The sequence below is a fragment of the Halomonas sp. 111 genome, assembly GCF_052379685.1.
In the GTDB taxonomy this organism is placed as follows: domain Bacteria; phylum Pseudomonadota; class Gammaproteobacteria; order Pseudomonadales; family Halomonadaceae; genus Vreelandella; species Vreelandella citrativorans.
This window is the reverse complement of the sequence record NZ_JBQSYV010000002.1, coordinates 1-115343: the sequence shown is the minus strand read 5'-3', so window position 1 is coordinate 115343 and position 115343 is coordinate 1. Positions and strand designations below refer to the sequence as shown.

General features: G+C 52.0%; 111 protein-coding genes and 4 tRNA genes (1 of these 115 running past the window's edge). 44 read left to right on the top strand and 71 right to left on the bottom strand.

The window, feature by feature from the left end:
• The 4 genes from ACT3T7_RS01960 to ACT3T7_RS01945 all read right to left on the bottom strand — a co-directional run.
• On the bottom strand, nt 1-1249 hold the 5' portion of the coding sequence (locus tag ACT3T7_RS01960) for an antiporter (protein WP_441679325.1). It extends 347 nt beyond the left edge of the window; the window shows 1249 of its 1596 coding nt (coding positions 1-1249); it begins with the start codon at nt 1247-1249; its stop codon lies off the left edge, out of view.
• Nucleotides 1250-1491: 242 nt separating this feature from the next.
• Nucleotides 1492-2157, bottom strand: coding sequence for a two-component system response regulator NarL (gene narL, locus ACT3T7_RS01955; protein WP_444629891.1), 666 nt, complete (start codon nt 2155-2157; stop codon nt 1492-1494).
• Between the two features lie 2 nt (nt 2158-2159).
• Nucleotides 2160-4007: a histidine kinase gene (locus tag ACT3T7_RS01950; protein ID WP_444629890.1), complete on the bottom strand. Its 1848-nt coding sequence runs from the start codon at nt 4005-4007 to the stop codon at nt 2160-2162.
• Nucleotides 4008-4334: 327 nt separating this feature from the next.
• The gene (locus ACT3T7_RS01945; protein WP_444630012.1) at nt 4335-4877 is read right to left on the bottom strand and encodes a YIP1 family protein; all 543 of its coding nucleotides are present in this window, start codon (nt 4875-4877) and stop codon (nt 4335-4337) included.
• A gap of 150 nt (nt 4878-5027) precedes the next feature.
• On the opposite strand from ACT3T7_RS01945, the gene ACT3T7_RS01940 reads away from it, so the two are divergent.
• Entirely contained in the window at nt 5028-5450 is a 423-nt protein-coding gene (locus ACT3T7_RS01940) for a MarR family transcriptional regulator (protein WP_444629889.1), read from the top strand.
• A gap of 37 nt (nt 5451-5487) precedes the next feature.
• On the opposite strand, the gene ACT3T7_RS01935 is transcribed toward ACT3T7_RS01940, so the two are convergent.
• Nucleotides 5488-5874 carry a SirB2 family protein gene (locus ACT3T7_RS01935; protein WP_444629888.1) on the bottom strand — a complete coding sequence of 129 codons (387 nt, stop codon included), beginning with the start codon at nt 5872-5874 and terminating at the stop codon, nt 5488-5490.
• Between the two features lie 268 nt (nt 5875-6142).
• Between ACT3T7_RS01935 and ACT3T7_RS01930 the strand changes: the two genes are divergently transcribed.
• From ACT3T7_RS01930 to ACT3T7_RS01905, 6 genes are all read left to right on the top strand, one after another.
• Entirely contained in the window at nt 6143-9913 is a 3771-nt protein-coding gene (locus tag ACT3T7_RS01930) for a nitrate reductase subunit alpha (protein WP_444629887.1), read from the top strand.
• Nucleotides 9910-11472, top strand: coding sequence for a nitrate reductase subunit beta (gene narH, locus ACT3T7_RS01925; protein WP_193056418.1), 1563 nt, complete (start codon nt 9910-9912; stop codon nt 11470-11472). Before ACT3T7_RS01930 ends, narH begins: the two co-directional genes overlap by 4 nt.
• Nucleotides 11465-12247, top strand: coding sequence for a nitrate reductase molybdenum cofactor assembly chaperone (narJ, locus tag ACT3T7_RS01920; RefSeq protein ID WP_444629886.1), 783 nt, complete (start codon nt 11465-11467; stop codon nt 12245-12247). The genes narH and narJ overlap by 8 nt, the downstream gene beginning before the upstream one ends.
• A gap of 13 nt (nt 12248-12260) precedes the next feature.
• Nucleotides 12261-12950: a respiratory nitrate reductase subunit gamma gene (gene narI, locus ACT3T7_RS01915; protein ID WP_087105405.1), complete on the top strand. Its 690-nt coding sequence runs from the start codon at nt 12261-12263 to the stop codon at nt 12948-12950.
• Nucleotides 12951-12975: 25 nt separating this feature from the next.
• Nucleotides 12976-13788 (top strand): peptidylprolyl isomerase, encoded by an 813-nt coding sequence (locus ACT3T7_RS01910; RefSeq protein WP_444629885.1) that lies wholly within the window; start codon nt 12976-12978, stop codon nt 13786-13788.
• 92 nt (nt 13789-13880) lie between these two features.
• A complete protein-coding gene (locus tag ACT3T7_RS01905; RefSeq protein ID WP_172116663.1) occupies nt 13881-14105 on the top strand; it encodes a hypothetical protein in 225 nt (74 codons plus the stop codon).
• Nucleotides 14106-14195: 90 nt separating this feature from the next.
• On the opposite strand, the gene ACT3T7_RS01900 is transcribed toward ACT3T7_RS01905, so the two are convergent.
• Nucleotides 14196-14390 carry a hypothetical protein gene (locus tag ACT3T7_RS01900; RefSeq protein WP_172116662.1) on the bottom strand — a complete coding sequence of 65 codons (195 nt, stop codon included), beginning with the start codon at nt 14388-14390 and terminating at the stop codon, nt 14196-14198.
• An 810-nt stretch (nt 14391-15200) separates the two neighbouring features.
• Between ACT3T7_RS01900 and ACT3T7_RS01895 the strand changes: the two genes are divergently transcribed.
• The 3 genes from ACT3T7_RS01895 (at nt 15201) to ACT3T7_RS01885 (ending at nt 17942) form a co-directional block, all read left to right on the top strand.
• Nucleotides 15201-17000 carry a thiamine pyrophosphate-requiring protein gene (locus ACT3T7_RS01895; protein WP_444629884.1) on the top strand — a complete coding sequence of 600 codons (1800 nt, stop codon included), beginning with the start codon at nt 15201-15203 and terminating at the stop codon, nt 16998-17000.
• A 29-nt stretch (nt 17001-17029) separates the two neighbouring features.
• Entirely contained in the window at nt 17030-17641 is a 612-nt protein-coding gene (locus ACT3T7_RS01890; RefSeq protein ID WP_444629883.1) for a flavodoxin family protein, read from the top strand.
• Nucleotides 17642-17735: 94 nt separating this feature from the next.
• On the top strand, nt 17736-17942 hold the full coding sequence (locus ACT3T7_RS01885) for a hypothetical protein (protein ID WP_172116659.1): 207 nt from the start codon (nt 17736-17738) through the stop codon (nt 17940-17942).
• A gap of 93 nt (nt 17943-18035) precedes the next feature.
• On the opposite strand, the gene ACT3T7_RS01880 is transcribed toward ACT3T7_RS01885, so the two are convergent.
• Nucleotides 18036-18224 carry a hypothetical protein gene (locus ACT3T7_RS01880; protein ID WP_172116773.1) on the bottom strand — a complete coding sequence of 63 codons (189 nt, stop codon included), beginning with the start codon at nt 18222-18224 and terminating at the stop codon, nt 18036-18038.
• A gap of 206 nt (nt 18225-18430) precedes the next feature.
• Here ACT3T7_RS01880 and ACT3T7_RS01875 point away from each other — a divergent pair, with 206 nt between their 5' ends.
• The 8 genes from ACT3T7_RS01875 to ACT3T7_RS01840 all read left to right on the top strand — a co-directional run bounded on the left by ACT3T7_RS01875 (nt 18431) and on the right by ACT3T7_RS01840 (nt 22815).
• On the top strand, nt 18431-19012 hold the full coding sequence (locus ACT3T7_RS01875; protein ID WP_444629882.1) for a hemerythrin domain-containing protein: 582 nt from the start codon (nt 18431-18433) through the stop codon (nt 19010-19012).
• Between the two features lie 141 nt (nt 19013-19153).
• Entirely contained in the window at nt 19154-20158 is a 1005-nt protein-coding gene (locus tag ACT3T7_RS01870; protein ID WP_444629881.1) for an aldo/keto reductase, read from the top strand.
• 124 nt (nt 20159-20282) lie between these two features.
• Nucleotides 20283-20438, top strand: coding sequence for a hypothetical protein (locus ACT3T7_RS01865; protein ID WP_172116656.1), 156 nt, complete (start codon nt 20283-20285; stop codon nt 20436-20438).
• A 193-nt stretch (nt 20439-20631) separates the two neighbouring features.
• Complete coding sequence (locus tag ACT3T7_RS01860; protein WP_172116655.1) at nt 20632-21312, top strand: Bax inhibitor-1/YccA family protein; 681 nt, start codon at nt 20632-20634, stop codon at nt 21310-21312.
• Nucleotides 21313-21395: 83 nt separating this feature from the next.
• Nucleotides 21396-21785, top strand: coding sequence for a sulfurtransferase complex subunit TusD (gene tusD, locus ACT3T7_RS01855; protein WP_444629880.1), 390 nt, complete (start codon nt 21396-21398; stop codon nt 21783-21785).
• Between the two features lie 11 nt (nt 21786-21796).
• A complete protein-coding gene (tusC, locus tag ACT3T7_RS01850; protein WP_444629879.1) occupies nt 21797-22162 on the top strand; it encodes a sulfurtransferase complex subunit TusC in 366 nt (121 codons plus the stop codon).
• A gap of 13 nt (nt 22163-22175) precedes the next feature.
• Nucleotides 22176-22463, top strand: coding sequence for a sulfurtransferase complex subunit TusB (gene tusB, locus ACT3T7_RS01845; protein WP_193053576.1), 288 nt, complete (start codon nt 22176-22178; stop codon nt 22461-22463).
• Between the two features lies 1 nt (nt 22464).
• Nucleotides 22465-22815, top strand: coding sequence for a TusE/DsrC/DsvC family sulfur relay protein (locus ACT3T7_RS01840; protein WP_444629878.1), 351 nt, complete (start codon nt 22465-22467; stop codon nt 22813-22815).
• Between the two features lie 28 nt (nt 22816-22843).
• On the opposite strand, the gene ACT3T7_RS01835 is transcribed toward ACT3T7_RS01840, so the two are convergent.
• Nucleotides 22844-23476 (bottom strand): helix-turn-helix domain-containing protein, encoded by a 633-nt coding sequence (locus tag ACT3T7_RS01835; RefSeq protein ID WP_172116650.1) that lies wholly within the window; start codon nt 23474-23476, stop codon nt 22844-22846.
• Nucleotides 23477-23557: 81 nt separating this feature from the next.
• Nucleotides 23558-24499 carry a histone deacetylase family protein gene (locus ACT3T7_RS01830; RefSeq protein WP_444629877.1) on the bottom strand — a complete coding sequence of 314 codons (942 nt, stop codon included), beginning with the start codon at nt 24497-24499 and terminating at the stop codon, nt 23558-23560.
• Between the two features lie 105 nt (nt 24500-24604).
• On the opposite strand from ACT3T7_RS01830, the gene ACT3T7_RS01825 reads away from it, so the two are divergent.
• Nucleotides 24605-27352: a bifunctional acetate--CoA ligase family protein/GNAT family N-acetyltransferase gene (locus ACT3T7_RS01825; RefSeq protein ID WP_444629876.1), complete on the top strand. Its 2748-nt coding sequence runs from the start codon at nt 24605-24607 to the stop codon at nt 27350-27352.
• 106 nt (nt 27353-27458) lie between these two features.
• On the opposite strand, the gene pdxH is transcribed toward ACT3T7_RS01825, so the two are convergent.
• From pdxH to ACT3T7_RS01805, 4 genes are all read right to left on the bottom strand, one after another.
• Nucleotides 27459-28103: a pyridoxamine 5'-phosphate oxidase gene (pdxH, locus tag ACT3T7_RS01820; protein ID WP_172116647.1), complete on the bottom strand. Its 645-nt coding sequence runs from the start codon at nt 28101-28103 to the stop codon at nt 27459-27461.
• Between the two features lie 77 nt (nt 28104-28180).
• Nucleotides 28181-28579, bottom strand: coding sequence for a DUF2069 domain-containing protein (locus tag ACT3T7_RS01815; protein ID WP_172116646.1), 399 nt, complete (start codon nt 28577-28579; stop codon nt 28181-28183).
• On the bottom strand, nt 28576-29199 hold the full coding sequence (gene wrbA, locus ACT3T7_RS01810; RefSeq protein ID WP_444621639.1) for an NAD(P)H:quinone oxidoreductase: 624 nt from the start codon (nt 29197-29199) through the stop codon (nt 28576-28578). Before wrbA ends, ACT3T7_RS01815 begins: the two co-directional genes overlap by 4 nt.
• Before the next feature lie 50 nt (nt 29200-29249).
• Complete coding sequence (locus ACT3T7_RS01805; RefSeq protein WP_441679312.1) at nt 29250-29723, bottom strand: gamma-glutamylcyclotransferase family protein; 474 nt, start codon at nt 29721-29723, stop codon at nt 29250-29252.
• A gap of 133 nt (nt 29724-29856) precedes the next feature.
• Between ACT3T7_RS01805 and smrA the strand changes: the two genes are divergently transcribed.
• Complete coding sequence (smrA, locus tag ACT3T7_RS01800; protein WP_172116643.1) at nt 29857-30447, top strand: DNA endonuclease SmrA; 591 nt, start codon at nt 29857-29859, stop codon at nt 30445-30447.
• 48 nt (nt 30448-30495) lie between these two features.
• Here smrA and ACT3T7_RS01795 read toward each other — a convergent pair whose 3' ends face one another.
• The 4 genes from ACT3T7_RS01795 to metH all read right to left on the bottom strand — a co-directional run bounded on the left by ACT3T7_RS01795 (nt 30496) and on the right by metH (nt 37865).
• Nucleotides 30496-31071, bottom strand: coding sequence for a DUF934 domain-containing protein (locus tag ACT3T7_RS01795; protein WP_172116642.1), 576 nt, complete (start codon nt 31069-31071; stop codon nt 30496-30498).
• On the bottom strand, nt 31064-32716 hold the full coding sequence (locus ACT3T7_RS01790; RefSeq protein ID WP_172116641.1) for a nitrite/sulfite reductase: 1653 nt from the start codon (nt 32714-32716) through the stop codon (nt 31064-31066). Before ACT3T7_RS01790 ends, ACT3T7_RS01795 begins: the two co-directional genes overlap by 8 nt.
• A gap of 114 nt (nt 32717-32830) precedes the next feature.
• On the bottom strand, nt 32831-34168 hold the full coding sequence (locus tag ACT3T7_RS01785) for an MATE family efflux transporter (protein ID WP_444629875.1): 1338 nt from the start codon (nt 34166-34168) through the stop codon (nt 32831-32833).
• Between the two features lies 1 nt (nt 34169).
• Nucleotides 34170-37865, bottom strand: a complete 3696-nt coding sequence (gene metH / locus ACT3T7_RS01780; RefSeq protein WP_444629874.1) for a methionine synthase — start codon at nt 37863-37865, stop codon at nt 34170-34172.
• A 295-nt stretch (nt 37866-38160) separates the two neighbouring features.
• Here metH and nfuA point away from each other — a divergent pair, with 295 nt between their 5' ends.
• A complete protein-coding gene (gene nfuA / locus ACT3T7_RS01775; RefSeq protein ID WP_172116638.1) occupies nt 38161-38766 on the top strand; it encodes a Fe-S biogenesis protein NfuA in 606 nt (201 codons plus the stop codon).
• 108 nt (nt 38767-38874) lie between these two features.
• Here the strand turns inward: nfuA and msrQ are convergent, their stop codons facing one another.
• From msrQ to ACT3T7_RS01760, 3 genes are all read right to left on the bottom strand, one after another.
• Nucleotides 38875-39480: a protein-methionine-sulfoxide reductase heme-binding subunit MsrQ gene (msrQ, locus tag ACT3T7_RS01770; protein ID WP_444629873.1), complete on the bottom strand. Its 606-nt coding sequence runs from the start codon at nt 39478-39480 to the stop codon at nt 38875-38877.
• Between the two features lie 14 nt (nt 39481-39494).
• Nucleotides 39495-40520, bottom strand: coding sequence for a protein-methionine-sulfoxide reductase catalytic subunit MsrP (gene msrP, locus ACT3T7_RS01765; RefSeq protein WP_444629872.1), 1026 nt, complete (start codon nt 40518-40520; stop codon nt 39495-39497).
• 73 nt (nt 40521-40593) lie between these two features.
• The gene (locus ACT3T7_RS01760; protein WP_444628872.1) at nt 40594-41625 is read right to left on the bottom strand and encodes a DNA-binding protein; all 1032 of its coding nucleotides are present in this window, start codon (nt 41623-41625) and stop codon (nt 40594-40596) included.
• A gap of 254 nt (nt 41626-41879) precedes the next feature.
• On the opposite strand from ACT3T7_RS01760, the gene ACT3T7_RS01755 reads away from it, so the two are divergent.
• Together ACT3T7_RS01755 and ACT3T7_RS01750 are read left to right on the top strand one after the other, a co-directional pair.
• Entirely contained in the window at nt 41880-43010 is a 1131-nt protein-coding gene (locus ACT3T7_RS01755; RefSeq protein ID WP_444629871.1) for a tyrosine-type recombinase/integrase, read from the top strand.
• 91 nt (nt 43011-43101) lie between these two features.
• On the top strand, nt 43102-43518 hold the full coding sequence (locus ACT3T7_RS01750) for a SufE family protein (protein WP_193053557.1): 417 nt from the start codon (nt 43102-43104) through the stop codon (nt 43516-43518).
• A gap of 5 nt (nt 43519-43523) precedes the next feature.
• On the opposite strand, the gene yidD is transcribed toward ACT3T7_RS01750, so the two are convergent.
• From yidD to ACT3T7_RS01715, 7 genes are all read right to left on the bottom strand, one after another.
• A complete protein-coding gene (gene yidD, locus ACT3T7_RS01745) occupies nt 43524-43853 on the bottom strand; it encodes a membrane protein insertion efficiency factor YidD (protein ID WP_193056405.1) in 330 nt (109 codons plus the stop codon).
• Between the two features lie 2 nt (nt 43854-43855).
• Entirely contained in the window at nt 43856-44323 is a 468-nt protein-coding gene (gene hisI, locus ACT3T7_RS01740; RefSeq protein ID WP_087105438.1) for a phosphoribosyl-AMP cyclohydrolase, read from the bottom strand.
• Between the two features lie 5 nt (nt 44324-44328).
• Entirely contained in the window at nt 44329-44775 is a 447-nt protein-coding gene (locus tag ACT3T7_RS01735; RefSeq protein WP_172116630.1) for a Fur family transcriptional regulator, read from the bottom strand.
• A 31-nt stretch (nt 44776-44806) separates the two neighbouring features.
• Complete coding sequence (locus tag ACT3T7_RS01730) at nt 44807-45805, bottom strand: alpha-L-glutamate ligase-like protein (RefSeq protein ID WP_193056403.1); 999 nt, start codon at nt 45803-45805, stop codon at nt 44807-44809.
• The gene (locus ACT3T7_RS01725; RefSeq protein WP_172116628.1) at nt 45802-47325 is read right to left on the bottom strand and encodes an inactive transglutaminase family protein; all 1524 of its coding nucleotides are present in this window, start codon (nt 47323-47325) and stop codon (nt 45802-45804) included. Before ACT3T7_RS01725 ends, ACT3T7_RS01730 begins: the two co-directional genes overlap by 4 nt.
• Nucleotides 47326-47361: 36 nt before the next feature.
• Nucleotides 47362-48198: an ATP-dependent zinc protease family protein gene (locus tag ACT3T7_RS01720; RefSeq protein ID WP_192526973.1), complete on the bottom strand. Its 837-nt coding sequence runs from the start codon at nt 48196-48198 to the stop codon at nt 47362-47364.
• Nucleotides 48199-48533: 335 nt separating this feature from the next.
• On the bottom strand, nt 48534-49235 hold the full coding sequence (locus ACT3T7_RS01715; protein ID WP_087105443.1) for a TetR/AcrR family transcriptional regulator: 702 nt from the start codon (nt 49233-49235) through the stop codon (nt 48534-48536).
• A 143-nt stretch (nt 49236-49378) separates the two neighbouring features.
• Between ACT3T7_RS01715 and ACT3T7_RS01710 the strand changes: the two genes are divergently transcribed.
• The gene (locus ACT3T7_RS01710) at nt 49379-51409 is read left to right on the top strand and encodes an oxidoreductase (RefSeq protein WP_192526972.1); all 2031 of its coding nucleotides are present in this window, start codon (nt 49379-49381) and stop codon (nt 51407-51409) included.
• A gap of 100 nt (nt 51410-51509) precedes the next feature.
• On the opposite strand, the gene ACT3T7_RS01705 is transcribed toward ACT3T7_RS01710, so the two are convergent.
• The 4 genes from ACT3T7_RS01705 to gorA form a co-directional block, all read right to left on the bottom strand.
• Nucleotides 51510-51905 (bottom strand): ectoine synthase, encoded by a 396-nt coding sequence (locus ACT3T7_RS01705; protein WP_087105445.1) that lies wholly within the window; start codon nt 51903-51905, stop codon nt 51510-51512.
• Between the two features lie 84 nt (nt 51906-51989).
• Entirely contained in the window at nt 51990-53258 is a 1269-nt protein-coding gene (ectB, locus tag ACT3T7_RS01700; protein ID WP_087105446.1) for a diaminobutyrate--2-oxoglutarate transaminase, read from the bottom strand.
• A 75-nt stretch (nt 53259-53333) separates the two neighbouring features.
• Complete coding sequence (ectA, locus tag ACT3T7_RS01695) at nt 53334-53912, bottom strand: diaminobutyrate acetyltransferase (protein ID WP_172116622.1); 579 nt, start codon at nt 53910-53912, stop codon at nt 53334-53336.
• A gap of 248 nt (nt 53913-54160) precedes the next feature.
• The gene (gorA, locus tag ACT3T7_RS01690) at nt 54161-55543 is read right to left on the bottom strand and encodes a glutathione-disulfide reductase (RefSeq protein ID WP_172116621.1); all 1383 of its coding nucleotides are present in this window, start codon (nt 55541-55543) and stop codon (nt 54161-54163) included.
• Between the two features lie 138 nt (nt 55544-55681).
• Here gorA and can point away from each other — a divergent pair, with 138 nt between their 5' ends.
• Nucleotides 55682-56329, top strand: a complete 648-nt coding sequence (can, locus tag ACT3T7_RS01685) for a carbonate dehydratase (RefSeq protein WP_087105449.1) — start codon at nt 55682-55684, stop codon at nt 56327-56329.
• Nucleotides 56330-56387: 58 nt separating this feature from the next.
• Here the strand turns inward: can and msrA are convergent, their stop codons facing one another.
• The 5 genes from msrA to ACT3T7_RS01660 are packed head-to-tail and all read right to left on the bottom strand — an operon-like array spanning nt 56388 to nt 65354.
• Nucleotides 56388-56969: a peptide-methionine (S)-S-oxide reductase MsrA gene (gene msrA, locus ACT3T7_RS01680; RefSeq protein WP_192526968.1), complete on the bottom strand. Its 582-nt coding sequence runs from the start codon at nt 56967-56969 to the stop codon at nt 56388-56390.
• Between the two features lies 1 nt (nt 56970).
• Nucleotides 56971-61305, bottom strand: coding sequence for an autotransporter assembly complex protein TamB (gene tamB / locus ACT3T7_RS01675; protein WP_444629870.1), 4335 nt, complete (start codon nt 61303-61305; stop codon nt 56971-56973).
• Between the two features lie 9 nt (nt 61306-61314).
• Nucleotides 61315-63168, bottom strand: coding sequence for an autotransporter assembly complex protein TamA (gene tamA / locus ACT3T7_RS01670; protein WP_444629869.1), 1854 nt, complete (start codon nt 63166-63168; stop codon nt 61315-61317).
• Between the two features lie 56 nt (nt 63169-63224).
• Nucleotides 63225-64052, bottom strand: a complete 828-nt coding sequence (locus tag ACT3T7_RS01665; protein ID WP_444627232.1) for a hypothetical protein — start codon at nt 64050-64052, stop codon at nt 63225-63227.
• 9 nt (nt 64053-64061) lie between these two features.
• Nucleotides 64062-65354 (bottom strand): nucleotide sugar dehydrogenase, encoded by a 1293-nt coding sequence (locus tag ACT3T7_RS01660; RefSeq protein ID WP_444629868.1) that lies wholly within the window; start codon nt 65352-65354, stop codon nt 64062-64064.
• A gap of 204 nt (nt 65355-65558) precedes the next feature.
• Here ACT3T7_RS01660 and ubiG point away from each other — a divergent pair, with 204 nt between their 5' ends.
• Together ubiG and ACT3T7_RS01650 are read left to right on the top strand one after the other, a co-directional pair.
• On the top strand, nt 65559-66302 hold the full coding sequence (ubiG, locus tag ACT3T7_RS01655; protein ID WP_444629867.1) for a bifunctional 2-polyprenyl-6-hydroxyphenol methylase/3-demethylubiquinol 3-O-methyltransferase UbiG: 744 nt from the start codon (nt 65559-65561) through the stop codon (nt 66300-66302).
• Nucleotides 66303-66977, top strand: a complete 675-nt coding sequence (locus ACT3T7_RS01650; RefSeq protein WP_444629866.1) for an HAD-IA family hydrolase — start codon at nt 66303-66305, stop codon at nt 66975-66977.
• A gap of 117 nt (nt 66978-67094) precedes the next feature.
• On the opposite strand, the gene ACT3T7_RS01645 is transcribed toward ACT3T7_RS01650, so the two are convergent.
• The 13 genes from ACT3T7_RS01645 to ACT3T7_RS01585 all read right to left on the bottom strand — a co-directional run bounded on the left by ACT3T7_RS01645 (nt 67095) and on the right by ACT3T7_RS01585 (nt 78013).
• Nucleotides 67095-67856, bottom strand: coding sequence for a YciK family oxidoreductase (locus tag ACT3T7_RS01645; protein WP_444629865.1), 762 nt, complete (start codon nt 67854-67856; stop codon nt 67095-67097).
• Nucleotides 67857-67889: 33 nt separating this feature from the next.
• The gene (gene ybgF, locus ACT3T7_RS01640; RefSeq protein ID WP_172116613.1) at nt 67890-68684 is read right to left on the bottom strand and encodes a tol-pal system protein YbgF; all 795 of its coding nucleotides are present in this window, start codon (nt 68682-68684) and stop codon (nt 67890-67892) included.
• Nucleotides 68685-68731: 47 nt separating this feature from the next.
• Nucleotides 68732-69277 carry a peptidoglycan-associated lipoprotein Pal gene (gene pal / locus ACT3T7_RS01635; RefSeq protein WP_172116612.1) on the bottom strand — a complete coding sequence of 182 codons (546 nt, stop codon included), beginning with the start codon at nt 69275-69277 and terminating at the stop codon, nt 68732-68734.
• 40 nt (nt 69278-69317) lie between these two features.
• Entirely contained in the window at nt 69318-70610 is a 1293-nt protein-coding gene (gene tolB, locus ACT3T7_RS01630; protein ID WP_444629864.1) for a Tol-Pal system beta propeller repeat protein TolB, read from the bottom strand.
• Nucleotides 70610-71800 carry a cell envelope integrity protein TolA gene (gene tolA, locus ACT3T7_RS01625; protein ID WP_444629863.1) on the bottom strand — a complete coding sequence of 397 codons (1191 nt, stop codon included), beginning with the start codon at nt 71798-71800 and terminating at the stop codon, nt 70610-70612. Before tolA ends, tolB begins: the two co-directional genes overlap by 1 nt.
• Complete coding sequence (gene tolR, locus ACT3T7_RS01620) at nt 71793-72227, bottom strand: protein TolR (RefSeq protein WP_444629862.1); 435 nt, start codon at nt 72225-72227, stop codon at nt 71793-71795. Before tolR ends, tolA begins: the two co-directional genes overlap by 8 nt.
• An 11-nt stretch (nt 72228-72238) precedes the next feature.
• Nucleotides 72239-72934 (bottom strand): protein TolQ, encoded by a 696-nt coding sequence (tolQ, locus tag ACT3T7_RS01615; protein WP_172116608.1) that lies wholly within the window; start codon nt 72932-72934, stop codon nt 72239-72241.
• An 88-nt stretch (nt 72935-73022) separates the two neighbouring features.
• Nucleotides 73023-73433 carry a tol-pal system-associated acyl-CoA thioesterase gene (gene ybgC, locus ACT3T7_RS01610; RefSeq protein ID WP_172116607.1) on the bottom strand — a complete coding sequence of 137 codons (411 nt, stop codon included), beginning with the start codon at nt 73431-73433 and terminating at the stop codon, nt 73023-73025.
• On the bottom strand, nt 73430-74467 hold the full coding sequence (gene ruvB / locus ACT3T7_RS01605; RefSeq protein ID WP_172116606.1) for a Holliday junction branch migration DNA helicase RuvB: 1038 nt from the start codon (nt 74465-74467) through the stop codon (nt 73430-73432). Before ruvB ends, ybgC begins: the two co-directional genes overlap by 4 nt.
• A 64-nt stretch (nt 74468-74531) precedes the next feature.
• Complete coding sequence (gene ruvA / locus ACT3T7_RS01600) at nt 74532-75137, bottom strand: Holliday junction branch migration protein RuvA (protein ID WP_444629861.1); 606 nt, start codon at nt 75135-75137, stop codon at nt 74532-74534.
• 68 nt (nt 75138-75205) lie between these two features.
• The gene (gene ruvC / locus ACT3T7_RS01595; RefSeq protein WP_406565413.1) at nt 75206-75730 is read right to left on the bottom strand and encodes a crossover junction endodeoxyribonuclease RuvC; all 525 of its coding nucleotides are present in this window, start codon (nt 75728-75730) and stop codon (nt 75206-75208) included.
• Between the two features lie 156 nt (nt 75731-75886).
• Entirely contained in the window at nt 75887-77668 is a 1782-nt protein-coding gene (aspS, locus tag ACT3T7_RS01590) for an aspartate--tRNA ligase (RefSeq protein WP_444621658.1), read from the bottom strand.
• A gap of 66 nt (nt 77669-77734) precedes the next feature.
• Complete coding sequence (locus tag ACT3T7_RS01585) at nt 77735-78013, bottom strand: FmdB family zinc ribbon protein (protein WP_444629860.1); 279 nt, start codon at nt 78011-78013, stop codon at nt 77735-77737.
• A gap of 184 nt (nt 78014-78197) precedes the next feature.
• Between ACT3T7_RS01585 and ACT3T7_RS01580 the strand changes: the two genes are divergently transcribed.
• A complete protein-coding gene (locus tag ACT3T7_RS01580; RefSeq protein ID WP_172116601.1) occupies nt 78198-79139 on the top strand; it encodes a D-2-hydroxyacid dehydrogenase in 942 nt (313 codons plus the stop codon).
• 19 nt (nt 79140-79158) lie between these two features.
• Here the strand turns inward: ACT3T7_RS01580 and yccX are convergent, their stop codons facing one another.
• Together yccX and ACT3T7_RS01570 are read right to left on the bottom strand one after the other, a co-directional pair.
• Nucleotides 79159-79434: an acylphosphatase gene (gene yccX, locus ACT3T7_RS01575; protein ID WP_172116600.1), complete on the bottom strand. Its 276-nt coding sequence runs from the start codon at nt 79432-79434 to the stop codon at nt 79159-79161.
• Nucleotides 79434-80372: a YihY/virulence factor BrkB family protein gene (locus tag ACT3T7_RS01570; protein ID WP_172116599.1), complete on the bottom strand. Its 939-nt coding sequence runs from the start codon at nt 80370-80372 to the stop codon at nt 79434-79436. The genes yccX and ACT3T7_RS01570 overlap by 1 nt, the downstream gene beginning before the upstream one ends.
• A gap of 155 nt (nt 80373-80527) precedes the next feature.
• Between ACT3T7_RS01570 and ACT3T7_RS01565 the strand changes: the two genes are divergently transcribed.
• A complete protein-coding gene (locus tag ACT3T7_RS01565) occupies nt 80528-81625 on the top strand; it encodes a bifunctional nicotinamide-nucleotide adenylyltransferase/Nudix hydroxylase (protein WP_172116598.1) in 1098 nt (365 codons plus the stop codon).
• Nucleotides 81626-81629: 4 nt separating this feature from the next.
• Here the strand turns inward: ACT3T7_RS01565 and ACT3T7_RS01560 are convergent, their stop codons facing one another.
• From ACT3T7_RS01560 to ACT3T7_RS01535, 6 genes are all read right to left on the bottom strand, one after another.
• The gene (locus ACT3T7_RS01560; RefSeq protein ID WP_087105473.1) at nt 81630-82547 is read right to left on the bottom strand and encodes a LysR substrate-binding domain-containing protein; all 918 of its coding nucleotides are present in this window, start codon (nt 82545-82547) and stop codon (nt 81630-81632) included.
• 24 nt (nt 82548-82571) lie between these two features.
• Complete coding sequence (cls, locus tag ACT3T7_RS01555) at nt 82572-83990, bottom strand: cardiolipin synthase (RefSeq protein WP_444629859.1); 1419 nt, start codon at nt 83988-83990, stop codon at nt 82572-82574.
• A 121-nt stretch (nt 83991-84111) separates the two neighbouring features.
• Nucleotides 84112-85617 (bottom strand): fumarate hydratase, encoded by a 1506-nt coding sequence (locus tag ACT3T7_RS01550; RefSeq protein WP_172116596.1) that lies wholly within the window; start codon nt 85615-85617, stop codon nt 84112-84114.
• Nucleotides 85618-85861: 244 nt separating this feature from the next.
• Entirely contained in the window at nt 85862-87886 is a 2025-nt protein-coding gene (gene uvrB / locus ACT3T7_RS01545) for an excinuclease ABC subunit UvrB (RefSeq protein WP_444629858.1), read from the bottom strand.
• A 20-nt stretch (nt 87887-87906) separates the two neighbouring features.
• Nucleotides 87907-88314 carry an OsmC family protein gene (locus tag ACT3T7_RS01540; RefSeq protein ID WP_192526950.1) on the bottom strand — a complete coding sequence of 136 codons (408 nt, stop codon included), beginning with the start codon at nt 88312-88314 and terminating at the stop codon, nt 87907-87909.
• Nucleotides 88314-88511 carry a hypothetical protein gene (locus tag ACT3T7_RS01535; protein ID WP_087105479.1) on the bottom strand — a complete coding sequence of 66 codons (198 nt, stop codon included), beginning with the start codon at nt 88509-88511 and terminating at the stop codon, nt 88314-88316. The genes ACT3T7_RS01540 and ACT3T7_RS01535 overlap by 1 nt, the downstream gene beginning before the upstream one ends.
• A 156-nt stretch (nt 88512-88667) precedes the next feature.
• Here ACT3T7_RS01535 and ygfZ point away from each other — a divergent pair, with 156 nt between their 5' ends.
• Nucleotides 88668-89657: a CAF17-like 4Fe-4S cluster assembly/insertion protein YgfZ gene (gene ygfZ, locus ACT3T7_RS01530; protein WP_444629857.1), complete on the top strand. Its 990-nt coding sequence runs from the start codon at nt 88668-88670 to the stop codon at nt 89655-89657.
• Nucleotides 89658-89667: 10 nt separating this feature from the next.
• Here ygfZ and ACT3T7_RS01525 read toward each other — a convergent pair whose 3' ends face one another.
• The 8 genes from ACT3T7_RS01525 to ACT3T7_RS01490 all read right to left on the bottom strand — a co-directional run bounded on the left by ACT3T7_RS01525 (nt 89668) and on the right by ACT3T7_RS01490 (nt 94844).
• On the bottom strand, nt 89668-90447 hold the full coding sequence (locus ACT3T7_RS01525; protein WP_444629856.1) for a TatD family hydrolase: 780 nt from the start codon (nt 90445-90447) through the stop codon (nt 89668-89670).
• Between the two features lie 80 nt (nt 90448-90527).
• Nucleotides 90528-92117: a peptide chain release factor 3 gene (locus tag ACT3T7_RS01520; RefSeq protein WP_193053530.1), complete on the bottom strand. Its 1590-nt coding sequence runs from the start codon at nt 92115-92117 to the stop codon at nt 90528-90530.
• Nucleotides 92118-92402: 285 nt separating this feature from the next.
• Nucleotides 92403-92612 carry a putative motility protein gene (locus tag ACT3T7_RS01515; RefSeq protein WP_172116591.1) on the bottom strand — a complete coding sequence of 70 codons (210 nt, stop codon included), beginning with the start codon at nt 92610-92612 and terminating at the stop codon, nt 92403-92405.
• A 75-nt stretch (nt 92613-92687) separates the two neighbouring features.
• A complete protein-coding gene (locus ACT3T7_RS01510; RefSeq protein ID WP_172116590.1) occupies nt 92688-93929 on the bottom strand; it encodes an NAD(P)/FAD-dependent oxidoreductase in 1242 nt (413 codons plus the stop codon).
• 419 nt (nt 93930-94348) lie between these two features.
• Nucleotides 94349-94423, bottom strand: a tRNA-His gene (locus ACT3T7_RS01505).
• 36 nt (nt 94424-94459) lie between these two features.
• Nucleotides 94460-94534: transfer RNA gene (locus ACT3T7_RS01500), tRNA-His, on the bottom strand.
• A 65-nt stretch (nt 94535-94599) separates the two neighbouring features.
• A tRNA-Arg gene (locus tag ACT3T7_RS01495) sits at nt 94600-94676 on the bottom strand.
• Between the two features lie 91 nt (nt 94677-94767).
• A tRNA-Pro gene (locus ACT3T7_RS01490) sits at nt 94768-94844 on the bottom strand.
• A gap of 205 nt (nt 94845-95049) precedes the next feature.
• Between ACT3T7_RS01490 and folD the strand changes: the two genes are divergently transcribed.
• Nucleotides 95050-95910 (top strand): bifunctional methylenetetrahydrofolate dehydrogenase/methenyltetrahydrofolate cyclohydrolase FolD, encoded by an 861-nt coding sequence (folD, locus tag ACT3T7_RS01485; protein ID WP_444629855.1) that lies wholly within the window; start codon nt 95050-95052, stop codon nt 95908-95910.
• 47 nt (nt 95911-95957) lie between these two features.
• Nucleotides 95958-96665: a 5'-methylthioadenosine/S-adenosylhomocysteine nucleosidase gene (gene mtnN / locus ACT3T7_RS01480; RefSeq protein ID WP_087105492.1), complete on the top strand. Its 708-nt coding sequence runs from the start codon at nt 95958-95960 to the stop codon at nt 96663-96665.
• A 100-nt stretch (nt 96666-96765) separates the two neighbouring features.
• Here the strand turns inward: mtnN and pyrC are convergent, their stop codons facing one another.
• A complete protein-coding gene (gene pyrC, locus ACT3T7_RS01475) occupies nt 96766-97803 on the bottom strand; it encodes a dihydroorotase (protein ID WP_444629854.1) in 1038 nt (345 codons plus the stop codon).
• A gap of 143 nt (nt 97804-97946) precedes the next feature.
• On the opposite strand from pyrC, the gene ACT3T7_RS01470 reads away from it, so the two are divergent.
• The 5 genes from ACT3T7_RS01470 (at nt 97947) to ACT3T7_RS01450 (ending at nt 101610) form a co-directional block, all read left to right on the top strand.
• A complete protein-coding gene (locus ACT3T7_RS01470) occupies nt 97947-98363 on the top strand; it encodes a hypothetical protein (RefSeq protein WP_444622619.1) in 417 nt (138 codons plus the stop codon).
• Between the two features lie 10 nt (nt 98364-98373).
• On the top strand, nt 98374-99645 hold the full coding sequence (locus ACT3T7_RS01465) for an ATP-binding protein (RefSeq protein WP_172116583.1): 1272 nt from the start codon (nt 98374-98376) through the stop codon (nt 99643-99645).
• 69 nt (nt 99646-99714) lie between these two features.
• Nucleotides 99715-100254 carry a response regulator transcription factor gene (locus ACT3T7_RS01460; protein ID WP_172116582.1) on the top strand — a complete coding sequence of 180 codons (540 nt, stop codon included), beginning with the start codon at nt 99715-99717 and terminating at the stop codon, nt 100252-100254.
• Between the two features lie 198 nt (nt 100255-100452).
• Complete coding sequence (locus tag ACT3T7_RS01455; RefSeq protein ID WP_172116581.1) at nt 100453-100734, top strand: GrxA family glutaredoxin; 282 nt, start codon at nt 100453-100455, stop codon at nt 100732-100734.
• A 108-nt stretch (nt 100735-100842) separates the two neighbouring features.
• Nucleotides 100843-101610 carry a DUF1338 family protein gene (locus tag ACT3T7_RS01450; RefSeq protein WP_193053525.1) on the top strand — a complete coding sequence of 256 codons (768 nt, stop codon included), beginning with the start codon at nt 100843-100845 and terminating at the stop codon, nt 101608-101610.
• Between the two features lie 48 nt (nt 101611-101658).
• On the opposite strand, the gene ACT3T7_RS01445 is transcribed toward ACT3T7_RS01450, so the two are convergent.
• Together ACT3T7_RS01445 and ACT3T7_RS01440 are read right to left on the bottom strand one after the other, a co-directional pair.
• Entirely contained in the window at nt 101659-102324 is a 666-nt protein-coding gene (locus ACT3T7_RS01445; protein WP_193053524.1) for a CoA transferase subunit B, read from the bottom strand.
• 60 nt (nt 102325-102384) lie between these two features.
• Nucleotides 102385-103083 carry a CoA transferase subunit A gene (locus tag ACT3T7_RS01440; RefSeq protein WP_087105500.1) on the bottom strand — a complete coding sequence of 233 codons (699 nt, stop codon included), beginning with the start codon at nt 103081-103083 and terminating at the stop codon, nt 102385-102387.
• Nucleotides 103084-103373: 290 nt separating this feature from the next.
• Here ACT3T7_RS01440 and ACT3T7_RS01435 point away from each other — a divergent pair, with 290 nt between their 5' ends.
• Together ACT3T7_RS01435 and ACT3T7_RS01430 are read left to right on the top strand one after the other, a co-directional pair.
• Nucleotides 103374-104255 carry an acyltransferase gene (locus ACT3T7_RS01435; protein WP_444622618.1) on the top strand — a complete coding sequence of 294 codons (882 nt, stop codon included), beginning with the start codon at nt 103374-103376 and terminating at the stop codon, nt 104253-104255.
• A 122-nt stretch (nt 104256-104377) separates the two neighbouring features.
• Nucleotides 104378-105199, top strand: a complete 822-nt coding sequence (locus ACT3T7_RS01430; protein ID WP_444630011.1) for a LysM peptidoglycan-binding domain-containing protein — start codon at nt 104378-104380, stop codon at nt 105197-105199.
• 88 nt (nt 105200-105287) lie between these two features.
• On the opposite strand, the gene gcvT is transcribed toward ACT3T7_RS01430, so the two are convergent.
• Both gcvT and ACT3T7_RS01420 read right to left on the bottom strand, forming a co-directional pair.
• Complete coding sequence (gene gcvT / locus ACT3T7_RS01425) at nt 105288-106400, bottom strand: glycine cleavage system aminomethyltransferase GcvT (protein WP_444629853.1); 1113 nt, start codon at nt 106398-106400, stop codon at nt 105288-105290.
• Between the two features lie 83 nt (nt 106401-106483).
• A complete protein-coding gene (locus ACT3T7_RS01420; protein WP_444629852.1) occupies nt 106484-107905 on the bottom strand; it encodes an alanine/glycine:cation symporter family protein in 1422 nt (473 codons plus the stop codon).
• Between the two features lie 432 nt (nt 107906-108337).
• Between ACT3T7_RS01420 and gcvH the strand changes: the two genes are divergently transcribed.
• Nucleotides 108338-108727: a glycine cleavage system protein GcvH gene (gcvH, locus tag ACT3T7_RS01415; protein ID WP_444629851.1), complete on the top strand. Its 390-nt coding sequence runs from the start codon at nt 108338-108340 to the stop codon at nt 108725-108727.
• Nucleotides 108728-108807: 80 nt separating this feature from the next.
• Nucleotides 108808-111702: an aminomethyl-transferring glycine dehydrogenase gene (gene gcvP, locus ACT3T7_RS01410; protein ID WP_444629850.1), complete on the top strand. Its 2895-nt coding sequence runs from the start codon at nt 108808-108810 to the stop codon at nt 111700-111702.
• Between the two features lie 60 nt (nt 111703-111762).
• Here the strand turns inward: gcvP and ACT3T7_RS01405 are convergent, their stop codons facing one another.
• Entirely contained in the window at nt 111763-112665 is a 903-nt protein-coding gene (locus ACT3T7_RS01405) for a LysR family transcriptional regulator (protein WP_193053518.1), read from the bottom strand.
• Nucleotides 112666-112813: 148 nt separating this feature from the next.
• On the opposite strand from ACT3T7_RS01405, the gene ppnN reads away from it, so the two are divergent.
• The 3 genes from ppnN to ACT3T7_RS01390 all read left to right on the top strand — a co-directional run bounded on the left by ppnN (nt 112814) and on the right by ACT3T7_RS01390 (nt 115319).
• Nucleotides 112814-114196 (top strand): nucleotide 5'-monophosphate nucleosidase PpnN, encoded by a 1383-nt coding sequence (gene ppnN, locus ACT3T7_RS01400; protein ID WP_216657936.1) that lies wholly within the window; start codon nt 112814-112816, stop codon nt 114194-114196.
• A gap of 87 nt (nt 114197-114283) precedes the next feature.
• Nucleotides 114284-115009 carry a sulfite exporter TauE/SafE family protein gene (locus ACT3T7_RS01395; protein WP_444629849.1) on the top strand — a complete coding sequence of 242 codons (726 nt, stop codon included), beginning with the start codon at nt 114284-114286 and terminating at the stop codon, nt 115007-115009.
• Between the two features lie 109 nt (nt 115010-115118).
• On the top strand, nt 115119-115319 hold the full coding sequence (locus tag ACT3T7_RS01390) for a hypothetical protein (protein WP_444629848.1): 201 nt from the start codon (nt 115119-115121) through the stop codon (nt 115317-115319).
• Nucleotides 115320-115343 lie beyond the last annotated feature (24 nt).

The following is a 115343-nucleotide window of genomic DNA, read 5'->3' as shown; positions in this document are numbered from 1 at the left end:
CCCCGGCTGATGCAAAGACCATTACCACCGTGATGATTTGTGTGACCAGTGAGCCACCGAATTTATCGGCTACCCAGCCACCGATAGGGCGTACTAGCGCACCTATAAAAGGGCCTATCCATGACCACGTAAGCGCGCTGGGCGCATCCGGGTTGGCGATTCGATTAATGCTTCCATCGGCCGCTATTTCGGCCATATTGCCGAATATAATCGTGATGGAAAGGGGAAGAGCCGCTGAAAAGCCAATAAATGAGCCAAAGGTGACGATGTAAAGTAGCGTCATTGCCCACGTGTGTTTATCACGGAAAATCGTAAACTGTTTTTGGATATTAGGTTTGATTTGTTCGCCAGGTATAAGGCGCAGCATGATCAGAGTGACAATGACGGTGCAGGGCAGAGCTAGCCACATATTTAGCCAAGACAGTGCCACAAGGCCAAGGAACGTCGCAATAATACCTACACCATAAAGCCCCAGTATTTTGCCAAATGCCTGTAGCGGGGTGCCTGGGTCGGGGCTAATAGGGCGCAAGTTGTTCATGCCAAACCAGCCAGCAAAGGCCAAAGGGATGAGAAAGAGCACCCAGATAAACGCCGCATTCTGTATCCAGGTAAGGGTGCCCGCCTCAATGCGGCCAATCAAGGTTCCGCTTGTGTTTTGAAGCTCCATGGGGCCGCCCGCAAGAACACCAAACAGGCCGACAGTCATCACCAGGGGAACAAGGATTTGCATGGTGGTGACACCAAAATTGCCAAGCCCTGCGTTCATTCCCAGTGCGTAGCCTTGCTGTTTTTTGGGATAGAAGCTCGAAATATTACTCATGGAACAGGCAAAGTTTCCTCCGCCAATACCTGATAACAGGGCCAGTGCCTGAAAAATCCAGAAAGGCGTGTTCGGATTCATAAGCGCGAACCCAGTGCCTGCTGCGGGTATGATCAGCAATGCTGTGGTGAGAAAAACCGTATTACGTCCCCCCGCTAAACTAAGCATAAATGCCGCAGGAATACGTAATGTTGCGCCCGCCAGCCCCGCAGTAGCGGTAAGGGTAAAGAGCTGGTCAGTAGTGAAAGGAAAGCCCAGGTTTTGCATCTGGGTGGCGATCATGCCCCACATCATCCATACCGCAAAGCCTACCAGAAGGCTCGGAATAGAAATCCATAAATTGCGGTTTGCAATGTGCTTTCCTTCGTTTTCCCAGAAGCCGGAGTCTTCGACATCCCAGCGTTCAATGTCAGCATTTTTTCTGGCCATCATGTACCCCCTTGTAGAAAAGTGCCGCATAGCACTGCTTATACGAAAGATACGCGCTAGCAAGCAGAGGGGGAATGAGGCAGGTCAATGGATGGGAACTCTCAAGTACCTCTTACGAGGTATGTATGCTGAGTATCTAATGTACTGTTTTTAAAAGTTTTAATGATGCGTTTGGTGGTGTAATAAATGGCAATAAGTGGAAGTTGGATTTTAAGGGGTATCCACTCATGGCAGGCTTTCAGCTACTTATTGAGGCCTTCTTGTACGGCCCAAACAGCCGCTTCAACGCGCGAGCGCAGGCTTAGCTTTTTGAGCAGGTGCTTAACATGTACCTTGACGGTGCCTTCGGTAATATCAAGCTTGCGGGCAATGAGCTTGTTCGACATGCCTGCGGCTAATTCGGCAAGAATCTCTTTTTCGCGCTGAGTAAGCGCATTAATAGACGGTTTCGTAGGGAGTGAACGCTGGTTGCGCAATGCTTGGGCAAGTAGCGCTGTTAAATTTTCGCTAATGGCCATGCGGCCTTTGGCCGCCTGGCGCAGTTGATGAATCATATCCTCTGGCTCCATGTCCTTTAACAAGTAGCCATCGGCCCCATCACGTAGCGCATCGACCACGTCGTCTTCCTGATCTGACACGGTATACATAATGACGCGGCCTGCATAACCTTCTTCGCGCAAATGTTTAAGTGTTTCCAGGCCATCCATCTCGGGCATATTGAGATCCAGCAGTACCATGTCTGGATCAAGCGTAATGGCTTGATGGATGCCTTCACGGGGGCTTCCTGTTTCAAATACCAATGCCAGATCATCTTCCATTTCCAGTAATTGACGTACGCCTCGTCGTAGCAATGGATGATCATCAATTACGATAAGTGTGGCGGGCTCGTCGTAAATTTCGCTAGCCATATTCAAGTACTTCCTTCCTTGATAAGACGTTCGGTCAACGGGGTAAAGCACAGATAAACGCCTGTGCCTCCTTCCGGTCGATTATTGAAATGGAGGTCGGCATTAATGTTATTGGCTCGATCACGCATGATCACTAGCCCGTAGTGCATGGGGGGGGACTGATCATCCTGTAGGCCTATACCGTCATCTTCAATCGCCAAGTGCAGTGTTGCCTGATCAAATACCAGGCTAACGTGTGCCCAGTGAGCTTTGGCATGCTTATGTGTATTGGCGAGTGCTTCACGCGTGATTTGCAGCAGGTGTATTTCTTCACTTGCGCTAAGTAAGTGAGGCGGCAGGCGGTAGGTTAGCTCGACCGGGAACCCAAGCCGCTGGCTAAATTCTTTGATGGTTTGCTGAAGGGCGGGTTGAAGGCCTGGCGTATCCAAACTAAGCCGGAACGTGCTTAATAGCTCACGGAGCTGGCGATAGGCGCTATTCAGCCCTTCACGTAAATCGCTGGTCACGCCACGTTGTTGCTCGGCGGAAAATTGCTTCGCCTGCATACGTTCCAAGCGGGTTACCTGCATCTTTAAATAAGACAGCGACTGGGCGAGTGAATCGTGAAGCTCACGGGCAATAATCGTGCGCTCGTTGACAAGAGAAAGCTGTTGCTCTTCTTCAATACGCTTCTGTAAAAAGATAGCTGTGGCCAGGTTGTCGGTAAGCGTATTGAGTAGCTGCTGCTTCGATGCGGTGATGGGCGCAGAGTAGCCCACGGTCAGGGAGCCAAGAATCTCCTCGCCAACCGCAACGGGCAGCACGATCGCTTCGGCATTGCGAGCAACTGCATTGCCTCGTTGCGGCTCCAGGCAGGCAAGGCAGTTTAAGTCTCGACAATAGAGAGGCCGCTCGGATGAGTGGGTTGCCAAAATTGCCATATCAGTATCGTCATGCTCGCTGCGCAGCGAAAGCACGATAGGGCCGATGTCCAGTAAGTCTTCAAGCTCGCGTAAGATAGGTGCCGTGCTGGCGCAAAGGTCATTGCCGCCCCCATAAAGCGTACGGCTCCCATTGTGAATGATCTGGAGGGCGCGATTGTGGCGTTTAAGCTCTGCCTGCTTGCGAGATACACGCGCTTCCAACGCCTGGTAACGCGTATCCAGCCTCGCTGCCATCTGATCAAAAGCGCGCCCAAGCTGGCCTAGCTCATCGTGGCTGGAAAAATTAGAGCGATATTGGAAGTTGCCATGGCCCGCTTCTCGGCTCAGGACTCTAAGCTGGCGGAGTGGCGTCACCAGATTATGCCGAATATCGTAGAGCGCAATGAAAAGCAGCACACCAATCAAAAGGAAAAAAAGCAGCTGTAGAGAACCCAGTAAATGCATCTTGGATTTAGTGCTGCTTTCAAGTGTCGAGACATACTGGTCAATATGATGAATGAGATTATTCAGCGCTACTCTGGCTTGTGCTACATCATTGCTACTACCATGAATAGCATCATCAAGCAGGGGGATTAAGGTGTTATGCCACAGCGCTTTTAGCCCAGCAAGCTGCTCTTGAAGCACCTCATCATGGGTGTAGTGATACCCAACGGCGAGCGCTGGGCCTTCCAGTTTCGCGGTAAGCTGATCAGTCAGTCGGTTAACGTTTTGTTGAGACCCGTTTTGCGCTTGGGTCAATGGGCCCAAGGTTTCAGAAAGCTGAGCACTGTTCAAGCGTAATGAGCCCGCGATATTAATCGCCGCTGCATCGCCTTGGCTATTTTGGGCAACCATCATGGTGAAGCCGATACTGAGAACGGTCATCCCCGTGATGGCCAAGAGGTAAGCAGTAATACGAGCTACAAGAGAGTGGCGTAAGAGATTCATGCGACTCCCATGGATTTAAAAAGAAGGGGTCTTAAAAAGATAAGTAAAAGCTGCTGAAGCCGACGGTGTGGCTAACGATAAATGACTATATTACTTATCGAAAGATATGAGAAGCAGATACACCGTATCTTGGTGAATCATGTAATCTTCTTTGTCTCTCGTCAATATAATGGTTGGTTAAGAGGCCTATCACGTAAAACTTAAAAAAGTGAGGCCGTGTGGTTTTTTTTTAGAATTCGAGTATTTCTGATGAGCGTTATTTTTAGTGCTCACAAGCGACGTCTTCGCACATTGAAAATGCGCTAGAACTATGGCGTTCAACGGTGTTTAGTAAGCCCAAACAACCGCGAGCAAAACACCCCATCCAAGAATACCGGCTGACATAATAGTGTAAGTGGCTGATATAGTGGCAACATCCAGCTCGTTACGAGTGCAGAGCGCTTGCAAGCCGTGATAAATCAGACTGCATGAAACGCCTAGAGCCGCCAATCCGACGATTATATTGAAAAATAACGAGGGCACCCATAGCGCAAGGGATGAAATCCATAAGGGAAGAGGAGCGAGTGTGGCAAGCAAATAGGCATTTTTATAGCTAATTGAAAGTTGCTCGACACCATTGACGACTGCGTGAATAACCCAGCCCATTATAAAAAAAGTCAGTAGCTCGGCCAAAAAAAGAATCGTCGTAATAAACCGCCACTCCCTTTCAGCAAAACCGGTCATAAAGGTATCGCCATAATGCGTTCCTGCATAATAGAGCATTAAAGGGGGCAGTAACGACATCGGAAGAACCACACACCACGCTAACGTCGGAATGGAAGGCGAGTTCGCTTTAAGCGCTTGCCAACCAGCGCGATGACTAAAGGGCATTTTGAAAAATGTAAGTACATTCATCTCAACTACCTCTTGGTGTCTTAAAATTAAACGGCTATATATCATATGATGATATTTTATTTTTAGAGGACGTCTTCGGTATTGTCAAGCGGGGGGAAGTCGTCACGAGCACGTTAAGGAGCATCCATGGCAAAAAAAACAGCAGTGCAAAAAGACGAGCTTGATAAGGAAGATTTCGAGCGTCTATCCCAGTTTCGCTATCAGTTACGCTGTTTTTTACGTCGCAGCGAAGATATCTGCCGCAAGCATGGGCTCACCGCGTTGCAATACCAGCTGTTGCTGCACTTACGCGGCTTTGCTGAGCGTGATTGGGCAACGGTAGGTGAGCTTGCCGAGCGGCTGCAAGCCAAGCATCACGGCACTGTGGCATTGATCGATCGCTGTGAGCAGCTATCACTCGTTGAGCGCCGTCAAGGACGTGAAGACCGCCGCCAAATAGAGGTGCACTTGTTGGAGGAGGGAATCGAACGCGTCACCCGAATTGCTGAAGCGCATCAGCCAGACCTCTACCAACTTCATGCCGGTATGTTATTCCCGCCTGGTGAGTAATGCGCGTTAATGGCGTCACTTTTTATAGGTAGCGTCATCAGCTTAGCCATGAAAGCGGAGTCCGATGCATCGCAACGCCCAGTATATAGATAAATATAAGCACCGCTGCCACGGCGGCACCGGCCCGAATGGCTGGCGTTTTACCGCGTTTAATCGCCATTGTGCCGAGCAGTATATAAACAATCAGCGCGGTGATTTTGGCGCTGAGCCATGGCGGAAGTGGCCAGAAGCTCAGCATGATGGCCAATAGCACGCCGAAGGTCAGAAGCGCCGTATCGATGATATGAGGGAGTATCTTGACCCAGCGCGCCTTAAGAATCGGTCGCTCAGTCACTGACCAATAAGCACGTACTATAAAGAAGACGAGGCTCGCATAGGCGGCCGTCATATGAAGATGCTTAACCGCAAAATAGTGCTCAATCATACATTTATCTCTGGATTAAAACAGCTTCTTGTGAACAAAAAACACCTGTTTCGCTGGGGGATTATACGAAGTTTCATCGCTATCTTGTCTGATTTACTGCCATGAATGAAACGTCGTCGCCTGTGGCCTTTAGCCGCGTATCCCTTAAGAGGTAGGGTGGGGTTATATGGAGGTAACCTGGCAGATATTGCCGTTTTAATCGCTCAGAATCGATTTCCAAGACGCCTGTTTAGGCATTGCTTTCTTTTTGGCGCTAGGGAGATCGACCATGAGTCATTTCATTGACCGGCTAAATTTTTTCCGCAAAACGCGCGAGCCTTTTGCCAATGACCACGGCGAAGTTCGCCAGGAAGACCGCCAGTGGGAAGACAGTTACCGCCGCCGATGGCAACACGACAAGGTCGTCCGCTCTACCCACGGAGTTAACTGTACCGGCTCGTGTAGCTGGAAAATTTACGTCAAAAACGGCCTGGTGACATGGGAAACTCAGCAGACCGATTACCCGCGTACACGCCCCGACCTGCCTAATCATGAGCCTCGCGGCTGCCCACGAGGGGCGAGCTACTCGTGGTACCTTTACAGTGCTAACCGTCTCAAGTATCCCCTTGTCCGTAAACCGCTGTTGGCGCTTTGGCGTGCAGCGTTAAGTGAAAAAGGCGACCCGGTAGAGGCCTGGGCTTCTATTGTTGAAGACCCGGCCAAAACAAAAGAGTACAAACGCGCCCGCGGCATGGGCGGCTTTGTTCGTGGCAACTGGGATGAGCTTAATGAGTTAATCGCGGCTTCCAACGTTTATACCGCCAAACAGTACGGGCCTGATCGCATCATTGGCTTTTCGCCTATCCCTGCCATGTCGATGGTCAGTTACGCCGCCGGTAGCCGCTACCTGTCGTTAATCGGCGGCGTATGCATGAGCTTTTACGACTGGTACTGCGATTTGCCACCCGCCTCGCCGATGACGTGGGGCGAACAAACCGATGTTCCCGAATCTGCCGACTGGTACAACTCAGGCTATATCATTGCCTGGGGGTCGAATGTGCCTCAGACCCGTACGCCAGACGCCCACTTCTTCACCGAGGTTCGCTATAAGGGCACCAAAACCGTTTCCATTACCCCCGATTACGCCGAGGTTTCCAAACTCACAGATGAGTGGCTCTCTGCCAAACAGGGCACCGACGCAGCACTCGCCATGGCCATGGGCCACGTCATTCTCAAAGAGTTTCATCTTGAAAATCCCAGCGCCTACTTTACCGATTACGTGCGCCGGTATACCGATATGCCCTGCCTGGTCGAGCTGGAGCCACGCGATGATGGCTCCCTAGTGCCCGGGCGCCAACTGCGCGCCAGTGACATTGCTGATCACCTGGGGCAGGAAAATAATCCTGAATGGAAAACACTGGTTTGGGATGACGCACGTGATCAGCTGGTAGTCCCGCAGGGCTCTATTGGTTTCCGGTGGGGGGAAGAAGAAGCTCACCAGGGTAAATGGAACCTGGAGCCTTTGGATGCCGACGGCGTTGAGATTTCACCTCTCCTGAGCCTTGCCGAGCGCCATGACGACGTCGCGCGCGTGGCTTTTCCCTATTTCGGCGGTATCGAGCATAAGCACTTTGCGCATGTAGAAGGCGAAAGTGGCGACCGCTTGTTCCATAGCCTGCCCGCTAAGCGGCTGCAAAAAGCCGATGGCAGCAGCGTACTGGTGGTGACGGTCTTTGACCTGATGTGTGCCAACTACGGTATCGACCGAGGGTTTGGTCAAGCGGGTGAGGACGATGGGGCTACCGACTATGCTCAGATAAAACCCTACACCCCCGCTTGGCAGGAAAAAATTACCGGCGTCTCGGCAGAGCAGTGTACCCGCATCGCTCGAGAATTTGCCGATAATGCCCACAAGACACGTGGGCGCTCCATGATTATCGTGGGTGCCGGTATGAACCACTGGTACCACATGGACATGAACTACCGCGGCTTGATCAATATGCTGATCATGTGCGGGTGTATCGGTCAGAGTGGCGGCGGCTGGGCACACTATGTGGGGCAGGAAAAATTGCGCCCCCAAACGGGCTGGCTGCCCTTGGCATTTGGGCTTGATTGGACGCGCCCACCGCGCCATATGAACTCTACGTCATTCTTCTATAACCACTCTTCGCAGTGGCGCTATGAGAAGCTTGAGATCAAAGAGATTCTTTCGCCACTGGCTGACCCACGTCGTCATACCGGAAGCCTGATCGACTATAACGTACGCGCCGAGCGTATGGGCTGGCTGCCTTCTGCTCCTCAGCTAACCACGAATCCGCTGCATTTAGCGGGCAAGGCCAAAGACGCCGGTATGGCCACCAAGGATTATGTCGTTCAGCAATTAAAAGCCGGCGAGCTTTCCTTTGCTGCCGAAGACCCGGATAACCCCCAGAACTTCCCGCGTAACATGTTTATCTGGCGCTCCAACCTGCTGGGTAGCTCCGGTAAAGGGCACGAGTACATGCTCAAGTACCTGCTGGGGACTCGGCACGGCATTCAGGGGAAAGACCTGGGCGATTTTGGCGGACAGAAGCCTGAAGAGGTTAAATGGCACGACGAGGCGCCTGAAGGCAAGCTTGATCTATTAGTCACGCTCGATTTTCGTATGTCGACGACTTGCCTCTATTCGGACATCGTGCTACCCACGGCGACCTGGTATGAAAAGAACGACCTTAATACCTCTGACATGCACCCGTTTATCCATCCGCTAACGGCTGCCACTGATCCTGCCTGGGAGTCGCGCAGCGATTGGGATATTTATAAAGGCATCGCCAAGGCATTCTCCAAAGCGTGTGTGGGCCACTTGGGTGAAGAGACGGATTTAGTCACGCTACCCATGCAGCACGACTCCCCGGGCGAGCTCGCGCAGATAGATGTAAAGGATTGGAAGAAGGGAGAGTGCGCGCCCATCCCCGGCAAAACCATGCCTGCATTGATAGAAGTACAGCGCGATTACCCCGCCACGTACGAGCGTTTTACCTCACTTGGCCCGGCGCTTGAAAAGCTCGGTAATGGTGGCAAAGGCATCAGTTGGAACACGGATAGCGAAATAGAACTGATCGGCAAACTGAATCACGTTAAGCATGAAGGCCCGGCAAAAGGGCGCCCGAACATCGAAAGCGCTATTGACGCGGCTGAAACCGTACTGACGCTGGCGCCAGAAACCAATGGTCAGGTAGCGCTCAAGGCGTGGGAGGCGCTCTCCAAAATTACCGGACGCGATCACTCGCATCTGGCACGACCTAAAGAGGATGAAAAAATCCGCTTTAGCGATATCGTGGCGCAACCGCGCAAGATCATTTCCAGCCCCACGTGGTCGGGCCTGGAGGATGAACACGTCTCCTATACCGCCGGGTATACCAACGTTCATGAGCTGATTCCGTGGCGCACGGTCAGTGGCCGTCAGCAGTTCTATCAGGATCATGCCTGGATGCGTGACTTTGGCGAAAGCCTGTTGGTGTATCGCCCACCGATCAATACCCGCGCCGCGGAAAATTTCAAGCTGCCCGAGGATAACGGTTTCAAAAGCAAGGCGCTGAATTTCCTGACACCGCACCAAAAGTGGGGGATTCACTCCACCTACTCCGACAACCTGCTGATGTTGACGCTGAACCGCGGTGGCCCCGTGGTGTGGCTTTCCGAAGCTGACGCCGCCGATATCGATATTCAGGACAACGACTGGATAGAGGTTTATAACGCCAATGGCTCGATTGCTGCCCGCGCCGTGGTCAGCCAGCGCGTTAAGGATGGCATGGTGATGATGTACCACGCCCAGGAGCGTCAGGTGAACGTACCCGGTTCGGAAATTACCGGCACGCGTGGTGGTATTCATAACTCTGTGACGCGTGTTTGCCCTAAACCCACTCATATGATCGGCGGCTACGCCCAGCTCGCTTACAGCTTCAACTACTACGGCACCGTAGGCTCGAACCGCGATGAGTTCGTGCTGGTACGCAAGATGAAGCATATCGAATGGCTGGATGGTGAAGGCCAGGATGACGTTCAGGAGGCCGTGAAATGAAAATTCGCTCTCAGGTAGGCATGGTCCTCAACCTTGATAAGTGCATTGGTTGTCACACCTGCTCAGTAACGTGCAAAAACGTCTGGACTAGCCGCGAAGGTGTCGAGTATGCCTGGTTCAACAACGTTGAGACCAAGCCGGGTATCGGCTATCCCAAGGAGTGGGAAAACCAGGCCAAGTGGAAGGGCGGTTGGATGCGCAGCCGTGATGGCAAGATTGAGCCGCGTATTGGCGGTAAATGGCGCGTATTGGCCAATATCTTCGCCAACCCCGACTTACCCGCTATTGATGACTACTACGAACCTTACACCTTCGATTACCAGCATCTGCACACTGCCAAGCCCGGCCAGCACCAGCCGGTAGCCCGCCCGCGTTCACTGATCTCTGGCGAGCGTATGAAGAAAATTGAATGGGGCCCTAACTGGGAGGAAATTCTAGGCACCGAGTTTGCCAAGCGCCGCAAGGACATCAACTTCGAACAGGTGCAGGCAGATATCTATGGCCAGTTCGAAAACACCTTCATGATGTATCTGCCGCGCTTGTGTGAGCACTGCCTTAATCCTACCTGCGTGGCAAGCTGCCCCAGTGGCGCCATTTATAAACGTGAAGAAGACGGCATCGTACTGATTGACCAGGATAAATGCCGCGGCTGGCGGATGTGTATTTCCGGTTGCCCCTACAAGAAGATCTACTACAACTGGAAAAGCGGCAAATCCGAGAAGTGCATTTTCTGTTACCCGCGTATTGAGTCGGGCCAGCCAACTATCTGCTCAGAAACCTGCGTGGGGCGCATTCGTTATTTGGGTGTTCTGCTTTATGACGCTGACCGCATTGAGGAAGTCGCAAGTTCCGCCGACGAGCAGGACTTGTACCACCGCCAGCGCGACATTTTCCTGGACCCTCATGACCCCGAGGTTATTGCCCAAGCCAAGAAAGACGGTATTCCCGACAACGTCATTCAGGCCGCTCAGGCATCGCCTGTCTACAAACTGGCCATTGATTGGGAGCTGGCGCTTCCGCTGCACCCTGAATACCGCACGTTGCCCATGGTCTGGTACGTACCGCCGCTGTCGCCCATTCAGTCTGCGGCCGAAGCGGGTAAGGTCGAGTTCGATGGCGTGATGCCAAAAATTGAGTCGCTGCGCATCCCGGTGAAGTACTTGGCCAATATGCTGACCGCCGGGGAAGAAGCCCCCGTTGTGCTCGCGCTTAAGCGTTTGATGGCGATGCGCCTTTATATGCGCGGTAAGCATGTTGAAGGAGAAGCGGATATCAGCGTGCTGGAAGATGTGGGTCTAAGCGTTGCTCAGGTGGAGGATATGTACCGCTATCTGGCAATCGCCAACTATGAAGATCGGTTCGTGATTCCAACCAGCCACCGCGAGATGGCGCGCGACGCCTTCCCGGAACGGGGTGGGTGCGGATTCACCTTTGGTGACGGGTGCAACGGCGAGAGCACGGCGAACCTGTTCAACGGTCGGCCTGTTGAAAGCACGATGGTGAAACCGGTCAATGTTTTTGATCCGCAGGCGCAATCCGAGGAGGCGCGTCATGAGTAATCTGGCAGAACCGCTCTTGACCCCAGAGCAACAGACCATGCGCAGCCTGCGCGTACTGTCGCGGTTGCTTGACTACCCGACAGCTGAATTGCAGCAGGCCGTAGGGGAGCTTGTCGAGATCGTGGCCGCGGAGAGTCGCTGGCCCGCTTCGTTACGCCAACGTTTGATGAGTTGGTGTCAGCAAATTGCCGATAGCGAGCTTTTAAGCCTTCAAGCCGAGTATGTCGCGCTTTTCGAACAGGGCCGGGCTACATCGATGCTGCTGTTTGAACACGTACACGGAGAATCACGAGAGCGTGGCCAGGCCATGGTGGATCTCATGGATGAGTATCGAAAGGCGGGTTTTGAGCTAGACGCCCGGGAGCTTCCTGACTATTTACCGCTGTTCCTGGAGTATCTCTCCACGCGAAGCGATGCGGAAATGGCCCGCTGGATTGGCAATATTCGCCATATTCTGGCGCTACTTGCCGCTCGCCTGGAAGAGCGTGATAGCGACTATGCCCTGGTGACCCATGCGCTGCTGGCGCTCATCGGCGCCGAAGCGGACATAAACGCGCATCGCTCCGTTGTGAAGGCGGAAAAGCCTGACAATACCCCCGAAGCGCTGGATGCCGTATGGGAAGAGGAAGCCGTACGTTTTTCTGCGGCATCCGACGAGGACTGTGCGTTGCAATCTGCCGAAGGGCGTCGCTTGGCTGAACGCAAGCAGGGTGTTCAACACGATGCCGTTCGCATTCTCTCTCCCGGAGCCCAGCCTCCGGCAATGGGTCGTTAACAGGAGAATCTCAATGTCCGCTATTACGACTTACCTCGAGTATTTTATCTACGGCTACTATCCCTATCTCGCCGGTACCGTATTTCTGTTTGGGAGCCTGGTGCGTTTTGACTACGGGCAGTACACCTGGAAGACCGGCTCCAGCCAGATGCTGTCGACCAAAAACATGCGCCTGGCCAGCAATCTCTTCCATATCGGCATCATTACCATCTTTTTTGGCCACTTGGTTGGTCTGCTTACCCCACACTGGATGTATGAGCACTTTCTTCTCCCTAGCACCAAGCAACTGCTTGCCGTGGTGATTGGTGGTATTGCCGGCGTGTTGTGTGTGATCGGCGGGGCGATGCTGCTTTATCGGCGGATGTTCAATCCACGTGTGCGCGCCTCATCGAGTAAAATGGATACGCTGATTCTGGCTATTTTGCTTATTCAGGCATGCCTTGGGCTGACGACCATTTTCTTCACGCTGGGCCATATGGATGGCGAAATGATGCTGACATTGGCAAGCTGGGCACAGGCCATTGTGTTCTTTAACGGCGGCGCAGCGAACTATCTGCAAGATGTTTCCTGGATATTCAAGCTGCATATCTTTTTGGGGCTAACCATTATCCTGTTGTTCCCTTTCACTCGGCTAGTGCATGTATGGAGCGCGCCTTTCGGTTATCTGACCCGGCGCTATCAATTAGTGCGTAAACGCGGCTAAGCGCTAATTTATCAGGAGAGTTGTTATGCAAGTGATTGATATCGAAGCGCTGCCAAGTGAAGCCACGCTACCATTGATACAGGTTGGCAGCCGCGCTATTGAAGAAAGCGACATTGCCCATGAAATGCAGTATCACCCGTCAGACAGTGCGGGGAGTGCCCAGCTTAAGGCTGCGCGGGCGTTGGTTGTCCGTGAGCTGCTGTGTCAGCAGGCCCAAGCGCAAGGGTTATTGGCTGATAATGAAACAGCGGATGACAAGGTGATTGCACAGCTTCTAGAGCAGGCGCTGAACGTGCCGGAGCCCAGCACCGAGGATTGCCAACGCTTTTATGCGCACCACCCCGAGCGTTTTAGTGAGCCCACACGCTTAAAGGTGCGTCATATTTTGCTGGCTGCGGCGCCTGAAGATGCTGTGGCTCGGGATGCACACTATCAGCAAGGCGTAACACTGCTGGAAACATTGAAGGACGATCCTGCGCGCTTTACGGAGTTTGCCCAGCGCCACTCAGCGTGTCCTTCCAACACCCAAGGTGGGGAACTCGGCTGGTTGGCCCAAGGGCAAACGGTTGCTGAACTTGACCGAGTGCTACACCACTTACCCAACGGCCTTCATGAGCGGCCCATTGCCTCCCGCTATGGTTGGCACTTGGTGGTGGTTGATGCCCGCGAGGAAGGGCAGTTGCTGCCTTACGAAGCCGTTACCGAACGTGTTCGCCATCACCTGGAGGAACAGGCAACGCGGCGCGCATTGCGCCACTACCTGTTGTCATTAGAGGCGGAGATAGGCGTCCAGGGAATCGCGCTTGACGACGACGCGGGCGGTAGCCTGATGCAATAGGACCACTCTGCGTGGTTATCGGCTTGCCCGGACTTTATGGAACCATTTCTTTCTTCTAAGGTTGAAGTGATATAGGAAAAAGGAGAACGGCCATGGAACATGTCGATAAGTGTCAGAAATGTGGTAAGGAATATATCGCCGACGCAAACGATACGGAAAATGCCCTCCCAACGTGTGGCACTTGTGGTGCAGAAATATACAGCGGGGGGGCGAACTCAGAGTTTAGCGTGACAGGTGATAATGATGATGAGCATCCGATTGAAAGGGGATTGCGAAAAGTCACCGATGAAATTACCGGAGATAAAAAGAAAGTTTGATTGAACCGCTTGTGGCTGAAAACTCTCATAGACTCCGCCACCCTTGGCCTAGACGTCGTTACGGCTAGCCAAGGGTCGCAGAACTAAATATCACGCTACATCGTTATGTTGCTCTGCTAATGCCCTGCGTAGCTTGGCGTTTTCAGTAGCCAATATCTTGTTTTCGGCGATAAGCCCATATTTTTCAGATTCAAGGCTGTCGACACGGTTAATAAGCTGGTTGATAACCAAACGCCGGTAAATAGCTGAAAACGCAATTTTGGTACCCTGATGAACAGCGATCATCACTTTCTCCTCCATGAGTTATGTATCAACCCGAATACGGGTGATGAAAGACTATAGGCCTTTTTTCATCTAATGTTACATACTATTTTTAAATCAAAAGAACGTTTCTTATTGTTAATTTGTATTAGAGTGCATGGCGTCCTCAATAAGTATGATAAATAAGATTATAGTTATAACTACTTATGGCTAAGTTTCTACTACTTAACCCGAAGTGGATTAGCAGGTGGCCTCATTGTTTGGCTAGTTGGCTAACTAACAGAGTTACTGCAGGTTAATAAATAAGTGCGTTTTTACTATCAATTATACTATGTTACTTACAGGCCATTTTTAGTGTGGCAATCTCAACCCACTGGACAAGGATGTTCAGCAAGGAGTAGTGAGTCAGGAAGACTCCCTAAGGATGGGCAGGCAGGAAGCTTGCGGAGTGTACAAGGATGCAACGTTAAAGCCCGGCCTCTGGTCGGGCTTCTTGCTTTAAGCGTAAAAGTAAATAACGTATATCTAGATTATATCGTCGGTTACGCTGGGTTCGCCTTGCCCAAGTGTAAAATAGTTGGCATCGAAATCACTAAATTCTTCTCAGGTGCGAGGCATACATTTCGTTATGGTGGGTAATCCATGAGAATTAAAAAAATGAACATGACCGCTTAGCAACCAAACTAGCCTACTCTACAGGTTGTTGTTTAATAATAATTAACAAGAAGCCCTGCCAAGTTGACCTTTGCTGATACCCGTATCTATACCTATAGGCCTAGTGAACATTTATATGAAAGTGACGAGCTAAGGCGTAGCTTTGCCATGGAGGCTTAAATGAGTAAGCAGCTGGTAGGTGATTTTCTGGTTCAACGTTTGGGTGAGTGGGGTGTTAAACGTATTTTCGGGTATTCGGGGGATGGCAGCAACGGCATCATGGGGGCATTACAACGAGCGGGTGACCAGTTCGAGTTCGTGCAAGCCCGTCATGAGGAGATGGCGGCATTCATGGCGTGTGCTCATGCCAAGTTTACGGGGGAAGTGGGTGTGTGTACCGCGACTTCCGGGCCTGGTGCCATTCATCTGCTTAATGGCTTGTACGATGCCAAAAAAGATCATCAGCCAGTCGTCGCCATTGTTGGCCAGCAAGCACGTGCGGCCTTGGGCGGTGAATATCAGCAAGAAGTCGACCTGGTGTCGCTTTTCAAAGACGTCGCCCATGAATTCGTGCATATGGCGACCAGCCCAGCTCAGATACGCCACCTTATTGACCGCGCTATCCGTATAGCCCTCGCCGAGCGGACCGTGACGGTTATCATCGTTCCCAATGACCTTCAGTCCCAGCCTGCGGTTGAAACACCTGCGCATGCTCACGGTACTGTGCATTCGGGCGTGGGCTACTCAAGCCCCATTACCGTGCCTCATGACAATGATTTGCGCCAAGCCGCCCAAGTGTTAAATGAAGGAAAGAGAGTGGCGATGCTAGTGGGTGCTGGGGCTCTGAATGCGACCGATGAGATTATTCAGGTGGCTGACAGGCTAGGCGCTGGTGTCGCTAAGGCGCTACTGGGGCGTGCAGTGCTTCCTGACGACTTGCCTTTCGTTACCGGATCTATCGGGTTACTGGGTACTAACCCAAGCTGGGAGTTAATGGCCAACTGCGACACGCTATTGATGATTGGCTCAAGCTTCCCCTATTCGGAATTCTTACCGGAGGAGGGGCAGGCCCGGGGTGTACAAATCGATATTGATGGGCGCCAGGTGAGTATGCGTTACCCAATGGAGGTGAACCTTGTGGGTGATAGCGCGACTACCTTACAAGCGCTGTTGCCCTATTTAGAGCAGAAAACAGATCGTGGTTGGCGTCAAGATATTGAGAAAAGTGTTGCCCAATGGTGGGAAGTGCTTGAAGAGCGTGCCATGGCGGAGGCTGACCCGGTTAATCCGCAGCGTGTTTTTTGGGAGCTATCGCCGCGCCTGCCTGATAACTGCATTCTGACCAGCGATTCCGGTTCCGCTGCTAACTGGTACGCACGTGATCTCAAATTACGCCGTGGCATGATGGCATCGGTTTCTGGTGGACTTGCCACGATGGGAAATGGCGTTCCCTATGCGATAGCCGCCAAGTTCGCTTATCCCGAACGGGTGGCCATTGCATTGGTTGGAGACGGGGCCATGCAGATGAACGGTAATTCGGAGTTAATTACCATTGCCAAGTATTGGCAGCAGTGGGCGGACCCACGCTTGATCGTTATGGTGCTTAATAACCAGGACCTTAATCAAGTCACGTGGGAAATGCGGGTAATGGAAGGCGACCCGAAGTATGAAGCCTCGCAGGATCTCCCTGACTTTCCTTATGCCGAATATGCCGAGCTTATTGGGCTCAAGGGCATTAAGGTTAGCGATCCCGAGATGTTAGCGAATGCTTGGGAGCAGGCCTTAAGTGCTGACCGCCCCGTTGTGCTGGAAGTTATAACTGACCCTGATGTTCCGCCGATCCCGCCGCATATAAAGCCCGAACAGGCGAAAGCCTATATGGCAGCGCTTTTGCACGGCGATCCGGACGCGCTGGGTACGGTTAAAGCCTCGTTTCGGCAGTTCGCCCGGCAGATAACCCCCAAGCTTCGCAAGCACTGACACCCCAAGCCGCATAAAAGGAGAGTCTCATGTCGTTAAAAGCCTTGGCTATCAACTGTACGCTTAAAGCGTCACCCGCAGCGTCTTCTTGTGATCGACTTATATCCGAGACCTTGGCAGCGCTTGAGCGCCATGGCGTCACTGGCGAGAAAATCCGTGCTGCGGATTTTAATATTAAGCCCGGTGTGACATCGGATGAAGGTGAGGGTGATGATTGGCCGCAAATACGAAAGCAGATTCTGGATGCCAATATCTTCATCCTGGGTAGCCCTATCTGGTTAGGCCATCACTCCAGTATCTGTCAACGTGTATTAGAGCGACTGGATGCGTTTCTTGGCGAAACCGATGAGCAGGGACGAATGGTCTCGTATGGTCGGGTCGCCGGTGTCGTGGTGGTAGGTAATGAAGATGGCGCTCATCATATTGTTGCCGAGCTGTTTCAGGGGCTAAACGACGTTGGTTTTACCCTTCCTGCCAACGCATGCACCTATTGGGTAGGTGAAGCCATGCAGGGAGTCGACCTCAAGGATTTTGAGAAGACACCAGAAGCGACTCAGAGCGCTACGGCAGGCCTGGCGCTTAATTGTGTTCACTTGGCCACGTTATTAAAGCAGAACCCGTATCCACCACAAGAGAGCTAGGCGCTGAATGTGCTATAGGTGCACATACGCAGTTAATTCACTTCTCAGCTAAGCTGTAAAGGTATGTCGCACACAACACAAGGAGTAAGCTTAAATGGCATTTCCGAAACGATGTGCCCAATGTGGCAGCGAAGACTACCGTTTCCCTGAAAACACAGACGAAGATGACAATATCTACTGCAGTGCCTGCAATGCCGTCGTGGGAAATAAAAAAGAGCTGGCGAAAGAGGAGTTGGATGATGAAGGTGAGGGCGACCACCAGGTTGAGACGCTGCTTAGATCGTTAACGGGTAAAAAATAGCGGCCTCCTTCTGCTTGCTACATTATTATCGTCCACCAGCCTGTCAGCTTTCAGGCTGGTGGATGTTCAGCCGTCGTACTGTTATCGATACTACTAAGTCGTTGCATATTTTTTGTTAAGTTCATTAACGGCTTCATCTGCTTCAGGCTTGGTCGCACAACGTTTGCGCACCAAATCGCCATCTCTTTCTTCCTCCTCACGCAAGTCTACGACCCACCACTCAGGCTGGGCATCAATTTCAGCGCCTTCCTGAACCGCTCGATACACCATAAACGTCGCCATCATCCGCTCCCTGGTTTGAAATCCTTTTATAACGTAGCTGATGGCGTGCGGCTTGAATATGACGTCAGCCACCTGCCAATCAGTTTTAAAAAACCTTCTTAACATGTATTAGGTCACGCGCTGTGAGCTTGGAAATACCGATCAGGCGAGCTAGCTTGAAATGGAGCTGGCGGCTCATGGATTCTGAATAAGAGGGAGAGAAGGGTATGGATAACCACACGCAAGGCCAGACAGGAAACGGGTTGGACGTCATCAATATTTTAACGACTGACCACCAGGAAATGCTGGAGCTACTCGCCCAAGTAGAAAGCAGTAACGACCCCGAGCAGCGTCGAGACTTGATAGACGCCGCTATTGCCGAAGTGATGCGCCATGCCGTTGCTGAGGAAATGTATGTTTACCCTGCTATGGAGAAACATATTCCTAATGGGCGTGATGAAGTTGAGCACGATAAGAGAGAGCATGATGAATTGGTCAAGGTGATGAAGAAGCTAGAGGATGTCGATGCGTCAGACCCCTCGTTTATGACACTGACTAAAGAGATGGAAAAACAGCTTCGCCATCACATTGATGATGAAGAGTCCGACCAATTTCCCAAACTACGTAATCATATACCCGTTGATGAACTTATCGACTTGGGGAATAAAGTCGACGCTGCCAAAAAGCTAGCGCCGACACGGCCGCACCCTAGCGCACCTCATTCTGAGCTATTTCATAAGAGCGTCGGGCCGGGCGTCGGCATGGTTGATCGGCTACTGGATAAGCTTCAAGGCCGTCATACCGGTTAATAGGCTTTTGAAAACCTGCCGTCTGAAATTTATGGTTCGTTGCCGAAAGCCCCATGGTGTGCCGTGGGGCTTTCGTTCGTTGAGTTGTTAACTATTATACGGCATAACGGTACTGCAGAAATTTTCTTTCAGGGAATGCCTATGTCGATGTTTTTCCAGCGTCTTAAAGAAGTGTCTTCGCCTGCTGTTGGCCTTGGTTGTATGAACTTGTCTCATGGTTATGGTCAGCAGGTGTCTGAAAAAGACGCCCTGCGAGCATTGCATGAAGCGTTTGAAATGGGGTATCGGCACTTTGACACCGCGACACTGTATGGGGCCACGGCGAATGAGCGCTTGCTGGGCAATGCCTTAAAAGACAAGCGCCAAGCGCTGTTGTTGGCCAGTAAATGCGGTATGGCGATTGATGCTGAGACGGGAAAGCGGGTTATCAATGGTCGACCAGACATACTACGCCAACAGTGTGAGGCAAGCCTGACACGTTTAAAGACTGATCATATCGATATCTATTACCTGCACCGGCTTGATCCCGGCGTACCCGTCGAGGAGAGTGTCGGCGAACTGGGTAAGTTGGTCGATGAGGGTAAGATAGGCGGTGTGGGGCTGTCGGAGGTTTCAGCAAAAACGCTTTCCAAAGCGCATAAGGAGTATCCCATAGCAGCAGTGCAGTCAGAGTATTCTCTCTGGACACGCAACTCCGAAATTGCGCTCATTAAAGCCTGCCAAACACTTGATGTGGTGATGGTTGCATTTAGCCCCTTGGGTCGTGGTTTTTTGGCAGGAGCGATTCAGGTCGATACAGTGTTTGGTGAGGGCGATATGCGGGCTAATATGCCTCGTTTTAACGCTGACAATCTGCCTAAAAATCTCGCGGTGCTTTCACGCTTTCAGGCGCTAGCCCAGTCGCTTGACGTGACTACCGCCCAATTGGCACTGGCCTGGGTAAAAGCACAAGGTAGCCATATAGTGCCCATCCCTGGGACTTGCTCAATCGCTCATATGCGTGAAAACCTGGCAGCCGATAGTTGGTTGCTCGATAAAAACTATCTCAGTGACCTCAACTCAATGATGACACCTGATCAGGTAGCCGGTGAACGGTATAGTCCAGCGCAGCAAGCGGACATTGATACGGAAGAGTTTACTCAGTAGACAAGGGATAGGGCGCTATTATTCATGGCAGGTTTTTATCGAATGCCGCTATTGCTTTCAGCCTGCTTTAAGCTAGCATTCAGCAAAAGGTTGGCTATCGCCAGCCTGGTTCAGGAAAGCCGCCATGATCAAAGCTTTAATCATCTGTTTTGCAGTGCTTTTCGTACAACTTGCAGTGCTGCATGTGGTTGATGCCCGGTTATATGCCTCGCAGGATATTCGCCAAACCGCCAGCAGCGCGGTGACTCCGCCGAAAAAAGATGAAGAAATAGAGCGTTAAAAACCACGACTGGCGATGACAATATCGTCAGTCGTGGTTTTTTCTGCAAGACGCCGCTATTCAAATCCGTCAATTCTTTCGTTAGAAAAAAGTTGAGTACTTTACATAAACGAAGCGATAAGGACTTGCGTCTGGAACTTGGTAACGGCATGCTGGTCTATTGTTAGCACTATTATTTGGGGAGCATACGTAGATGGCTTATAACGATCTAAACACGGCACAAACACGATCCAGTGGTGTTGCCAACAGCGTGAGCACCAATAAGGTACTGCGCAATACCTACGCATTATTGGCAATGACGCTGCTTTTCTCAGCAGTGGCCGCTGGCGCATCAGTGGCTATGGGTATCCAACAAATGAACATCTTTGTGTTCTTTATTGGGGCCTACGGCTTGATGTTCCTGGTACATAAAACGGCGAATTCTGCGGCTGGTTTGCTGGCCACCTTCGCTTTTACCGGTTTTATGGGATTCACACTGGGACCTATCATTTCAGCCTATTTAACGCTCCCTAACGGTGGCGCGTTGATTATGAATGCGCTGGCAATGACAGGCCTTACCTTCTTTGGCCTTTCAGCGGTTGCGTTAACGACCAAGAAGGATTTCAGCTTCTTAAGCAACTTCCTGCTGGCTGGCGCTATTGTACTAGTGCTTGCGATGGTTGCTGGCTTGATCTTTAACATTCCTGCCCTGTCACTGATGGTATCAGCAGGCTTTGTTCTGTTCGCCTCAGCGGCCATCCTGTATCAAACCAGTGAGATCATTCATCGTGCTGGTGAAACGAACTATATTCTGGCAACCGTTACGCTGTATGTTTCTATCTACAATCTGTTTATCAGCCTGCTTTCAATTTTAGGTATCATGAGCAACGACTAACCGATAGCGTTGTCAGCTGGTAACCGGACAGACCCTACTTGTAGGGTCTGTCTTTTTTTGGCTATCCGATTCGAGAGACGATAATGGAGTATGGTTTATTGGTGATGGGTGCGCCGTATACCAGCCCCGCACCACACTCTGCTTTAAGGTTTGCTCGTACGCTGTTGGCACAGGGGCACCACTTGTCAGGCGTATTCTTTTATCATGAAGGGGTGCACAACGCGTCTTCACTCATGGCCCCGCCCCAGGATGAACTTAACCTGCACGATGCCTGGGTCGAATTACACCGCGCGCATGACGTTCCCATGGACGTATGCATAGCGGCGGCACTAAGGCGTGGCTTGGCAAGTGAAGCGGAAGCGCTGCGTCATGGTAAAGCATCGTTTAATATAGATGCGCCCTTTGAGTTAACCGGGCTAGGGCAGTTGTTAACCTTACAGCAGCGCTGTGATCGTTTTATTACGTTTGCCTAACAGGAGAGCTAATGGCTGAGTCAAACAGCTTGCTGGTTATCATTCGTCATGCTCCTTACGGCTCCAACCTGCTGCGAGAAGGGCTGGATACAGCGCTGGTAGCGGCCGCATTTGGACAGCCTGTAGACCTGCTGTTCCTTGGGCAGGGCGCTATGGCGTTATTAAAAGAGCAAGGCAGTGGGGCGCCAGGGCAGAAAGCCAGCCTCCCCACCATCGATATGCTGGAGATGTACGATATCGAGCAGCTTTGGACCACCGAAGAGACCTTGGCCACTCTAGGAGTGCCCGCATCCACGTTGCGAGACGATGTACAGTTTTTGAAAGCTAAAACAATGCCTGGATTTCTTCAGCAGTACGCGCAAATACTTAATTTTTAGTGGGATGCTCAGTATGTTGCATATTTTAACCAAGGCGCTAAATAGCGATGCTGCGCAACAGATGCAGCAAGCCGTTGGTGAAGAGGATATCGTAGTACTGACGGAAGAAGGTGTACAAGCGGCGCTGAAAACGCACTGGGAAGGTTGGCAGGCGTATCAGTCACGCATCTTTCTGTTAGCAGAAGATGTCGCGGCGTGGGGCCTAAATGCTGCCGTTACAGCGAATGGCTTACCTATGGTTGATATGAACGGATTCGTTACGTTAACTGAGCACCACCCTCAAATTGTTACGTGGTACTAATATGTCGGATTCAAAAATATACCGTTATCTTGATTCGGATGAAGAAATTGGATTAGACCCTGAGGGGTACTTGGTAGAACAGTCGAAATGGTCAAAAGCTGTAGCTGAAATGCTGGCCAGTGATGAAGGGCTTGTATTAACTGAAGCACATTGGGAATTAATTGGTGTAATGCGTGATTTTTATAACCGCTATGAAATGGCGCCGGCTATGCGTCCCTTGGTAAAAGCCACGAAGAATGCGCTGGGAGAAGAGAAGGGAAAGTCGATGTATTTAATGTCGCTTTTCCCCGGCAGCCCTGCGAAACGTATAGCGCGACTTGCCGGGCTGCCTAAACCAACCAACTGTCTGTAGAAGCGGTAAGTTGAAGATAGGCTGGATGTTAAGCCAAATCGCCTCGGGTACAAACGGACAGAACAACCGCATCATCAGCACTGGTAGACACCAGTGCATGCCCCATATCACTATCAAAATAGATGCTGTCGCCTTCAACAAGCAGTAGCGGAGCATAAAACTCGCTGTACAGCATGATATCGCCATGAAGCACCATCAAAAACTCTTCGCCATCATGACGCACCCATTGGTGGTATTCGTCAAAGTTGCGTGCGCGCACAATGGTCTTAAAGGGAATCATGCGCTTTTGAGCCAGCTGGTGCCCCAGTAATTCATGCTCGTAAGTAGGCGTTGGATGTAGCTGCCCTTTGTCTTTACGCGTTAAGTCGCGTCGTCCCATGGTATAGCGTTCACGTTTGGGCGGCGTAAAGAGCTGGGGTAGATCGATATTAAGCCCAGTGGTGAGTTTTTGAACGACGCTAAACGTAGGCGAGACTTGATCATTTTCAATCTTTGAAAGGGTAGAGCGCGCTAGCCCGGTACGCTGGCTGACATCTTCCAGCGTCCATTGGTTAGCCAAGCGAATCTGCTTGAGCCGCGCGCCCAAGAGAAGCGGTTCTACAAACGGTTTGCTGCCGGAGGCAATACGCAGTGCGGCATGTTCTTCAGAAGTGGCGGTCATAATGGTCACATAAAAGACAGCAATAGGGACCATAGTAACATAGCGTTAGCGTCTGCCAGGGTATTCGCGAGTACAGAATATTTAACCTTCTTCTGAAAAAGGTAGCCCCAGCAAGGCTCTAATATGCGCCTCCACACCTCTTCCTAATGATTTAGGGTCGTAGCCACCTTCCAGTACAGAGACAACGCGGTTATCCGCATAAAGCGCCGCGATCTCCATTGCCAAATGCGTTATCCAATAATAGTCTTCATCACCCAGGCAGATATCGGCCATCGTATCGTCGCGATGAGCATCAAACCCTGCCGATATCATCACCAGGTCCGGTTTAAACGCATGAAGGGCGGGTAGCCACTGATGCTCAATGAGGCGTCGAAATTCAGCGCTGTCAGTGCCTGATTCTAGCGGCGTATTAACAACGTTGTGCCACTCACTACGCAGATAACGCCACGGGTAAAACGGGTACTGAAAGCTTGTACAGATCAGGACATCTGATCTGTCCTTAAAAATATCGATAGTTCCATTACACTGATGGACATCAAAGTCGAGGATAGCGATACGCTTGGCACCATACACGTCACGTGCATGGGCGGCACCTACGGCGATATTGTTATAAAAGCAAAAGCCCATCGCCTCGCTTGCTTCGGCATGATGGCCGGGAGGCCTAACGGCACAAAAAACATTATCAGCGTGGCCCTTAAACACCTGATCGACTGCTTTTATAGTGGCCCCGGCAGCAACCCGGGCAGCTTTTAAGCTATCCGGATTCATGAGCGTTTCACTGTCCAAGGCGACAATGCCTTCAGTAGGCACACATTTCTCTAAAGCATTAAGGTGCCGGGGCGGGTGTACTTTTGCCAACGCCTCAAAACTGGCTTCTTTGGCATCAGACTGCATGGTCTGCTGTAATAAACCGGCAAGTGAAAGGCGAGCGCGAATTGCTTCCAGACGCTGTGGACTTTCAGGATGTTCTGGTCCCATATGATGCAATGAGCAGTCTGGATGGGTAAGGTAAGAGGTGATCATTCAAGCGCTCCATTGTATTGAGGCCACCTTAATCGCCTCTGGGGCTTGCGCGACAGTGTCAATAAGTCGTACACCGTCGTTATTTACTTCAGGGGAGGCTCAATTTTGAGTACGCGCTTTTTGCATCATTTTTTTGAACCTCGCACGCTAGCCGTGTTTGGCGCCTCTGAAAAACCGGCCTCGCTGGGTGGGCTAGTGCTGAATAACCTGCAAGAGGGGGGCTTTAAAGGCACCCTGTGGGCGGTCAATCCAAAAGGTTATGACCAAGTATTCGGCGTGCCCTGTTTCAGCAGTGTAGCGGATTTGCCCGAAGTGCCGGACCTAGCGGTTGTTTGCTCGCCGATTAAAGGCGTTCCCAAATTAATTAAACGCCTGGGCGAGTTTGGTGTGAAAGCCGCGTTGGTGCTTTCCGGAGGCGCCTACCTGGACCGCGATAGCGACAATACAGGCTCTATTCGTGAGCGGATGTTAAAAGCCGCTATCGCCTCAGGTATTCGAGTGTTGGGCCCAGAGTGCATGGGTGTCATCGTCCCAAGCAAGCGTTTGAATGCCTCTTACGCCAGCCAGCCTGTCAAAGCGGGCCGTGTTGCGTACCTGGGCCAATCGGGCATGCTTGCCAACGCCATGATTGATTGGGCCGCTGGGCGCGATGTGGGGTTCTCTCACTTGATTACGGTGGGGGATAGCGTCGATGTTTTGTTGCCGGATTTAATCGACTACGTGAACCAGTTTTCACCCGCTCAGGCCATCTTATTACACCTGGAAAGGGTGAGTGACGCACAACATTTTATGACCTCTGTGCGCGATGCTTCGCGTAACCGCTTGGTACTTGCCATTAAAAGCGGCCGTACGCCGCAATCCGATATTTCGGGGATGGCACCTACGCCGGGTATTGCTAACCGTGATGTCGTTTTCGATGCGGCGTTTGCACGCGCTGGGGTGGTAAGGGTTGACGATTCTGATGAGCTATTGGATGCTCTGGAAACGCTCTCGCGCATGAAGCCACTGCGCGGTGATCGGTTAGCCATTGTTTCTAATGGCTTGGGTCCTGCCATGCTGGCGATTGATAAGCTGGTTAGCGCAGGCGGTAAGCTTGCCGTGTTTAGTGAGGAAACCCAAGCGGCGCTACATAAAAGCCAAGTCGATATAAGTAAGCCCGGCGAAAACCCGGTTGACCTGGGTGGCAACGCAACTCCTGCACGCTTTGTTGAGGCGCTGGAAATTGTGGCCGCTGATGCCAATGTCGATGCGGTGCTGGTGGTCCATGCCCCAACACGGTTGGCACCTTCAGCGATGACGGCTCAAGCCCTAATTGATAATCGCAAAAAATTTCGGCGAAACTTGCTGACCAGTTGGATGGGCCTGAAGGAAGCCCTTAATGCCCGCCATCTCTGCAACATCGCGGGTATACCGACCTATATTTCCCCGGAAAAAGCCGTTAAGGCTTTCATGCACATGGTAATTTACCAGCGTGTTCAAGCCTTGCTGCATGAAATTCCACCTAGCCTGCCATTTTCAACGAGCCCGGAAATACGTGCCCAGTGTCGGTCGCTGATCACCCAGGCAAAAGAGCAGGGGAGAAAGACACTCAGTCATTCAGAAACAGCCCAGGTACTTAAAGCGTATGGTATTCCTGCGGCGCCAAGTGTGTATCTGAGCAACCCTGAAGAGGCCGAATCCGCAGCTCAAAAAATCCAAGGGCCGATGGCTCTGAAAGTGGTTCATGAAGGTAATTGCCGGCCTTACCGATACCGTAAACATCCCCATAAAATGTCTGCCGGGCTGCTACAAGACCTGGAAACGCCTGCTGAAGTGGCGCAAGGGGTACGTCAGCTGGGTGATAAAGTACATGAGAAATTTCCCCAGTACACTATTCGCGAGTTCTGCTTACAGCCTATGCAGCGGGGTAAGCACTCCATGCAGATTTGTGCCGGAATTACCCGCGACCCGGTTTTCGGCCCGCTGATTGTGTTTGGTATTGGCGGCTATAAAGTCAATATTTTGGCAGACCGCCAGGTCGCTCTGCCACCGTTGAACATGAGCCTGGCGGCCGACGTCGTCGGCAGGACGCACGCAGCCTCTTTAATTCGTGAGCACTCCGCTGAACCTGAGCGCGACATTCAGCGGCTATGTCAGCTGTTAGTCAAGCTTTCGCAAATGGCATCTGATTTGGGGGATCTGCGAGGGTTGGAGATCAACCCGTTACTGCTTAATCGTGATGGCATGCTGGCGGTGGATTTTGCGATGGATTTAGGCACGCCTGCGCGCTTTGCCATCATGCCATACCCGGAAGAGTTGCGAGAGTGGGTAACGCTGAAAAACGGCTGGCAGGTAGAGGTACGCCCCATCAGGGCCGAAGATGCGCCTTTAATCACCGCTTTTCACCGTCAGCTATCGGAAGAGAGTATTCGTTTCCGCTACTTCCACAATAAGTCCAACCTCACTCAACGTGATTTATCGGTTTTGTCACATATTAATTATGATCGACAAATGGCATTTATCGCCGAGCACCAGCACGCAGATGGGCGTAAAGAGATGTTAGGCGTTGTGCGTGTGTGGAACGACCCTGACAATATACGCACCGAGTTTTCGGTGATCATCCGCGATGATTTACAAGGGCTTGGGATTGGCAGCCTGCTGATGAAGAAGATGGTCAATTACTGCACGCATATCGGTACGCTCGAAATGATAGGCAAAATCATGGTCGATAACCACCCAATGCGGGCGTTAATGAAACACTTGGGATTCACGTGCCGCTATAACATGGAAGAACAGGTGATTGATGCTGTCCTGCGCTTAAATGAGCCCGAAAGCGAGTGGCAGCGCCTTCGTCTGGAAAGTCTGCCCTATTAACCCGGCCAAGTGCACCACCTCTACATCACCACTACAGCAGGCCTGCCTAATTAACGTATCACCGAAACAGACCTGCGCTGAACAATAATGAGCGATCTTTATAGGGTTATGGGGCCAAGCGGAACTGGCTCCACTCTCCACCATCGCGACGCTCGAAACGTATACGGTCATGTAGTCGGCTGGGCTGGCCCTGCCAAAATTCAATCATGTCAGGTTGCAGGCGGTAGCCGCCCCAATGGATGGGCCGCGGGATTTCTTGCCCCTCATAGGCCTGTTCAAAGCGCTTCTGACGCTCCTCAATCCAGTTACGATCAGGAATGACAACGCTTTGCGTTGCAATCCAGGCGCCTAACTGGCTACCGCGAGGGCGGCTGGCAAAGTACTCATCCGATTCATCCGGCGCAACCTGTTCGACGGAACCTTCAATACGCACTTGGCGAGCAAGTGATGGCCACCAAAACGTCATTGCCGCAAACGGCACGTTGCTCAGCTCACTACCTTTATGGCTATGATAATTGGTGTAAAACACCATACCTTGCTCATCAAATCCTTTCAGCAATACAACGCGTGCATGCGGCCGCCCTTGGCTATCCACTGTTGCAAGCGTCATGGCATTGGCGTCTTTGTCCTCCTTCTCCATGGCCAGGCTAAACCACTCATCAAACAGCACGAAAGGCCCTTGAGTGACATGGGTTTCATCAAGCCTGCCACCTTCGTAATCACGCCGAATGTCGGCTATGTTGCGAGTCATTAGCGGAACTCCCTAAGTTTTAATAATACCCTGAATTTTAATAACGTTCGTCACTCTTTAGATAACGCCCAAAACGTTCACTTACCTGTTTGGCGCTGTTGTTGGCTACGAAAACGTGCGTACCCCATGCAACCTACAAAAAGTGCCAGCGATACGAGCGCTTCCACAATGCCATGCACCGTTTGCCCGGGTACAGCGGCTAGCATGACACCTTGTGTAACGTAGAGAAGGCTGACAAAGGCGAGCCAGGCATGGCCACGTGCACGCTGGCCAAGAATGGAAGGTAAAAAAAGCACCAGCGGTAAAATAAAGGCCACTATAGGCCGCCAATCAAACGTATCGCTTTGCAATGTAAAGCCACGATAAATAACCAGCAGCAAGAGCAGCGTAAAACTGATCAATACACACTGCCGAGCACGCAGTGTTAACGTATTTATGCCGTGGCGCTGCTCCAGGCTAGTTAGCCACTGCTTCATGATGTCCCCTGGCGCATGGCATTAAGCGCTACTGCTAGTTTAGCCAGTCGTTTGCCTTGTGCCACGCATAGTGCTCGTTCATGTTCATCCACCGAACGGTCGCTACGCGGGCCTGCCAAATGGCTGGCACCGTAAGGCGTGCCTCCGCCTTGGGTGCTTAACAGGGCCGTTTCACTATAGGGAATACCTGCATAGACCATTCCGTGGTGCAACAAAGGCACTAACATGGTCAGCAGCGTACTTTCCTGGCCGCCGTGTAGACTGGAGGTCGATGTAAATGCACAAGCTGGTTTATCGACCAAAGCACCGTTCATCCATAAGCTGCTTGTGCTATCCAGGAAATACTTTAAGGGAGCGGCCATATTGCCAAAGCGCGTGGGGCTACCCAAGGCAAGCGCGCTGCAGTTACGCAGATCATCAAGTTCAACATACACCGCCCCCTCATCAGGGATTTCCGGCGCGACGGCCTCGCAAGTTGTTGAAACTGGAGGCACCGTGCGTAAACGCGCTTCAATACCCGCAATGCTTTCAATACCTGCAGCCAATTGACGGGCCATGTCGGCCGTCGCCCCTGAGCGAGAGTAATAAAGAACCAATACGTAAGGGGTGGTGTTACTCATAAATTTTCCTTGGTCCTGGAAGAACGCCGATAAAAGCCCTGCCTGATGCCTTATGGTATCAGAGCTATGTACTTGGCAGGAGATGGCTTTAAAAGATGGTAGCTGGTTTCGGGTAATCTGACGTAAACCCAGACGTCGCTTCCATCGGCTAACCGTTTTTTAACGCGCTCGTACCGAACGCCCAAGCGTTCATAGCGATCAAGCCGCCTTAACGCTTCCGGCGTCACGGTTAATTTTAGGCCTTCGACGTGGCTACCTGGCTGAGGAGCGACGTCCAGATCGTGACGCTGATACCCTGGAAGAACCGCCGGTTCTGGACTGCCTAAACTGCCAGCGACTAACCAGCGAATCAGTGGATAACGTAGCGTTCCATACACAAACAGCTGATGTGTGCGTTGTTCTACCGTTTGCACCTCATCAGGCGGGGAATAGAGCCAGGGACTTAACAGGGTTAGCCATAGCCATGTGGCCGCTGACAGCAGTAATAAACCTGCCAGAGCGACTGTTTTTTTAACCCAGCCCATCCGTTGCCCTTTTAAAAACCTGAGTGGGATAGCCTGGCGTGCCGTTCTCCCTTAAGCAAGTGTTGAGCAATCTGCTTAAGCAATACGATATGGTTTGCTAGGATAGAGGTAGACCTTATCGGAGGAGCCTGCAATGAACCAGCCACTTCGTGATGATATGGATTTCCGAGCCTCTGTGGGTGATGTAACGCCGTTGGCACGTAGTAATCAGGCCGACGCAGGTAATCATCGGAGGAAGCCTTCTGCAGCCCAGCTTGCACGCAGAGAAAGCGCTCAAGAAGAGCTTAGTGAACGTAATTTTCTATCCGATGACTTTGTTGATTTACTGCCCCCTTTTGATCCTATCGAATACCGTCGAGAAGGCATTCAGCAGGGCGTTGTCGATAAATTAAGGCATGGAGGATATAGCGTACAGGCACAACTTCATTTATTGCGTCGGCCGTTGGCTGAATGTCGCCGCATGCTGTTTCCGTTTATTCAGGAAGCCTATGCGCATGACCTGCGTTCGGTCATGATTGTGCATGGAAGAGGGCGCGAACTGGACAGCCCAGCCAACGTGTTGCGCTCTTACCTAGCCAAGTGGCTTGGCCAGTTTGAAGAGGTCCAGGCGTATGTCTCTGCCCAGCCTTCCGAAGGCGGGCTTGGCGCTACGTGGGTGATGCTGCGCAAAAGCCAGCGGGCGAAAGCCAATAACCGTGAGCGCCAGCAAAAAAGGAAAGGATAACAACAAAAATGCCCCTGAAAGCAGGGGCATTCACTGTGTGTCTCGCTATCAAGCGTAAGAAGCTACCTTATTGGTTGCCTGTTGGCGCAAGTGAAACAGCGGCTCGGGTTGATCGGTCGCAGGCTGATAAGCGCGACTAAAAATATGCAGATTTCGCAGAGCATCTTCGACCCACTGGTCTTCTCGAAGCGAAAGTCCGTCAAATCCACAGCGGGTCATAAAAAACAGCTGGTCAACCAGCACATCGCCAATGGCACGCACTTCACCCTGGTAGGCATAGCGCTCCCTTAGTAGGCGCGCCAGGCTATAGCCACGGCCGTCAGTGAATTTTGGAAAATCGATTGCAATTAATGGCGCGCTTGAAAGGCGTTCAGCCAACTCTGGTGTCAGCTCGGTATCCGCAGGCAACCAGGGAGCTGTCAGCTTGCCCTCTGAAGTGCTATCAAGCCAGATTGAGAGCGGCACGATGGTATGCGCGTCAGATACTGTTGCGTTTGTTTCAGTATCGCGTACTAACGTCCAGCTATCCTGCGTTTCTTGGCCGCGAAACAGGTAAGGACGTTGGCGTTCTACCAGATCTGTCTCGAATGGCAGGTTCTCTTCAGAAGAAGGCTGGTTAAGCATAAACGCGCTCCTTAAAAGGCTTCAGGCCGATACGACGGTAAGTGTCCAGGAAAGTCTCGCCACTATGACGCTCACCCACGTAAACGTTTAGCAGCTTATCAATCACATCAGGCACATTTTCACGGCTAAAGGATGGGCCAAGAATCTTGCCCAAAGCGGCACTGTTGCCTTGATCACCACCCAGCGAAATCTGGTACCACTCTTCACCTTTCTTATCGACGCCTAGTATGCCGATGTGGCCTACATGGTGATGTCCGCAGGCATTCATGCAGCCTGAAATATTAAGATCCAGCGGGCCGAGATCATACAGGAAGTCCAGGTCTTCAAAGCGTTCTTGAATTGACTGTGCCACAGGGATTGACTTCGCATTAGCAAGCGCGCAGTAGTCCCCCCCCGGACAGCAGATAAGATCTGCCAGTGTACCGACCGTGGGATTTGCCAAGCCTAGAGCTTCCAGATCGTGCCATAGTGCTTCCAGTTGATCGGCAGGTACATCACCAAGCACCAGGTTTTGTTCGTGAGTTACACGAAGCTCGCCGAAGCTATATTTGTCTGCCAGGTCTGCTATCTGGTGCATTTGTTCCCAGGTAACGTCACCCGGTGAATGGCCGCTGCGTTTTAGTGACAGCGTCACCGCTTTATAGCCTTTAACTTTATGCCCCTGAACATTGTTGGTCATAAAACGGCCAAAAGCACGATTTTCCTGGCGCAGTGCATCAATAGCCGCGATAGCGTCGTCACTTACCGGGCGGCGGTCAGGATCAACAAAGTATCCTGCAACCCGCTCAATACTTTCAGGCGTTAAGGTTTGAGGGCCATCTTTAAGATGCGCCCACTCCTCGGCTACTCGGCGGCTAAACTCTTCGACACCTAGCGCTTTGACCAGTATCTTGATCCGTGCTTTGAACTTGTTGTCCCGGCGGCCAAACTGGTTATAAACGCGAACCAGAGCCTCCAGATACGTAAGCAAGTGCTGCCAAGGCAAGTCTTCACAAACAACTTCACCGATTAGCGGTGTGCGGCCCAGACCGCCGCCCGCGAGAACTTTTACGCGCACTTCACCCGCATCATCACGCCATAGGCGTAACCCTACATCGTGAACCTGAATGGCTGCACGGTCTTGCTCAGCGCCGGTCACGGCAATTTTAAATTTGCGCGGCAGATAAGCGAATTCAGGATGAAATGTCGACCATTGGCGTATCAGCTCACACCAGGGGCGAGGATCTACTTCTTCGTCTTCCGCAATACCTGCAAATTGATCAGTCGTGGTATTACGAATGTCATTACCACTTGTCTGAATTGCATGCATTTGGACAGTTGCCAACTCCGCCAGCATATCCGGCACCGTCTCAAGCTTAGGCCAGTTCAACTGCAGGTTGGTACGCGTTGTAAAGTGACCGTACCCGCGGTCAAAGTCACGCGCTAGGTCCCCCAACTTACGCAACTGATAGGAAGCCAGCATGCCGTAGGGAATGGCGATCCGCAGCATGGGAGCATAGCGCTGAACGTATAAACCGTTCTGTACCCGCAAAGGAAGAAACTCTTCTTCGCTGAGTCGACCCGCCAGATAGCGGTTCATCTGATCGCGAAATTGAGCAACGCGCTCATCAACAAGCGTTTGGTCGTGAATATCGTAACGGTACATGTGGCACGATCCTGCTAAAAAGCGAAATGGTCACGTCAAGGCGGACATTAATGTAGTGTTACCTTAACGCGTGTTTCATATTCTACAAAAGAATATATAATTATCTTTTTATCGCTAAACGATATTTAAAACATTGGGAGCTAGCCAGCGCTTACGCTGCCAAATCCATAAAAAACCCGCCGAGTTGGCAAGCCGATAAACTATCTGTACCAGCCAAACCCCAAGCAGGCCTTGTTGTAAACCAATCCCAACCCACCAGGCAAGGGGCAGAAACAAAAGCCACTGCATGCTTAAGGTCAGCAGCATCACCGTACGCTGCGCGCCAGCGCCCATCAATGCCTGAGCCAGCACCAGCGCCGCCGCATCCAGCACAATCATTGCACCGGTAATTTGTAAGGGCAGCGTGCCCAGGGCGATAAGCTCGGGGCTGGAAAAGAAAATGCTGAGTACCTGCATCGGGAATACGAGCATTGGCAGTGCCAAGAGGGTGAGCAGCACACCGGCAACGCCCAGCGCATCCAGCCCCCACCGATGGGCCGCCCTTTGATCATCCTGGCCTAATGCTTCGCCTACCAGGCTCATGGCAGCAACGCCCACACCCACACCCGGCAGGATTAGCAATAATGACAAGTTAACCAACACATGCCCAACCGCAACACTTGCGCTCCCCATACGACTTAACAACCAAAAAAGCACCACATAGCCCGCCGCAAAACATATCTGCTGTAGGGAATGAGGCAGAGCAAGTGCTAGCGTTGTGCGCAGCGTATCAAGCGACGGCAGGCTGAACAAAAAGCCATTCTGGTCGCGCTGTCTTACAGTGACCCAAAGCCAGATAAAAAGGCCTAAAAACATCGAGAGAGTTGTACCTACGCCTGCGCCGCTTGCCCCCATACGAGGTAGCCCAAACAGGCCATAGATCAGCCCGCTACTGGCCGCTACGTTAAACAGCTGAACAACCATAATGATGCGCAGATAAAGGTGGGTTTGTTGGCGGCCATTCCAATAACCACGAAAACATAGCGTTAATGCAATAGCGGTAAGCGCAACAACGCGCCAGCGAAAGTAATCAACCGCCACGTGCTGAATCTCAGGCACCTGCGTTATCAAATGCAGCAGGGCAGACGCTTGCCACCAGGCCAGCAGCGATAGCGGCAGCCCAACTACCAGGCCAACCGCAACGCCTGCCTGTAAAGGCTGAGCCGAATACTCACAGCCCGCTCCAAGGCGCTGGGACGTTTGCGATTGAACGCTTGAAGAGAGACCAAACACCAAGGCGGTGAGCATAAACATGGCGTAACCACCCACACCCACACCCGCCAGCGCGACCTGGCCTAAATGGCCCACCAGTGCGGCATCAATGATGTTGAGCATGCTCTGAGAAAGCATGCCCAACATGATCGGTAGCGCCAAGCGAACGACTTGGCCGTGGCGTCGAGTTGCTAACGCCATATCAACTGGGGTCGTAAGAGAGCACCGGCGATAGCCAGCGCTCCATTTCCTCAAACGGCATCTGTTTACGCTCAGCGATTGCTTCTACCTGGTCACGAGTGATTTTGCCCGTCGAGAAATACTTTGACTGCGGATGAGCAAAATACCAACCCGCAACGGCAGCGGCTGGCCACATGGCGTAGCTTTCGGTTAGCGCAAGGCCGGTATTTTCTGTGGCGTTAAGCAGCTTGAACAAGGTGCCTTTCTCGGTGTGGTCCGGGCAGGCAGGATAGCCGGGGGCGGGGCGAATGCCCTGATATTTTTCTGCTATCAGCGCGTCGTTATCCAGTGTTTCTTCTGGCACGTAACCCCAGAACTCTTTACGTACCCGCTCGTGAATGCGCTCTGCAAAGGCCTCTGCCAAACGGTCGGTAAGTGCTTGAACCAAAATCGCGTTGTAGTCATCACCTGCCGCTTCATACGCCTTGGTAAGTTCGTCAACGCCATGGCCGGCGGTAACCGCAAACCCGCCGATCCAGTCGGCTTTACCGCTCTCTTTAGGCGCAATAAAGTCCGCCAGGCTGTAGCAGATACCGTCACGACCCTTGGTGGTTTGCTGGCGAATATGGTGAAGGCGCTCGATGACCTCACTGCGCGATTCATCGGCATACACTTCAACGACGTCATCATCCACACTGTTGGCCGGCCACAGGCCGATAACGCCCCGAGCCTGAACGCGCTTTTCATCGACAAGCTTGCGCAACATGACTTGCGCATCGGCAAACAGGTTGCGCGCCGCTTCGCCCACGACCTCATCGTTAAGAATTTTTGGGTACTTACCCGCTAACTGCCAGCTCATGAAGAAGGGCGTCCAATCGATACGCTCGATCAGCTCTTCAAGGTCATAGTTATCGAACGTTTTGAGGCCCAGGAGCTTGGGTTCAGCCGGCGTCTGGGTGTTCCAGTCGGTGCGGAAACGACGTTTGCGCGCCTGAGTGTAATCCAGGTCCGCCGCTTTAGGGCGCCGCTTGGCGTTACGTTCGCGCACCTTGACATACTCTTCACGAATTTCCGCGACATACGCCGTTTTTAGGTTGGGGGCGAGTAATCGGCCGGCGACACCTACCGCGCGTGAAGCATCGGTTACATAAATGACCGGTTGCTCATACTGTGGCTCAATTTTAACGGCCGTATGCGCTTTGGAGGTCGTCGCGCCACCAATCAGCAGCGGCAGGTTCATGCCTCGGCGCTGCATTTCCTTGGCTACATGTACCATTTCATCGAGCGACGGCGTAATCAGCCCCGAGAGGCCAATAATATCGGCGTTGTGGTCAATCGCGGCTTGAAGAATTTTCTCGGCAGGCACCATTACGCCAAGATCAATAACTTCGTAGTTATTACACTGCAGCACCACGCCAACAATATTTTTGCCGATATCGTGAACGTCGCCTTTAACCGTGGCCATGACAATTTTGCCCTTGGCCTGAGTGCCTTCGTTTTTTTCCGCTTCGATATACGGGATCAAATAGGCAACCGCCTGCTTCATGACCCGCGCGGATTTCACTACCTGGGGCAGGAACATTTTACCGGCGCCAAACAAGTCGCCGACAACGTTCATGCCATCCATCAGTGGCCCTTCAATGACCTCGATAGGGCGCTCGGCCTGAACGCGAGCTTCTTCGGTGTCGTCTTCGATATAGGCCGTGATGCCTTTCACCAGCGCGTGTTCGATGCGCTTATTAACGGGCCAATCACGCCACTCAAGGTCCTCTTTCTTGGCCGGGCCGCTACCGTCACCCTTGTACTTGTCTGCCAGCTCCAGCAAGCGCTCGGTGCCGTCGCTGCGCTTATTCAGCACAACATCTTCCACGGCATCGCGAAGCTCGGCGGGTAAGTCGTCGTATAGCGCAAGTTGCCCGGCGTTAACGATCCCCATGCTCAAACCCGCACGGATAGCGTGATACAGGAACACCGAGTGGATCGCCTCACGTACCGGGTTATTGCCCCGGAATGAGAAAGAGACGTTAGAAACGCCGCCTGAAATCATCGCATGGGGCAGGTTTTCGCGAATCCACTGAGACGCCTCGATAAAGTCGACGGCGTAGTTGTTGTGCTCTTCGATGCCTGTGGCAATGGCGAAGATGTTGGGGTCGAAAATGATATCTTCGGCCGGAAAGCCGATGTCATCGACCAGTAGGCGGTAGGCGCGCTCACAGATTTCCGTCTTGCGTGCGAACGTATCGGCTTGACCATCCTCGTCGAAGGCCATGACCACGATAGCCGCGCCAAAGCGACGACATTTGGTGGCTTGCTCACGAAACGCCGCTTCGCCTTCTTTTAAAGAAATCGAGTTAACAATGGCCTTGCCCTGAACGCATTTTAGGCCTGCTTCGATAATGTCCCATTTGGACGAGTCGATCATGATTGGCACGCGGGCAATATCCGGCTCGCCAGCGATCAGATTTAGAAAGCGCACCATGGCTTCCTGCGACTCCAGCATGCCCTCATCCATATTGATATCGATGATTTGCGCGCCGTTCTCAACTTGCTCAAGCGCTACTTCCAGGGCCGTGGTGAAATCTTCTTCAACGATAAGCCGTTTGAAACGCGCCGAACCCGTTACGTTAGTACGCTCACCCACGTTGACGAATAACGAGTCTGCATCAATGTTGAAAGGCTCAAGTCCGGACAAACGGCAAGCGGAGCTACGCTCAGGAATTTGACGCGGTGCCATGGGACGCACCGCATCTGCAATTGCACGAATATGTTCAGGCGTTGAGCCACAGCAGCCACCAATGATATTAACCAGGCCGCTCTCGGCAAACTCGCTAACAATCGCCGCCATCTCCTCCGGCGTTTGGTCATACTCACCAAATTCGTTAGGCAGGCCAGCGTTAGGGTGTGCGGAGACAAACGTATCGGCTTTGGTGGATAGCTCTTCAAGGTAAGGACGTAGCTCTTCAGCCCCTAGCGCACAGTTAAAGCCTACTGACAGCGGCTGGGCATGGCGAACCGAGTTCCAAAACGCCTCGGTGGTTTGCCCGGAAAGCGTCCGGCCCGAGGCATCGGTGATCGTGCCTGAAATCATGACCGGCAGACGCTTTCCAAGGTCTTCAAACAGCACTTCAAGTGCATAGATCGCGGCTTTGGCGTTAAGCGTATCGAAGATGGTTTCGATCATGATCAGGTCAGCGCCGCCCTCGATCAGCGCCTGAGCAGCTTCATAATAGTTTTCACGCAGCTCATCGAAGGTCACGTTACGCTTGGACGGGTCGTTCACATCCGGCGATAACGAAGCAGTGCGTGAAGTGGGCCCCAATACGCCAGCAACGAAACGCGGCACGCCGGTTTCAGCCGCGACCGCATCGCACACTTCCCGAGCCAGGCGTGCAGACTCACGGTTAAGCTCGACAACAATGTCTTCCATGCCGTAGTCGGCTTGAGAAAGGCGCGTACTGTTAAAGGTATTGGTTTCAATAATGTCCGCACCCGCTTCCAGGTAGCCGCGGTGAATACGCGACACTACGTCGGGGCAGGTGAGCGCCAGCAAGTCATTATTGCCTTTTAAATCTGACGGCCAATCGCTGAAGCGTTCGCTACGAAAGTCTTCCTCGCTCAGCTGGGCATTTTGCAGCATGGTCCCCATACCGCCATCCAGAATTAGAATGCGTTGGGTAAGGCGTTGGGTAAGCGAGGCGTTCAAATCACTAGCGGCCATAACAGGGAATCTTCTCCAGCGTCTTGATCGAAAATATTTTATCAAAATACGTTTTCGAAAAGGGGTATGAGCGGCGTTTTACAACATATCAATAAACAAACGGACATTATGATACCAAAGGCCGCCAAGCAGGGCAGCTATACAATGCAGCCGTTAAAAAATCATTAGCCCGTTAGCCATTTAAATAGCCTACTAAAACAGTCGGGATTGTGTCGACGCGCTGTTTTGCTTACCATAGCAATAAAATGACATGTGAAGTGGTATTGCCACTGTTCACGGGAGGGAAAATAGCCTCATGACCACGACTACCGAAGCACCAGGTATCGACATTACCGATAGCGCCCAAGAGTACCTTGCGGAATTGCTTGAAAAGCAAAACGTTGAAGGTATCGCTGTGCGTATTTTCATTACCCAACCGGGCACGCCGTATGCAGAGACATGCCTTGCATACTGCCGTCCGGGCGAAGAAGAACCCGCTGACGTTACGCTTGAACTTGAAAAGATCAACGTATTTCTTGATAAAAACAGCTTGGCGTTTTTAGAAGAAGCCGTGGTCGATTTCAATGCTGATCGTATGGGGGGGCAGCTGACCATCAAGGCACCCAACGCCAAGATGCCCAAGGTAAATGCTGACAGCCCGCTTGAGGACCGTATTAATTACGTGCTGTATAGCGAGATTAACCCTGGCTTGGCAGCGCATGGCGGTGAGATCAAGCTGATTGAGTTAACCGAGCAAAAAATGGCTATTCTGGCGTTTGGCGGCGGTTGCCAAGGGTGTGCAGCGGTAGATTTAACGCTTAAAGACGGCGTCGAAAAAACGCTGATGGAGCGCATTCCTGAACTTGCCGGTATTCGTGATGTGACAGACCATACCGATAACACCAACGCTTATTACCGCTAGGTAAAGCCGTGTTTTGATTCGAGCCCAGCCTTATGGCTGGGTTTTTGCGTTTTATCCAAACGTATACGGGACACGTGTTGTACAAGGATAAGGAGTCTTTAAGATTCGTTACGCGGAATGCTTTATTCGTTGGCGTACCTTGGGCAACATGCGCGATATGGCCGGAATGCGCAGGCACATCAGCAGTGCGCCTGCCATCGCGTATAAAAACCACTCCTGCATGTCGGCGCGTACTATCCACAAGAAATGCAGCAACACCAGCACCAAAATAACGTAGCTAAACTTATGGAGCGTTTTCCAGCGCTTGCCCAGTTTACGCATGGCCCAACGGTTAGACGTAGCGCCTAACGTTACCAAACCCAGCAGGGCAAGCATGCCCACAATAATATACGGCCGTTTAACGATCTCACTGCCTAGCTGCGTCCAATTAAGTCCCAGAATAAATAACGCGTAACAAACGAAATGCAAAAATGCATAGGCCAGCGTCCACAGACCCAGCTGGCGACGAATAACGCTAAAACCTTTCCAGCGTGTCAGGCGGGTCAGGGGCGTAAGACTTAAGGTAAGCAACAATAGCCATAGTGCGCCTTGGCCAATATTTAACAGCAAATAGCGCCCAGGCTCTGGGCCCGCCAAGTTGTTAGCTACTTGCAAACTCCACCAGCCCAAGGGCGCCAAGGCGAAAATGAAAACGCCTATACGCCATAGCGTCATAAAATAAGCCGGCATCAGTAGTGAACCCGAAGATCCATGCCTGCGTATAAGTCAGCGACTTCATCGGCATAACCATTAAACATACGCGTGTCGATGATATTGGTATTGAAGAGGCTGTTCGGTAAACGGCGTTCGGTGGCCTGGCTCCAACGAGGATGATCGACCTCAGGGTTCACGTTGGCGTAAAAGCCATATTCATTGGCAGCGATTTGCTGCCAGGAATTGAGTGGCTCTTCTTCAACCAGTGAAATGCGCACAATCGATTTAATGCTTTTAAAGCCATACTTCCATGGCACCACTAGGCGAAGCGGTGCGCCGTTTTGATTAGGTAGCTCTCGTCCATACATGCCCATCGCTAGAAAGCTTAGCGGATGCATTGCCTCATCAAGGCGTAGCCCTTCTACATAGGGCCAGTCGATTAGGGCAAAAGCGGAGCCTTGCCCAGGCATTTGTTCAGGATCGACTAGCGTTTCAAAGCGCACGTAATTGGCTTTTGATGTTGGCTCTGCGCGTTGAATAACCTCGGCAAGCGAAATGCCTAGCCAAGGAATAACCATCGACCAGGCTTCAACACAGCGTAGCCGGTAAATGCGTTCTTCAAACTGGGAAGGGTTGACGAGATCTTCAAGGGCGAAGCGCCCACCCTTATTGACCTCACCATCAATCACTACGCTCCAAGGCTTAGTCACCAGCGAGCCCGCTTTGCGTGAGGGGTCGCTTTTGCCGGTACCAAATTCAAAAAAATTGTTGTAGCTGCTGGCATCCGCATAAGGGGCCATTTTGTCCTGGCTCGGGTCAGTAGGCACAACAGCCCGCCACTCGGCCGCATCGCGTTTGGCCTTAAACCATTCAGGCGCATCGCCTTCGGGAACATCGTTGTAGTCAGGCATTTGCTCACTGGCTGAGGCGTGGCCTGCTAATGCCAGCCCTGCTCCGAGGCCCGCGAGTCCGCCCATAAAACGTCGGCGTGATAAGTAAATCGACTCAGGGGTGATCTCTGATTCATGTAAGTCACCAGGTTTAGCAATTTTAATCAGCATGGTGATGCTCCTGCCGGTCAACAACCATCGGCTGGTTAAATGATGTCGGCAGGCTAGCCGGTGTCGACGTCATTCAATCATTCTCGTTCAACTGCCTTTCTCTGACGTTTATCGAAGCAGGTAGTTCAGAAAGTTGCTGCTGTAACGCCGTCATTTGTTGACCCATTGTGGTCTGCCATTCGCGCTCACGTTTCATCTGCTCTCGCTGCTGTTTGTTGTTTTCCTGAGCATCTTCCAATTGCTGAGTGAGCGATGCAATGCGCTCTTCCTGGGTGGCGATGTGCTGCTCCTGTTCTTTTGCCTGCTGGGCATATTGGCTTGCCTGAGTCTGCTGTTTTAGTAGATCGCCGCGATTTTGCTTTAGCTCCTCCGTTAACGCCTCGATGCGTTGCTGCTTCTGCTGGAGCCGCTTTTGCGAGGCTTTTCCTTCCTGAGCACGCTCCTGGCGAGCCTCATCCAGCATCGCCATCAATCTTCCCTCGGCATTTTCATTGCGCTGCTCTTCTTGGGCCAGGCGTTTTTCCCATACGCTCTGTTGCTCTTTTAACGCAGCGGTATGTTGCTGGCCAAGGGCCTCATTATGCTGGTGTAAGGTTTCATTTGCTTTTTTTAACTGCTGGTTTTCCTCATGCGCCTCAGTGGCAGCCTGCTGCCAATGTTGCTCTTTGGCCTGGCTTGCGGCCAGCTCACGGTTAAGCGCTTCAAGACGCTGCTCGGTATGGCGGAAGTGTTCCGCCAAGGCGCTTTCGCGCTGTTCGGCGTTCGCGGCTAACTGTTCGGCATTCTCAGCCAGCTGTTGGGCTTCTTCGACTTGTCGATTCGCCTCTTCGCGGTAGTGCAGCAGCGCCTGATTGGCGACTTCTTGCGCTTCACGCCATAGCTCACTGGCGACATTAACAACTACCTCAGGGACACCTTTAGGTGGAGGAACGTCGCGGTTTTGTTCGCGCTCGGTGCGCCAATAGCGGAAGTGCTCGCTAATCGTCGTAAAGCTGCCGGTACCCAACACCTCGCGGATTCGTTGCACGCTGGGCGTATCGCCACGGGTAAGAAGCGTATCAATTGCGTGCTGTACGTCACTGTACTGAATGCCACTGCGCGCCATGCTGTCTCTTCCTGATATTGCCTATTGAATCGTTCTATTTTCCGTGCAATGGCTTATAAATACAATAATTACGTTATACATATTACGTAATTTTATTTATCATTAAGCACATAAATTCAAGATTACTCTTATAATCTTGAATTTATATACGCTTGGCATCATACTTATCCCTTAGCAAACAGCGGCATAGCGATGCAGGCTAAAACAGAGCCAGGTAGCGTTATCGAGATAGGTTTCAGTATGTTTATGATCAAATGGACGTAATTGCCGGACAGAAGGGCGGCATACAGGCGTCAAGCGCTGTAGTGGAGCTGCCGTTTCAGTCATCGCGCATTAATGCGCATACAGACGCTCAGGCCGTTGCTGCATGGCTTGCCGAGTATCAGGACAGCCCGCAAACCTGGAAAAGCTACCGGCGTGAAACCGAGCGGTTGTTGCTTTGGCTTGACCACCAGCACTTAACGCTGGAAGCGATGAACCGGGAAACGCTGCGCCAATTTGAAGCATTCCTGGCAGACCCGCAGCCCGCCCAGCACTGGGTTGGGCCTTCAAAACCTCGTTACCACCCGGAGTGGAGGCCATTTCGTGGGGCGTTATCACCCGCCAGCCGCCGACAAAGTTTGATTATTTTGCAGGGGCTGTTTAGCTGGCTGGTAGAAGCAGGGTGGGTCAGCCATAATCCGTTTCGGTTGATGCGCGATAAATCTCGCCGCCTAAACAATCAGACACCTCGCATTGAGCGCTATCTGGAACGTGAGCTATGGGAGTGGTTTTGGTGCTGGCTTAATCAGCCAATGAGTGACGGGAAGGGAAGTCGTGCCGAGTATGAACAGGCCCGACGCCGGTTTATTTTCGGCTTTGCCTACTTATTGGCACCGCGTATTAGCGAAATGGCGGGCACCCGCATGGGTGATTTTTCCCAATCAGAAGGGCGCTGGTGGTGGTCCGTGGTGGGCAAAGGCAGCAAGCTTGCTCGCGTCCCAGTGCCTGATGATATGCAGGCATGTTTGACTGGTTGGCGACAAGCGCTTGGGCTTGATGGATTGCCCATGCAGTTTGACGAGACGCCTGCTATCCGAGCGCTGGATGGAAAGCGGGGTATTGGTGACAATCAGCTTTACCGGCTGATCCGTGAAACCTTTGCAGAAGCGGCCGACGTGCTTGAAGCTGAAGAGGGGGCGCCCGCCTATGTGGCTGCGCTGCGCAAGGCAACACCGCACTGGCTGCGACACACCTCGATCACCCACCAGGCTCAAGCGGGCATTAGCTTGCGTCACTTGGCAGAAAGCGCCCGCCATGCGCGGTTGGACACCACATCGCGCTACCTGCACACCGAAGATAATGAGTGGCACAGTGAACAGCAACGTCACCGGCTTACGCCATAAGGCACGTCAGGCTGAAAAGCTATCCACGCAAGCCACCTTGAACCCGTATAATGGTCTGACGCTTTTAAATCGAATATGAAAAGGAACGAGTATGAGCACTTCCGGCGCCGAGCAGGCCCAGCAAGAGCTAATCGAAGAGTTTGAAATGTTTGATAACTGGATGGACCGATATCAATACATTATCGATATGGGCAAGCAGCTTCCTGATTTTCCAGAGGCGTGCAAAACTGCGGAGTATAAAATTCAGGGCTGCCAATCCAATGTATGGATGCGCCATGAACAGCAGGGCGACACGCTGGTTTTTAGCGCTACCTCTGATGCGGCAATTGTTTCTGGGCTGATTGCAGTGCTGCTACGCATCTATAGCGAGCGCACAGCGGCTGAAATTCGCACTACCGAACCGCACTTTTTAGCGGATCTTGGGCTGGATAAACATCTTTCCCCCACGCGCAGCAATGGCCTCCACGCCATGCTTGAGCGTATTTACCAAGTGGCGCAGCAAGCCTAATGGCATTAACGTTGATGTTGATGACAGCATGAGGGAGAGGGCGGCGACTCGTCGTCCTCTTTACAAAGTTGCTCACTACGCCCACCGGGAACAGGGTCCATGCCACCAGAGTTGCCAGGATGGCATTTTAGGATTCGCTTGATAGCCATCCAGCCACCTTTGGCAGGGCCATGCACCTGAAGGGCTTCAATGGTGTAGGAGGAGCAACTTGGCCAAAATCGGCAGCGTGGCCCGAGCAGGGGGCTAATAAGGTATTGATAGGCACGCACCGTGCCAACCATTACTAAAACCGCCAGCTTGCGTAAAGCACGTAATATGTAATGCACCCAGCGCATGACTAACGGTTACCGTAAAGCTCATCCGGGTGAATAAGCGGTTCACTATTAATGGTGGCATCGGCGCTGGTTAGCGAAAGATAAAAGCAGCTTCGGCGACCGGTATGGCAAGCAGGACCTGTCTGGTCTACCTGTAGCAGCAATGTATCGCCATCACAATCCAGAGCCGCCGACTTAAGATGCTGCTGCTGTCCGGATGACTCGCCTTTTCGCCAGAGCTTTTTGCGTGAACGCGAATAGTAGCAAACGCGATGCGTGCTCAGCGTTTCCTCTAGTGCTTCACGCGTCATCCAGGCCATCATTAACACTTCTTTGGTGTCATACTGTTGAGCGATAGCAGGCAATAAACCTTCCGCGTTAAATCTAACAGCATCCAATAACGTCGTGGTGGCGGGTAATGTATCTTGTGGCGTTGCCGCCTCAAGTGCCTTGAATAACGTATCAGCCGGTAGTTGATCAAAACGAGACATATCTATTATTCACTCTTGGCTCGACAGTTTTGACAAAGGCCTTGCAGCTCAATCGTCTGTCGTTCAACACTAAAGCCTTGCCGGCTGGCAAAGGCTGACAGCTGATCGCTAACTTCATCCAAATGCAATTCTTCGACGTAACCACATTGACGGCAAATCAGCAGTTGGAACCCATGAATATGTTCAGGACAGGCGCATGCCACATAGGCGTTTAGCGACTCGATACGATGCACCAATCCTTGGTCAATCAAGAATTCCAGCGCTCGATAAACCGTAGGAGGGCGGGCAGCCGCATGCTCGGTTGAAAGTTTATCCAACAGGTCATAGGCTTTTAAACCGCCGCCATTGTGAGCAATCAATTCAAGCACGCGGCGTCGAATGGGGGTAAATCGAACGCCGCGGCTGTGACACTGTGATTCCGCTTGTTGAAGTAGCGTATTCGCTTCAGTCATTGGTGCACTCAGTAAACGTCATCAGCTTAGTCTACGCGCTTGCGATAGTTGTGTCAGGGCTTTCTGTTAGCTCACTCTTGCGAGCAAAGTGGTGCTGAGCAAACGCGACACGCTCGGCAACTGGCACCCCTTCTGGTTGACGCTCGATGAGATCAAGCCGGCGACGCAAACCCTCTCCGTTGGTCATTTGAATCGCAAGGCCCGGGCGTGCATTCAGCTCAAGCAGCATGGGCCCATGTTGCCTGTCCAGCACCATATCGGTTCCCAAATAGCCTAATCCGGTCATTTCATAGCAACCCGCCGCCAGATTTAGCAGGGTGTCCCACTGGGGGACCGCCAGGCTTGCCAGGTCATGCCCGGTATCCGGGTGGTTGAAGCAAGGGCGGTCAAACTGCACGCCGCGAAGCGCTTCTCCGGTGGCAATATTCAATCCAACACCGACCGCTCCCTGGTGCAGGTTGGCTTTGCCATCGGAAGCCGCCGTTGATAAACGCATCATCGCCATGACGGGGTAGCCCTTGAAAACGATGACCCGAATATCCGGCACACCTTCGTAGGTATATGCCATCAGGCTTTCTTCAAAATTAATCAGCGTTTCAATGACAGCTACATCCGGAGAGCCGCCCAGGGAGTAAAGCCCTGAAAGAATATTAGAGACATGACGCTCTACAGCCTCAAGCGTTAAATGCGCTCCGCTGGGTTTAACAAACTGATTATCAACTACCTTTTCGATAACCAGAATACCCTTGCCGCCACTGCCTTTGGCAGGTTTGATAACAAAACCATCATGACCTGTCAGCATATCGCCAATATGCTGAACGCCAAACTGCGTGGTTACCGTACCAATAAGCTCTGGTGTGGTAATGCCATACTCTTGCGCCAAAAGTTTAGTCTTGAGCTTGTCATCCACCAACGGGTAAAGGCGCCGTGAATTATACCGGCCAATATAGCGAATATTGCGCCGGTTCATGCCGATAATGCCTTTGTCGCGCAGGCGGCTAGGCCATGTCCAGTTGTTGAGCCAACTCATGACGGCTTCTCGTCATCAGTAATCGGCTTGAAGCGGCGTAACTCAAGCAAACGATAGCCGGTGTAGTTACCCAAAATCAGAATGAGCGCCATCAAAATCAGCTGAACACCCAGGAAGTTGAAGGTGATGTGACGCACCCAAGGGTTGTTCATGGCAAGGTATGCGAGCACGGCTGTCAACAAGCTGCCGCCCCCCTGAATAATGACCTGTTTTGGGCCTTCTTCTTCCCAGAGGATCGACATCCGCTCAATCGTCCAGGCCAGGATAATCATGGGGAAGAAGGTGACAGTGAGCCCCGCGCTTAGACCCATACGGTAAGCCAATACGGTAAAGATCGAGATAATCGCGATGACCGTTATGATGACCGCCGATACTCTCGCCACCAACAATAAGTTCAAATAAGACAGATAGTTACGAATAACCAAGCCAACAGCCACGATCAGCAGGAAGCCAATCAAACCCGTCAGCAGGGTGGTTTGTATAAAGGCGAGGGCGATCAGAACAGGCATAAAGGTGCCTGATGTTTTCACCCCGACCAATACACGCAAAAACACAACGACCAAAGCGCCAATGGGAATCAGCAGAATCGTTTGGAAAAGAGCTTGTTCTTCAAGTGGTAAGCTATGGATTGAGAAATTCAGCAGAGTATCATCAGAAAAGTGGTTGCGCACAGCAGCAGACGCTGGCTGATGGTGCGTTAGCATAGAGAAGCTAACCCGCGAGTTTGTACCGCCTTGAACTTCAAGCACCGCCCGACCACTTGTTTCCCAGAGCAGCAGGTTCTCGGGCTGGCCTTCCTCGCCCGTTGCGGGGTCGAATATATTCCAGCTTTCTGCAGGCTCATCAAATACCTGAATCCAACTGCTTAATAGTTGACGCCGGCGCCCATCTTCCAGTAGTAGTCCGCTTACTTCTCGTGCTTGTACACCCGCTTGATTTAGCAAGCGCACGATGAGAGCTGACGGCGTTTCCTGGGTAAGCAGTAAGCGGGCATTTTCGCCCTGACGCTCGCCATTTACATCAAGAATTAGCTCACGCGCAAAGGTCGCATTATTTGCACTTCTGGCCCACGCTCTATCAATTAGCTGGGTAGCTGCTGAATCATAAGGACTTTCCCAGGGCGTGCTCGACACCAGCCCTGGCGGTGCTTGTACCGGCGGGCGGGAACCAGGTGATACCAGCATTTGCACCGAATAATAGAGCTGCTGGCTGCCAGCAGCATTCCGAATGGTCCATTCGGCTTGGCGCCCGAAATCATCCGTCTGGTAGGCTAAACCATAGCCAGAAGAAGCGGTATTTTCGGTCAGTACACGAAAGCCTGCCTGCTGGGTGGGCAGCGCTAAGTCCACTTTTACGGGGCCATTCTGGGCATTGAAATTGATAACGGCCTCAATTTCCCATACCTGACGCTGCTCGCCTGGTACCCAAGGAATTTCAAAATGAAGATGTCTATGCACACTGGTGGCAATACCTGCCACAAGAAGTAGACCTACAATGATATAAAACGGAAGGCGTGACATTAAAATTCCTTTCAGCGAAAAGCGGCAGGGGAGCTTTTACTCTTCGATATCGTCTTGGTCGACCGCTTCATCTTCAGCGGCTTGTTCAGCAGGGTCACCGCCGGGAAATTCTGGACGCTCATGTAAGTAGGTTTGCGCCACATCAACAATAGCAATATCCATTAAGAAACGGCGGCCTAGCAATACGGGGAAATCGAGGTGGGTACGATCATTCAGCGTAAATTCGACGTTTTCACGAATAGGACCGAGCGTCATTAATAGAGAGACAACGGGGCGGGACTCTTCACCAGACGCTTGAACAATGCGTACACGCCGTTGAACAGGTGCCTCTATCCACTCGTTACGCAATGACTCCACGACACTATCATCCTCAGTCAGTGCCAGCTTGAAGCGCACCCAATCTTCGCCATCGCGCTCAAAGCGCGTAATGTCGGAGGCCGATAATGACGACGTCTCTGCACCGGAGTCCACGCGTGCTTTTAAGTAGGTACCTACACTCGGCAGGCCAACCCATTCGCTACGTCCCAGCATGGTTTTCATATCTAGCGTGGTATCCACTTCACACTCTTCGCGGATAATGATGGGCTCGTCACCCCGAGCTTCAAGCTCCTTTATATCACCGCGTAAAAGGCGTAGCAGGCTACCCACTTCACGAACATCAGCGGTAAGCACCTGCTGTTGGCTGAGTTGTTGCGCCTGATGCTGAGCATTGGCACTGCATTGTTGCCCTAATGCATCCTGTAGCTCGAGCATTCGAGTATTGAATGACACCTCGTTCAACAACGGTGGCTCATTAGAATCTGGTTGCTGAAGGGCGCAGCCAGAAAATAGAAGTGATAAACCAGCCATCAGCCACAAAACACCTGGGCGCATAACGAGAGACATCCTTGAAAATTAAAAAGGAATAATAAGGAGAAGCTAGACCGGTTGTCCAACGCCGTATTAACTTTTTAGAAGCTACCCAACCTACCATTTAACATAATATATATTATGCGAACACCAAGGTGCTTAATTTCCACATAGAACAATTAAGATGGACTACCTCCTCCTAACATACTGATTCTTGGGTACCAATCGTTTTAACGTGCACATTCTTACATAATCAGATGCCGATTGCTTCCTCCTGGACCGATTCCGACCGCGGAGATGATATTTATGCTGAAGACAACCCCAGATTCCCACTGGCCAACACGGAATGACCCAGCGCACTACCCAGCCAGCCATTCCCCCCGATAATGCCGAGCGTTAATGTCGGTTTCATCTGTTATCTCCTGTTGAGCCGCCATCTCTTCGGGCGTAAACCGCGCTTGATGCCGCGCAGCAAACCGCTCAAGATCAGCATGGGTACACATCTGCCCAGTAAAAATATTGATGTACTGAGCCACTCGGCCGATGCGAGTATCCTGAGTCTCTTGGGTATGCATCGAGATATAGCCGATCTGAATCAAATACACCGTGCGTGCACGGGTATCAGCTTCCAGCACGTCATAGCCATAGCGAATAAACATGTCTTGCAGCGCTTGTAGCCGCAGGCTATCGGCTTGGCTAACGCGCTCAGCAACCACTTGATCTTGCAGGCTCCAACTTCTAATGGCGTACTCGAACTCAGAATCAAATACCGCTGAGTCAAACCAACAATCAAAGATATTGAGCGTGGCTTCCACGATGGAAGATGCATATTTCTCCGATTGCTCAATGACAGCCTGGGTGTTTTGACGCTCCCACCGCTCCAGCAGCGCGGCAAGCACCTCTTCGCGGTCTTTAAATAGCCAGTAAAAACTGGTTCGTGATGTTTTTAGCTTCTTTGCTAGCGGTACGATCTTGACGGCACTGACTCCCGAGGTAATCAGCAGCTCGTAAGCAGCATCAATCCAAGCAGTTTGGTTAATCGTGGTGCGTCCGTTTTTCACGTATTGCTCTCTTTGCCATGGCGATGCAGTCGATCATACAGGAAGCCTGTCACCTTTATGTACACAGCTGTCAATTATATTGACAACTATGAACAGAGAAGACTAGCTTGTGTTAATCATCAAAACAACAAGAGAAGACGACCGTGAAAAATGACCCTTTGCTACAGCCGTTACAACTAAAACATTTGACGCTGAAAAATCGGGTAATGCTGACTTCTCACGAACCCGCCTACCCCGAAGATGGCATGCCTAAAGAGTTATACCGGGCTTATCATGTTGAACGTGCCAAGGCAGGTATTGCCCTGACCATGACTGCTGGGTCGGCGGCGGTTTCCCGAGACAGCCCGCCGGTGTTTAACAATATTCTGGCGTATAAAGATGAAGTGGTGCCGTGGATGCGCGACCTCACCGAGGCGTGCCACGAACACGGCACGGCGGTAATGATTCAGCTAACGCACTTGGGCCGCCGAACAAGGTGGGACAAAGGCGACTGGCTACCGACGATTTCAGCCTCCAATCATCGGGAAGCGTCCCACCGCGCCTATCCTAAAAAAGCCGAACTTTGGGATATTGAGCGATTAATCAAGGATTACACCGACGCCGCCGAACGCATGTACGCAGCAGGCCTGGACGGCATGGAGATTCAGGCGTACGGCCACCTGATGGATCAGTTCTGGTCACCGTTAACCAACGTGCTTGATGCACCTTATGGCGGCAGCCTGGATAACCGGCTACGGTTTACCTTTGAAGTGCTCCAAAGCATCCGTGAGCGTGTTGGTGAGAAGTTCTTACTTGGCGTGCGCTATACCGGTGACGAGTGCTTACCCGGCGGCTTCGATGCCCGTGATGGCATGGCCATTTCCCACCGATTGAAAGACAGCGGCTTGGTGGACTTCCTTAATGTCGTTAAAGGGCATATTGATACCGACCCCGGTCTGACGGACGTGATTCCTATCCAAGGCATGCCTAGCGCGCCACACCTGGATTTTGCGGGCGACATTAAGCGTGAGGTCGACTTCCCGACCTTCCATGGAGCCAAAATTCAGGATGTTGCGACGGCCCGTCATGCGATTGCCTCCGGTAAGGTCGATATGATCGGCATGACTCGTGCTCATATGGCCGATCCACACATAATGAAAAAGGTCATCGAAGGCCGTGAAGAAGAGATCCGCCCCTGCGTGGGCGCCAATTACTGTCTGGACCGCATTTACCAGGGCGGCGCTGCGTACTGTATTCACAACGCCGCGACTGGACGTGAAACCACCATGCCCCATACCATTCCTCCCGCCGATACCAAACGTAAGGTGGTGGTCGTTGGCACAGGCCCTGGCGGGCTGGAAGCCGCCCGCGTGGCTGCCGAACGCGGACACAAAGTCGTCGTGTTTGAAGCGGCAGATGCCCCCGGGGGGCAAATTCGTTTAACGGCACAGAGCGAGCGCCGTCGAGAAATGATGGGCATCATCGATTGGCGCTTTGAGCGCTGTCAGGCCATGGGTGTCACGTTTCACTTCAATGTCTTTGCCGAACAGGATGAAGTGCTCACCGAATCGCCGGATGTGGTCATTGTGGCAACGGGCGGGCAGCCTAATGAAGAGGCGCTTCAGGAGGGCAACGAGCTGGCCGTCACCGGCTGGGACTTGCTTTCTGGCCATGTAACGCCAGGCAGAAACGTACTGGTGTATGATGATGCAGGCGACCATACCGCCCTGCAAGCGGCTGAGATTATTGCCAAAGCAGGCGGCAAGGTCGAATACATGACAGCCGACCGCGCCTTGGCGCCGGAGGTCATGGCCATGAACCTGGTGCCTTATATGCGTACACTACAAATGCTGGATACCACGTTCACCCCAACCTTCCGCCTGACTGGTATTAAGCGCGACGGCAGTGAACTGGTTGCCTCGGTCAGCAGTGATTACACCAATGTCATCAAACAGCGACGCGTAGACCAGGTAGTCGTCAACTTCGGCACGTTACCCATGGCCGATCTTTACGAAGAGCTGAAGCCGCTGTCGAGCAACCAAGGGGCCGTCAACTATGACAGCCTGATTGTAGGCACACCGCAGCCTATCGCTACCGAAGGAACGTTTCAGCTGTTCAGGATTGGGGATGCCATTTCGCATCGAAATACCCACGCAGCGATTTATGATGCCCTGCGCATCGTTAAAGACCTGTAGGATTCTGGCTTAGCGCTTTGCCTGGTCGTCTAATCCTACAGGCACTAAAAAGCAGCCTGCGTTAGCAAGGCTGCTTTTATAAGCGCGGGAGAACTAAGGCTTACTCATCAGCCGGCGCATAAGAACCATCTTCACGATGCACTTCCTTACCACTGAGTGCCGGTGTAAAGACACAGGCCACGGTCATGCCTTTTTCTTTGCCGCGCAGCAGGTGCTCGTCATGCTTGTCCAGTAGATAGATATCGCCTGCTTTGATTGGCCAGATTTTGCCATCCGCTAGGGTTTCGACTTCACCTTCGCCTTCATAGCAAAAAACGGCTTCGTAATGATGCTTATACTGAATGTGAGTCTCTGTACCCGGGAAGATACGTGTGATGTGAAAAGAGAAACCAGCATTATCCTCGGCAAGCACCAAACGGGTACTGTCCCAGTTACCATTTTCAGCAGTTACCAGTCGGTCTGTTTTACGCGCTTCTTCAAGATTGCGGACGATCATAATATGCTCCATGCCTGAACGGCTGGCGATACCAGCCGTTGAGTTTATCGTTAAGGTACATTAACTACCCAAAGTAACGTCAGGTTATCCGTTGATAACCGTGTTGACGGCCGCTTCCAAAATATCCAGCGCTTCAAGCAGATCTTCGTCGCTAATCGTTAATGGACAGAGACATTTAACAACTTCACCGCCTTGGCCGCTTGTCTCAATAATCAAGCCGTTTGCAAACGCTTCGCTGGTAATCTTGTCGGCGATGTCACCCGAAACAACGTCAATACCACGCATCAGGCCGCGGCCGCGCTCGGTAGCCGGTATACCATTTTCAGTCAACAGCGCCGCCAGCTTCTGGAAACGCTCTTCAACAATACGGGCTTTGCGTTGTACGTCGCGCTCAAACGTATCGTTTGCCCAGTATTTTTTAAGCGCGGCAGTCGCCGTTACCATGGCAAGGTTAAAGCCACGGAAGGTGCCGTTATATTGGCCAGGCTTCCACATGTCCAGCTCTGGACGAATCAATACATGAGCGAAGGGCAAACCAAAGCCAGACAGTGACTTCGAGTTAGTGACGATATCCGGCTTGATGCCGGCATGCTCAAAACTGAAAAACTTACCGGTACGGCCACAGCCTGCCTGGATATCGTCCACGATGAGTAAAATATCGTGTTCACGGCAAATGCTTTCAAGCCGTTTTAACCAGTCCAAGCCTGCTACGTTGATACCGCCCTCGCCTTGCACGGTTTCAACAATAACCCCTGCGGGAATATCCAAGCCGCCTGACTGGTCGCCCAGTAATTTTTCAAAGTAATCAAGCGTATCGGCATGCTCTCCCATATAGCCATCATAGGGTAAAAAGCTTGCCCCTTGCGTCGGAATGCCGCCGGTTGCTTCACGGAATTTACGGTTACCGGTGGTGGCCAACGCCCCCATGGTCACACCGTGGAAACCGTTAGTGAACGTCACAATATTGTGGCGACCTTTGGCTACGCGTGCCAAACGAATAGCCGCTTCAACTGCATTCGTCCCGGTCGGGCCAGGCAGATGAACTTTATAATCCAGCCCACGCGGTTTAAAGATGAGTTCTTCGAGTGTTTCGAGATATTCCCGTTTAGCTGCCGTCCACATATCCAGACCGTGGACAATACCGTCGCTAGACAGGTAGTCAATCATGGCTTGCTTGAGATGCGGGTTGTTATGACCGTAGTTAAGCGTTCCGGCACCCGCCAAAAAGTCGATATATTCGCGACCGTTTTCGTCGGTTAAACGAGCATTTTGCGCTTTGGTAAACACAACGGGAAATGAACGTGAATAGGTACGAACATTAGATTCCATACGTTCAAGCGATTGGGTCTTCATTGGCGACCTCCTTGTGTCATCGTTAAGCCGAGAGATGTCGAGAACATCGTGGCAATACGGATAAAAAAAGAAAAATCAGATGTGGTCAGTTTGGAATGGGCCGATGCGAACCAGGTTCTCTGGGTCATGCTCCCCACCAAGCTGTTCGGTAGAGAAATATTCACGGCTATTTAACGGCGCATGCCAGCGAGTGGCTAAACGTCGAAACAGTCCCCAGGAAGCCAGGTTGTCAGGTGTAATAGTGGTTTCCAAGTGGTGAACATCGGCGAGTTCAGGGCGAGAAAGGATGGCTTCAACAAGGCGGCGGGCAAGCCCTGTACCGCGTGCTTTTTCACCTACGGCTACTTGCCATAAGAAATAGGTATCGGGGGCGTTGTCTTTTACATAGCCAGACACAAATCCGACTATTTCGCCCTCTTCGTTGGTGGCAACAGCGCAGGTATCACGAAATTGGGTGGCTAACAGCAAGTAAGCGTAAGCAGAGTTAACGTCCAGTGGAGGACACGCTTTTACCAGCTCGTATATTCCCCAACCGTCCTCTGCATTTGGCTTTCGGATATAGAGAGGCGCTTCTGAAAACCCAACGACCGCGTCGGCAACGGTGGGTCGTGCGAGCTCAGATGAAGGGGTAAAAGGTTGCATTGGCGTATTCATGGTTATGCTTCGCTGTAGCGAATTTGAGCATCATTATAACAGCTGATTATTAGCAATTCAAAAGCCATATTATCCACCACCCTGTTTTCCATAATTTACGGTTATATTAGGCTTGGTATTTTTAATACTGACATCGCCACTGGCGAAATAAAAATATGAGTTTAGTCCAACTTTTAAAAAACGGTGATATTAAAAAAGCGAGCCACTGGCTCGCTTGATGTACTGCACATTAGGAAGCTGCTGGCAGTTTATTGCCGAGTAACAGTCCGCATGGTGACAAACTCTTCAGCACCGGTTGGATGAATACCAACGGTGAGATCAAAATCCTGTTTGGTAAGACCAGCTCTAACGGCGATGGCAATGCCTTGAATAATTTCTCCGGCCTCTTCGCCTACCATGTGCGCTCCGACTACAATATCCGTTGCGTCATCAACAATAAGCTTCATCAACGTGCGCTCCTGGCTTCCCGACAAGGTGTGCTTCATCGCCCGGAACTCCGTGGAGTAAACCCGAATGTTGGTAAACTTTTGGCGGGCGCCCTCCTCGCTTAAGCCAACCGTGCCAATATTGGGCTGACAAAAAACGGCGGTAGGCACCGTGGTGTAATCAAGCCGTGTCGGCGTGGTGTCTTTGAAATGATAATCCACCAACTGCATGGCTTCAGCCAGCGCCACTGGGGTGAGCTCTGGACCAACCGTTAGATCTCCAAGCGCTAACACAGACGGGACCAGCGTTTCATAATGTGCGTTAACCGGAATTTTGCCGTTGCCATCCAACTGAATACCCAGCTCTTCAAGGCCCAGGCCCTGAATATTGGCTTTACGCCCTGTTGCTGCCAGTACAACGTCTACCTCTAACGTCTCGCCGGTCGTTAGATGAACGTTGTAACCGGATTCAATGGCTTCAATACGCTCTATATTGGCGTTGAAATGGAGATTGACACCTTTTTTATCCATTTCCTTACGAGTGAATTCACGCACTTCATGATCAAAGGGTTTCAAAAATAGATCGCCACGATAAATCAAATGCGTTTCGCTGCCCAGGCCATTAAAAATACTCGCAAACTCAACGGCGATGTACCCGCCGCCCAGGACCATAAAACGCTTGGGAAATTCGTCCAGGTCAAACACCTGGTTAGAGTCCAGCGCATGCTCATTACCCGGGAAATCAGGCACCCATGGCCAGCCACCTGTGGCCAATAGTATTTTTTTTGCGCTCACGTGAGTAACGCCGTTTTCATCTTCTAACGCCACCGTATGCGCATCGACCAGTCGACCGCGAGCGCTAAGCAGGGTGACGTCAGCCCCCTCCAGCATGCGTTGGTAAATATTGTTTAAACGCTTAATTTCACTTGTTTTATTGTCTCGCAATGTGGCCCAGTCAAAGGTGGCCGGCTCGGATAGCTGCCAGCCAAAACCTGCAGCGTCATCAAAACTGTCATGAAAATGTGCGGCATAGGCATAAAGTTTCTTGGGTACGCAGCCTACGTTGACACAAGTCCCCCCGAGATAGCGGTCTTCCACAATAGCGACGTTGGCACCCGTTGCTGCAGCCATGCGTGCAGCGCGAACGCCCCCTGAACCTGCGCCAATCACTAATAAGTCATATTGATACTCAGAATCGGCTACCATTATTTGCTCCTAAAAATTGGCATGCACGTTAAGAAACCGACGGCACATGCTTATTGACCTTAGTCGCGATGAAGGTTAAAACCTTCATCGCTTGCTTGATTTCGCCTTAACCTGACGATGTAACGATACGGAGACTCAATGTCTGACCCTATTGCGACGCTCCTCGAAAATAATCGTGCCTGGGCTGAACGCATGTGCGAAGAGGATCCCGAGTATTTTAAGCGCCTGTCTAATCAGCAAAATCCTGATTATTTATGGATAGGCTGTTCTGATAGCCGGGTTCCCGCTAATCAGATTATTTCATTACCACCAGGCGAAGTGTTTGTTCACCGCAATGTCGCCAACCTTTTACATCACACCGACATGAATGCGCTCTCTGTTGTGCAGTATGCGGTCGATGTCCTTAACGTGAGCCACATCATGATTGTGGGGCACTACGGCTGTGGCGGTATTAGAGCGGCAGTGACGGGGGGTGAGTGCGGTGTCGTTGATTACTGGCTGCACTCCGTCCGTGAGCAATATAACCACCATCGCCACTCGCTTGATCACCTTCCGTTGGATGAGCAAATTGACCGTATGTGTGAGCTTAATGTGAAAGCACAGGTTAAAAGCTTATGTCGCACTAAAATTTTGCAACGCGCCTGGCAAAGCGGCCAGAATATTTCAGTACATGGCTGGGTCTACGGCTTAAGCGATGGTCGTGTTAAAGATCTTAAATGCACCGTCACTGGGCTGGATCAAGTAGAAACGCTTTACCGCATTGATCGAGTGCAGCCAACCGATTAAGCCCCAGGCGACTATTGCCCGAAGCAATAGTCGCCTTTGTCTGCTAATACCGTGTTACCTACCCGCCAATGGGGCATGTTACCCCTGTCCCTTTTAAGCCACAGTATCCGTTAGGGTTTTTGTCCAGATATTGCTGATGGTACGCTTCTGCAAAATAGAAAGTATCCAGCGGCTTTATCTCGGTGGTAACAGTACCTTTACCTGCCGCCTCTAACGCCTTTTGGTACGCTTTGGCACTCTGCTCAGCCGCCTGCTGCTGTTCATCGGTGGTTGTATAGATAGCAGAACGATACTGCGAGCCTATGTCATTTCCCTGCCGATTGCCTTGGGTCGGGTCGTGCTGCTCCCAAAATATCTGGAGCAAGGCGTCAATATCGGTCTTGCTGGGGTCATACACCACGCGAACCACTTCAGCGTGCCCGGTCCGCCCCGAGCAGACTGCATCATAATCGGGGTCAGGCGTTTGACCACCCGCATAGCCTGCGGCAGTCACGTATACGCCTGGTTGCTGCCAAAAGAGCCGCTCGACACCCCAAAAGCACCCCATTCCCAGAACGATTTCCTGATAACCCTCAGGATACTGCGCTTGCAGGGAGTGTCCGCTAATAGTATGAACATAGTTCTCGGTTAATCGTGTCATATCACTCTCTATTCGTTTCGTGCTGAATCACCGGGTTGCCTCGGCGAGTAAAAGTATAAATCAAATCAATCGCTTGATTAGTACCCGATACAGCTTGCACGTATAAGTTACGCCATAGCGTATAGCGAACGGTTAGCTCTGCAATGGGCGAGAAAATTCCCACACCATAGCTAATTCTAATGTCTTCGGTCAGCTGACCGCTAAGGGCAACCTGACTTTCATCCCCGGCGCCGGTTGTATCCAGCGCCAGGTCATCAATGCCAAATGATTGCCCAATAGAGCCGACAGCACCACCTACACGGCCTAGCGACATTCCGATCAACGCGGTTGTCAGTGCGCTGTCCATCCCACCACTTGAATCCTGGCTACGCCCGCGCAGTAAGTAGGAAAGCGCTTGTGTTTCCCCCATGGAAGGCTCAGAGAAAATCCTGACGTTAGGCTCTGCGGCACTTCCGGTAACGCGGACCCCAGCAATAACGTTATCTTCTGTTCTATCAGGATTACGTATTGCTTCAAAGTCCAGTGAGGGAAGCGATGGTGGACCACTAAACAGGAGTTGGCCACGGCGAATCAGCAAGTCCTGCCCAAAGGCCTGGAAACGCCCGTCAACCAGGTTTACACCCCCAAAAAGCTGAAGTCCACCGCTATCCTGGCGAACTTGAAGTGTCCCGCCCAAATCGGATTCCAGACCATAAGCGGAAATATGCATATCGCGACCTAGCGTCAGGTCAATCAATACATCAAGCGTCATGCCCGTTTGGCCTAGCTCCTCCGAATTACTAATCCCCCCATTTGCCGCGGCCCTTAGCGCGGCCTCTTCTGCCATGCGGTCGTCGCGCTCAGTAATGATGACCTCATCAGGGCTTGGCTCAATAGCGGACGAAGATCTGGAACCAATAACAAGACGGGACCACGGTAAATCAACATTACCGCGCACCTGTAAATGCTCGGGTGTAACACGTACCCGAATATCCGGGGCGACTTCTATACGACCAAATTGGGGCAGCACCAGAAGGACGGGCTCCTGAACTGCTTCAAGATCGACACCGATACGCCAATCATCTAGCGCTGGCCAATAGCTGTCGCCGGTAATGTTAAGCCGACCTTTTTCGGCTTCCACAAACCCATTGATATTCCCCTGCTCTCCATCAAATAAAAGCGTAAGTTCGCCATCACGGACGTCAACAGGGATACCTGGCCCATGAACATGCAGGTTGCGCAACGCTAACGCACCCTGTAAATCTGGCTGGCTTGTGGTTCCGCCAATGAGCACCCGCCCATCAAACTCGCCTTCAAGACGGTCTAAGCCGATGGCCATGGGTAGATAAGGTTCAAGCAACAGTTTATTCGCGCGTAGATCGCCCTCTAGCGTGCCCCGACCCATCGGGTCATCGAGGGTAAGAGCCAGGGTTAGCTCCCCCGCCTCAGAAAACGAGAGTACGATGTTGGCGTCTGCTTGCGCTTGATTCGCCTGCACCTGAACATTGAGGTCAATAGCAGGAAGCTGAACCGGCTGTCCATAATCGTTAACAGCGGTAATGGCGAGATTGCTTAGCAGTTCTACATCAGCCTGCCAGCGCGCTCCACCTTGACGCCAGTCAACAACCATATCGGCCGTTGTATCACCTTCAAACGTCCACTCTTCGGGCAGGAAAGGCTCGAGCATTTCCATAGGTACTTCGCGTACGCTTACCACCGCACGGCCCTGGTTAGCCGAGGCGTTAATTGGCTCTTCAGAGCACACCAGCCCGCCTTCCTCACGGCGCAAACAAAACGCGGAGAGACGCGCTTGGCCATTGGCGAGGTTGTAGCTTAGGTCCAAGGGTTCCTCCAGGCGAATAGTGCCCGCCTCGGAATCAATTCCCAGCGGTGTCAAACGGCCCTGGTAGACGTGGCGCTGTTGATCAAAGCGACCATTCAACGCCACTACCGCACGGCTTAATGGACTCTCTGGTTGACCTTGCACAGTCGCTTCAAGCTGGTGCTGGGAAAGTCGGCCGGTTAGGTTCAGGTCAACGGCCTCAAGATCCTGCCCGCCTGCAAAAATCTCTTTCAAGCCTAGCTGAACATCAAGTCTTGGATCCTCAAGCCCCTGCACATTAGCGTTAAGCGAGAGTTGCTGCACAAGGCTGTCGGTGAAGCGCAGATCACTGCCTGACAAGTCGGCAACAAGGGTAGGTTGCTCAAAACTACCTCCGGCCTGCAGGTTACCCGTTAATGTACCGCCCAACTCAGGCGAGAGCGTATTGAGTTCACGTAGGTCAATATCAGCCTTCAAGGACATTGCCCGCTCGCTTAGCTGGCCTGACGCGTGAAGTCGGTTGTTGCCCTGAGCGAACTGAAGTTGATGAATATCGATTTCCAGATTACTGTTAGCATCCAGCGCCGCCTGCAAGGTCAAGGGATAATCGCGAAGCTTGCCCTCAATATCGATGTTTGCCACGCTAACCGACCATACATCGTCTAGCTGGCGCACGTTGAGATCAATATCGCCGGTTAAGCTACCTTCCATTTGGTCAACAAAATTGCCGGGATTAAATTGATCCAACCAGACCTGTGCATCGACGGTTAACGGCGCTAACCAGTGGATACGCCCTTCGCTGCGCAGCCTGCTTTCTTCTACCTGCAGAACCAGCGGCTCCCAACGGAAGTGATTAGCATCGCCATCGCCTGTCAGTGTAACGCTAGCGCGAGGCAACTCAGGGCCATGCGCCTCAAGACTAACCTTCGCGTGGTAAGCCTCCATGCTGCCTTCCACCGTCAGGTCGACCGCCTCAGCCACATACGGCTGGGTACCGCTCGCACCGTCGGCCGCAGGTTCGTCTACCAAGGGCCATTGCAGTCGTTCACTTTGCAAACGCGCCTGGAAGGATAAATCGGGTGTTGACCAATCGACATGCCCCTCGCTGCGCAGCGTGTTTTCCCCCAGTTGCAGAACTAAAGGCTGCCACTGAAAATGGCCAACGTCTCCATCGCCAGTAAGTGTTACCTGAGTCGGTGGTAACTGAGGGCCCTGCGCGCGTAGGCTAACCTCGGTGCGGTAAGCCTCAAGACTGCCCTCTACCGTAAGGTCAACGGCTTCAATCACATAAGGCTCAAGAGCACTCTCGCCTGCTGGCGGCGCTGCCTCTACCAAAGGCCATTGCAACCGGTCGCTTTGTAGCCGCGCATGGAAAGGTACGTCGGGTGCTAATGCATCTACGCTTACTGCAAGGGATGCGGTTACCACCTCTGAGGCACTAAGCTCAGCCTGTAGATTGTTTAGCGGACCGGACAGCGTAAGAGCCAGTTTTTCCCCCCTTAATTCTGGATAAAGTTCGGGTAAAAACAGCTCGGCATTTAACTGCGCTTCCAACGGATAACTACCGGTTAAGCCCACATTGCCTACAAGAGTGGCTTCAACATCCTTGGTCACCACATCAAAAGATGTGATATCTACCTTACTTTCCTTCGTGCTACCCGCTAACTGCAAGCGCTCGATAGCGTATTCAAAGGCACCTGTCAGTTGTACATCGGTTACTGTCAGGTCGCTCACGCTTATATCGACAGGTAAAGCGATCTCGGGCAGCTCAATACGCTCTCCGTCAGCCAAGCGTTGCTCGGGCGACGGGGCGGGTAAGGCATCCTCTTGAGGCTGAGGCGTGGCCACGGCAATGGCGCCGTCAATGCCCTCAGCCGCTAGCGAGGTTTGAGCACCCTGCGTAAGCTGAACACCCGCTGAGGGCGGTAAATAAATGGCCAGCTGATCAAGATGTGTTGGCGCTAAATCAACGTTGCTCCACACGGCACTGGCAGATGATTCAAATGATGCCCATTGAATACGCGTACCATCCGCAAGCTGCACATTGCTATTATTGACAACCACCGAGCGCAGCTCGATAGGAAATGGCAGATGTAGCCGGAAAGGCTCGCCCGACGCTTGTGGCTCTTCAGGCGTGTCATCTGCACTCAAGCGCACATTTAATCCATCAGCGTGCAATGTATCCAGGCAGAGTCGTCCAGAGAGGAGGCAATCATCGGCCCAGGCAAGCTCAAGGTCAGCAATGTTGATCGTTAGATTGCCTAGATCAAGATGAAAGCCTTTTAACGTAAATTGTTCCAGTAATGCGCCGTCTTGTTGCTCGTAAGAAAAGTATCCTCGCTTCTCCCCTTGTGAGAATAAAAAATCAGTCCCCCAAGGCGATAATGCCGTACCCAGTAGCAGTGCTACTAACCCAAATAACCAAAGTGGCAGAACAATAGCCAGCCGTATAAGGCTCCATATCAATAACCACGCCCGGTGTCGGGATGAGTATGGTTGGCGCGTCGTAGAAGTAGAAGGTTCAACCTGGGACAAAGCGTACTCCTAGAATTCCGGGCCGATGGAGAAATGCACACGATATGCATCGTCGTTATCGAAGGGGTGCGCTACATCAAAGCGAATTGGCCCTACCGGCGATACCCAGCGGATACCCACCCCGGCGCCGGTTTTTAAATCGTGTGGACCCCAGTTATCGAACGCATCACCGGTATCCACGAACGTCGCCGCCCACCAGTCGCCCCTAACACGACGCTGATATTCAAGCGTCGAGGTAATCATTTGACGCCCGCCCTGCAAGCGACCCTCGTCGTTTCGTGGCGACAGGCTCTCATAGGAGTAACCGCGCACGCTGCGATCGCCCCCTGCGAAAAAACGCAGCGAGGGTGGAATTTTGGAAAAATCATCTGTTTCGATAGCGCCAATGCTTAGCCGTGCTAAAAAGCGATTATCGTTGTTAATAGTGCGGATAAATTCGGTATCACCGGTTAAACGCAAAAACTGGGCGTCTGATCCCCACACTGTGTCGGAATACTCAATCGAGAGCTGCTGACGGTCGCCCCAAAGAGGGAACCGCTGTGGCCGTGTCCGCGTTCGGGACCACTGGATGCCTGGATAAAAGAGCCAGACTTTGTCTGCCTCTCCCCCTTGAGTAAAGTCTTCATACGTTGTTCGAAAATACACCGACTGGATCCAGTCGTTGTCAAATTGCCAACGACGAGCCAGCTCAACAGAGCCTTGCATCGACCGGGTATCGCTATTATCAATATTGCGAACCCCGTACTGCAATCGATAGCTATCGCGGAGCGGGTCTTCAAGGGGAACGTTGTACACACCGGTAAAACGCTGTTCCGGCGCAGAAAGATAAAGGTCATGATTCAGGCTGTGACCTAAACTATTAATCCATGGCTGGTGCCAGCTAAAGCGTAAACGAGGTCCTACATCTGTCGCATAACCGATACCCACCTCAAACTGGTGACGGTTCGCAGGATCAACGTTCACATCAATGGGCAAACGAATATCGTCATTTTTATTGATAGTCAGTACGCTCGCCAGTGCCGCACTACTAATCCGCGGGCGCTTCGGCTGGGAAGCCGTGGCTGACTCCCACCAAGGCGAGGCTCCCCCCTCAGGAGGCGCAACCACCAGCTCTTGGGCCGTTGTCAAACGAGGGCGAATCGAAACGGATCGAAACCAACCGGTTTCAACTAAGCGCTGCGTATAAGAAGCAAGCGACTCCGCGAGATAGGGATCGTTATTCTCATACGTCTGCATGTTATGCAGGCGATCAAGAACAATGTGGCTCCCTGTGATATTGGTTTCACCAAACCGAAAGCGTGGGCCGCTATCAAAATCCATATAGAGGCGCGCACTTCGTAAATAAGGGCGCACTTCCATACGCCGTTTGGTAAAAGCCCAATCAAAGTAGCCACGTTCGATAGCTAACCCCGAAAACTGCGAACGCAATTGATCCCAGGGCGGCTGAACTAACGGGTCGCCTACTTTTAAGGGAAAGCTATCCAGGGCGTCTTTAAACGTAGGATCATCTTTGGCATCGCCATCAACATTAATCGCAAGCTCCTGAATTTCCACCCGAGGACCAGAATCAATATTGAGTACAACGGCAGGGTCAATTTGAACCTCAACGGTGGGCTCATAATAACCATAGACACGCATTGCCACTTTTGTACGGCTACGTATCTCACCCTCTAAACGAGTTTGGGTATATTGTTTTTTATCAATGCCCTCTAAATAGGCGCTGATATTATCTTCAACGTCGCCGTCAACACCGTTAATAGTAGCTGTTAACGCCAAAACTGATGGAACATAGGCAAAACTCAGAGGGAGCGCAATCAAATAAGCCATCCGAGTAGCTGAAAGCCAACGCCACTGTCTTCCCATACAATAAACTCCCTAACAAACTCTTTTGTTGGCGGTTATAGCCTGTTCCACTACTACTATCTAAGCATTTCTATTTGGGCGCTAAAAGCGAGTTGGGCCTGGCGAATTTGCCGTATATCACTTTCAAGGGTAGATAAACGCTGAGTCCACTGCTCTTCAAATGCTGCAATTTCATCACTTGGAGAGGATGAGTCTAACTGTAGCGTATTTAGCTGAGTGTCCAATTGATTAAAGCGCTCGCTCAAAGCAGCGATTTGCTCTTCCAACTGCCCTGTTACTGTTTGGTTTAACTGATTGACCTGCTCTTCCAGTGACGTGAGCTGCTGAGCGGTGGTTTGCTCCACATGATTAACCTCTTCAACAAGGTTTTGCCGACCGGATATGCCCGCCTGTTCCAGTGCATCCAGGGAGGTGCTAAACGCTGCCAAGCGGCGATCACGTAAAGCAGCCTGCTCTTGGTACTGGGAAAGGCGCTGATTAAACGACGTTATCATCTCATTGGATGGGCGCTCTTCGTCATCTGTCAGCGCACCATAAAGCTCTTCACGCGTATTGATTAACGCAACAGACAGCTGCTCCTGCTCTTGGAACAGCGTTGTCATCTGAGCCTGCACAAGCGCAATTGTATCCTGCACATCAGTATCACCTGAGTCCAACCGAGCATGAACGTTAGAGACCTCGCCACTGACGCGGTGGAGTTCGGTTAATAAACGCTCGCGCTCAAACCACAGCACGACAGCGGCGCCTGCGAGTAGCACACAGAACAAGAGCATTCCAAGCCATAAGGGCCATACGAGAGGCCCTTTTCGGTGGCGCAGATGCTGGGCCGTTAAGCTTTGGCCTACATCGGGAACAATACGTTGGGAAGGCGTCGGATTAGGCATGGCATTTTCTCAAAAAGACGTAGGGTCGGCGCGACGACCAATACCACGGTACTTTAAGCCGCAGTTGGCAACAAATGTAGGGTCGTAAATATTTCGACCATCTAACACCAGCTTAGCGCTGAGTAGCCCTGCAAGTCGATGCCAGTCCGGGTTCCAGTATGACTTCCACTCCGTAACCAGCATTAGCGCATCGGCACCTTCACACGCCTGATATGGGTCTTGATCAAATGTTTGAAGATCATCGCGCTGCCCAACAAGCTGATGTAATGCGCTAGTCGCGGCGGGATCATGAAGCTTTACCTTTACACCTTGTGCCCACAAAGCGTCTAAAAGCGTCAATACCGGCGCATGGTCGATACGTGCTGTGCCAGGCTTGAATGCGGCCCCCCAAATAGCGATCGTTTTACCCGCTAACTCGCCTTCAAAATGGGCCCAAAGTTTACGGAACAGCGTCTCTTTTTTCTGCTCATTAATGTCCATGACCTGTTCAAGCAACGCGGAGTAACGGCCGCTTTTTGACTGAACATCTGCCAGGCGCATTAAGTCCCGCGAAAAGTTGGGGCCACCAAAACCACAGCCGGGATACAAATACTCAAAACCGATACGTGTGTCGGCCCCCATACCTTGGCGAACATGCTCAACATCCACGCCTAGTGTATCGGCTAAACCGGCAATTTCATTCATGTAGCTAATTCGTGTGGCCAGCATGCCATTGATGGCAAGCTTGGTAAGCTCTGCCGCCCTACGCGGCATGGGCTGGAAAACTTCTTGGCGGCGATTGAACGCGCGTAAAAGCTCGCGTGCAACGTGCTCTCCGTGGGCATCATCACACCCAAGCAGCCAACGCGTGGGGCGAGTAAACGACGCCCAGGCACGCCCTTCTTCAAGCGTATCAGGCAAGGCCACGCTGCTATGCTGGCCTCGCATTAAATCATCCAAGCGCTCCGTTTCGCCGACCGGAAACGTAGAGTTATTAATTAACACGGCACCTTGCTGCAGACATAGTTCCGACTGTTGAAGCAGTGTGCTGGCGTCGTTACGCTGGCTTGGCGAAAGTGCAAGCCAGACAACATCAGCCGAAGACGCTTGAGATACATCATCAATCAGTACTAACGTGCCATCGGCCAATCCCTGCTGGATATGTGGCATTAGCTCCGGCTCACTGCGCAGCCAATCCACCTTCGAAAGAACCGTCCAGGGCGCACTCTGATGAGGTAACCACTCTACTTGATGACCTACCCAGGCTAATGCGGACGCTGCTGTCACCGCACTTAGTTCACTGCCGTAAAGAAATACTCGCATTTACCGAACTCCTTGTACGGCGGAAAAGCGAGAAAATATAGCCATAAGATTCATACAATGGTCCTTTTCATGCGTTCTGACCTGGGAGTGGTTAGAATGTCCATAATACTGAATGATTGAGTGGATGCCACTCGCACTTGATGCTAATAACCAGGCTGGATAGGAAAACACTATCCATTGCTGACTGACGATGGGAGTCAACACATGCAAGCGACACCTCAGGATAGCACTGCTGATCGCTACCAAGGCAACGTCGATGCAGCGGAAGTTGCTAAATTTGAAGCACTTGCTAGCCGCTGGTGGGACCCAAAGAGTGAATTCAAGCCGCTACATGAGATTAACCCCCTGCGCCTTAATTTTATTGACGCACGCGCCGGTTTAGCCGGAAAGCAGGTGCTGGATGTGGGCTGCGGAGGCGGTATCCTGAGTGAGTCCATGGCACATCGCGGTGCCAAGGTAACGGGCATTGATCTTGGCGAAGCGCCGCTTGGCGTTGCCAGGCTGCATGCAGAAGAGAGCGGCGTGTCCGTTGACTACCAAAATATTAGTGTTGAAGCGTTGGCTGCTCAAACCCCGGGACATTTTGATGTCGTTACCTGCATGGAAATGCTGGAGCACGTACCTGACCCCGTCTCAGTGATTCGGGCCTGCTGTGCGTTGGTACGCCCTGGCGGCTATGTGTTTTTTTCGACGCTCAACCGTACGCCAAAATCCTACGCATTTGCGATATTAGGCGCCGAATATGTCCTTAGGCTACTGCCCCGCGGCACCCACGACTATGCCAAATTTATTCGTCCGTCTGAAATGGCGGCATGGTCACGCCAAGCAGGCCTGGAAGTACGTGAGCAAACAGGGCTGACCTACAACCCTCTTACTCGTCGCTACCGCTTAGTGGCTGACGATGTCTCTGTAAACTACATGATGTATTGCCGCAAAGTGAGTCAATAGATGCCAACGACGCCACCGCTTGCCATTCTGTTTGATCTTGACGGAACCCTGGTGGATACCGCGCCCGATCTTGCTCAAGCAACGAACGCCCTACGCGCCCACCACGGGCTGGCGCCCCTGGCCTACGAGCAGATTCGTCGTCAGGTTTCCAATGGGGGGAGCGCGCTAGTCACCCTGGCGTTGGATCTTGATCACAAAGCCCCGGGCCATGATACCGCCCGCCAGTTTCTGCTCGATGCCTATGAACAAGCCGTAGCGGTGCATAGCCAAGTATTTATCCCGCTTGACCAATGGCTTATTGAATGGCACAGAAATCAACGGCCCTGGGGGATTGTCACCAATAAGCCGCGCCGCTATGCCGAGCCTTTACTCGCCGCATTAGCGCTGGAGCCCGGTGCGTTGCTGTGTGCCGATGACCTGAGTGTTAAGAAGCCCGACCCGGAACCTTTGTGGGAAGCGGCCCGTCGTTTGGGCGTCGCGCCGGAACAGTGCTGGTATGTCGGCGACCACGTACGTGATATGCAAGCAGCGAAAGCCGCTGGCATGACAGCCGTTGCGGTCGGATATGGTTATATCAGTGAAGAGGATGATTATCAGCAGTGGCCCGCCGACCTGTGGTTTGAAGAGTGCTCAATGCTGGTTGACGCATTAAACGCTTTTAATGATGCGGCGTAGTTAGCAGCTTTCACTACAGCTGGCGTAACAACCACCGTTAGGGCCTTGCTTTAAGGCTCTTTTTAAAGGCTCTTTTTTAAAGGCGCTGCATTCAAGCCCTAACGGTAGAATTAAGAATCAAACACGCGGCGGTTGCGCATCAAACTTTTGGCCGCTAACACCGGCACTATCGGGGCCCATTAGCCATAAATAGGTCGGCATAATGTCATTGGGCGTTCGAAGTGTGGCAGGATCTTCACCAGGGTAGGCGCTTCGCCGCATTTGAGTGCGGGTAGCTCCCGGGTTAAGGGTATTCACCCGGATATTGGTTTGATGCTCAAGCTCGTCGGCCAGCACTTCAACAAACCCTTCGGTGGCAAATTTGGAAACCGAGTAGGCCCCCCAATACGCGCGCCCTTTGCGTCCCACACTGGATGAGGTGAAAATAATGGAGGCGTCGTCTGATTGCTTAAGCAACGGTAATAACGCTTGAGTCATCCATACTGGGCCATTGATATTCACCTGCATGACCTGCTCCCATAGCTCAGCATCGTACTGCTCGAAGGGAGTAATCCGGCCCAGCAATCCAGCATTATGCAAAAGCCCATCCAAACGACCAAATTCTTTATCGAGCGTTTTTGCCATATCATCGAAGTCACTAAGCGTTGCGCCTTCAAAATTAAGCGGAAAAATAGCGGGCTGTGGCCCACCTAACGCCTCAATTTCGTCATAGACCCGCTCCAGCTTTTCGATAGTACGGCCTAGCAAGATAACGGTCGCACCGTGTTGCGCATACTGCAACGCTGCCGCACGACCAATCCCATCGCCGGCTCCAGTGACCAATACGACACGGTTTTCAAGCAATTGCGGCGATGCTTGATAGTCGATTTTGCAACTCATGATACTTCCTGCAAACAAACATTTAACGTGATATTACCCAGCCGACTGGCGAAGAAAATCATTGGCAAGCCCAGCCGCACTACTTTGAGGATAGTCGTCACGCACTTGCTCTAGCAGCTCACGGCTGCGCTCTGCATCGCCTTGACGTGCTTTAACCAAACCAAGTTTATAAAGGGCATCGGGCACTTTACTGCTGCTATCAAAGTCGGTAATAACCCGGCTAAAGGCCGCATCGGCATTATCAAGCTGGCCTTCAGCGGCATACAATTCACCTAACCAGTAATAGCCATTAGAGGTCAAGCTGGTATCAGGATGAGCAGTGACGAATTCATCAAACGCTTGAATTGCCTCTTCAAATTGGCGTGCCTGAACATGGGCAAAGGCAGCCTGATAGTCCGCCTGGGCATCATCACTCACGTTACGTGCTGAGGGTGCACTGATAACTTCTTGAGCGGCCTCAGGTTCAACCTGTGGCGTAGACTGCTCTATGGGCGTAGATCCACTGCTCATTAGGCGGTCTTCGATATCCAGATACTGCTGCTGCGATTGGCGACGCAATTGTTCAAGCTGATGGCGCAACTCTTCAATTTGGCCACGCAACTGTTGGATTTCCTGCGTGTGCGCTTCCACCTGGTTGAACAGCACAAGGTTGCCACCGGATGCTTCCTGACGCTGAGTCTGCTGATAAAATCCGCTGGAATTACCGGAAGAAAGATCCTGGACCAGCGGCTGCTGGGCAATAGCTGCAAGGGGCAATACGGACAGCGGGAGCACTAAGGCTCCCGCACCGCACAGCCTCTCAAAACAGCGTTTGAGACTGTGATTCATGACGACTCCGTAGACAAAGTCGGCGTGCCGTTTACACGCCGTCAATATCAGTAATTAAATACAACGCGACGGTTTTGGGCATAAGCATTTTCGTTATGACCATTTACTGCCGGACGCTCTTCGCCATAGCTTACAACAGTCATTTGTGAAGGAGAAACGCCTTGGATATTCATGAAACGCTGAACAGCGCGTGCGCGACGCTCGCCCAGTGCCATGTTGTACTCCCGGGTACCACGCTCATCGGTATGTCCCTGTAACACAACCTGGGCACTCGGATTAGCACGCAGGTAGCGTACATGAGCCATTACCGCAGATTCATACTCGCTCTTGATAGCATCGCGGTCATAATCGAAGTAAATCGTGCGTACTTCAGGAATGCGAGAGTCAGCTTGTTGACCAGCGCCTGTACCTGAGCCGGTAGTAGAGCCATATTGACCACCGGTACCCGCACCAGAAGTGCCAGCGCCCGTGCTGCTGCCATTCTGGCTTCCGTAAGAATCCCCATCCTGGGTTCCGCCGGTGCTGGAGCAACCAGCAATCGCTACGATAGATAACGCTACGGCCAATGAGCGAGCCAACGGCTTAAGTTGCATAATCAGACTCCTTGCCTGAAAAAAATAACACGATAGATCATTAGTTTAAAAACGGTGACCATGCGGGGTCACGTACTTCGCCTTGAGCAGCAGGAAGCCGGAATGACGATCGCCCGTCGGCAGAAACGGCACTTAGCACCCCATTGTTACCCTCTTGGTTAGCGAAGATTACCATGGTCCCGTTCGGCGCAACACTAGGAGATTCATCTCTTATCGAATCGCTTATTACGACCAGCCGCCCTCCATCCAAATCCTGGCGCGCGACCTGGTACCCTCGGCTGGAACGGTGAATTAAAAAGATCTGATCGCCGTCCGGAGAGTAGCGCGCACGGGCATTATAATTGCCGGTAAACGTCACGCGGCTTGTCTCGCCGCTACCTAACGAAAGTTGGTAAATCTGAGGGCCGCCGCTACGATCAGAGGTGAACAGCAGGCTACGACCATCCGGTGACCAAGCGGGCTCGGTGTCAATGCTATTGCTGTTGGTAACGCGTTCTACCGAGCGGTTAGCGATATCCATGATATAGATTTCAGGCTGCCCATCCTTGGATAACGACATAGCGATACGGCGACCATCGGGGGACCACGTGGGTGCACCATTGATACCGTCAAAGGATGTTGCCATGACACGCTGACCGGTGGCGATATCCTGGATATAAATCGCTGGGCGCTCCGTTTCAAAGGAAACATAAGCAAGCTTGCGTCCGTCCGGCGACCAAGTGGGCGACATAATCGGTTGATCAGACGTTAATACCTGCTGGCTATTGCGACCATCAGCATCGGCTATATAGAGACCGAACTGCATGTTATCGCCAACCCCTTGGGCCGTTACGTAAGCAATGCTGGTTGAGAAAGCACCGCGTATATCAGTAATCGCCTCAAATATCTGGTCGCTGATGTAGTGTGCCGCACCACGCAGATCATCGGCATTCGCTGTGACGGTTTCGCCAATCATCCGGCGCTGGCCACTGACATCCATCAGGTCAAACTGTAGCTGATAGCCGTTGTCCGTTTGCTCGGCACGCCCAACGACCAGATAACGCACGTCCAATGACCGCCAGGTCCCAAACTCAACGTCATCCGCTTGGTTTGGTTGGTCAAACATGGCACTACGCTCTAGCGGTGAAAATAGACCACTACGTTCAAGATCATCCTGAATGATTTGAGCAACATCTTCCGACATGCCCTGATTGCCTGCGAAAGGCACCACCCCAATGGGTAATGCCTGGTCGCTGCCCCGTGTAATTTCGATGGTCAAGTTTGCATTCGCAGCTGCGAAACCACTTACTAGCAGTAGTACGCAAAATAACCACACTTTCCTTAGTTTTTGCATCAGCGAACATCCCCCGGGGTAAATCGCAGATTAAATTGACGTAAGTTCCGCTGCTGTTCCGCAGGTAAATCTCTTAATTCACCAAACGGTGCAGCATGTTCAACGGCTTGCATGGCAGATCGATCAAATGCACTGTCGCCACTAGATGTAGCAATTGACGTTGCAAGTAGCTCGCCCGAAGGGCCTAAACGTATTTGTAGCGTAGCACTCAATGAGTCGCTTGCTCCAGGTGGGATCAACCATGCCTGTTCAACCGCTCGACGCACAATATTGATAAAGCTATTGGCGGCCTGCTGCGCTTGCTGTGCATTGGCTGCTGCTTCCGCCTCACCTTCTAACTGGCGCTGCATGGCGGCTTCCGCTGCGGCAGCAGCTTGGCGTTCAGCTTCTTCACGAGCACGCTGCTCTTCAGCTTCACGTTGACGCTCTGCTTCGGCTTCTGCCTGAGCCTCTGCTTCAGCCGCTGCCTGGGCTTCTGCTTCAGCCGCTGCCTGGGCTTCTGCTTCAGCTGCTGCCTGGGCTTCTGCTTCAGCTGCTGCCTGGGCTTCTGCTTCAGCTGCTGCCTGGGCTTCTGCTTCAGCTGCTGCCTGGGCTTCTGCTTCAGCTGCTGCCTGAGCTTCTGCTTCGGCTTCTGCCTGAGCTTCTGCTTCGGCTGCTGCCTGAGCTTCTGCTTCCGCCGCTGCCTGAGCCTCTGCTTCCGCCGCAGCTTGGGCTTCTGCCTCACGGGCTTGAGCTTGCGCCGCCTGTTCTTGCGCTAGTCGTTCGGCTTCCTCAGCGCGGCGTTGCGCTTCGGCTTCTGCTGCGGCTTGGGCTTCTTCCAAAGCTTGTTCCTGCGCTTCAGCTTCAGCTTCAGCGGCAGCCTGCTGCTCGGCCTCTTGGTTATCCGGCTCTGGCTCAGCTACCTCCGGCTCACTCACTTCCGGCTCAGGAACAGGTTCAGTTGAACTGTTCATTGCCGCCTGCTGTTCAGTTACCTGCTGGGCCTGATCTGTGAACGTCTCGGTACTCACAAACGTGGCCTGAACAATGGATGAAGAGTCAGGTTCCGGGGTTGAACTGGGCCAATTGATAAGGCTAAAAACAATAATAGCCAAATGCACAGCGACCGCGAGGATGATTGGCAATGTGTAGCCAACGTCTTGCGGGTCATGCGGCGCAGCAACGGTTACTTGCGGCTTGCCCTTACTCATCTTGCGGTGGCTCTGAAAGCAGTCCTACGTTTTCAACGCCCGAGCGCTGGAGCGTACTCATGAGTAGAACAATTTGTCCATACTGTACGCCTTGGTCGCCACGCACCATGACGGGCGTGCCCGGGCGACGTTGCAGTATGGCCGAAACGCGTTCTGATATTTGCTCAAGCGAAACGGCGGTTGAATCCTCACCCAGCGTAATAAAATATCCACCTTCACGATCCACCGAAATAATGATCGGGTCACTGTCCTGAGTATCGATCGGTTCGGATGACACCTGAGGCAAATCCACCTGAACGCCTTGCGTTAGCATCGGAGCGGTAATCATAAAAATGACCAGCAGTACCAACATAACGTCGATAAAGGGGACAACGTTAATCTCCCCCATCGGCTTACTTTTGCCGCTGCGATTGAACGGACCTTGCATGGCTAACTCCCTTAACTGGCGCTAGGCTTGCCATCACGGCCTTGCAAATTACGATGCAAGATAGCGTGAAACTCTTCGGCGAAGTCTTCATATTTACCGAGTAAGCGAGACGCACTGTTAGATAAGCGGTTATAGAAGATAACAGCGGGAATAGCCGCGAAAAGCCCCATAGCGGTCGCAATGAGTGCCTCGGCGATCCAGGGCGCTACGGTTGCCAGTGTCGCTTGCTGGGTCATTGATAGGGACTGGAAAGAGCCCATGATGCCCCAGACGGTACCAAACAAGCCGATATAGGGGCTGGCAGAGGCAACCGTTGCCAAAAACACCAAGTGTTGGGTCAGGCGGTCTTCTTCGCGTGACCAGGCAACGCGCATGCTGCGCTGCACACCTTCAAGCACGGTGTCGGCATTGTGAGTTTTTGGCATTAGTCGGTTGAATTCACGAAACCCAGACTGAAAGATATGTTCGGCGCCATGGCGCGGGTCATCAGCTGGTATTTCTCGGTAAAGTTCGTTTAAGTCGACACCTGACCAAAACGACTCTTCGAATTGGTCGTATTCCCGCTTGGCGCGGCGCAGCGCAATACTGCGCTGAAAAATCACCACCCAAGAGAGGACTGACCCCACCACCAGGAGTAGCATTACCAGCTGTACAACCGTGCTGGCATTCATAATCAGGTGCGGGATGGACATGGTGTTATCGTTCACAGGTGCCCTCATCAATCAATGATTGCCGGTCAAGCCCGACAAGTAGTGGTCTCTAAATTACGAAACCGCAGTGTTAAGAAATCGACTGTTAAGAAATCGCTAACGTTTGTAGCTGGGACTGAAAAAAAGCGGGCCAGGCTTTGGGCCGCATCCGTTCAGCGCTCAAGCACGCTATCTCGACTGTCGCGCTGCATAGGAGTTCCTCACCGCGCATTACAAACTGCTCAAACGTTACTCGGCATCGCCCTATATCAATGACCCGTGCGGTTATCTCTAGCGCTTCGTCCAGGCGAGCCGGTTTCGCATAGTGACAGGCTAAGCGATATACCACTAGCTGCGTGCCCTCGTCTAGTAACGTTTGCTGGTTGAGTCCTTGCTCGCGCAGCCACTCACTGCGCGCTCGCTCCATAAACTTCAAGTAGTTAACGTAGTAGACAATGCCACCAGCGTCAGTATCTTCCATATAAACACGTAGAGGCATTGAAAACGAAGTACTCATGGGCGACGCTCCCCCTCCATATCAACCGAGTGCTCGTTGGGAACGCGGTTAAAGTGCCGCCATGCCTGACGCGTAACGGTACGTCCGCGCGGCGTGCGCATCATCAGCCCTTGTTGAATAAGATACGGTTCAATGACATCTTCTATCGTTGTGCGCTCCTCTCCAATGGCGGCCGAGAGAGAGTCGACGCCTACCGGGCCGCCTTCGAACTTATCGATCATCGCGAGCAGCAGCCGCCGGTCCATGTGGTCCAGACCATAGTGATCCACATTGAGCATATTAAGCGCCGCATCCGCCAATGCCACGTCTACGGTGCCATCCCCTTTAATTTCTGCGTAGTCACGCACTCGGCGCAGCAAGCGATTGGCAATACGTGGCGTCCCTCGGGAGCGCCGGGCAACCTCAACCGCGCCTTCATGGTTGGTTTTTACACCCAACAGGCGAGCTGAACGGGTCACAATTTCAGTGAGTTCTTCGAGATTATAAAACTCAAGCCGCTGAACGATCCCGAACCGATCACGTAGCGGTGCTGTTAAAAGACCTGCGCGGGTCGTCGCCCCCACCAGCGTAAAACGCGGCAAGTCCAGCTTGATGGATCGTGCAGCGGGTCCTTCACCAATCATGATATCCAGCTGAAAGTCTTCCATGGCGGGATAAAGGACTTCTTCAACGGCGGGCGATAACCGATGGATCTCATCGATAAACAAGACATCGCCTGGCTCAAGGTTGGTCAGCATGGCAGCCAGGTCGCCTGCACGCTCCAATACGGGACCGGACGTTGACTTAAGCCCTACGCCCATTTCTGTTGCAATGATGTTGGCCAGGGTGGTTTTACCTAGTCCTGGTGGGCCAAATACAAGAGTATGGTCAAGGCTCTCTTCGCGTAATCGGGCTGCGCCAATAAATATCTCAAGCTGCTCGCGAACCCGTGGCTGGCCGATGTAATCATCCAGCCGCTTGGGGCGAATGGCATAATCAATCCGCCCTTCTCCCTGTTCTGGTTCAGCCGCTATCAACCGATCATGTTCTAACATAGATGCTCTTTTTGAATATCTGGCGATCTGCTTGCACTGGGTGACGGCAAAACGGCGACCGCTATCAACCGCTCATTCGCCGTGTTAACGCTGCCTTGATCAAGGCCTCTGCCGATTGTTGTGGGTCAAGGTCTGAGAGCATTTTACTGGCTTCGGCTAGCTTGTAGCCCAGACTAACGAGTCCGGACTCGGCATCGGCCAGGCTATTACGGCTCGGTTGCCCATTGGTGGTTTCCAGGGCAAGCGGCGCGTCAGCACCTTGCTCCCATTCAGGAAAACGGTCACGCATTTCGATAATAAGTCGTTCGGCGGTTTTCTTGCCAACACCGGGCAGCTTAGTTAACGCCTTACTGTCATCATCACGAACACAGCGCATGAAGGCATCTTCATCCATTCCTGACAAGATCGCCAACGCTAGCTTGGGGCCTACACCGTTGACTTTAATCAGCGCCCGAAAAAGAGCGCGTTCGTGCTGTCGCGCAAACCCGTACAGCAGGTGGGCATCATCACGAATGGTTAAATGAGTATACAGAGATGTGCTTTCGCCTAACGCAGGAAGCGAGACAAGCGTATTCATTGAAGTCTCAAGCTCATAACCCACGCCATGAACGTCAATAACGATCCAGGGCGGTTGTTTTTCCAGCAAATAGCCACTTAGACGTCCGATCATAAATACGCTCGCGATAGTAAAAACAGACGGTTACTATAATGCTACTCTGTACAAGTGACCAGTGGTCGTTAGAGTCGCCAGCGCCCTGTAGAGGCGCGCCGCCCGCGCCCACGAGGCGTACTGGAAACTGCATTGTTGGTATAAGCGTGGGTTAATGCGATGGCCAAGGCGTCTGCCGCATCCGCTTGAGGTGTGGCAGACAGCGTTAAAAGCGCGGTCACCATGTGCTGAACCTGTTCTTTATCTGCGCCTCCCTGCCCGGTTACCGCTTCCTTGATACGCCGCGCGGCATATTCGGCGACGCTTAGCCCGTGGTTTGCCATACATACCAACGCAGCGCCACGCGCTTGCCCCAGCTTTAGCGCTGAATCGACGTTTTTAGCCATAAAAACGCGCTCTATCGCAGTATCTGTGGGTGTGTACAACCCCACTACTTCGCTTAGTCCTGCGTATATTTGCGCCAAACGCTGCTCCAGCGGCCCTTCTGAGGTGCGAATGCAGCCGCTAGCAACATAGCTGGGTTTAACACCGACAAGATCGATAACACCATAGCCAGTAATTCGAGACCCAGGGTCGATGCCTAATATGCGCACGGGTAACGCAGCGCCTGCTTTATCCATTAACGTTTATCCGCTCAAAGTTACAAATTCGACACCACAAAAAGCACTGATACAAAAACACCGACGCCGGGGCGTCGGTGTTTTTAGCCATTGTGCAACTCATAGCCGTTACATCAAATAGCGTCAGGCTTACTCGCTGGCTGCTTCAGGCTTGGCTTTTTGACGCAAGCGGATATTAAGGTCTTTCAACTGGTCTGGGCTAACCTCACCAGGTGCATCTGTCATTAAGCAAGCGGCGCTTTGCGTTTTCGGGAAGGCAATAACTTCACGAATGGTGTTGGCACCGACCATTAACATCACCAAGCGGTCCAGGCCAAAGGCCAAACCACCATGAGGCGGTGCACCGTACTGAAGTGCGTCCAGCAGGAAGCCAAACTTCTCTTGGGCTTCTTCTTCGCCAATACCCAGAATCTCAAACACCGTGCTTTGCATGTCTTGATTATGGATACGGATAGAGCCGCCACCCAGCTCGGTACCATTGAGCACCATATCATAGGCGCGTGAAAGCGCTTTTGCCGGGTCAGCCTTGAGCTCTTCCGGCGAGCAGGACGGTGCGGTGAACGGGTGGTGTAACGGGCTTAAGCGACCATTATCATCCGCCTCAAACATCGGGAAATCGACCACCCACAGCGGTGCCCACGCTTGGGTGTACAGATCAAGATCAGCACCCAGCTTAACGCGCAGCGCGCCAATGGCTTCGTTAACGATGCGCGTTTTGTCGGCACCGAAGAAGATGATATCGCCATCTTCTGCGCCAAGACGATCAAGCAACTCTTCAACGATGTTTTCCATGAACTTGACGATAGGCGACTGAAGCCCTTCAAGTCCTTTAGCACGCTCATTGACCTTGATCCAGGCCAACCCTTTCGCGCCGTAGATACCCACGAACTTGGTGTATTCGTCGATTTCCTTACGCGAGAGCTTGGCACCGCCCGGTACTTTAAGCGCGGCTACTCGGCCATCATCGGCACTGGCGGGGCCAGAGAAAACCTTGAAATCGACCTGTTTCATCAGGTCGTCAACGTCGGTCAGTTCAAGCGGAATACGCAGATCGGGCTTGTCTGAACCAAAACGGTCCATAGCTTCTTGCCAGGTCATGCGCGGAAATTCTGACAGTTCAACGTTCAGCACTTCCTGGAAGAGCTGACGAATCATGTCTTCAGTGATGCTCATGATGTCGTTTTCTTCGACAAATGACGCTTCGATATCAATCTGAGTAAACTCAGGCTGACGGTCGGCGCGCAGGTCTTCGTCACGGAAGCACTTGGCAATTTGATAGTAACGATCAAAGCCCGCCACCATCAGCAGCTGTTTAAAGAGCTGTGGAGACTGAGGCAGTGCAAAGAAGTTACCCGCATGCGTACGGCTAGGCACCAGGTAGTCTCGGGCGCCTTCGGGCGTCGCGCGCGTTAGGATCGGCGTTTCGATATCCAGAAAGCCCTGGTTTTCCAGGAACGCACGGACGTTATGCGAAATGCGCGAGCGCAGACGCAGTTTTTCGATCATGTCGGGGCGACGCAGATCAATATAGCGGTGCTTCAGGCGAACTTCTTCGCCCACCTTGCCATGCTCATCAAGCTGGAACGGCGGTGTGGCCGCGGTGTTCAGCACTTCAACGTCTTTGGCTAGCACCTCAATCATGCCGGTGGGCATATTGGGGTTTTGGGTACCTTCTGGGCGCAGCCTAACGCGGCCGGTAATACGCAGAACATACTCACCGCGCGCACGATCAGCATTAGCAAATGCATCAGCAGTATCCGGGTCTACCACAAACTGCGCGATGCCATCACGGTCACGCATATCGAGGAAAATTACCCCGCCGTGGTCGCGACGACGGTGTACCCATCCGCAAACGGTGACCGTTTGATCTACCAATGTCTCGTTTAGCTGGCCGCAATAATGGCTGCGCATGTCAAATCCTGTTCTGTTTCGTGGCAAATAAGGTGTCTTGGGCCAACCAGGCCCTGACCGCTACAGTCAAACTGCAGAGTCTTTTGACGTGGAAGTAGTATCGCTTTTAGCACTGGTGTTAGCCGTTGTGCTTTTTGCATCAGCGACCAGGTTCTTTTTACTTCCCGTTTTAAAATCGGTTTCATACCAACCACCGCCCGCCAGGCGGAACCCTGCCGCGGATACAAGCCGCACCAAGTCATTACGATTGCACGCAGGACACTCTTTTAACGGATCTGCGCTGATTTTCTGTAATTTTTCCATGCGATGGCCGCAGGCCTTGCACTCATATTCATAGATAGGCATGTTGATAATTCCTGAAAGCTCAACGACGACAGAATATTGTCGAATATAAACGCAGCCAGCTGCGAATATGTAGCCTGTCGATATAAAATCCAAGGCTGCGGTTGATAAAGCGTCAATATTATACCCTTTTGTGCCCCCTGCCGAGCAAGGTTAACAAGCCCTGGCAGCAACTGGAGAGAATAAAATGCCTCATGCGGTCATGTTGGATGCGAAAAGTCTTGGGCCTCAAATAGATTTAAGCGCTATTCGCGGTGCGGTTACTCAACTGGATGTCTTCGATCAAAGTACAACGCAACAAGCTAAAGAGCGCTTGGCAAATGCTGACATCGCATTAGTAAACAAGGTGGTACTGGATGCGGAAACGTTAAAACAGCTGCCTTCGCTTCGCTTGATTTGTGTCATGGCTACTGGTCTAAACAATATCGACCTTGAGGCAGCAAAAGCACTTAATATCAGCGTTAAGAATGTTGCGGCATACGGCACGGCAAGCGTGTCTCAGCACACATTAATGCTGATACTTAACCTGGCAAACCGCCTACCTCTATACCAACAGGAAGTCGCCAAAGGTGTTTGGCAGCAAAGCGACTTTTTCTGCCTCCAGGACCACGTAACGCTACAGTTAGCGGGCAAGCGGCTGGTGATGGTGGGCCAGGGCGAACTGGGAACGGAAGTGGCGCGCTTGGCGGAGGCCTTTGGCCTTCAGGTGACTTTTACGGCACGCCCCGGTCACGAAGCTAACGACGCACGCCCTTCTCTCGATGACGTGCTGCCTGAAGCCGATATTATCAGCCTACACTGCCCGCTTAATGCTGATACGCAGCACCTTATTAACCAAGAGCGTTTGGCCAAGGCCAAACCCTCCCTTCTGCTCGTAAATTGCGCTCGCGGTGGCATTATTGATGAAGTAGCGGCGCTTGAGGCATTACGCCAAGGGCGTATCGGCGGGTTAGCCGTAGACGTGCTTCCTGTAGAGCCACCGAGGGAGGGACATCCACTACTGGCAGCGCTGGATGAACCGCTTAATCTGATTGTCACCCCCCACAATGCATGGGTAACGCCAGAAGCGCGCCAAAACATTATCGCTCTAACGGCGGAAAACATTACGCAATGGAAGCACGCCCAGTAAGCCTAAAATAAATATTAGCCTAATGCGTCGTGAAAGCATCAGGAGCGCGGCATTGGGCTAATGCCTCATATTCGACATGGGTTACCTGCGCATTAGCAGGGCCTTGCCAAAGCCACTCCAGCAGCATGTTCACACGCTGATGTTCGCCACACATGAGAACCTCCACCCGCCCATCCGCCAGATTTTTGGCATGACCGGTTACTCCTGCCGGTAACGCCTGCTTTTGAACGGCGCGGCGATACCCTACGCCCTGCACTTTTCCGGTGACCAAGGCTTTTATGCAACACGTTGACACTATTCGTCTCCTGCTATCCTGGGCGTAAACGCCTCTGTTTCCAAAACTTCCTGCCTAACCTGAACGGCACTGTTTCGCGGAATAAGCTTTCTGCCTCGACGTAGCAAAAGCGAGCGCGTAAAGGCCGCTCCGAACAGAAGTATCAGTGACGAGTAATACACCCACAGCAATACCATCACCACCGACCCGGCAGCGCCGTATGTCGATGCCGTTGCGGTATAGGTGAGATAAATCGCAATCACGGTGCGGCCGATAGTAAACAGTACGGCCGTGACAACAGCCCCGGTTAAGACATCCTGCCAACGCAGCACTACATCGGGCAACACTTTGAAAATAGCCGCAAATAGCAAGGTAACGACGCCAAGTGACACAAGAGAGTCCAATAGTGTCGTGGTATAGCCGGCGAGCGGGACAAGGTCACCTGCCATTTGCAGGATGCTTCGCAAAGCAATACTTAATACCAACGAAATTAATAGAATAAAACCAATGAGAAAGACAACCATTAACGATAAAAAGCGCGTTTTTATAAATACAAACAAGCTGTTACTGGCCGGCTTGGCGATCACTCCCCATATGGTGTTCAGTGAAAGCTGCATTTGCGCAAAGACGGTTGTTGCACCGACTAACAGAGCACAAACGCCTAACACAGAAGGCAATACACCAGACTCTTCGAACCGAGAGTGGATAACGGCCTCTTCAATCGCGGAGGCCACATCGGTACCCAGTGAGTCCTGCAGCTGGGCCACGATTTGACCCTGAGCAGCGTTTTCACCAAAGACAATACCGATAACCGCAACGGCAATAATGACAGTAGGGGCTAATGAAAAAAGCGTATAAAACGCTAATGAGCCCGCGAAGCTAAACGCATGACGCTCTAACCATAGCTTCGTTGCATCCTGGACCACCTTCCACCAAAAAGTGAGGGTGTCTTTAGTCATATTCAGTCCCTTGCGTCATTTATGGATGGCTTTATGTGCAATAGCTTAGCAGCATACCCAATACGGGTGCAGTACGTAGCCTTCGTCAGATTGCACCGCTGAACCGCTCTCTTCATAATGACGCTGTTATTTGACCAAATGTTAAAGGAACCACCATGGCCCTTGATGCAACATGCTCTACGCCTGCTTACACCTTTGATTGTTTGGTATTTATTGGGCGTTTTCAGCCTCCTCACTTAGGCCACTTGGCCGTTATCCGTGAAGCACTTAATCAAGCACGTCAGGTCATTGTACTGGTAGGCTCTGCATGGCAGGCGCGCTCGCTGAGAAATCCATGGCGCTTTGATGAACGCCAGGCAATGATTCGTTCCGGGTTTGATGATGCTGATAACCAGCGGTTAGAAATCACGCCGCTGCTGGATGCTCTTTACAACGATGATGTTTGGGTAAGAGATGTACAGCGAAAGGTACGAGACTTAGCCGCACCGGCTAATATTCGTTTACCACGCATTGGTTTGATCGGTGCAAGCCGTGGTCAGTCAAGCTACTACTTGTCTCTGTTTCCGCAGTGGGAATCCGTCAGCGTTCCGCTGATTGAAGGCATTTCAGCCAGCCAGATTCGTGAACGACTGTTTCGATCGCCAAGCGCTTCAGACGATTATTTGAGCACGGGGGCTTATCATGACCTGCCGCCCGGCGTGGTCAGTCGCGTTAGCGAATTTTGTCGCGAAAGCGCCTATCAACAATTACTGGAAGAGCAACGACTACTGGACCAGTACCATCAAGCCTGGTCACATGCTCCCTACCCACCTATTTTTGTTACCGTGAATGCGGTGGTTGTGCAATCCGGGCATGTACTTCTGGTGCGCCGTAATTCAGCACCCGGTAAAGGGTTGTTTGCGCTGCCTGGCGGATTCATTAACCCTCATGAGCGACTGCTGGATGCGTGCTTGCGGGAGCTCAGGGAACGGCTGCGCTTGAAAGTACCAGAACCCGTTCTAAAAGGATCATTACGTGGGCAGCGCCTTTTTGATGAGCCGCACCGAAGCTGGCGAGGACGCACGCTAGCGGAAGCTTTCTACTTTGCACTACGCCCAGACCAACAGCTGCCACGTTTAAAACCCGTTAAAGGCGGTGATCATGCACGGTGGGTGGCACTGGCTGATTTAGAGCCAGACAGCCTATTCGAAGATCATTTTTTTATTATTCAAAACTTTCTTGGCCTGCCTGCTGACTTCGGCACGTCAACTTAACCCATTACGCTTGTAAAAAATCACGTGGCAGCTTCATCATCTGACGCCAAAGCTTCTCAACACCAGGCTTGTGTACCAACGAGCAGCGATAAAGGCGAATTTCGAGCGGTATGTCCCAACTTTCATCACCGGCCCTGACCAAGCGCCCACTTTTGAGCTCTTCACGAATACAAAAATCCGGGATCCACGCCGCTCCAATGCCTTGAAGTACCATGCCTTTTAATCCTTCTGCCATGGCGGTTTCATAAACCGTACGTAATTTCATACGCAAAGGGTCATTCTTTAACAACATTCGCACACTACGCCCTAAAAAAGCGCCCTGGGTATAAGCCAGGTAGGGAATTGAGGCCTCTTGCTGCAGCGAAAAACAGGGTTTCCCCGTCTCGTCGGGTAGCGAGACGGGCAGCATATTGACCTTGCCTATCGAGAAGGACGGGAAAACCTCGGCATCCAACTGCATAGTGGCAAAGGGGTCATAATAGGCCAGCATGAGATCGCAATTACCTTCACGCAGCACGTGGATCGCTTCGCCTACATTCATGGCGACCAAACGCGTTGGCAGCTCTCCAAGGCCTTTCTGAAGGCGTGAAATCCAAGGGGGGAAAAAGCTTAATGCCAATGAGTGAGCGGCCACAATATCAAGTGCTTCATTGGCAATCGACAAGCCACGCAAATGACTTAATGACTCGTTAAGCTGTTCAACGAGGTTTCGCGCCGTCACCAGAAACAACTGCCCTTCTGACGTAAGCCCTACGGGAGTTGTTGAGCGGTCAACAAGGGTTACGCCAATGGCTTGTTCCAGTGCTCGAATGCGGCGGCTAAAAGCAGGTTGAGTAACATGACGCTGGCGGGCAGACGCTGAAAAGCTGCGTGTATTCGCAAGTGCGACAAAATCTTCTAGCCATTTTGTTTCAAGATTCACCCAACACTCCTTTGCCGATTATTGCTATTGGACAGGCGACATTAAATACGCCGCCCGTGATACTACTTTTTTCCATAATGGACGCTGTTGAATTTCATCAATTGTGATACGCCGACAATCATTAAAGTCTTTCACCAACATGGTGTGCACTTCGGCGGCAAATATGGTGTCAGGAATATACGCTGTAATTTCAAAATTTAAGCGAAATGAACGATTATCCAAGTTTACCGTACCTACGGTGGCGGCATCATTATCAATCAGAATTACTTTTTGGTGTAGAAACCCAGGTTGGTAACGGTATATTTTAACGCCTGCTTTTAACATATCGGCCAAAAAAGCAAAGGCCGAGAGAAATACCAGCAGGTGGTCTGGCCGCTCGGGAATCATTACTCGTACGTCAATTCCCCGCATGGCGGCCAAGCGTAGCGCATCCTGAACGCCTTGGTCGGGTACAAAATAGGGGCTGGTGACCCATAGCCGATGCGTTGCACTATGAATCAATTGCTGAATCAACAGGCTGGCTGTGTCCTGTTTGTCTGCGGGGCCTGAAGGGACAATAACAACGTTCTGATCAATATTAGGGTGGCTTTCCGCCTGCCAATTCAAGCTGGTGACCTCCCCCGTTGCCCAGTGCCAATCTTCCCAAAAAGCTTCTTGTAGCCCCAATACACTGGGCCCTTCCAGTGTCAGGTGCGTGTCACGCCAAGGCCCATGGCGTGGGTCCTGGCCCAGATATTCAATCCCCACATTAAAGCCCCCTAACCAACCCCGCTTACCATCGACAACAGCTACCTTGCGATGATTACGAAAATTGAGCTGAAAGCGATGTTTAAAGCCTCTTGAGGAGCGAAACGGGCTGACTTCTACGCCTTCTGCGGCCAGTTCCCGAAGATAGCCCTCATTGAGTTTGCGACTACCAATTTCATCGTAAAGAAAATACACCCGTACCCCGCGGCGTACGGCACCCAGCAAGTGCTGTTGAAGACGGCGGCCCAGCGCATCATCTCGCACAATAAAAAACTGCAGCAGTAAGTAGTGCTCTGCTTCATCAATACCGTTAAACAAGCTATTGAACGTGGCGTCACCATCAATAAGCAACTCAGCGCTATTGCCCCGAGTGAGAGGCATCATGGCCAACTGCTCTACTGCTTGTGTATCAGAATTAGAAAACGGGACTAAATAAGGTAAGGAGCTTTCCTGGTAGCGAGCAAGCACACGCCTTAACACGCTATCGCGCTCCCCGCGGGCCATTACGTATCCATAAAAGCGCGGCCGACCAAAGAACCAATAGGCCGGTAAAGCGATATAAGGAAAGGTAAGAAGAGAGATAATCCATGCGACGGCACCTTGTGATGTCCGGCTAGACATTAGCGCCATGATCGCCGACATCACCCCTAACAGGTGTATCAGCATAATGCTTGTCCCTAGCAGCCAAGAGACCATACCTACATCTCCATTAAACGTATGGATATTTCAAACAGGGTATCGCTATGGTTCTCAATGCACAGAAGCCCCGTATGAACGGGGCTTCTGTAATTTAATCACTCATACAGCACAGACTGCCTTATGCCGTTTGAGCAATAATCTCCTTCCATTTGGCCGGTCCGGTTTGATGAACCGAAGTGCCCTGGCTATCAACCGCTACGGTGACCGGCATATCTTCTACTTCAAACTCATAGATGGCTTCCATCCCCAGGTCCTCAAAACCGACGACCCGGGATTTTTTAATTGCCTGAGCGACCAGGTAAGCCGAGCCACCCACCGCCATCAAGTAGACAGCCTCGTTATCGCGGATTGCGTCTATGGCCACTTGGCCACGTTCCGCTTTACCAACCATACCCAAAAGTCCGGTTTCTTCGAGCATGGTGCGCGTGAATTTATCCATCCGTGTCGCCGTTGTGGGCCCTGCGGGCCCCACCACTTCGTCACGTACCGGGTCAACTGGGCCAACGTAATAGATAAACCGGCCTTTCATATCAACAGGCAGTGGCTCGCCTTTCGCCAGCATATCCACCATGCGCTTATGAGCAGCATCACGACCAGTCAGTAGTTTGCCATTCAGTAACAGCGTATCACCTGGCTGCCAGGTTTTAACTTCTTCGGGTGTTACGGTATCCAGATTAACGCGCTTCACGTTATCACCCATTTCACGGGTAATTTCTGGCCAGTCTTCCAGTTTCGGCGGATCAAGCGCTGCAGGGCCTGAGCCATCCAGCGTGAAATGCGCATGGCGAGTTGCCGCACAGTTAGGAATGATAGCAACCGGCTTATTCGCCGCGTGGGTCGGGTAATCTTTTACTTTTATGTCCAACACCGTGGTAAGGCCGCCGAGACCCTGAGCGCCAATACCACTTTTATTGACCTTATCAAAAAGCTCTAACCGTAGTTCTTCAGCGCGGTTGCTCGGGCCACGTGCTTGCAGGTCCTGAATATCAATAGGGTCAAGCAGTGCTTCTTTTGCGATTTGCATCGCTTTTTCAGCCGTACCGCCGATCCCAATACCCAACATGCCCGGCGGGCACCACCCTGCCCCCATTTTGGGAAGCTGCTCCATGACCCAATCGACAACGCTGTCAGAGGGGTTAAGCATCGCGAACTTGGATTTCGCTTCACTGCCGCCGCCTTTTGCCGCAACGTGAATGTCGACCTTGTCACCAGGCACCAGCTTGTGGTGGATAATAGCCGGCGTATTATCTTTGGTGTTTTGGCGCTTCCCGTCCGGGTCTGCCAGCACGGATGCACGCAGCACGTTATCGGGCAACTGGTAAGCGCGGCGAACACCTTCGTTGACCATGTCGTCCAGGCTCATATCCGCGTCCCAGGTAACGTTCATGCCTACATGAACGAAGACGGTAACAATACCCGTGTCCTGGCAGATAGGCCGATGGCCAGTAGCGCACATTCTCGAGTTAATCAAAATCTGCGCGATAGCATCCTTTGCAGCCGGGTTTTGTTCCCGTTTATATGCTGCATCCATGGCATCAATAAAATCTTTAGGATGATAGTAAGAGATATACTGCAGAGCATCGGCAACGCTTTGTATCACGTCGTCCTGGCGAATCACGGTCATGGAGTAACAGCTCCTTGGTTTTCGTCTTGTCTACGGCTACTTTAACGAAGGTGGAAATAGCCGTTTAAGCGTGCAAGCAGTATACCGTATTGATCCCCAAGCGGCAGCTTCTACGATTTCTTAACTACCATTGAGTGAGTTTGATAGTGATGTTTTGACAATCCAAAACAAGATAACGGTATAAGTTTCTAATTATGCGCTCGGCTCGACTGCCCGCCGGATTTCGGGGCCTTCTGGCATATCTCTATCCTAGCGCCAGCTGTTTTTCTTTCATTTGATGCAGTTGATCGCGCAGGCGCGCTGCTTCTTCAAACTCCAGATTCTGCGCTGCCTCAAACATTGCGTCTTCCAGCTTGCTGATAGCGGCTAACAAATCATGCGCCCCCATGCTGGCGATATCGTAATCACCGGCACCTTCTGCCACCTTACGCTCGGACCCACGCTTGCGGCTGCTCTTTTTGCCGGGGGTTTGCGCAGCTTCCAGAATATCTGCCACGGAGCGCGTCACGGTGGTTGGCGTAATACCATGCTTTTCATTGTGCGCTTGCTGTTTGGCCCGACGACGCTCTGTCTCATCAATCGCTTTGCGCATGGAGTCGGTAATACGATCACCGTACAAAATGGCTTTACCGTGAGCGTTACGTGCCGCGCGTCCAATGGTCTGAATTAGCGAGCGCTCTGCACGCAGGAAGCCTTCCTTGTCAGCATCTAGAATCGCCACCAACGAAACTTCTGGAATATCCAACCCCTCGCGCAGCAGGTTAATACCTACCAACACATCAAACTTGCCCAAGCGCAGATCACGAATAATTTCCACCCGCTCGACGGTATCGATATCGGAGTGCAAATAGCGAACACGCACCCCATGCTCATCAAAGTATTCTGTTAAATCTTCAGCCATACGCTTGGTTAGCGTTGTCACCAGTACGCGCTCACCGGCGGCAGTACGCAAGCCGATCTCGGAAAGCAGATCGTCCACCTGAGTGCTGGCCGGGCGCACTTCAATTTCAGGATCCAGCAGCCCCGTAGGACGCACAACCTGTTCAACGACTTGGCCCGCATGTTCGGCTTCATATTTGCCTGGCGTCGCCGAAACAAAAATAGCTTGAGGAACAATGGATTCCCACTCTTCGAATTTCATGGGACGGTTATCCAACGCCGAAGGCAAGCGGAAACCATACTCTACCAACGTCTCTTTACGTGAACGGTCACCCTTATACATACCGCCCACCTGAGGCACGCTGACGTGAGACTCATCAATAAACAGCAGCGCGTCGTCAGGCAGGTAGTCAAAAAACGTGGGCGGCGGCTCGCCAGGCGCACGCCCGGATAAGTAGCGTGAGTAGTTCTCAATACCGTTGCAGTAACCCAGCTCCAGCATCATCTCGATATCGTAAAGCGTACGCTGTTCAAGGCGCTGCGCTTCTACCAAGCGTTCATGCTTGCGCATCCATTCAAGGCGCTCTTTTAACTCATTTTTTATTGAGTCAATCGCGCCTAAAATGGTTTCACGTGGCGTCACATAGTGGGACTTGGGGTAAATTGTCATACGCGGGACCTGGCCCCGTATGTCCCCGGTTAGCGGATCAAAAATGCGAATAGAGTCAATTTCGTTATCAAACAGCTCAACCCTTACCGCATCTTCATCAGAATCAGCAGGAAAAATATCAATAACATCCCCGCGCACGCGGTACGTACCTCGGCGGAAGTCCATGTCATTACGGGTGTATTGAAGCTCCGCCAAACGACGCAAAAAGGCACGCTGATCAATCAACTCGCCGCGGGTAAAGTGCAGACGCATTTTTAAATACTGGTCGGGGTCACCCAACCCGTAAATAGCAGAAACGGAAACAACGATGAGCGCATCACGACGTTCAAGCAACGCCTTGGTTGCCGAGAGACGCATCTGCTCAATATGGTCATTGATAGAGGCATCTTTTTCGATAAACGTATCCGATGATGGTACGTAGGCTTCGGGCTGATAGTAGTCATAATACGAAACAAAGTACTCGACAGCATTATCCGGAAAGAAGGACTTAAACTCTCCATAAAGCTGAGCCGCGAGGGTTTTGTTAGGTGCCATCACAATGGTCGGGCGCTGAAGCTGCTCAACCACATTCGCCATGGTGAATGTTTTGCCCGACCCGGTTACACCCAGCAGCGTTTGATGGGCAAGTCCTGACTCCAGGCCACTTACCAAGTCTTTTATCGCATTTGGCTGGTCACCGGCAGGCTTAAATTTCGACTGTAACCGAAACTCTTTGCTCATCATTGCTCCTGAATGAAAAGTTAAATAACGTGCGTAGTGATATCGACAGTTGCCTGCGTCATCAGGCGCTGGATGGGGCAGCGATGGCTGATCTCTTCCAGGCGTGCCCGCTGTTCCGGGTCGCTGATCCCATGCAGTGTTAACGCTACATTCAATTTATAAGTTCCATGCGCCTCCTCACTGTCGTCCCGCTGCACCGTGACAGTAATCGCGGTAAGCGGCCACTTCTTGCGCTTGGCATACATCTGCACCGTAATGGCCTTACACGTTCCCAGAGAAATATCGAAATAGTCGTGAGGGTCGGGCGCACTGCCTTCGCCTCCAACCAGAGTGGGAACATCGGCATACAGGGCCTCCAGGCTATCGACCTCAATACGCTGGCGAAATACATGGTTACGCTGGCTGATTACCGTAATAGGCGGATGCATCAGGATACTTTCACTCCCAGTTTGAGCTTCTCTACAGCGTTGATCAGTGCCTCACGTTTAACACGGCCATCCACATCTGCGCCGTGGCGACCTACCTCTGCACTATCAACCCCCTCCAACATCATCAACGCCGTGGTAATCTTGTTGACTTGATCAGCGTTTTTTACGCCTTGAAACGTTAACGATTGCTGTGCCATTACGCTACCCTCCTCACTTAACCTTATGCAAAACTGATACAACAGAAAGATTCTAGCACGCTATTACACCTTGCAATTAGTATCATTAGCCCACAGGTTGAGAAGCGCGGCGTCCTAATCCTACTTTCAGCGATCAGCTACTCATCAGGAGTCTATATGGCAACGGTTATCCCCTCTACTGCGATCACCGACAATGTGCGCCTTCATCACTTGGCAGCGCTGGATGTAACAGGGGCAGATGCTGAAAAATTCCTGCAGGGCCAAACAAGCGCTCAGGTAAGTTTAGCGGATGGCGAGTTTGCCCCTCTTACGTGTTTTTGCACACCCAAAGGAAGAATGCTCGCCAATGGTCAGCTGCTGCGCCTTAACGCTGAACACTTTAGACTTATCCTTAGTGTCTCTCTTGCCGACTCGCTGGCGGCCCATTTAAAAAAATTTGCCGCGTTTTATCGGGCTGAATTGATCCATAACACAAACATCACGTTTATTGGCGCCAGCAAAGCAGCAGGAACCTTAGCTGAGTCACTGGGATTAACCCTTCCTGAACAACCATACGCACAAAGCGTTAATGAACAATCAAGCGTTGTACGCGTGGCCGGGAAAATGCCTCGCTGGCTGTTTTGCACGACTGAGACAACGACAGAGGCATCCTCTCAACAGGTGGTGGACGACGAAGCCCAGCAGGCTGCCTGGCAACTTGCCGACATTCGCAGCGGAATTGCCTGGCTCTCAGAGGCTCAGCAGGATCAATTTCTGCCTCAAATGCTGAACTGGGAAGCACTAGGGGGCATTAGCTTTAAGAAGGGCTGCTACACAGGACAGGAAGTGGTAGCCCGAGCACACTTTCGTGGACAAGTTAAAAAACGCTTGGTTCACGCTGAACTTACATCGACAACGCTACCCGAGACAGGCGCCAGCATAAAAACCGAGCTGGATAAAGCCATGGGCGAGGTCGTTACAAGCGTAAGACGTGATAATGATAGTGTGGAGCTGTTGGCGGTGATGAATACCAAGGCGACAGAAGAAGCGATACCGCTTTACTGGGAAGGCAACGCAATCACCCTACTGCCGCTACCCTACGCTATTGAACGGCTTGACCCTGAACAGCTGGCGGCCACGTTAAAGGGCCAGGCTTACAAGGGCTAGGCTCACTCGTTTAAGAATCCTGAAAAGCCTTAAGCTTAAACAACCGGGCGGCATTGGCACTGCTATGTGCCGCCACCTCTTCTTCTGTTTGGTTGCGCAGCGTGGCCACGACGCGGCACACGCGAGCAACACATTGGGGGTCGTTACGCTCACCCTGATGGCCGCTAAGGGGCATATCAGGGCTATCTGTTTCCAGTACAAAGCCATCATTGGGTAATGCCGCTACCGTTCGCCGCAGCCGCTGAGCACGCTCATAGGTAACAGCGCCCCCAAGCCCCAGTACAAAGCCTCCGTCTAAAAACTTTTGGGCTTGCTCTATAGAGCCTGAGAAGGCGTGAATCAGCCCCGCTTGGGGAAGCGCTAACTGGCGCAGTCGTTTACTGACCTTGTCATTGGCCTGCACACAGTGAACCACGACAGGGAGCTTGTATTGCTTGGCCAAACGCAGCTGATCATCGAAAAGGCGCCACTGCGGCTCCCAAGAATCTTTAAAGCGTGCATCAATACCGCACTCTCCAACCGCTACGACCCTTGGATTTGAATACAGCGCCTGCTCCAGCGCAAGGATATCCTCATCGCGCTGGTGCTGTTCCATAAAACAGGGGTGGAGGCCCAAGCACACACTAACATCATTGCGCTCACCTAGCGCCAGCACCTGTTGCCAGCGCTTCCGAGTAGTGCCAGGCACAATGAAATGAGAGACACCGGCCGCGTGTGCTGCTGCAAAAACAGCATCGCGGTCCTGGTCAAACGCGCTAAAGTCCAGATGACAATGGGCATCGATAAGCACTGCCGGGCCTCCCTGTTGATATACCGCGCAAGCCCCTCCCTGGGCTTGCCAACCTTTGCTTATCTTAAAGAGTAGCTAACTTAATGCTCTCGTGTGGGCTGGAAGCGAATATCGGGCCAGCGCTCCTGGGTCATTTGTAAATTAACCCGAGTAGGTGCGATGTAGGTTAAGTAACCGCCCCCATCAATAGCCAAATTCGTGCTGGCTTTACGCTTAAACTCTTCGAGCATTTTGGCATCGTCGCAATATACCCAACGGGCCGTTTGTACGTTGACCCCCTCATACAGACAATCGACCTTGTACTCTTCCTTTAGCCGATGGGCGACCACGTCAAACTGCAAGGTGCCCACCGCCCCCAGGATTAGATCGTTGTTATCCATAGGCATGAAGACCTGAGTAGCGCCCTCTTCGGAAAGCTGCTGCAAGCCCTTCTGAAGCGCTTTCATTTTCAGCGGGTCTTTCAGGCGAACTCGCTTGAAAAGCTCAGGCGCGAAGTGAGGAATACCGGTAAAACGCATATCCTCGCCGACGGTAAAGGTATCCCCGATTTGGATCGTGCCATGGTTATGCAAGCCAATGATGTCACCCGGCCAGGCTTCTTCTACATGGGAACGATCAGATGCCATAAACGTCAACGCATCGGCAATTTTGACATCCTTGCCAATACGCACATGGCGCATCTTCATGTTTTTCTCATATTTGCCGGAGCAAACACGTAAAAAAGCGATACGGTCCCGATGATTAGGATCCATATTGGCCTGGATCTTAAATACAAACCCGGTGAAACGCTCGTCGTGAGCGGTTACTTCACGCAGGTCAGTTTTATGCGGCTGAGGGGCAGGCGCATACTCGACGAAGCCGTCCAGCATCTCGCGTACACCAAAGTTCCCCATCGCAGTACCGAAGTAGACGGGCGTAAGCTCACCTCGCCGATAAGCCTCAAGATCAAACGTGTGCGAAGCGCCCCGCACCAGCTCGACTTCCATACGCAGCTCTTCGGCCTGCTCTTCGCCCAGAACGGCATCAACCTCAGGGCTATCCAAGCCCTCGATGCGCTTGTCTTCCGGAATATGGCTGCCCTGACCCTGGGTATACAGATGGATAACATCATTGTAAAGGTGGTAGACACCCTTGAAATGACGCCCCATACCAACAGGCCATGTCATGGGCGCGCACTGAATATTTAAAACCGTCTCGACTTCGTCCATCACCTCAATAGGGTCACGGATATCACGGTCCATTTTGTTAATAAAAGTCAGGATGGGCGTGGCACGTAAACGACACACTTCCATCAATTTGATGGTCCGATCTTCGACACCCTTGGCGCCATCAATCACCATCAAAGCGGAGTCAACGGCGGTCAGCGTTCGGTAGGTATCTTCCGAGAAGTCTTCGTGCCCTGGCGTATCCAGCAAGTTCACAACACGACCGCCATAGGGGAACTGCATAACGGAGGTCGTCACCGAGATTCCCCGCTCCTGCTCCATCTTCATCCAGTCAGACGTCGCGTGTCGGTCATTACGCTTGCTTTTCACCGAGCCTGCCAGCTGAATAGCATTCCCAAACAGCAGCATTTTTTCGGTGATGGTTGTTTTACCCGCATCAGGGTGCGAAATGATAGCGAATGTGCGGCGCAGATCCGCTTCCTGGGCTAACTGAGTGTCTTTCATCTTGCCTCTACAGAAATTAGTACTCAGCAACGTAACGCGACTCTGGCTGAGTGATTCAGAATGGGGCGAGATTGTAACGTTATGACCGTTTTGGTGCCATGTTCATTGAAACCTGCGCCTTGAAACCCTTGGGGGAAGACACATGATGGATGCTGGGACATTTTAAGGGCTACTACCATGTGTCCGCGCGAGCGAGGCCTGCAAAATCACTTTTGAGCCCAATCAAAAAACGCCGAACGGGTCGGCGCTTTAAAATGCTAGCTGATGGTGGTCGCAGACAACGTTCTAAGCGTAGGTATTAACCTGCGTACCCACATTACCTTCTTGAGCAAGATTGGGTTCAGCGCCCATATCCGCTGACGCCATGATTTCCGTGACCTGTTGGGCCTGAATATCCAATGCGTCTTTGAAGATCTGCATTTGGGCCTGTTCAGCAGTTTGCGCTTGATTCATATAAAGCGCTGTACTCACCGTATTGCTTATAGATACATCCATAAAGCCTGCCCTCAGAAGTCAAACGTCAAATCAGCTTAGCAAATAACCGGACAACCTACAAAGCGGCGTGGCGATTTAGAACCGCTCAGCTCGAAAGGGTGACATATCAATTTCTGTCGGCTTGCCTTCGATCATGTCAGCCAATAGCTGACCTGTCGCTGGACCAAGGGTAAACCCTTGGTGCCCGTGCCCAAATGCTAACCATAACCCAGGATGGCGTGGTGCCGGTCCAATAATCGGCTTCATATCTGGCAAACAGGGGCGCGCGCCCTTCCAGGCGGCCGCATCATAGCGCTCGCCAAGCGGAAAAATAGTCCTGGCCACTTTTTCCGCCGCTTCCAGCTGATGCTCATCAGCGGGCGACTCTATTCGATCAAGCTCAGCACCGGTCGTCAGACGCACTCCTGCGTTCATGGGCGCCAGCAAATAGCCAACTTCAGCATCCATTAACCAGTAATTCAGCTTGGCTGGCGCTTGGGCAGCATAGTGCATGTGATAGCCACGCTTAACAAAGGTAGGAAAATGATAGCCCAGCCCTTTCATCCATTCGCCAGACCATGGTCCCAAGGCAACCACCACGCCATCAGTGTCAAGGGTTTGCGTTTCAGTAACGATCCGCCAGCGCTCGCCTGCTTGCTCAACTTTTTGAATATCCGCCTGAAGAAGCTTGCCTCCGTTGTCCATAAAATCTTGCGCATAGGCGGCCACCAAGGCACCCGGATCGGCCACCGTCCAGGGGTCCAGCCAATGAATAGCGCCAATAATATCCTTACCTAAATTCGGCTCTTTGCTTTCAATGCCTGCACGATCCAGCACGTTAAACTGCACCCCATAATGCTCACGAGCTTCTTCAGCCTCTTTAATACGTTTTTCCAAGCGCGACTGCGTGCGGTAAATCTCTAACCACCCTTCACGGCGCACCAAGTGCTCGGCGCCAGCAGCTTCAATCATCGGACCGTGCGTTTTTAAGCACAATTGGATGAGAGAAGCCCACTCAGGAATGATTTTTTTATAGCGGCCTGATGAAGAGTTATGCCAATAGCTTAACAGGGGTGAAGCGGCATTCAGCATGCCTGCCGGGCGATAACGAATATCCACGCGCTTGTTAGGCAGCACGCTTAAAATGGTTTTCATATCACGAGGGAATGCATAAGGACGCACCGCTTCTCGCTGAATGATGCCCGCATTACCAAACGACGTTTCCCGACCAGGCTGGCGTCTGTCCACCAAGGTGACCTGGTGCCCGCGACGCTGTAAATGCCATGCAATACTGACACCCACCATGCCTGCCCCTAGCACTACCGTTTGTCGCGTCATCTTGTATTCTCCTCAGCGCTAATACCTACGTTTAATACAGGCGAAAACAACGCCAGCAACTGATTGAAAAATATCACTAAACAAAGGGCACTTGCACAGCTTAAAAAGCTTTTTTCAAGGCTTTTTACAGCAATTAACGCTATAAAAATATCACTAGCAGACAACTCCACTGCTTTAGAGCTTTGCAGGCGGACAAAGCCACAAAAACAGCTTAAGCAGCAATTAAATGCAGGGTGCATGAAGAGCAAGCACAGCCAGGGAAGCAGTAAGGAAGCATGACGAATAAAACAAGCTGTCTTTAAACAGACATTACAACATGCAGGAAGGGATATGAAAGAAAAATGCAGGGATCAAAAACAAAAAAACCACAATTAAGTGGTATCAGATATGAAGAGAAGATATTAAATAAGCAATACGAATGGGGTGGATGATGGGTTTCGAACCCACGACCACCGGAGTCACAATCCGGGGCTCTACCACTGAGCTACATCCACCACAACCTAAAACTGTAGCCGCATATTACTATCGAATGGGGTGGATGATGGGGTTCGAACCCACGACCACCGGAGTCACAATCCGGGGCTCTACCACTGAGCTACACCCACCATTGATAGCACTAACGTACTTAAACTTTCCTAACCGGCAAATGACCATCGAACAGCATTACTAATGGCACGCCCAGCAGGACTTGAACCCGCAACCTACGGCTTAGAAGGCCGTTGCTCTATCCGGTTGAGCTATGGGCGCACATAAAGCATCCCAAAAAACACTGAACGCCAATGAGCACTTGACCACAACCAAACTTGGAAAAGCAAAGTAACGCCTTTCGCGTTAAGTGTGGTCGGGATGGAGGGATTCGAACCCCCGACATCCTGCTCCCAAAGCAGGCGCGCTACCAGACTGCGCTACATCCCGATTTATCACCTTTGACGCTTACCGCGCTGCTCGTCTCAAGCGAGGCATATATTACTATTTTTAAAATTAAAGTCAACACTTAACGCGATTGATTGTGTAGAAGCTTTGCCTGGCCGCTTGGGCATGCGAAAATTACTCCTTATAGTAAATGCTCAAGCAAGCGTGCTTTTGCATCAGCGCTCCAACCTCCATAGGATCTTTGTAAATGACCGCCCAACTTATCGATGGAAAAGCCATCGCTGCTCTTGTCCGTCAACGCGTTGCCGAGAAGATAGCCAAACGTCAGCAAGCAGGCGCTCGTGCACCAGGACTAGCCGTTGTTGTGGTCGGTGAAGACCCGGCGTCTCACGTCTATGTTAGTAATAAACATCGAGCCTGCGAACAAGCGGGCATCCTATCGTTTCAACATGCCCTCCCCGCCGCTACCACGCAGCAAGCGTTGGAAGCATTGGTTGACCAGCTTAATGATGATGCAAGCATAGACGGCATCCTGGTTCAGCTACCGCTTCCAGCTCACCTGGACGCCAACCCGATTCTGGAGCGCATTAAGCCCGACAAAGATGTCGATGGTTTTCACCCCTACAATCTTGGCCGGCTTGCTCAGCGGTTGCCGGCTCTACGCCCCTGCACCCCCAAAGGGGTCATGACCATGCTGGCAGAAAGCGGCCTGTCGGTGCGTGGCTTAAACGCCACTATCGTTGGCGCTTCTAACATCGTGGGCCGCCCAATGGCGCTGGAACTGATGCTGGCAGGCGCGACCATCACTGTATGCCATCGCTTTACCCAGGATTTGCAGACCCATGTTAACCGTGCCGACCTGGTGGTCGTGGCTGTCGGCAAACCTGGCATTGTTAAAGGGGAGTGGATTAAGGAAGGTGCCATTGTGATTGATGTTGGTATTAACCGTCAGGAAGATGGCTCGCTGGTGGGAGATGTTGATTTTGCAGCTGCGGCCGAGCGGGCCAGCTTTATCACCCCCGTTCCGGGGGGCGTAGGCCCCATGACCGTTGCCACTTTGCTTGAAAATACGCTTGAAGCGGCTGAGCATCACGACGCCAACGCTTAGGCTTACTGTACTGTTAATTTTTAGGGTTTGATAAAGGAGCCTATTCGATGAAGCGTATTGGCATTATTGGCGCAATGGCGCAAGAAGTCGGCATTCTGGTCGGGCAGCTCGACAATGCTGAGCGCTATGAGCATGCAGGGTTTGTATTTCATACCGGTATGCGCCATGGGCTAGAGGTAGTGATACTACAGTCCGGCATTGGCAAGGTGAATGCGGCTGTGGGTACCGCCATTCTTCTGGAACGCCACCACCCCGACGCTATCATCAATACGGGTTCAGCGGGCGGATTTGCAAGCGATCTCAACATTGGTGACGTCATCATTTCAGATGAAGTACGCCATCATGATGTCGATGCAGTGGTGTTCGGCTATGAAATAGGTCAGGTGCCCGGCATGCCCGCGGCTTACCTGGCAGATGTTCAGCTACGCGCCATTGCCCGCCAGGCAATCAAAGAGGTTGGCGAGGTTAACGTCCGAGAGGGTCTCATTGCGACAGGTGATGCGTTTATGTCTGACCCTGCACGCGTGGCTGCGACACAGGCCCAGTTCCCTTCCATGCTGGCGGTTGAGATGGAGGCTGCGGCGATTGCGCAAACCTGTCACCTGTATCAATGTCCGTTCGTGGTGATTCGTGCGTTATCCGACATTCCGGGCAACGATGATAACCACCTTTCTTTTGAACAGTTCCTGGACGTAGCCGCCGCCCACTCATCGCGCATGGTGGACCACATGCTACAGACACTTGGCCAGCGCTAAGATCGTAGCAATAGCCGGTGTTTACCACTAACGAAAACGGAGCCAAATGGCTCCGTTTTCGTTTCTTACTTCATCAACAGATTTCTTACTTCATCAACAGTTACGCTTTAATGGACCACTCAAGCGACTCTCCCGCCAGCAATGGGACAATCGTTTTGCCCCCCGCGTAAGGATAGGCTTCCGGCAGTTGCCAGGGTTTACGCTCTAACGTGATTTTATCGGCATTAGGCGCCAAGCCATAAAAACGCGGACCATTCAGGCTGGCAAACGCTTCCAACTTATCGAGCGCGCCTACTTCATCAAAGGCCCTTGCATATAATTCAATCGCCGCCGATGCCGTGTAAGCGCCAGCGCAGCCACAACTGGATTCCTTATCGCCCTTGGCGTGAGGCGCGCTATCCGTACCTAAAAAGAACTTGGGGCTGCCACTGGAGGCTGCTTTCAGTAATGCCTGGCGGTGCTGTTCGCGCTTTAAGATGGGCAGGCAGTAGTAGTGCGGGCGAATCCCACCCACCAGCATTTTGTTGCGGTTAAACAGCAAGTGATGAACCGTAATAGTGGCCGCAACATTATCCGGCGCGTTTGCCACAAACTCTGCCGCTTGCTGGGTCGTAATATGCTCAAAAACAACCTTTAGCGCGGGATGACGCGCCAGCAGAGGCTTCATTACCGTTTCGATAAATACTGCTTCACGATCAAAAATATCGATATCAGCAGTGGTTACTTCACCATGAACAAGCAGCGGCATTCCCACCTTGGCAAGCATGGCAATGGTGTCATCGCAGTGCGCAAGATCGGTGACACCCGAATCCGAGTTGGTGGTTGCTCCGGCAGGGTAAAGCTTAACCGCTTTAATCACGCCGCTTTGTGCTGCGCGCTCAATTTCCTCAGGCGGCGTCGTATCGGTTAAATAGAGCGTCATAAGTGGCTCGAACGTGCTGCCTTCAGGCAAGGCCGCCAAAATACGCTCACGGTATTCAAGCGCCTGAGCCGTGGTCGTTACCGGAGGCGTTAAGTTAGGCATAATAATCGCACGGCCCATTTGGGCGGCGGTATGGCCTACCACGGCTTTCAGCGCCTCGCCATCACGCAAATGGAGGTGCCAGTCATCGGGGCGGGTCAGGGTAATAGCGTCCACGGCAAGTCCTAAGCTGTTTAAAGAAGAAAAGCCAATACAGTATACGTGATCCACTTGGCGGAGAAATCTGCTTATCAATGTCACACACCGTAACAAGTATCGTATTATAACGGCACTCTTAGAGGTTCAAGGTCCAATTGTTTATGCAAAATGTGCGACGCTATGCGGATATTATTGCCAGCATAGAGGGGCTGGTATGGCTAGGTCTCGCTTGGTCGATTTCTATTTCCGTACATACCGGCAATACCGAGCCGACGCTGGCAGCACTTTTTATCGTGGGTGCGCTGGTGCTATTTAGCTGGGCACACCGACCGATGCGCTATCTACTGCGCCGCTACCATATCCGTAAGCGGCGCACGGATATGTGGATTCATATTCTGGCGCTACCCCTTCTGCTCGCGATGTTCTTTCATATCATGGTGGAAGCGACGTTAGGCAGCACCTGGCTGCCACCAAAAATGCTGTTATTCAATCTAATGGCATCCGCTGGCTGGCTGACCTATGTCATGACGCTACTCATTAAGGTTGTCATTCACAGCATCAAAACTTCACGTAAATAGGTAGTAGCCCATGCAAACGGCTTTGCCGCTGCCCCTCTCGACCCCGAACCGCAATCTGGTTCGCCTCACTATTGTTCGGGGAATCACCTGGACAGGGTTTCTGATCGCCATTGTGGTCGGCGTGGAGCTACTGGCCTTTGAATTACCCGTCACCGCGGTCGTCAGTGTCGTTATCGCTATGGGCTTATTGAATATCGCCACCTGGTGGCGATTGGGGCGCCCGCGAGCGGTGGAGCATATTGAGTATCTGCTGCATTTATTGGCCGACATTGCGGGCCTGACCCTGGTATTTTATTTTTCGGGAGGCTCCACCAATCCGTTTATTACCTACTATCTGGTGCCTGTGACGATTGCTGCGGCAACGCTTCCGTGGCGCCATGCCTGGATATGTGCGGTCTGCGCCATGGCAGGCTACAGCTTTCTAATGTTCTTTTACCACCATGTCCCCCAACTGGCGCATATTAATAGCGATGAAATGCTCAATCTGCATGTCATGGGCATGTGGCTTAACTTTGGCCTTTCAGCAGGCCTGGTCACGTTTTTTATCTATAAGATGGCCCATGCACTGCGTAATCGAGATAAAGCACTTTCACTTACTCGCGAAGCGGCGCTGCGTAACGAACAGGTGCTGGCTGTAGCCACTCAGGCGGCGGGCACAGCACACGAACTAGGCACCCCGCTTTCGACCATGGCCATACTGTTAAAAGAGATGCAGGATGAGGCCCCCGAAGGGGGAACATTACAGCAGGATATTCGCTTACTGCGCCAGCAAGTCGACATTTGCAAATCTCGTCTTCAGCATTTGGTCACCAGTGCCGATCGGCGACGTATGGCAGAACCCGAGATACTGGATGCCCAGACCTGGCTAACCGGCGTTGTGCAGCGCTGGTTAGTGTTGCGGCCAGATGTTAGCCACCAATTTGAGATCGTTGAAAGGCGCGGCAAACCCTGGCTTGCGGTTGACACAACGCTGGACCAGGCACTAATGAACCTGCTAAACAATGCCGCTGATGCCAACCCCGAACATGTTTCTATTCGTCTTGATTGGCAGGAAGAGAGTGTTGTCATTGATATTCGTGATCACGGCCCGGGCATTGCCATGTCTATCGCTGACCAGCTCGGTGATACGTTTATTTCTACCAAGAGCAAGGGGATGGGCATTGGCCTGTTTTTAACCCATGCCACGATCAATCGCTTTGGCGGAGGTGTTAGTCTGTATAATCATCCCGAAGGTGGCACGCTGACAGAAGTAACGCTTCCGCGTAGCTCCGCCCCCCTTTAAGCCAAACTAACGGCACAGCCTAATTGAAACGCGTTTTAGTGTGTTTCAAGCACTATCGTTGAGGACATCATGCAAACGACAGATCAGCGCCTGCTAATTATTGATGACGATGAAATGTTCTGTCACGTGCTCAGCCGAGCGTTCACCCGCCGCGGTTATGAGGTAATGACAGCGCATGATGCAGACCAGGCGCTTGCGGTAGCCGTTCAGTTTCAACCCACCATGGCCACGCTCGACCTCAAGCTTGAAAACAGCTCAGGACTAAAGCTACTCCCAGAGATGTTAGCCGCCGTGCCAAGCTGCCGTATTGTGGTGCTTACCGGTTACTCAAGCATTGCCACGGCCGTGGAGGCCATGAAGCTCGGAGCCGTCAACTACCTGTGCAAACCAGCCGACGCTGACGACATTGTCGCATCCTTTGAACACCAGGAAGGCGACCCCAATATAGAGCTTGCTGATAACCCTCCGTCCATTAATCGAATCACGTGGGAGCATATTCAAAAAGTGCTTCATGAACACGACGGCAATATTTCCGCGACGGCTCGCGCGCTCGGTATGCATCGCCGGACACTCCAGCGTAAGCTGCAAAAACGCCCCGTTAAGCGTTAGTCCTGCACCAGCGGCCTGCTCCGCGGCAGAGCCAACACTCGCCGCGTTGAGTTTGCCTACCGCATTAGCTCCCAAACCGGCCACCGCAGACGCCGATACCATCGGCGTCATTGCCTTACCCTATTGGCGAAACAAGGACTGCTACGCCACAATAAGCACCCTTGAGCCATCCATCACTTTGACGTTAGGAGTTTTCGCATGTTTGTGGTTATTTTTGGCAGAATGACCTGCCCTTTCTGCGTCCGTGCCAAGCAACTTGCTGAGCATTTGGAAACAATCGGTAAGATCGAGGGTTACCGCTATGTCGATATGCCCTCTGAAGGCGTTACTAAAGAGGACATCGCTAAAACGGCAGGCAAGCCTATCCATACGGTTCCGCAAGTATTTGTCGACCAAACGCACATAGGCGGTTTTACCGAATTCGACAGGTTTGTACGTGAGAAGCAGTTATTAACTCCCCAGGAAGATTCGTTACGTTAAATTTGCCGTTTATAGTCGTTGAACACGCTTTTTCTCGCCTGCCTATACTGGGTTTTAAACAAGTACCCTCTTTCTAACATCGCTTGTTTAGGCGGCGAGGATAGCATCGTGCAACGTGATGAATTCGTACAGCAGCTTTGGCTTGACTATATTCACTCGCACCCCGACATCGGCGGTTTGCGTCTTTGGCCTCTCTCCTCTACGGCGGAATACTTAACGCTCGTAACGCTTAACCATGGTCCTTTTTCTGCATCTGTTTTGAATAACCGGTTGGCGCACATGGGTTATCGTCAGGTTGCCCATTATGCGATGGCTGACAAGGGCCTTCTTATTCGCCTTCTCGCGCCTGATGACCAAGGAAGTTGGCTAGTACTAGCTGAGCTACAGTTGGGGACGCTGTCAAAACTGCCTCGTGAGGCGCTGGCTGCGCTGGTGAATCAATCACACCCACAGGACTGCAAGGGCCACAACTTACTTTGCCGCGGTCGTCCGTGGCCCATGCCCTCCTGGTCGCTGTATCAGCAGCTTCTAAAGGCGCACCCTCTTGCTGCCTGGCTGGCGGTTATGGGCCCGCGCCTACACCATGCAGGCTTTGATTGTGCCGAGCTCGGCGATACGCTAACAGCGCTTAATGACCAGCTAGAAAAAACAGGCATGCCCGGTGAAAAAGAGCCGCAAAACGGCGTGTTTGCGCTTTCCACGCTTATTGAGCATCATTTTTATCCAGCCATGCCGCAACGCATCATCTTTAGTGATGGCGATGAGCATCGTCTCTGCCTGGGCGGCCTGGCGCTGACTCAAAAACATATCGATGCGGGCCATGAACGCATCGCCGAAATACTCATTCCGGCCCATGCCCGCTGTGAGATTGTCTAAGCAGCCTGCCAAGGCTGCTTAAAACAGGTAACGTACTTACATTTGCGTTTACGCTTCCACAAACGTCATTTCGGGTACATGGTCAGGCACTATCAGCTTACCCGCCGTTTTTTCGATAATTTCATCGATGCTGACCCCGGGCGCGCGCTCTTTAAGCACAAAGGCGCCGTCTTTAATTTCCAAGTAGGCCAAGTCAGTCAGAACGCGGTTAATACAACCAGCGCCCGTCAGCGGTAGAGTACACTGCTCAAGCAGCTTCGACTCGCCATGCTTGGAGGCGTGGGTCATCGTGCAAATAATATTTTCAGCGCCAGCCACTAGGTCCATGGCTCCCCCCATTCCTTTAATCAACTTGCCTGGCACCATCCATGACGCAATGTTGCCATTCTGATCGACTTCAAACGCACCTAAAACGGTGAGATCCACATGCCCACCACGGATCATGGCAAAAGATTCTGCCGATGAAAAAATAGCAGCACCAGGCCGAGCGGTCACCGTCTCTTTACCAGCATTAATCATGTCAGCATCAAGCTCTTCCTCCGTCGGGAAACGCCCCATGCCCAATAAACCATTTTCTGACTGAAGCATCACATCAATGCCTTCAGGAATGTAGTTGGCGACCAGAGTGGGAATACCAATACCCAAATTTACATAAAAGCCATCTTCCAGTTCACGCGCAACACGCTGCGCCATCTGTTCACGTGTTAAAGCCATGGTGGCAACCTCATTATTGAGCGATTAAAAAAAGTTGTTTAGCCGTTAACGGTCAACGATTTAGCCATGCACCGTGCGTTTCTCGATGCGTTTCTCAAACGAACCCTGAATAATCCGATCCACATAAATACCCGGGGTATGGATCTGGCTGGGCTCAAGCTCACCAGGCTCTACAATTTCTTCAACTTCCACCACTGTGATTTTTCCAGCGGTCGCCACCAAGGGATTAAAGTTTTGCGCTGTATGGCGGTACACGACATTGCCATAACGATCCGCTTTCCAGCCTTTTACTATTGCGAAGTCACCGACGATGGCTTCTTCCATGATGTAGTGGCGCCCGTTAAATTCGCGCACCTCCTTACCTTCACCAATGGGAGTACCGTAGCCTGTCGCGGTATAGAACGCTGGAATACCTGCGCCACCCGCCCGCATTTTTTCAGCCAGCGTGCCTTGAGGGGTAAGCACAACCTCAATGTCATCGTTGAGCATCTGCTGCTCAAAGAGCGCGTTTTCGCCGACATAAGAGGCAAATATTTTGCGGATTTGACGATCTTCAAGCAGAACGCCCAAACCAAAACCATCAACGCCGCAATTATTAGAAGCAATCGTCAGGTTCTTAACACCTCGACGTTTTATTTCTGCTATCAGGTTTTCTGGTATTCCGCATAGGCCAAAGCCGCCAGCCAGTACGGTCATTCCGTCTTCGATACCTTCCATCGCTTCGGCATAGGAAGCAACACGCTTATCAAATCCTGCCATTATTATGCCTCGCCTCGTTGTCGGTGGTGCGTACAATGCGCTTATCGGTACTGTCAGTGTTGTCTCTATTACTATACCTGGTTACCCAAGCCCAAAAAGTGATGCCTATCACAGGCTGCCTTAAGCTTAGCCATTAAAGAGCCAGAAGTGTCGCTGGATAGAAAATTACTTTTTGAAGCGCGCAAAGGTAACGACAATAAAATAAGTGCTTTTTTACCATTGTGCTGGGCAGTATGGCATTGATCCATTAGCATTAATCGCATCGTTATACGTTTCATTGAAGGACGGATATGGCTATTTTCAAGGGCTTAGTCAGCATTGCGCTGTTCACGCTCACCACGCTTTTTTGGGGCATTCCCCTTATTGCGCTCACTTTTCTAAAAGTCGTTATCCCAGTGAAACGCTTTAGAAAATGGATACTTGACGGCTTATGCGCCGTGGCCCTTAACTGGATCGGCGCTAATCTTTGGTGGATGAAGCGCTGGCTGAGGCCAGATGTCACTTTTTCGATTCCTGAATCGTTGAGCCCACACCAATGGTGGCTGGTCATATCCAATCACCGTAGCTGGACCGACATTTTTATTCTTTTCATGGCCTTGCACCGCCGTATCCCTATGCCGCGTTTTTTTCTAAAACGACAATTGATCTGGATCCCGATTGTAGGTCTTGCCTTTTGGGCACTTGAATTTCCGTTTATGCGCCGCTTTAGCCGTGAACAGATCGCCAAGAACCCCACTCTTGCCACGATAGACCGCCAATCCACAGCATCCATGTGCCATCGGGCACGGAGCGCCCCCATCGCCATATTTAATTTCATCGAAGGCACACGGTTTACCATAGCGAAGCGCGATGCACAGAAAAGCCCATATCAGCATTTGTTAAGGCCAAAAGCAGGGGGAATTTCGCAGGTACTTAGCCTGCTTGGCGATCAATTGGATGGTATTCTTGATGTAACGATCAGTTACGCTAACCCGTCGCCAACGTTTTGGGGTTTTTTATGCGGTCAGGAAGCGCCTATTACACTACAGGCACGAACATTGCCCATTCCCCAGTGGATGCACGAATCCGACTACCACGAAGAAAAGCAGCATAAGGAACGCTTCCACGCATGGACCAATTCACTCTGGCAGGAAAAAGATGCCTTGTTGGACAGCCAATCCGATCACGCCTAACTGTCTGGCTTGGTGCCTGCTTGCTAATTAGCTTATTAACAGGTTGTGCGGGTTCGTCGCCCTCTTCCTCCCAACGCGATGCCGTACCCACCCATAGTGCGAGCCAAATCAGTGGCAACTGGGTGGCCGTTCAACGTGGAGATACGCTGGGGAAACTGGCTAACCGCGCTAACGTACCTCTTGAACGTCTGGAGCGTTTTAACCCAGGCGTCAATGCGCGTCGTCTCGCGGTCGGCCAGCGCTTGATGATACCTACTCAACAAGAGCGTGCGCCCTCCGGCGGCCCTTACCGTTATCAAATCCGGCCTGGCGATACGTACTCCAACATAGCACGACACTTTGGCACGACCAGTGGACGTATTCAGAGCGCCAACCCCGGCGCTTCGCCCACCGCGCTAAGGATAGGCCAAATCATAAGCGTTCCTTTAAGCAGCAGCGGTACGCGTAGCCCAGCGCCCACCAGCAACGCCTCGCCCAGCAATCGGTCATCGCCCTCTAGCAGCACCTCTAGCAGCACCTCTAGCAACACCCCGGCTGCGGCGCCTACCGCTCCTACTTCATTACCCACATCCGCACGCCGCTGGCCCTGGCCGCTTGAAGACTACCGCATTGTCAGACGTTTTGGCGCGGACAGCCGAGGAGCATTGCAACCCATGCTGCTTGCGACCCAAGCAGGTGCGCGTGCTCAGGCCGTAGCCCCCGGCGAGGTACGCTTTGCAAACGGTATGCGCCAGCTAGGTGAAGTCGTGATTGTGCACCACGCTGATAATCTGCAAACCGTGTATGCACTGTGTGAACGCACGCTGGTCTCGGTCGGACAGCAAGTCAAAGCAGGTGATGAACTGTGTGAAGTAGGTCAAAGTAATACCACTCAACGTTACGATCTGCTGTTTGATTTACGCCAGGGCGGCAAGCCGATTGATCCCGGCAAGGTACTGCGTTAACACAGTGCTTAGTTAATACGCTTGCTAAACGAGCAAAGCCCCTTAGCAAAAGGGGCTTTGTTTTCTATAACGACTGCTTACGGTTGGCTTAACCGCGATAATAGCGGGGCTTAACAAAGGGCATAGGCGTTACGGTCATCGGCAGTTGTTTGCCGCGCACATCCGCAAACACGTGGCTTGCTGGCGCTTCCCAATCGCGGCTGACATACCCTATAGCGACAGGATGCCCAACGCTTGGCCCAAACGTGCCTGACGTTACGACCCCAACTTCGTTACCTGACGCATCCCGCAACACAGCACCTTCTCGAATAGGTGCCCTACCTTCTGCCAGCAACCCTACACGCTTGCGTAAATGATCCCTGGCATCGATTTGATGAAGAATGACATCCGCCCCAGGAAAACCTGCCGAACGCTCCCCCCCATGACGACGAGGCTTACCAATCGCCCAAATCAATCCGGCTTCCACTGGTGTTGTAGTGGCATCCATATCATGCCCATAAAGACATAGCCCGACCTCCAGACGCAGCGAATCGCGAGCGCCTAGCCCAATCGCCTCAACTTCCGGCTCCGCCAACAGGCGCTTGGCAAACGCTTCACAGGCATCGGCTGCCACAGAAATTTCAAACCCATCTTCGCCGGTATAGCCACTGCGGCTCACCCATACCTCATGCCCATCAATGGTAAAACGCTGATGCTGCATGAACACCAGTTCACATGCCGCTGGGCAAAGGCGCTGCATAACTGCATGTGCCTGGGGGCCTTGCAGGGCAAGCAAGCCGCGGTCTAACAACTCAATTTTGTGGGTGGCGGCCAAATTTTCCCGCAAATGCGCCAAATCCTGGTCTTTACAAGCAGCATTAACCACCAGATAGAAGTGGTCGCCACCATTAACGACCATTAAGTCATCAATAATTCCACCTTCAGTATTGGTAAACAGACCATAGCGCTGCTCACCTTTTGGGAGCCCCACTAAATCCGCTGGAATCAGTGTTTCCAGCGCCTTGGCGGTATCTTCCCCCGATACAAGAATCTGCCCCATGTGAGAAACGTCAAAGAGGCCACACTGCTGCCGGGTATGCTCATGCTCTTTTTTTACCCCCAGTGGATACTGCACCGGCATATCATATCCAGCAAAGGGCACCATTTTTGCCCCGAGTTCAACGTGCAGTGCGTGAAGTGGCGTATGCTTTAGATCGGTCATGATAGTTCCTTGGTAAAAACGAACAACGGGGAGCTATTGTCATAGCTCCCCGATGCGATTACTGCTTAAGCGGCCAATATCGCTTACTTGTCATGGTCGAGTTCTTCACCGGCTAACACTTCCTTGCCCGCAAAGTAGTCTTTGGTCAGCTTGAAAACCACCGGGGAAAGCAGCGCCAGCGCAATCAGGTTAGGAATGGCCATCATGGCATTAAAGGTGTCGGCCATGAGCCAGATAAAGCCGAGTTGCGCAATAGCACCCAGTGGAATGGCTAATACGAACAGAACGCGATAGAGCATGATGGAGCGCGTTCCAAACAGGAACTGGAAACATTTTTCACCATAAAACGACCAGCCTAGAATAGTCGTGAAGGCAAAGATAGCCAGCGCGATAGCCACAATGGGGTTACCGAGTCCAGGCAGTGCCTGGTCAAAGGAGAGCGCGGTAAGCGATGCGCCTTCTTCACCCGTTTGCCATACCGTAGAGGTCAGGATCACCAGCGCCGTAATAGTACAAACGATGATGGTATCAATGAAGGTGCCCAGCATGGCAATAAGCCCTTGACGAACCGGGTTTTTAGTTCTGGCCGCGGCATGAGCAATAGGCGCACTACCTAAACCTGCCTCATTGGAGAAAATACCCCGCGCCACACCGAAGCGAATAGCGGCCATCACAGCGGCACCCGCAAAACCACCTGCCGCCGCCATGGGATTAAAGGCGTAGTAGAAGATCAGACTAAAGGCCTCGCCGATTTGCCCTGCGTTAACAATCAGCACCAGCACACCGGCAATCACATAGGCAATCCCCATGATCGGTACGAGCTTCCCAGCGACTTTCGCAATCCGCTTGATGCCACCTAGAATGACCGCGCCGGCCAATACCATGATGATGACACCGGTAAGCCAATGCGGTACGCCAAAGGTGACGTCCATCGCATCAGCGACCGAGTTAGACTGCACCGTATTACCAATACCAAAGGCTGCGACAGCACCAAAAAACGAGAACAGACCACCAAGCCAAAGCCACTTTTTACCCAGCCCGTTTTTAATATAAAACATGGGGCCACCTACGTGGTGGCCGGTATTATCTGTTTCACGATAGCGTACAGCCAATACCGCTTCAGCAAATTTTGTTGCCATTCCCACCAGCGCTGTAATCCACATCCAAAACACAGCACCTGGGCCACCTAATGCAATTGCGGTGGCCACACCGGCAATATTGCCGGTACCGATGGTGGCTGAAAGCGCCGTCATCAGGGCATTAAAGGGAGAAATTTCGCCGTCTTCATCGGGCTTGTCGACGCCAGCCTTAGCGACGGCGTCCTTGTGGGCAGGTTTAGGCTCACGCCCCTGCCAAAGTAGCTTGAACCCCATGCCCAACTTTCTGATGGGCATTAATTTTAAACCAATTTGTAGGTAGATCCCCACACCCAGTAGCAAAATCAACATCAATGGCCCCCATACGACGCCATTGATCGCCCCAAAAAGGCTATTTAACGTTTCCACACGCTTCTCCTTACCCTATTCGTTCAATTTTTATAGATGTTTGGCCGTCAGAAAACGGGCATTCACGATTATTTTGTTTAGCTAATATAGCGATGTCATGGGCACGCCCCATCTTTAATAGCATGATAGAGGCAATTATTAACATGCTCAGGTGAACCACCTGTATGTTTTACACCATTATCCCTGTTCGCTTCTATGCTTAGGCCCTTCTAAATAGTAAATGCCTTCGTACCTTCCCGCCCGATAGGCACGCTGGGTCATAAAATCTCCCTTGCTGAGCATTTTTTAGCTCACAGGAAACTTGTTTCCGATCAGAAACACGTTAACATGCTTAAAAATTCGTTTATTGGCTGGCACGCTGGTAGTCGCCAAGACTTCCGACAAGCGCTAGTATTAGCCTGTCCAGTCAATTGTTTCATAAAGGGAATCATCATGAGCAACCTTCCTTCAAATCTGCGTTACGCGAAAAGCCATGAATGGGTACTTGATCATCAAGACGGCACCGTCAGCGTAGGGATTAGTGACCACGCCCAAGAAGCGCTTGGCGATGTGGTATTTGTTGAACTACCCGAAGTAGGTCAAACGCTTACCCAGGGCAAAGAGTTCGGCGTTATTGAATCGGTAAAGGCGGCTTCCGACCTCTACGCCCCGGTAAGCGGGGAAGTTATCGAAATTAATGACACGCTTGAAGACTCACCCGAAACGGTGAACGACGCACCCTATGAAGGCGGCTGGCTGATGAAGGTACGCCTGACCGACCAGAACCTGGACGGTTTACTGGATGCTGATGCTTATCAGGCCACATTAAGCACTGACGATTAATACCGCAAAGCCTGCCCTTTACGGCAGGCTTTGTATTTTATGCCTCTACCACGCTTCTCTTTCTCGCTCGGAATCTTCCCATGTCATTTGAAACACGCCGTTTGTCCGAACTGGCCGACCACGATGCTTTTATCAAACGTCATAACGGCCCGAATGCCGACGACGTAGATACCATGTTAAACGTGCTCAATATCAAGCGCATGGAAGATCTGATTGAGCAAACCATACCCAGCGATATTCGCCTTGGCCGCGAACTGAACCTGGATGACCCACGTAGTGAAGCTGAAGCGCTTGAGTACTTAGGCCAGCTGGCTCGCCAGAACCGTGTTGCTAAAAGCTATATTGGCCAGGGCTATTACGGCACGCATATGCCAGCGGTTATTCAACGTAATGTGCTCGAAAACCCGGGTTGGTACACCGCTTATACGCCCTATCAGCCAGAAATTTCTCAAGGCCGGTTGGAAGGATTATTAAACTTTCAGCAGGTTATTATGGACCTGACCGGAATGGAGCTTGCCAATGCTTCATTACTGGATGAGGCCACGGCAGCCGCAGAAGCCATGGCGCTATGTAAGCGGAGTAATAAAAAGAGCAAATCCAACGCTTTCTTTATTGCCGACGATATTTTTCCGCAAACCCTTGATGTCGTAAAAAACCGCGCTGATTTTTTTGGTCTTGAAATCATTACAGGGCCTGCCGATACGCTTGCCGACCATGACGTGTTTGGCGCGTTGCTTCAGTACCCTTCCGCCAGCGGCGAAGTACGTGACTTGGCACCTCTTTTAAAGGCGGCCACTGCCCATAATATCATGACCTGTGTAGCCTCTGACTTGCTGAGTCTGGTGCTTCTCAAGGAACCCGGCACGTTAGGTGCAGATATCGTGATTGGCAATTCGCAGCGCTTTGGGGTACCGATGGGCTTTGGTGGCCCACATGCGGCGTTCTTTGCCACCTCAGATAAGCTTAAGCGCTCAATTCCTGGGCGTATTATCGGTGTATCCAAAGATAGCCGAGGCAACACCGCCCTGCGGATGGCCATGCAGACGCGCGAGCAGCATATCCGTCGCGAAAAGGCCACCTCCAACATCTGCACGGCGCAGGCTCTTTTAGCCAATATCGCAGGGTTCTACGCGACCTACCACGGTGCTGAAGGGCTGCGTAAAATTGCTGGGCGTGTCCATCGGCTCACCACGTTGCTTGCTCAAGGCTTGCAGCAATCTGGCGTTGCGCTGGTGCATAACAGCTGGTTTGATACGCTGCGCTTAACCCAGGTAGATGCAGGTAAAATTCATGGCCGCGCCATGACGCACGATGTCAATCTCCACTACTTCGCCAATGGCGATGTAGGCATCAGCCTGGATGAAACAACCACCGCACACGATGTTGCCACCCTATTTGATGTGCTGCTGGGTAATGAACACGGGCTTTCTGTCGCAGCGCTGGATAAGCAGGTAATTGCCAGCGCTACCACGGGCATCCCCGCCGCCTGCCAGCGAGAAAGTGGTTTTCTGAGCCACCCCACCTTTAACCGATACCGCAGCGAAACAGAAATGCTGCGTTATCTAAAACGCTTGGAGAATAAGGACTTGTCGCTTGCCCATGCGATGATCCCTTTAGGCTCTTGCACCATGAAACTTAACGCTACCAGCGAAATGATCCCTATTTCCTGGCCTGCGTTTGCAGACTTGCACCCGTTTGCGCCGCGCGACCAGGTCGCTGGCTATCATCAGATGATTGATGAACTGGCCGCGTTCCTGGTAGAAATCACCGGTTACGATCATATTTCCATGCAACCTAACTCGGGCGCGCAGGGTGAGTACGCGGGCCTGCTGGCCATTCGCCGTTACCAGGCTGCGCAAGGCGAAGCACACCGTAATGTGTGCCTGATCCCAAGCTCTGCCCATGGTACCAACCCGGCAACAGCGGCCATGGTGGGCATGGAGGTGGTCGTTGTAGAGTGTGATCAGAACGGCAATATCGATATAAATGACCTAATGGACAAAGCCGCCCAGCATAGCGACAAGCTCTCGGCGATCATGATTACTTACCCGTCGACCCATGGTGTTTTCGAAACTCATGTGCGCAAGGTCTGTGACGTGGTGCATCAGCACGGTGCCCAGGTGTATGTCGATGGCGCCAATATGAATGCTCAAGTGGGGCTCACGCGCCCAGGCGACTTCGGGGGCGACGTATCGCACCTTAACCTACATAAGACCTTCTGCATTCCCCACGGCGGCGGCGGCCCGGGCATGGGGCCTATCGGCGTAAAAGCTCACCTGGCGCCTTATGTCTCCAACCACGTGGTGACACCTATCAATGGCGTTAACCCAGAGAGCGGTGCCGTCTCAGCGGCAGCGTTTGGCAGCGCATCCATCCTGCCTATCTCGTGGGCCTATATTAAAATGATGGGCGCCCGAGGGCTTCGCGAGGCAACACAGTTAGCCATTTTGAACGCTAACTACACCGCCAAGCGCCTGGAGGAGTCCTACTCCATTCTCTATCGGGGAACTAACGGCATGGTTGCCCACGAATGCATTATTGATATTCGCCCACTAAAGGCAGCGTCAGGTATCAGCGAGGAAGATATTGCCAAGCGGTTGATGGACTATGGCTTCCATGCGCCCACCATGTCATTTCCGGTGCCAGGCACACTGATGATAGAGCCGACCGAGTCCGAGTCGCTCTATGAAATTGACCGATTCTGCGATGCCATGATTGCCATCCGCGAAGAGATCAAGCGTGTTGAAAGTGGCGAGTGGACGCTGGATAACAACCCGTTGGTTAACGCCCCCCACACGCAGGCCGACATTATGGACAGCCAGTGGGAGCGGCCTTATGACCGCCAACTGGGCGCTTTTCCCACTGAGGCGGTCACTGCAGCCAAATACTGGCCAACCGTTAATCGGGTGGATAATGTGTTTGGGGATCGTCAGCTTATTTGTTCTTGCCCAGGTATTGATGAATACCGGAAGTAAAAACACGCTAGACGCCTAATACGTAAGCCAACGCTTCAGCAAGTGAACGCCTTTGAGCCCTTATTCGGGTACCAGAGGCGTTCTTTCCTGGATGCGCTGTTTACAAAAACCATCCAACAGTTTTTCATAGCGTTTAGGAAGTACGGAGTCACGCCGACGTAACAGATAGAGCTCTTCATTCACCGCAATGGGTAAGGTTAACGCTTTCACCTGACGCTGCCACGGTGACGTTTCTAATACCAATAAAGAAACTACTGTAAACCCAAGCCCACGAGCAACCGCATCTAGCACCATACCGACTTCGTTGGTAAAACCCTGGTAGCGAAAATGTGTCATTGAGCGAAACTCACCTGGATAATTCGCTCTCAACAGTGAATACGCGTGGTTAATGCCATCGTAGTAGTTAAGAAAGCCGATACCCATTAAATCAGACAGCGTACTCCCGGCAAAATCAGCGGGCACCACTAGGCACAGCGGCTCTTTATGCCATAGCGTGCAGGTAAGGTCAGGATGGTTGAGCGCGTCCGTCACGATACCTATATCGTAGCGCCCTTCCAGCAAGTCATTCACAATTTCATGGTTAAACGCAAAGCTATAATTAACGGTTAAATTAGGATGCATTTGCTGCTGACCTAACATAAACGGATACAGCATGAGGCCAACACTTCCAGGCGACGCAATACGGCACTCACCACTGTCCAGGGAGTCATCATCCAGGCCATGACGAAACTGTTCATGCTCAGCAAAGAGTTTTAACGCATAATCGTAAGCACGGCGACCCGATTCCGTTAAGGTAAAACTTCGCCCTTTACGCTCAATTAGCGTTTTATCAAGGTAGTTTTCCAATTTACGTACATGCTGACTAACCCCGGGCTGGGTCATCTCCAGGCGATGTGCCGTACGTGTAAAACTACCGGTCTCAACTAACGTAATAAATGTCCGAAAATACTGGGCATTAAACATAATAAAACGCCATTTTCTATAGCCACCGTGTGCGCGTATTTTGCGCATAGAGTAGCACAGTTGGGCTTGTCACTGGTTGCGCTGTACCCACCGCTTTAGCGTGCTAGTATGCAATGAGTTAAAAAAATGACCAGGAATCGACGCACTAATGACATCAATTATCCAGCCTCGTGCCACTATCTCTAGCATTATCTCTCCCGAAGGAAGCCTTGAAGTGCTTTCACAGCACGAGGTTAATCGGCTACAAAGCACCTCACAAAACGGCTTACATGATTTACTGCGCCGCTGTGCACTGGCTGTCTTGAATTGCGGAAGGCCCACCGATGACAGTGTGGCTATTCTTGAAGCGTATAAAGATTTTGATATTGAGGTGTTACAACAGGATAGAGGAATTCGCTTAAAGCTGACCAATGCGCCCGCAGAAGCCTTTGTCGATGGCCAGATGATACGCGGCATTCGTGAGCACCTCTCCTCCATTATTCGCGATATTGTTTACGTATATAACGAGATTCAGAACCACAACCGCTTTGACCTTAATACAGCGGAAGGAACCACCAACGCAGTTTTTCATATTTTGCGTAAAGCCGGCACATTAAAGCCTGGGCGTGACCCAAGCCTGGTAGTTTGCTGGGGCGGCCACTCCATTTCACGTGATGAGTACGAGTACTCAAAAGATGTTGGCTACCATCTTGGGCTGCGTGATCTAGACATTTGTACCGGCTGTGGGCCTGGCGCCATGAAAGGGCCGATGAAAGGTGCAAATGTTGCTCATGCCAAACAGCGGCGTCAGGATAGCCGTTACCTGGGGATTTCCGAGCCAGGCATTATTGCCGCAGAAGCCCCCAACCCCATTGTTAATGAACTCGTCGTCATGCCTGACATTGAAAAGCGCTTGGAAGCGTTTGTACGTCTAGGCCATGGCATTATCGTCTTCCCTGGCGGGGTCGGTACGGCTGAAGAGATTTTGTATCTACTCGGCATACTGCTGCATCCAAATAACAGTGAAACCCCCTTCCCCCTCATTTTCACAGGGCCTGCGGACTCAGCCGCGTATTTCCAAAAAATAGACGAATTTCTGGTCTATACCCTGGGCGAAGAAATTCGTCGCTACTACACTATCATTACCGGTGACCCGGTGGCGGTCGCCCGTAAGATGCGTACTGGGATTGATACCATTAAAGAGTTCCGGCGCAATCAGCAGGATGCCTTTTACTATAATTGGCGTCTCACCATTGCACGAGATTTTCAAGCGACCTTCGAACCTACCCACGAAGCCATGCGTGAGCTCGCTCTGCATCGCCAGCAGCCCAAGCATGAACTTGCCGCCAATCTTCGTCGTGCTTTTTCTGGGATTGTGGCTGGAAATGTTAAGGAACAAGGCATTAAAGCCATTAAAGCCCACGGTCCCTTTGTGCTAACCGCAGAACCTGCCCTGATGCAGCACCTGGACGAGTTACTGACCTCATTTGTTGCCCAAGGGCGCATGAAACTTGATGGCCAGCCCTACACGCCGTGTTATGTTTTAAAATAACCGCGGCTCCAAGGCGCTATTTGCAGCACAATTACCAGTATCTGCAGCCGATAAATCGGCTGCTTCACTTGTCCCCGGAAGAAAACCTTGCTCATCGCCCTACTGACGCTATTAGCTGCTGGCATTATTAAAGGTGCTATTGGTTCGGGTGTGCCGGTGTTGGTTGTGCCGGTATTTACCATGCTTTATGACGTTAAGCTCGCGATTGCCGTACTGGTTGTCCCCAACCTGTTTAGCAACCTGCTTCAGGTATGGCAATACCGGCGCCACCTACTGCCCATCCGGTTTCTAGCTACTTTTTCGATAGCGGGCGCGCTAGGTATTATTCTGGGCACTTGGGGGTTAGTGGTTCTCTCGCCAAAGCTGCTGTCGTTAGGCGTTGCAGGCGCGATTGTCTTGTATCTAATCATCAAACTAACAAGACGGCGCTTGGTACTTTCCTACGCACTGGCTTCACGAATCGTCATCCCGGTTGGCTTACTGGGCGGTATATTGCAAGGCGCTGCGGGCATGTCCGCCCCCGCTTCAATTACATTTTTGAATGCGATGAAGCTGGAAAGGCCTGTGTTTATTGGCTCAATTTCCGTCTTTTTTGTGGCGACTACCTGCGTGCAAATTCCCGCGCTCTTAAAGGCTGACATACTGACAATGCAGCGTTCGCTTTATAGCGTCATTGCTCTAGGCATCATTTTGACGGCCATGCCGCTGGGTGCCTACCTGGGAAATCGAATGCCACACCGTTGGTTTGATAATTTAATCATGCTGCTGCTTACGGGTATCGCCATTAAAATTATTATTGATACGCTACTCTAAGCTTGATGCCCTAAGATTAAGATCCTAAAGCAAAAAACAAGAAACAATCTACACTCTAGTCTGTCTTACCTTTATCAAGGCCGATATTGACCAAGGAAAGGAGCTAGCCATGCAGATGATTAGTCAACTACACGACGGAAAGACAAAAGCCTTTGCAAAATACTGCTTTGAAAGTAGCTCAGCTGAAAAGCTCCGTGCAGCAGCCGAAGGTAAGGCTGATTCGGCTGAAATGAAGCACTGGGGAATAACGGAAGGCCAATGGGAAGAAGCTGTCGCGGCAGCCTTGGCCGATCATGAGGCTGACGAGTAACCTGCTTATTACCTGCTCGTTTAC

Excerpts from the sequence above, each read along its gene's own strand:
- narL (WP_444629891.1), bottom strand. The coding sequence starts at position 2,157 with ATGGCTAGCGAAATTTACGACGAGCCCGCCACACTTATCGTAATTGAT.
- ACT3T7_RS01950 (WP_444629890.1), bottom strand. The coding sequence starts at position 4,007 with ATGAATCTCTTACGCCACTCTCTTGTAGCTCGTATTACTGCTTACCTC.
- ACT3T7_RS01945 (WP_444630012.1), bottom strand. The coding sequence starts at position 4,877 with ATGCCCTTTAGTCATCGCGCTGGTTGGCAAGCGCTTAAAGCGAACTCG.
- ACT3T7_RS01940 (WP_444629889.1), top strand. The coding sequence starts at position 5,028 with ATGGCAAAAAAAACAGCAGTGCAAAAAGACGAGCTTGATAAGGAAGAT.
- ACT3T7_RS01935 (WP_444629888.1), bottom strand. The coding sequence starts at position 5,874 with ATGATTGAGCACTATTTTGCGGTTAAGCATCTTCATATGACGGCCGCC.
- ACT3T7_RS01930 (WP_444629887.1), top strand. The coding sequence starts at position 6,143 with ATGAGTCATTTCATTGACCGGCTAAATTTTTTCCGCAAAACGCGCGAG.
- narH (WP_193056418.1), top strand. The coding sequence starts at position 9,910 with ATGAAAATTCGCTCTCAGGTAGGCATGGTCCTCAACCTTGATAAGTGC.
- narJ (WP_444629886.1), top strand. The coding sequence starts at position 11,465 with ATGAGTAATCTGGCAGAACCGCTCTTGACCCCAGAGCAACAGACCATG.
- narI (WP_087105405.1), top strand. The coding sequence starts at position 12,261 with ATGTCCGCTATTACGACTTACCTCGAGTATTTTATCTACGGCTACTAT.
- ACT3T7_RS01910 (WP_444629885.1), top strand. The coding sequence starts at position 12,976 with ATGCAAGTGATTGATATCGAAGCGCTGCCAAGTGAAGCCACGCTACCA.
- ACT3T7_RS01905 (WP_172116663.1), top strand. The coding sequence starts at position 13,881 with ATGGAACATGTCGATAAGTGTCAGAAATGTGGTAAGGAATATATCGCC.
- ACT3T7_RS01900 (WP_172116662.1), bottom strand. The coding sequence starts at position 14,390 with ATGATCGCTGTTCATCAGGGTACCAAAATTGCGTTTTCAGCTATTTAC.
- ACT3T7_RS01895 (WP_444629884.1), top strand. The coding sequence starts at position 15,201 with ATGAGTAAGCAGCTGGTAGGTGATTTTCTGGTTCAACGTTTGGGTGAG.
- ACT3T7_RS01890 (WP_444629883.1), top strand. The coding sequence starts at position 17,030 with ATGTCGTTAAAAGCCTTGGCTATCAACTGTACGCTTAAAGCGTCACCC.
- ACT3T7_RS01885 (WP_172116659.1), top strand. The coding sequence starts at position 17,736 with ATGGCATTTCCGAAACGATGTGCCCAATGTGGCAGCGAAGACTACCGT.
- ACT3T7_RS01880 (WP_172116773.1), bottom strand. The coding sequence starts at position 18,224 with ATGGCGACGTTTATGGTGTATCGAGCGGTTCAGGAAGGCGCTGAAATT.
- ACT3T7_RS01875 (WP_444629882.1), top strand. The coding sequence starts at position 18,431 with ATGGATAACCACACGCAAGGCCAGACAGGAAACGGGTTGGACGTCATC.
- ACT3T7_RS01870 (WP_444629881.1), top strand. The coding sequence starts at position 19,154 with ATGTCGATGTTTTTCCAGCGTCTTAAAGAAGTGTCTTCGCCTGCTGTT.
- ACT3T7_RS01865 (WP_172116656.1), top strand. The coding sequence starts at position 20,283 with ATGATCAAAGCTTTAATCATCTGTTTTGCAGTGCTTTTCGTACAACTT.
- ACT3T7_RS01860 (WP_172116655.1), top strand. The coding sequence starts at position 20,632 with ATGGCTTATAACGATCTAAACACGGCACAAACACGATCCAGTGGTGTT.
- tusD (WP_444629880.1), top strand. The coding sequence starts at position 21,396 with ATGGAGTATGGTTTATTGGTGATGGGTGCGCCGTATACCAGCCCCGCA.
- tusC (WP_444629879.1), top strand. The coding sequence starts at position 21,797 with ATGGCTGAGTCAAACAGCTTGCTGGTTATCATTCGTCATGCTCCTTAC.
- tusB (WP_193053576.1), top strand. The coding sequence starts at position 22,176 with ATGTTGCATATTTTAACCAAGGCGCTAAATAGCGATGCTGCGCAACAG.
- ACT3T7_RS01840 (WP_444629878.1), top strand. The coding sequence starts at position 22,465 with ATGTCGGATTCAAAAATATACCGTTATCTTGATTCGGATGAAGAAATT.
- ACT3T7_RS01835 (WP_172116650.1), bottom strand. The coding sequence starts at position 23,476 with ATGACCGCCACTTCTGAAGAACATGCCGCACTGCGTATTGCCTCCGGC.
- ACT3T7_RS01830 (WP_444629877.1), bottom strand. The coding sequence starts at position 24,499 with ATGATCACCTCTTACCTTACCCATCCAGACTGCTCATTGCATCATATG.
- pdxH (WP_172116647.1), bottom strand. The coding sequence starts at position 28,103 with ATGACTCGCAACATAGCCGACATTCGGCGTGATTACGAAGGTGGCAGG.
- ACT3T7_RS01815 (WP_172116646.1), bottom strand. The coding sequence starts at position 28,579 with ATGAAGCAGTGGCTAACTAGCCTGGAGCAGCGCCACGGCATAAATACG.
- wrbA (WP_444621639.1), bottom strand. The coding sequence starts at position 29,199 with ATGAGTAACACCACCCCTTACGTATTGGTTCTTTATTACTCTCGCTCA.
- ACT3T7_RS01805 (WP_441679312.1), bottom strand. The coding sequence starts at position 29,723 with ATGGGCTGGGTTAAAAAAACAGTCGCTCTGGCAGGTTTATTACTGCTG.
- smrA (WP_172116643.1), top strand. The coding sequence starts at position 29,857 with ATGAACCAGCCACTTCGTGATGATATGGATTTCCGAGCCTCTGTGGGT.
- ACT3T7_RS01795 (WP_172116642.1), bottom strand. The coding sequence starts at position 31,071 with ATGCTTAACCAGCCTTCTTCTGAAGAGAACCTGCCATTCGAGACAGAT.
- ACT3T7_RS01790 (WP_172116641.1), bottom strand. The coding sequence starts at position 32,716 with ATGTACCGTTACGATATTCACGACCAAACGCTTGTTGATGAGCGCGTT.
- ACT3T7_RS01785 (WP_444629875.1), bottom strand. The coding sequence starts at position 34,168 with ATGGCGTTAGCAACTCGACGCCACGGCCAAGTCGTTCGCTTGGCGCTA.
- metH (WP_444629874.1), bottom strand. The coding sequence starts at position 37,865 with ATGGCCGCTAGTGATTTGAACGCCTCGCTTACCCAACGCCTTACCCAA.
- nfuA (WP_172116638.1), top strand. The coding sequence starts at position 38,161 with ATGACCACGACTACCGAAGCACCAGGTATCGACATTACCGATAGCGCC.
- msrQ (WP_444629873.1), bottom strand. The coding sequence starts at position 39,480 with ATGACGCTATGGCGTATAGGCGTTTTCATTTTCGCCTTGGCGCCCTTG.
- msrP (WP_444629872.1), bottom strand. The coding sequence starts at position 40,520 with ATGCTGATTAAAATTGCTAAACCTGGTGACTTACATGAATCAGAGATC.
- ACT3T7_RS01760 (WP_444628872.1), bottom strand. The coding sequence starts at position 41,625 with ATGGCGCGCAGTGGCATTCAGTACAGTGACGTACAGCACGCAATTGAT.
- ACT3T7_RS01755 (WP_444629871.1), top strand. The coding sequence starts at position 41,880 with ATGGACGTAATTGCCGGACAGAAGGGCGGCATACAGGCGTCAAGCGCT.
- ACT3T7_RS01750 (WP_193053557.1), top strand. The coding sequence starts at position 43,102 with ATGAGCACTTCCGGCGCCGAGCAGGCCCAGCAAGAGCTAATCGAAGAG.
- yidD (WP_193056405.1), bottom strand. The coding sequence starts at position 43,853 with ATGCGCTGGGTGCATTACATATTACGTGCTTTACGCAAGCTGGCGGTT.
- hisI (WP_087105438.1), bottom strand. The coding sequence starts at position 44,323 with ATGTCTCGTTTTGATCAACTACCGGCTGATACGTTATTCAAGGCACTT.
- ACT3T7_RS01735 (WP_172116630.1), bottom strand. The coding sequence starts at position 44,775 with ATGACTGAAGCGAATACGCTACTTCAACAAGCGGAATCACAGTGTCAC.
- ACT3T7_RS01730 (WP_193056403.1), bottom strand. The coding sequence starts at position 45,805 with ATGAGTTGGCTCAACAACTGGACATGGCCTAGCCGCCTGCGCGACAAA.
- ACT3T7_RS01725 (WP_172116628.1), bottom strand. The coding sequence starts at position 47,325 with ATGTCACGCCTTCCGTTTTATATCATTGTAGGTCTACTTCTTGTGGCA.
- ACT3T7_RS01720 (WP_192526973.1), bottom strand. The coding sequence starts at position 48,198 with ATGCGCCCAGGTGTTTTGTGGCTGATGGCTGGTTTATCACTTCTATTT.
- ACT3T7_RS01705 (WP_087105445.1), bottom strand. The coding sequence starts at position 51,905 with ATGATCGTCCGCAATCTTGAAGAAGCGCGTAAAACAGACCGACTGGTA.
- ectB (WP_087105446.1), bottom strand. The coding sequence starts at position 53,258 with ATGAAGACCCAATCGCTTGAACGTATGGAATCTAATGTTCGTACCTAT.
- ectA (WP_172116622.1), bottom strand. The coding sequence starts at position 53,912 with ATGAATACGCCAATGCAACCTTTTACCCCTTCATCTGAGCTCGCACGA.
- gorA (WP_172116621.1), bottom strand. The coding sequence starts at position 55,543 with ATGGTAGCCGATTCTGAGTATCAATATGACTTATTAGTGATTGGCGCA.
- can (WP_087105449.1), top strand. The coding sequence starts at position 55,682 with ATGTCTGACCCTATTGCGACGCTCCTCGAAAATAATCGTGCCTGGGCT.
- msrA (WP_192526968.1), bottom strand. The coding sequence starts at position 56,969 with ATGACACGATTAACCGAGAACTATGTTCATACTATTAGCGGACACTCC.
- tamA (WP_444629869.1), bottom strand. The coding sequence starts at position 63,168 with ATGGGAAGACAGTGGCGTTGGCTTTCAGCTACTCGGATGGCTTATTTG.
- ACT3T7_RS01665 (WP_444627232.1), bottom strand. The coding sequence starts at position 64,052 with ATGCCTAATCCGACGCCTTCCCAACGTATTGTTCCCGATGTAGGCCAA.
- ACT3T7_RS01660 (WP_444629868.1), bottom strand. The coding sequence starts at position 65,354 with ATGCGAGTATTTCTTTACGGCAGTGAACTAAGTGCGGTGACAGCAGCG.
- ubiG (WP_444629867.1), top strand. The coding sequence starts at position 65,559 with ATGCAAGCGACACCTCAGGATAGCACTGCTGATCGCTACCAAGGCAAC.
- ACT3T7_RS01650 (WP_444629866.1), top strand. The coding sequence starts at position 66,303 with ATGCCAACGACGCCACCGCTTGCCATTCTGTTTGATCTTGACGGAACC.
- ACT3T7_RS01645 (WP_444629865.1), bottom strand. The coding sequence starts at position 67,856 with ATGAGTTGCAAAATCGACTATCAAGCATCGCCGCAATTGCTTGAAAAC.
- ybgF (WP_172116613.1), bottom strand. The coding sequence starts at position 68,684 with ATGAATCACAGTCTCAAACGCTGTTTTGAGAGGCTGTGCGGTGCGGGA.
- pal (WP_172116612.1), bottom strand. The coding sequence starts at position 69,277 with ATGCAACTTAAGCCGTTGGCTCGCTCATTGGCCGTAGCGTTATCTATC.
- tolB (WP_444629864.1), bottom strand. The coding sequence starts at position 70,610 with ATGCAAAAACTAAGGAAAGTGTGGTTATTTTGCGTACTACTGCTAGTA.
- tolA (WP_444629863.1), bottom strand. The coding sequence starts at position 71,800 with ATGAGTAAGGGCAAGCCGCAAGTAACCGTTGCTGCGCCGCATGACCCG.
- tolR (WP_444629862.1), bottom strand. The coding sequence starts at position 72,227 with ATGCAAGGTCCGTTCAATCGCAGCGGCAAAAGTAAGCCGATGGGGGAG.
- ybgC (WP_172116607.1), bottom strand. The coding sequence starts at position 73,433 with ATGAGTACTTCGTTTTCAATGCCTCTACGTGTTTATATGGAAGATACT.
- ruvB (WP_172116606.1), bottom strand. The coding sequence starts at position 74,467 with ATGTTAGAACATGATCGGTTGATAGCGGCTGAACCAGAACAGGGAGAA.
- ruvA (WP_444629861.1), bottom strand. The coding sequence starts at position 75,137 with ATGATCGGACGTCTAAGTGGCTATTTGCTGGAAAAACAACCGCCCTGG.
- aspS (WP_444621658.1), bottom strand. The coding sequence starts at position 77,668 with ATGCGCAGCCATTATTGCGGCCAGCTAAACGAGACATTGGTAGATCAA.
- ACT3T7_RS01585 (WP_444629860.1), bottom strand. The coding sequence starts at position 78,013 with ATGCCTATCTATGAATATGAGTGCAAGGCCTGCGGCCATCGCATGGAA.
- ACT3T7_RS01580 (WP_172116601.1), top strand. The coding sequence starts at position 78,198 with ATGCCTCATGCGGTCATGTTGGATGCGAAAAGTCTTGGGCCTCAAATA.
- ACT3T7_RS01570 (WP_172116599.1), bottom strand. The coding sequence starts at position 80,372 with ATGACTAAAGACACCCTCACTTTTTGGTGGAAGGTGGTCCAGGATGCA.
- ACT3T7_RS01565 (WP_172116598.1), top strand. The coding sequence starts at position 80,528 with ATGGCCCTTGATGCAACATGCTCTACGCCTGCTTACACCTTTGATTGT.
- cls (WP_444629859.1), bottom strand. The coding sequence starts at position 83,990 with ATGGTCTCTTGGCTGCTAGGGACAAGCATTATGCTGATACACCTGTTA.
- ACT3T7_RS01550 (WP_172116596.1), bottom strand. The coding sequence starts at position 85,617 with ATGACCGTGATTCGCCAGGACGACGTGATACAAAGCGTTGCCGATGCT.
- uvrB (WP_444629858.1), bottom strand. The coding sequence starts at position 87,886 with ATGAGCAAAGAGTTTCGGTTACAGTCGAAATTTAAGCCTGCCGGTGAC.
- ACT3T7_RS01540 (WP_192526950.1), bottom strand. The coding sequence starts at position 88,314 with ATGCATCCGCCTATTACGGTAATCAGCCAGCGTAACCATGTATTTCGC.
- ACT3T7_RS01535 (WP_087105479.1), bottom strand. The coding sequence starts at position 88,511 with ATGGCACAGCAATCGTTAACGTTTCAAGGCGTAAAAAACGCTGATCAA.
- ygfZ (WP_444629857.1), top strand. The coding sequence starts at position 88,668 with ATGGCAACGGTTATCCCCTCTACTGCGATCACCGACAATGTGCGCCTT.
- ACT3T7_RS01520 (WP_193053530.1), bottom strand. The coding sequence starts at position 92,117 with ATGAAAGACACTCAGTTAGCCCAGGAAGCGGATCTGCGCCGCACATTC.
- ACT3T7_RS01515 (WP_172116591.1), bottom strand. The coding sequence starts at position 92,612 with ATGGATGTATCTATAAGCAATACGGTGAGTACAGCGCTTTATATGAAT.
- ACT3T7_RS01510 (WP_172116590.1), bottom strand. The coding sequence starts at position 93,929 with ATGACGCGACAAACGGTAGTGCTAGGGGCAGGCATGGTGGGTGTCAGT.
- folD (WP_444629855.1), top strand. The coding sequence starts at position 95,050 with ATGACCGCCCAACTTATCGATGGAAAAGCCATCGCTGCTCTTGTCCGT.
- mtnN (WP_087105492.1), top strand. The coding sequence starts at position 95,958 with ATGAAGCGTATTGGCATTATTGGCGCAATGGCGCAAGAAGTCGGCATT.
- ACT3T7_RS01470 (WP_444622619.1), top strand. The coding sequence starts at position 97,947 with ATGCAAAATGTGCGACGCTATGCGGATATTATTGCCAGCATAGAGGGG.
- ACT3T7_RS01465 (WP_172116583.1), top strand. The coding sequence starts at position 98,374 with ATGCAAACGGCTTTGCCGCTGCCCCTCTCGACCCCGAACCGCAATCTG.
- ACT3T7_RS01460 (WP_172116582.1), top strand. The coding sequence starts at position 99,715 with ATGCAAACGACAGATCAGCGCCTGCTAATTATTGATGACGATGAAATG.
- ACT3T7_RS01455 (WP_172116581.1), top strand. The coding sequence starts at position 100,453 with ATGTTTGTGGTTATTTTTGGCAGAATGACCTGCCCTTTCTGCGTCCGT.
- ACT3T7_RS01445 (WP_193053524.1), bottom strand. The coding sequence starts at position 102,324 with ATGGCTTTAACACGTGAACAGATGGCGCAGCGTGTTGCGCGTGAACTG.
- ACT3T7_RS01440 (WP_087105500.1), bottom strand. The coding sequence starts at position 103,083 with ATGGCAGGATTTGATAAGCGTGTTGCTTCCTATGCCGAAGCGATGGAA.
- ACT3T7_RS01435 (WP_444622618.1), top strand. The coding sequence starts at position 103,374 with ATGGCTATTTTCAAGGGCTTAGTCAGCATTGCGCTGTTCACGCTCACC.
- gcvT (WP_444629853.1), bottom strand. The coding sequence starts at position 106,400 with ATGACCGATCTAAAGCATACGCCACTTCACGCACTGCACGTTGAACTC.
- gcvH (WP_444629851.1), top strand. The coding sequence starts at position 108,338 with ATGAGCAACCTTCCTTCAAATCTGCGTTACGCGAAAAGCCATGAATGG.
- gcvP (WP_444629850.1), top strand. The coding sequence starts at position 108,808 with ATGTCATTTGAAACACGCCGTTTGTCCGAACTGGCCGACCACGATGCT.
- ACT3T7_RS01405 (WP_193053518.1), bottom strand. The coding sequence starts at position 112,665 with ATGTTTAATGCCCAGTATTTTCGGACATTTATTACGTTAGTTGAGACC.
- ppnN (WP_216657936.1), top strand. The coding sequence starts at position 112,814 with ATGACATCAATTATCCAGCCTCGTGCCACTATCTCTAGCATTATCTCT.
- ACT3T7_RS01390 (WP_444629848.1), top strand. The coding sequence starts at position 115,119 with ATGCAGATGATTAGTCAACTACACGACGGAAAGACAAAAGCCTTTGCA.